The sequence below is a fragment of the Flaviaestuariibacter terrae genome (genome assembly GCF_054777635.1).
This window is the reverse complement of sequence record NZ_BAAHAL010000004.1, coordinates 1-112995: the sequence shown is the minus strand read 5'-3', so window position 1 is coordinate 112995 and position 112995 is coordinate 1. Positions and strand designations below refer to the sequence as shown.

The following is a 112995-nucleotide window of genomic DNA, read 5'->3' as shown; positions in this document are numbered from 1 at the left end:
CGGTAAAGCACTTTGCCGATTTCTTCCGGGGGCTTCGTGTGCTGGCCGGTCTGCTCTCGGCCGCCGAGCTGCCCCAGAAGCTGGCTTTTTACCTTGACCGGATCGCGGCGCTGCTCCGCGAGGAGCCGCTTGCACGGCTGGCAGAAACAAAAAGCGGCGCCCGGCTCAGCATCCAGGAGAACCTGTATTATGGCTACTACCTGCGCGGCCGCTACAAGACCAGCACGCTCGAGCTGATCGACATTTTCGGGCGGCTCGAGGCCTGGTACTCGATGGCACTCGCGATGCGGCATTTCGGATTGCAGTTCCCGGAATTCGTGGACAGCGAGCAGCCGCAATTCAGCGCCGAGGGCCTCTACCACGTACTGCTGCCGCAGCCTGTTTCGTACCACCTCGTGATGAATCCGCAGCAGAACTTCGTGTTCCTCACCGGCGCCAACATGGCGGGGAAAAGCACGCTGATCAAGGCCGTGGGCGCCTCGGTGTACCTGGCTCACCTGGGGATGGGCGTGCCGGCGCAAAAGATGACCCTGAGCCTGTTCGACGGGTTGCTGTCGAACATCAACGTAACGGACAATATCGTAAAGGGCGAGTCGTATTTCTACAACGAGGTGCAGCGAATCAAGAATACGATCGTCAAAATCAACGATGGCCGCAAGTGGCTCGTGCTGATCGACGAGCTGTTTAAGGGCACTAATGTGCAGGATGCCATGAAGTGCTCGCTGGCGGTGATCCAGGGGCTCGTGAAGATGCGCAATTCGCTGTTCATACTCTCCACGCACCTTTACGAGATCGGCGAGGAGCTCAAAGCTTACCCGAATATCGCGTTCAAATATTTCGAAACCCGCGTCGACAACGACCAGCTTTCCTTCAGCTACCAGTTGCGCGAAGGCATCTCCAACGACCGGATCGGCTACGTCATTCTGCGAAGAGAGAAAGTAGTGGATCTTTTGGAAAGCCTGGGGAGTAATTAATGAATGTGGTGATGTGGTAATCGGGTAATCTGCCAGTCTGCTAATTAGAAAGTCTGCTGGTAAAGGCTGTCGGGGGCGATCGGCCTTGCCAGTTGCCGGAACATAAGCATCTCACAGGGATGCCCGCTTGCTGCTAATACTCGTTTGGTTGTGCTGCGGCTGCACAAACGATCATGTTTAGGCAACCCCGCTAAATTTTATCAAACAATTGTTGCGCGCAGCCGGGTTTTGCCGCTAACTTTCTGTCATGTTGAGAAAGCTTCTTTCGCTGCTGCTGCTGTTGCCCTTGCTCGGCAGGGCACAGGATATCGACGTGCAGCATTACCGCTTCCAGATTGGGCTGCACGATGAAACGGACCGGGTTGACGGCATTGCCATCGTCGTCCTGCGCGTCGTTAAGCCTGTTGATGCGTTCGAGCTGGACCTCGTGCAACCCAACGCGTCGGGCAAGGGTATGATCGTGAGCAAGCTTACGGGGGCGAATGTGGCGGGCTGGTTGCAGGCAGACGACAAGATCCGCGTACGCCTGAAGCAGCAGTTGCCCGCAGACAGCGCGCAGGAAATCACGATCGTATACAGCGGTGTACCGCGCGATGGTCTCATCATTTCCAAAAACAAATGGGGTGACCGGACCTTCTTCGCCGACAACTGGCCGAACCGCGCGCATCACTGGATTCCCTGCAACGATCGCCCCGACGACAAGGCCAGCTTCGAATTCCGCGTGACGGCCCCCGCGCCGTATACCGTCATCGCCAACGGCACGGCGCTAAACGACGAGACCGCAGAAGATCCCGACAAGTACGTCGCCGGTGGCCGGCATTTCTACTACCGCGAAGACACGCCGCTTCCCACAAAAGTGATGGTGATCGGCGCGGCGCGCTTTGCCGTCAAGACTTTCGAAGACAGCCCGCAAGGCATTCCCGTGTCGGCCTGGGTGTACCCGCAGGACAGTACCAAAGGATTTTACGACTATGCCGTCACGCCGTCGATCCTGAAGTTCTTCAGCAATTACATTGCGCCCTTTCCGTATGAAAAGCTGGCGAACGTGCAGTCGAAGACCATCTTCGGCGGAATGGAAAATGCGTCCTGCATATTCTATGCGGAGGAAAGCGTCACCGGCAACCGAAAGTGGGAAGACGTGTTTGCCCACGAGATCGCGCACCAGTGGTTCGGCGATATGGCCTCGGAGAAAAGCTTCGCCCACCTCTGGCTCAGCGAAGGCTTCGCTACCTATATGACGGACCTGTACATCGAGCAGAAGTACGGCGTAGACAGCATGCGGAAGCGCCTCGAAACGGACCGGATGAAGATCATCATTTTCACCGGCCTCAACCCTACCCGCGCCGTGGTCGATTCGACCAAGGACCTGATGTCGCTGCTCAACGCCAACAGTTACGACAAGGGCGGCTGGGTGCTGCACATGCTGCGCCAGCAAGTGGGCGATTCGGCATTCAGGAAGATCATCCAGTCCTATTACCAAAGCTATAAGGGCGGAAACGCAGACACACGCGACTTTCAGCGCGTGGCAGACTCGGTGTACAATGCCATGTATCCGCTTCGAAAGGGAGAGTCGCTGGCCACGTTCTTCGATCAATGGCTGTACCGGCCCGGCATCCCGGCCTTCGAATTGAAATTGTCTGCTGGCTCGCGAAGCAATATCTCCTTTGTATTGCGCCAGGAAGGAACGCTCTATTCCTTCCCGCTTGAGATAGAGGTAAGCGATGCCTCGGGGAAAAAGGATGTCCGGTCGTTCTGGATCCGCGACCGCGAAACGACGCTGCCCTTCGGACGCATAGACGGCGACTCGTGGGCGGTTGTTGTCGATCCGAACAAAAAGCTACTGTACCGGCTTATCGGCAGCGTTGGCAAGTCCGGCAATTATTTCCGGGTGAAGCGACAGCTCCGGACCTACAACTAACAAAAAGCCCCCGCAATGCAGGGGCTTTTTTATTGACGATTCACGAGTCTGTCACACGAGCATCGTCACAGGATTTTCCAGGAACTTCTTGAATGTTTGCAGGAAGGAGGCACCCACGGCTCCGTCCACCGAGCGGTGGTCGCAGGAGAGGGTCACCTTCATCACGTTGCTCACACCGAAGCCGTCACCTTTGCGCACCACCACTTCCTTGATACGGCCCACGGCCATGATCGCCGAGTCGGGCGGGTTGATGATGGCGGTAAACTCCTCGATGTCCATCATGCCGAGGTTGGAGATGGTAAAGGTGTTGCCGGTGAATTCGTTGGGCTGCAGCTTCTTGTTGCGGGCCTTGCCGGCGAGCTCTTTCGATTCGGCGCCGATCTGGGACAGCGTCTTCTGGTCGGCGAAGCGGATAACGGGTACGATGAGGCCGTCTTCGATGGCTACGGCCACGCCGATGTGCACGTGCTGGTAGGTGCGGATAAAGTCGCCCATCCAGCTGCTGTTCACGGCCGGGTGCTTGCGAAGGGCCATGGCGGCGGCTTTCACCACCATATCGTTGAAGGAGATCTTGACGTCGCTTACCTCGTTCATCTTCGCGCGGGCTTCCATCGCCCCGTCCATGTTGATCTCCATGGTCAGGTAGAAATGCGGGGCGCTGAACTTCGATTCGCCGAGGCGCTTGGCGATCACCTTGCGCATCTGCGAAACGTTGGTATCGGCGTAGCCTTCACCGCCCGCCGGAGCGAATGCGGAGGAGGGCTGAGCCGGTTGACCAGGTTGGCCCGACTTCGACGCAGCTTGCGCCGGTTGTGCGGAGGGCTTGAAGTTGTCGATGTCGCTTTTGGTAATGCGGCCACCGTCGCCGGAACCCTGCACCTGCGCCAGGTCGATGCCTTTTTCCTTGGCCAGCGCTTTGGCAAGGGGAGAGGCTTTTACGCGGCCGTCGGAGCCAGCCGCTGCTGCGGGTGTCCCTGTTGCCTTCCCTTCCGCATTCTGTATTCCTTGTTCCTTGTTCTGCTGTTCGGAACCCTTGTTCTGTTGTTCTGCACCTGCGGGTGCGCCGCCGCCTTTGGCTGCTGCAACGATCGCATCGACATCCACCTTGCCGGGCTCGCCGATGATGCAGAGCAGGTCGTTGACGGCTACTTTCTCGCCGGGCTGTCCGCCCTGGTAGAGCAGCGTGCCGTTCTTATACGATTCGAGCTCCATGGTGGCCTTATCGGTCTCGATATCAGCCAGCACGTCGCCTTTCTTTACGGTATCGCCCACTTTCTTGTGCCAGGAGGCGATAACGCCTTCGGTCATCGTATCAGAAAGACGGGGCATCAGCACGACCTCCTCCATCTTGGAGACGTCGAGGGAAGGGCCTTGCTTAACGGAAGCTTCCGCGGACGGGGCCGTGGCTGCAGCCGGAGCGGGAGCCGCTGTTTCGGCCTTCCCTTCATTAGTCGTCGATCCTTGTTCCTTGTTCTTCGGTTCGGCGCTGCCGAGCAGCGACGAAATGTCTTCACCGGCAGCGCCGATGATGCACAGCAGGTCGTCAACCTGGATCTTGCCGCCCTTGTCGGCGCCGAGGTGCAGGATGGTGCCGTCCTTGTAGCTCTCAAGCTCCATGGTGGCTTTATCGGTCTCAATATCAGCGAGGATGTCCCCTTTCTTCACGGTGTCGCCCACCTTTTTGTGCCAGGCGGCGATCACCCCTTCGGTCATTGTATCGCTCAGTCGGGGCATCCGAATCACTTCAGCCATGATCTAAGATTGGTTTTTAGGGGCCGAAAATAAGCCAAAATCAAGGAAAACGCCGGGAATCAACGCAAACGATAGCGAGGGCTCTTTACACGTCATTTCGAGCGCAGCGAAGCAATCTCTTGAAGGGTGGCTCCGAGGCCCCCTGACAAGCTGCCGTTGGCAGCCTGGGAAAGATGGCTTCGGTTGCCCGCCCTTCGGGACGGTCCGCCTCGCGATGACGCCCGGGAATGGCTACACATATACGATGTACTTCCCCTGGAACCACTCTTCCTCGAAGAGGTCGGAGAGCTCGATCATTTTGGGGCGCGTGCCGGTGGCGTTGATCTCTTCGGCGAGGTCGCCGCCCTTGAGGCAGATGAGGCCGGAGCGGTACACCGTTTCAGCTCCATCGTCGTCCTTAACGGTAAACTGGCCCTTGCGAAGCAGCGGCTTGCTCCAGCGGAGCAGGTCGCCGAGGGGTGCTACGGCGCGGGAGACGGCGAAGTCGAACTTTCGGCCCTTGATCTCCTCGGCGCGAGTGTGCTGGGTGGTCAGGTTGTCGAGCCCGAGCGCCTCCTTAACGGCTTCGATGATTTTGAGCTTCTTGCCGATGGAGTCGACGAGGTGAAACTTTACGTTGGGAAAGAAGATCGCGAGGGGCACGCCCGGGAAGCCGCCGCCGGTGCCGATATCGATGATCTCGAGCCCGTCGGGAAAGGGGAAGGCCGCCGCGATGGCCAGCGAATGGAGCACGTGCTTCTCGTACAGGCTGTCAATGTCCTTCCGGGAAATGACATTGATCTTCGCATTCCAGTCTGTATAAAGGCCCTCGAGCGCCGCGAACTGCGACAGCTGCTTTTCGGAGAAGTCGGAGAAGTATTTCAGTAGAATTCCGGCCCCCTGTCCCCCGGTGGGGGCACTTAGGTCCTGCAGTTCTTTGTCATTGGAGTCGCTCATACAGGTGTAAAGTTATGCACGGAAATTCTGGTTCCGGCTCGGAACGGAGGCCGAGTACCGTCGATTAAAATCATGCCTTGAATAAAAGCAGTGTGCCCAACCTGAATGCCCCCTTCGGGGGGCAGGGGGCTTACCAGGCGTTCTTCGGCTTCTTCCACACCGCCGGCGCAAACAGGATGTAGTAGAAGAACTGCCAGATATCCCAGAAGATAAAGGCGGCGAAGAGGTCTTTCTCTTGAAGCTTTTTCATCGCCTTGCTCCACACGAAGCCGAGGGTGATCCAGCGCAGAACGAGCGGGATCAGCGACCAGCGCCAGTCGAAGAGCAGGAGGGAAGCCACGAAAAGCGGGTAAAAAAGGAAGAAGCTGAAGGTATACAGCCCGAGCAGCCACTTGATCGCTCGGCCATAATATTTGCCGGTGCTGTAGTGCCGGTTCTTTTGCCGCTTCCATTCCTTCCAGCTTTGCTTGGGGCGCGACAGGGTAAAGGCCTCCGGGTCGATCACCACCGAGGTGTTGTGCCTGTTGGCCACCTTGTTGATGAACAGGTCGTCGTCGCCGGAAGGGATGTGGTTGATGCTGGAAAATCCTTTGTGCCGGAAGAAGGTCCCTTTGCGGTAGGCCAGGTTGCGGCCGACGCCCATGTACGGTTTGCCGGCGAGGGCGTAGCCAAAATACTGAAGCGCCGTATGGAAGGTCTCGAAGCGGATGGCCTTGTTGAGAAAGCCCTTTTGCTTTTTGTAGGCGCCGTAGCCGAGCACCACCTCGATGTCGTCTTCGAAGGCGTCCTGCATCTTAAAGAGCCAGTGCTCGGAGGCGGGCACACAGTCGGCATCGGTGAGGAGGAGCAACTCGTGGCGGGCTTCCTTGATGCCCATGGAAAGCGGGTATTTCTTTCCGGCGATCAGCTTGGCCTCCTGTTGTAGTTCTACGATATGCAGGTCTTTGTAGGTCTTCTGGAATTCCTCGAGCACATAGCGGGTGTCGTCGACGGAATTGTCGTTGACCACGAGCACCTCGCGCGTGGAGCGGTATTGCTGGAGCAGGATGCCGGGGAGGTTGCGGGCGAGGTTTTCGTCCTCGTCGCGGGCGCAGATGATCACCGAAACCGGGTGCTGGCGCGATACATCGCGGGCCTGCGGCTTCCAGGCGCCCACGCGGCGGAAAAAGTATAGGTAATAAAACAGTTGGATCGCCGCAACCACACAAAAGGCGACGAAAAGCAGCAGTTGCCAGCTCATAAGCATACGCGAAATTAATGGGGTAATGTGGTAATGGGGTGATGTGCTGATAGAAAAGCAGCAAATTGACTGTTCGCACGGCTAATTACCACATTACCACATCCACACATTACCACATTGTTTAATTTTGCGCCCTTATGCCCGCCTTATCTTTCGAGCTTCAGACAACCGACCCCCAAAGCGCGGCCCGCGCCGGGACCATCACAACCGACCACGGTACGATCCAGACACCCATCTTCATGCCCGTGGGTACGGTGGGCTCGGTCAAGGCGCTCAGCCAGCAGCAGCTCAAAAGCGAGGTCGACCCGCACATCATCCTGGGCAATACCTACCACCTGTACCTGCGCCCCGGGATGGAAACGATGGAGGCCGCCGGCGGGCTGCACCAGTTCATCAACTGGGACCGGCCCATCCTCACCGACTCGGGTGGTTACCAGGTGTTCTCGCTCGCCGCCAACCGCAAGATCACCGACGAAGGCGTCACCTTCCGCTCGCATATCGACGGGTCGAAGCACCTCTTTACACCGGAGCGCGTCATGGACATCGAGCGGAGCATCGGCGCCGACATCATGATGGCCTTCGACGAGTGCCCGCCGGCCAACAGCGAGTACCGCTATGCCCTCGACTCCATGAACCTGACGCATCGCTGGCTCGATCGCTGCGTGGCCCGCTTCAACGATACGCCCGATAAGTACGGGCATACCCAGAACCTGTTTCCGATCGTGCAGGGCGCCGTCTTCCACGACCTCCGCAAGGCTTCCTGCGAATACATCGCCTCCAAGGGCGCCACCGGCAATGCCATCGGCGGCCTCAGTGTAGGCGAGCCCGAGCCCGTGATGTACGAGATCGCCGCGCTTTGCTGCGAGCACCTCCCCAAAGACAAGCCCCGCTACCTCATGGGCGTCGGCACACCCTGGAACATCCTCGAGAACATCGCCCTCGGCGTCGATATGTTCGACTGCGTGATGCCCACCCGCAACGGGCGCAACGCGATGCTCTTTACCACGAAGGGCGTCATCAACATCGACAACAAGAAATGGGAGCGCGATTTCAGCGTCATCGACGACGGGCTCGACTGCGAAACCTCGAATTATTATTCGAAAGCCTACCTGCGGCATCTCTTCAAGGCCAGCGAGTACCTGGCGATGAGCATCGCCTCGATCCAGAACCTCGCCTTTTACCTGTGGCTGGTGAAGGAAGCGCGCAAGCATATCCTGGCCGGCGATTTCCTTTCCTGGAAAAATGAAATGGTGCCGCGCCTGAAGACCCGCTTGTAATAACTTGGGCCATGGCTTTTCGCGCCAACCAGCGGCTCCTGCGCTTTTCGCTCGAATACTTCACCCTGCTGCTCCTGCTGGCGGGCGGGCTCGTGTATCACAACGGGAGCGCGTTCCGCGACGGATGTATCCGAGTTGATGGCGACGTGATCGGGCAGATCGGTGGCGGCGACCTCGCAAAGGCGCGGCCCGTGTTTCACTACGTCATCGACGGCGACGAATACCAGGCCGTCCCACCCAACGCCGCATACCCGATTGGTGTGAAAGCGCCGCTGCTGGTGGTTCGCGGGCATCCACAGGAAATCTACGTGTACGACGGCAGCTACTGGGTGTCGTTTGCCTTCGACACGTTCCCGATCTTTTTGTTCGGCGGCATTGGCTACGCCCTACTGATGGTCCAGAGTTATCGGTTGCGCCGGCAGATGATCGTGCTTGCTGCCGCGGAAGCGCGTCTCGCCGGATTCCAGGAATAATAAACCACTTGTGCGGTGCTCGGTCAGCAGCTCCGGTAACGCGCATTCGTTGCCGGTAAAGCGCCCCGGTACCGGTTGCCGCCGCCCAAGTCCGGCCCTTTCGGATCCGGCAAATTCGGTTTCGTTACGGTTTCCGGATGAAGGCCGAAACCGCCAGCAGGAGCTGCGGCGCCACGGGAAGGGCCGGGTCGGTATATGATTTCTGGTTCAGCAGCGAATCGTCGCTGTCGACCAGCTTGAGCACGTGGTTCATGTTTTTCACGAGCACGTATTGCGCCTTTGGCGCTGCGACATGAAGCGCTTCGGCATCGCTCACCGTAACCTGAAGGTCCTTATCGCCCTGCACGATCAGTACCGGTATGCGGAGGTCGGCGATGGCCTTGCGCGGGTCGCGGCTGATCCAGGAAATGAGGTACGGTTGCACGCTTGGGCGGAACAGGCTCGCGAGCAGCACGGGTGGCTGGCGCACGAGCTGACCCACCTTCAGGCTGTCGAGTGTTGTAAAGGCCATGGCCCGCAGCTTCTCCGGAAGGTTGGCAAGCTGGCGGCGCAGGATGCTGTCGGCAGGGAAGCCGGCACCGGCGACCGACACAAAGCGGTCGGCGCGCGGGGCTGCCAGCATCCCGATCAGCGTGCCTTCGCTGTGCCCGATGACGGTGATGCGGCCAAAGAGGCCACTATGCCGCAGCGTATCGATCCAGGCGGCCGCATCGGCGATGTATTGATCGAAACGCAGGTCTTCCTCCCTGGCCCCGGCGTCTTTGCTGGCGGCGATCCCACGCTTGTCGTAGCGCAGGCTGGCAATGCCCTGAGCGGCAAGACCGCGGGCGAGGTACAGCAGGCTGTTGTTCTTCCCGGGCAGCACGATCGTATTGCCGTCGCGGTCGGTAGGACCGGAACCCGCGATGATGAGCGCAACAGGCAGCTTTCCTTTTTTATGGAGCGGACGCATCAGCGTACCCTGCAGGTCGCCGGTCGGCGTATGCAGCACGAAGGGCGTTTCGGTGTACAGCGAATCGGCGGCAAACAGGGGCCGGGCAAACAGGATGGCTAAGAGGAGAAGCAGCAGGCGCATGCTGTAAAGCTAGCTTACAGATTCCGGTTTGGGGTTTGGAGTTTGGAGTTTGGAGTTTGAAGATTGAAGTTTGGGGTTTGGCGTTTGATGTTATGGCACGAGTCTATGCCTGTAAATCTTTCAGGTTACCTGGCGCGTAACGTCAAGAAACCTAAAACCGAAAACCTAAAACCGAAAACCGGCAACCGGCAACCGGAAACCCCAAACTCCAAACCCCAAACTTTCCCTTACCGGTACACCGCGCCATACCGCTCTTCGTCGAGTACGGGACCCCATTGCTGGATGAGTCGCTTGAAGGCTTTGCCCACCGGCAGGATATTCCGGTCGAGGTCGAAGAGGCCAACGGGGTGCACGTTGTTGCGCTCCTCGCGCAGCGCGATGTCCCAGTCGATCTGGTGCGTGAGGCTGTACCAGGTGAAGCCCAGGATCGGCACGCCATCCTGCTTCAGGCGGTGCAGGTTGGCCCACTGGCGCCACAGCCAGTCTTCGGCGTCGGTGGCCCGGTTGGTCTCGGTATGCATGATCGGCAGCTTATACCGCGCATAATACTGGTGGGTGATGACGTAGTAGCCGAAGATGTCGCCGGCGGCCTGCCAGGTGCCGTTGGGCATCACGAGGTGCTCGTTGGTGGCGTAGTAGTCGTTGCCCATCACGCAACGTGCCTTTACCTGGTTCAGCTCGAACCAGTGGATCTCGTCGCGCGTCATCCCGTTTTGCATGAGGTACTCGTACATGTTCACGCGGATGGGATAGCCGTAGGTGAAGTCGAGGGCAAGGAAGCGCTTCTGGTTGAGGAAATTCGCGAGGCCCTGCACCTCGGGGCGGATCGGGTGGAAGTATTCCGAAGACTCGCTTTGTATGAAGGTGGCGTTGGGCTGGATCTTCAGGATCTCGCGCATCGCCAGCACATTGGCCTGACACAGGTGCTTCAGCGCCGTCACGAAGGCAACGTCGGAAGTAAGGCATTCGTTCCACCAGCCGTATTGCGCCGAGAACATAGCCGTGATGAAGATCTCGTTGATCGGGGTATACAGGTCGAGGTCCGGGTAGCGCTTGGCGAAGGCGCAGGCATATTCGCAAAAGAACTTCGGGAAATCGGGGTTCTGGAAATTGCCCAGCCAGTCGGGCACGCCGAAGTGGAGGAGGTCGACGATCGGTGTGATGCCGAGCTCGCGCATCATCGTGATCGCTTCGTCGGCGTAGGTCCAGTCGTATTGGCCCGGCCCCAGGTGCGACTTGTAATAAGGTGGTCCCCAGCGAAGAAACTCCACGCAGATATCCTTCGTCAGCTGGAAGTCGAGCGCCATGTTGCGGTAGTGCCCGCATTTTTCCATTTCGTCGATGCGCTTCATGGTACCGTCCGCGAGGCGGATGGTGGGGTAGGAGTTTTCGATGCCGGTAGCGAACATGAATTTGGATCCGATCATAGGGAAAGCCTTTCGTTATAAAATATCCAGGCGGCCGCCGTCGGCCACCAATGTAGTTCCGTTGATGAAGGAGGCCTCGTCGGAGGCGATAAAGCACACGGCTGCCGCGAGCTCCTCGGGCTGCCCGATGGCGCCGTCGAGCTTCTCCGCGCCGCTCTTGATATTGGGGTTGTTCCAGAGCATCGGCGTATTGACGGCGCCGGGCGCCACGCAGTTGATCCGGAGCTTCGGCCAGGGATACTCGAGCGACACACCGCGGCTGAAGGCTTCCATCGCGCCCTTGCTGCTCGCATAGGGCACCACGTTGGCGGTGGTTTCGTGCGCGTGCACCGAGCTGATGTTGACGATGGCGCCGCGATCGAGGTGCGGGATGCAGAGCTTGCAGAACAGGAACACGGAGCGCAGGTTGACGCGCAGCACCGTGTCCCACTCATCGACGCTCAGGTCGACAAGCTTCTTGAAGGTCATCATCGCCGCGTTGTTTACCAGTATGTCGATGCGCCCCCAGGTGCTGAGGGCCGTTTGCACCGCGGCGCGCACCTGCGCTTCCTCGCCGATATCGCAACGGGCGAAGCCGGCGCGGCCACCGGCGTCGGTAATGAGGCGCACCGTCTCCTGGCCACCTTCCTCGTCGCGGTCGATCACCAGCACGCGGCCGCCCTCGCGGCCCATTTGCAGGGAGATGGCCCGCCCGATACCCGAGCCGGCCCCGGTAACGAGGCATACTTTGTCCTGGAAACGCATCCGCTATTTTTACGGGTTGGCGGCAAACGCCGGGCCAAGCCGCGCCCGCTTCGTCATTGCGAGCGAAACGGAGAGCGCGAAGCAATCTGCTCCGGGCTGAGGGGGCGCGGCCGCGGTGAAAACCCCATCGGATTGCTTCGTTGCCCTTGTTGCACTTCGGGCGCCTCGCAATGACGGACTAGCCGCTTTAAAGCCGCTTTAACTACAAACCCCAAACGCCAAACTCCAAACTCGCCTATTTTCGTCCCCGATTCATGAAGAAACTTGACTGGTACATACTGCGGCAGCTGCTGACGGCCTTTATCACCTGCATGCTGATCTTTACGGTCATCGCGGTGGCGGTCGACAGCTCGGAGAAGACCGACGACTTCGTGAAGTCGGGGCTTACGGGCCGCCAGATCATCAGCCAGTATTACATCGGGTTCGTGCCCTATATCTGGGGTATGCTCTACCCGCTGTTCGTGTTCATCGCGGTGATCTATTCGACCAGCCGCATGGCCATGCGCACCGAGATCATCGCCATACTCGCCACCGGCACCACCTACAACCGCTGGCTGCGCACGTACCTGGGCGGCGGTATCTTCTTCGCAGTCGTGCTCTGGTTTGCCGCGGCCTTCTGGATCCCGAAAGCCAACGACCTGCGCAGCAGCTTCCAGGCAAAATATATCGACAGCCCCACGGCGGAAGATGTATCCAAGCCCAATGCCTGGTATATGCGCACCGACTCGAGCACCTACATCGGGCTTAAGTATTTCGATACGTCCTCGCGCACCGGCAACAACTTTTTCCTCAACCGCATTCATGGCCGCGACCTCGTGTACAACCTGCGCGCCGACATGATCAGCTGGGACAGCGCGTCGCGGAAGTGGCGTCTCCGGAATGTGACCACCCGCGATGTGGGACCGATGGGGGAAACGGTGACCCAGCAGACCGAGCTGCTCCTCGACCTGCACCTGAAGCCCGGCGACCTGCGCCGCGATCAATACATTAAAGACAAGCTGACGACCCCGGAGCTCAACCGCTACATCTCGGCCGAGGAGCTCCGCGGCAACGAGGGGGTCAACACCCTAAAGGTGGAAAAGTACCGCCGCACGGCTACCTGCTACTCGGTGATCCTGCTGGCCCTTATCGGCGCCATCCTCGCCGGGCGTAAAACCCGCGGCGGCTCGGGGGTGCACCTGGCGCTCGGGATCATCATCTCGGTGGTCTTCATCATGTTCGACCGCTTCTCGACGGTCTTCTCGGTCAAGGGCAACCTCCCGCCGTTCATAGCCGCCTGGGTGCCCAACGTCCTGTTTACGGTCGTGGCGATCTACCTCTACCGGAAGGCACCGAAGTAAGTACGGCAATCGGCAATCGGGAATCGGTAATAGACAAAGACGCGGCATCGCCGCGTCTTTGTCTATAGTGGACGAACCCATTTTACCGGTTCCCTTTGCTTGTTTGGGATTGCCGATTGCCGATTGCCGATTCCCGCCCAACCCCTACCTTTAGGCCGCTTTAAAAAATCCTTTTCATCTTTAGAAAATAGTTACTCAATGGGTATCATCAAAGACAGTTTCAAGGCAAAGGCGGATGCCGTCGGCGCGGAGATCAAGGAGCTGATCAAGGAACACGGGAATAAGGTCATCGGCGAGGTACAGCTGGCGCAGATCTACCAGGGCATGCGGGGCATGACGGGCCTCGTTACCGAAACGTCGCTGCTCGACGCCCAGGAAGGCATCCGCTTCCGCGGCTACTCGATCCCGGAGCTGCAGGAAAAGCTCCCCAAATATGAAGGCGGCTCGGAGCCCCTGCCCGAAGGCCTTTTCTACCTGATGCTCGTAGGCGAATTGCCGACCGAAGAAAACGTGCAGCACCTGACCTCCGTATGGCAGCGTCGCAGCCACGTACCCAACCACGTCTTCGCCACTATTGAGGCACTGCCCGTGGCAACGCACCCCATGACCCAATTCGTGGTGGGTGTGATGGCCCTGCAGACCGAAAGCCAGTTCTCGAAGCGCTATGCCGCCGGGATGGCCAAAAAAGATTACTGGGAGGCCGTGTTCGACGACTCCATGGACCTCATTGCCCGCCTGCCCCGCATCGCGGCCTATATCTACCGCCGCAAATACAAGGGTGGCGACCACATCCAGCCGGACGGTCTTTTGGACTGGTCGGGCAACTTTGCCCACATGATGGGCTTCCGCGACGATTCGTTCAAGGAGCTGATGCGCCTGTACATGACGATCCACGCCGACCACGAAGGGGGTAACGTTTCCGCACATACGACGCACCTGGTGGGCTCCGCCCTCAGCGATCCCTACCTGAGCTACGCTGCCGGTATGAACGGCCTTGCCGGTCCGCTGCACGGCCTCGCCAACCAGGAAGTAATCAAGTGGATCTTCGAGATGCGCGAGGAGCTCAGCACCGAGGCGCCCACGAGCGAGCAGATCGCCGAGTACGTGAAGAAGACCCTCGCCGCCGGCAAGGTGGTGCCGGGCTACGGCCACGCCGTGCTCCGCAAGACCGACCCGCGCTTTACCGCGCAGATGGAATTCGGCAAGAAGCACATGCCCGACGACCCGCTGGTGCAGACCGTCTGGAACATCTACGAAACGGTTCCGCCGATCCTGCAGTCGCTGGGTAAGATCAAGAACCCCTGGCCCAACGTCGACGCGCACAGCGGCGCCCTGCTGGTACACTACGGCATGGTGGAGTACGAGTTCTACACAGTGCTCTTTGCCGTTAGCCGCGCCCTAGGCGTACTGGCCTCCCTCTGCTGGGACCGCGCCCTCAACTTCCCCCTCGAGCGTCCGAAGTCGGTAACGACGGAGCTCGTAAAGAAGTTCCTGAAGGGAGAAGACAATGTGTGGGGCGAGTAAGGAAGATTAAATACCGATTCCAAAAATAGCGAAGGGCTTTCCAGAAATGGGAAGCCCTCCTTTTTGAGGGGAGGGCCATCTCGATATTCGATATTCGTTATTCGTTATTCGATATTCTAAAAGAAGTTATCCAGCGCTTTCAGGCTGATCGGCTTTTCCCAGATCGTCAGCTTCGCCTCATCGAGGTCGGGTGGGATCGTGGGGCGGAAGGCGCTGATGAGATGGTAATTGATACCGGGGTGCTTCCGGTACATTTCCGGGAGCTTGTCCCAGCCGAGCCCGTCGGGGAGGTTGTAGTCGATAAACAGGTAATCGGGAATAATTTCGTCGAGGCGCTGTATGCCGTCATTGAGCGTATGCGCAATGTACACTTCATAGTTCTTGCGCAGGAAGTACGACTTCATCAGCAAGCATAAGTCCACCTCGTCGTCTATAATCAATACCTTCTTCCGCAGTACCATAAGCTAGATCCGTTCTGTGTTTCGCTAAAATTATTATACCATTCGATTGGAAAATTAACAGAAAACCAGTTCCCGGGGACGGGCTGCCGGCTTTTTTTCGGGGTATACAGCACAACTACCGCGCCAGCCGAGGTGGTATGATTATTTCAAATATCCGGCAGTGTGATTTTGTAACTTAAAAACAGGGATGATTATGACAACGAAATCGAAGATGGTATTGGGCCTTATCGGCGCTGCGGCGGCCGGTGTGGCATTGGGCCTGTTGCTGGCCCCGGAGAAAGGCACCGACCTGCGTGCACGTATCGGTAAAACAGCCGGCGACTGGGGCGACTCGCTCACCGACCTGTTCGCCAACGCGAAGGGCGAGTTGCAGAACCTGGCCAAGAAAGGCCGCCAGTCCGCCGACGACGCGGTTGACGGCTTCAACAGCGCCCGGGAGCGCTACAGCTAAACATTCGGAACAGGCTCCCGGAGCCTGTTCTTTTCTTATTAACGAACCCAGCTTATGGAAGAACTTAAATCGAAGACCGGCACCCTGACCCAGAGCGTGAGCGACTACCTCGACACGTATTACAAACTGGCACTCGTTACCCTCACGCAAAAGGCGACCAACGTTACCGCCGGCCTCGTGGCCGGTCTCTCGGCCGTTATCCTGACCATCTTTATCCTGTTCTTTCTCGGCATGGGCCTCGCCTGGTGGCTGGGCGGCCTGCTGGGAAGCACCGCGGCCGGCTTCTTCATTGTCGGCGGTGTCTTTATCGTGCTGATGGTCGTCATCGTGCTCCTGCGCAAAAAGCTTGTATTCCCCATTCTGAAAAAAGCCATCCTCAAAAAGATCTATGAGTAAGAAGATTGCCAGCTATGACGACCTGGTCGAGGAGAAGGCGCGGCTCGAAGAGCTCCTGGGCCTGCAGAAGGCAGCCATCAAGGGAAGCCTTTCCTCTATCCAGGAAGACGTTCGCCCCGTAACCAACGGCCTCCTCGTGGTAACCCGCCTGCTGACCAAGATCGGGAAGCGCAACCGACCCACCTCGCCGCTGCTCAACGTGGGTCTCGACATCGGGGTCGACATGGTGCTGCGCCGCTACCTGCTCCGCAAGGCCGGCTGGTTCTCGCGCACCTTCGTGCCCCTGGCCGCCAGCACCCTCATCGCCCGCTTCCTCAACAGCGAAAAGGAAACCGCCTTCAGCAGGAAGGTCAAAGACTTCTTCGCCAACTTCGGAAAGCACCCCGACATACCGCCGGATATGAAAACGGCTTCCGACGTGGAGCACGACGGCACGCATTAACCCTAAAACAAACGATATGAACGACGATCGTCCCCTGACCAACCACATGGGTCTGCCCAACGAGCCCGGGTACAGCAACCCGGCCGACCTGACGCCCCGCCGCGAGGGCGGCGACGACTCACTGGCCGAAGCCAACCCCAGCGACCCCCGCAACGACGAGAAAGTGCTGTCGCGCTCCGACTCCGAGCGCACCCCCGCGCCCGGCGATGCCGGCGCCAACAGCGCCCCGGACAGCTTCCGCGAGGACAGCGACAGCTCCCGGTGACCTTTCACCAGCCCGTCTACAGTACGTAGGTGGGAGTCGAAGCCCCGATGCGAACAGCATCGGGGCTTTGCATGCAGTGACCTGCATCCCCAGTCTAGCCGTGTTGCTCACCGCTCACCGCTCACCCGCTCACCCGCTCACCGAAATAAAAAAAGGAATGCAGTGCATTCCTTTTTTTATATCTGGGCGCTGTGTTGCGCTTAATCGACCCGGCGGAAACCACCAGCGATCAGGCTCAGTACAAACAGAACCAGGAAGATAAAGAACAGGATTTTTGCGATGGAGGCAGCACCAGCTGCAATACCGCCAAAACCGAAGATCGCGGCGATAATAGCCACTACCAGGAAGATTACTGTCCAACGTAACATAACAATAGGTTTTAGGAGTTAATAAATTTTCTACCGCTATTAATCAAAGAATGGTGCCAAAAACGGTTTTTCGGGCGCTCATTATTTTTCTCACCTGAGCAGGTGGATGAGGAAAAATCTACCCGCGCGCCGGGAAGCCCTTCAGGGGCGGGCGCTCAGCGCCAATTGGTGCGGTTTTGGCTGCCCTTTCCGCGAATTCCCGTGTTATGCAAACCAATAACGAACGTTCGTCGTACAGCAGCAGTAACGCAACGGCCGGCTTCAATGCCCCGACTATGCCGGAGGCAACCCGGGTGGAGAACAGCCGGGGGCAACGCTATGACCCGGCCGCCGACTGCGGTGGTGCGAGCTACCCGATCCCGGCATTCTTCGAATACCGGCTGCAGCCCGGCAACCGCGACTTACTCTGAGAAGACACGTGCAACCTGTGCTGACGTAACCCGCCCGGTTACGTTTTTTGCTTTCCGGGAAAGGGGTAAGGACGGGCTTGTGGGGTCCAAATTCCACAGTTCAGCCGTTTTTACGGCCGCGTTTGGCACCGGCGGCAAACTCAACAGGAAAAACTAATTTTTAAGAGGCTAATTATCAACGATTTGTAAAAAGTTGTGATTTTGGTTCCACACTTGCCGTAAGAAGAGCGTACGCCAAAATCACCACAATGATCAACCAGCGTTTAGCCCAGAAGCAGCGGCTGAAAATTCTGCCCCAGCAGATCCAGTTGCTGAACTTCTTCCACCTGAACACGCTCGAACTCGAGCAACGTATTCAACAGGAAATCGAAGACAACCCGCTCCTGGACGATAATAACAACGACACCGATTCGTCGGTGGACAAGTATAGTAAGGACAGCGTACAGGACTACCAGGATTGGGACGAGTACGGGTATAACGACGTACCCGATTACAAGACCGAGTACTGCAATTACCTCGCAGACGAGAAGATGCCGGAGCGCCCCATCACGAGCGGCTTCGACTTCCGTCCGCTGCTCAAGGAGCAGTTCAAGGTCGCTTCGAGCGACGAGAAAGAGATCGAGCTCGCCGAGTTCATCATCGATTCGCTCAACGAGCATGGACTCCTGGAGCAGGATGTGCAGGCGCTTGCCGAAGACATTTCCTTCAAGCAGGGAAAATGGGTGGAGGCCGACCTCATCGCCGCGGTGCTCGAGAAGATCCAGACGCTGGAGCCCGTGGGTGTTGGTGCCCGCTCCATCCGGGAGTGCCTGCTGATCCAGCTTCGCCGCTTCAACCAGAAGCGCCCCGATGTGAAGATGGCCACACGCCTCCTCGAGCAGCACTTCACCGACCTGCACAACCGCAACATGGACAAGATCAAGCACCAGCTTCATATCGACGACGAGGAGCTGAAGATCGTTCTCCAGCTGATCGCCACGCTCAAGATGAAGCCCGTTTGCGAGCAGGAAGATTCCATCGTGATCAACAAGAACATCCTGCCCGACTTCATCATCACGCAGAGCGCCGATGTGCTCGATGTGCAATTGTACCGCAACCGCTCGGAAAGCCTCAATATCAACACCACCTGGAAGCAGCTCGCCGAAGGCAGCCAGCAGGTGAACACCGACAAGAGCGCGCTTCAGTATATGAAGAACAAGCTCCAGTCGGCCCAATGGTTTATCAACGCCGTGCAGCAGCGCGAAGCCACGATGCTGAAGATCATGAAGGCGATCGTGCAGCTCCAGTACGATTACTTCCTCAGCGGCGACATCAACCTGCTGAAGCCGATGATCCTGAAGAACATCGCCGAGATGGTGGGTGTGGACATTTCTACCGTATCACGGATCACCTGCAACAAATATGTAGAAACGCCTTTCGGTCTCCTGCTGCTGAAAGATCTCTTTACCGAAGGCATTGCTAACGCCGAGGGACAAGTGATTTCCAACAAGGTGATCCAGAGCGCCATCGAAGAGGTGATCGAAAGCGAGGACAAGCACAATCCCTACACCGACCAGCAGCTCGTCAACATCCTTGCCCAGCGCGGCTTTTCGGTAGCGCGCCGCACCGTGGCCAAGTACCGCGAGCAGCTGCAGATCCCCGTTTCACACGTGCGCGGCCTGTGGGCATAGCTCAGGCATAATTATTTTAACTTCGAGATACATCTGACCTAAACGATATTACGAACCTTAACGACAACCCCTACTCATGCAAAAGATCCTGATTGTTGATGACGACCGCGACATGTGCCTCTTGCTGAAGCGCTTCCTTACCCGACACAATTTCGAGGTGCTCGAAGCGTACAGCGGCAAGAAAGCCCTGGAGCTCCTCGAGACCGTAGAGCCCGACCTTGTGATGTGTGATTTCCGCCTCGAAGACATGGAAGGCAATGTCCTGCTCGCCAAGATCAAGGAGATCTACCCGCAGGTTCCCGTGATCATCATCACCGGCTACAGCGATATCAAGATCGCCGTGGAAGTGATGAAGATGGGCGCCTACGACTATATCACGAAGCCGCTCTTCCCCGATGAGATCCTCGTGACCATCAAGAAAGCGCTCGAAGCCGCTTCCTCACAGGACACCGGCGCGGTGCACCAGCCCCAGCGTACGGCCCCCGCGGCACCGGTTTCCTCCGGCCCCACGACGGTTACACGTCCTGCACCGGCCTCCGCCGCGAACAGCGGCCAGATCGTACATTCCGGCGACTACATCTTCGGCGACACACCGGTGTTCCGCCAGCTGCTCCAGCAGATCGACCTCGTTGGTCCCACGAACTACTCGGTCATTATCTACGGCGAAAGCGGCTCCGGTAAGGAAGCCATCGCCCAGGAAATTCATAAGCGCTCGAAGCGCAAGAACAAGCCCTTCATCGCCATCGACTGCGGTGCCCTCTCCAAAGAGCTGGCAGGCTCCGAGCTGTTCGGCCACGAGAAAGGCTCCTTCACCGGCGCCCTCAACATGAAGGTGGGCTCGCTCGAGCTGGCCAACGGCGGTACGATCTTCCTCGATGAGGTGGCCAACCTTGGCTACGATATCCAGGTGTCGCTGCTCCGCGTGGTACAGGAGCGCAAGATCCGCCGCGTGGGTGGCCTCAAGGACATCGAGCTCGACGTCCGCATCCTGGTAGCTTCCAACGAGAAGCTGTGGGACGCCGCCCGCAAAGGCAAGTTCCGCGAGGACCTGTACCACCGCTTCAACGAATTCTCCATCGATGTGCCGCCGCTGCGCCAGCGCCCCGACGACATCATGCTCTTTGCCACGCACTTCCTTACGATCACCAACGCCGAGCTGGGCAAGAACATCCATGGCTTCTCGGCAGAAGTGGAGAACATCTTCCGGAATTACGTGTGGTACGGTAACCTCCGTGAGCTGAAGAATGTCATCAAGCGCGCGACGCTCCTGAGCGACGGCGATCTCATCGAGGCTTCATCGCTGCCGTTCGAGATCTCGCACTACGACAAGCTGCAGTTCGACAAGGCGCCGGCCGAGCCCGCTCCCGCGAGCTTCGCACCGGTGATGCCGGCACCGCAGCGTCCTTCCGAAGAAGCCTTCGACACGGCCCGCCCCGTAGGCGACGGCACGCTGAAGAGCGCCTCCATCGATGCGGAGTACGACATGATCCTGAAGGCCCTCAAGAAGGTGAACTTCAACAAGAGCAAAGCGGCCAAGTTGCTCAACATCGACCGCAAGACGCTCTACAACAAAATGAAACAATACCAGGAGTTAAACAACCAGTAACATGAACCTGACTTCTGTGCATCCAGCTGAAAGGCTCCGCGGTACCGCGGAGCCTTCCGGCACTTCAGACCTGAATGTGCTCCTGGCCGGTCTACTTGCCAGTATGGCCCTCCGGGTGTCGCTCCGCTGCGACACACTGCCGCCCGCGGCAGGCCCGGAGGAAGAATGGTGGCTCCTGCTGCAATGGCTGCTCCATCCGCTCCGCGACGGCGGCGCCCGCTACGTGCACGTGCAGTGCAGCGAAGACAACAGCAGCCGCGACGAGCGCTACCTCCTCAGCATGCGCTGCGACGGATTTGTCTGCGCCGCCACCGTGTCGGCCTTCGACAACCCGCAACTGAGCGCCATCGCCCAGCGCCTCCAGGTTCAACTCCTGCCTCCTTCACCCGACGATTCCCATTGCCTGTTTATCCTGCAATTTGCCGGAAAGAAAAACTGACATGCCCAGCACCAAGCCCACCATTCGCATTCTCATAATCGATGATGATGAGGACGATTACTTCATCACGTCCGAATACCTGCGCCAGATCGAGGAGTACAACCTCGTCATCAACTGGTCCTATAAATTCTCCGACGCCATCGAGCAGGTGCAGAAGCGCCAGTTCGACATTTATTTCGTCGACTATCGCCTGGGCGCCAAAACCGGTATCGACTTCCTGAAGGAAGCCATCCGCCTTGGCTGCGAGGAGCCGATCGTGCTGCTTACCGGTAAGGGCAATAAGGAGATCGATATCGAGGCGATGCAGATCGGCGCGACCGACTACCTCGTCAAGACCGACCTCAATGCCGACAAGCTGGAGCGCTGCATCCGCTATGCCCTCGAGCGGACCGCCTACCTGAAAGCCCTCCGCGCCAACGAGCGCAAATACCGAAGCATCTTCGAGCTGTCGAAAGACGTGGTGTTCATCGCCGACAAGAACCTGTACTTCAAAGACGTCAATGCCGCGACCTCGGAGCTCCTTGGCTTCGGCGCCGACGACCTGCAGCAACGCACCGTATACGACCTGCTGGCCGATGAAAGCGAGCGCCGGATGCTTGAGAAGGTGCTCAGCGAAGAAGGCGAGGTGAACGACATGGAGCTCGAGATCATCACGAGCTCGGGCGAGCGCCGCATCTTCATCTTCACGCTTACCGCGCCGATGGATACGGAAGGCAACTTCTATTACCAGGGGCTGATGCACGACATCACCAACATGCGGCGGGCCGAGAAGGCCAACCTGATGGTGGAGAAGCTCGGCGCCACGGGCCGTCTCGTGCGCACCCTGGCCCACGAGGTGCGCAACCCGCTGAACAACATCAACATGTCGGTGGAGCAACTCGTTGGCGACGGCATCACCGAAGACTCGACTCTTTTCCTCGACATCATCCAACGCAACAGCAAGCGCATCGGCGACCTGATCACCGAGCTGCTCGATACGAGCCGTCCCACGGAGCTCACCTTCGAGCGCTGCACGCTGCAATCGGTGATGGACGAAAGCATCCAGGAAGCCCTCGACCGCATCACGCTCCAGCACATACAGCTGAAGGTGCGCTACGAAGAGCAGCCCTGCCCGATCAACGCCAACAAGGAGAAGCTGAAGATCGCGTTCCTCAACATCATCATCAACGCGGTGGAAGCGATGCCCAACGACGGCAGCGGCTCGCTCGACATCTCGATCACCACCGACGACGGTCGCCACATTACCGTGATCCGCGACAACGGCTGCGGTATTTCCGAAGAAAATATTTCCCGCCTGTTCGAACCTTATTATACCTCGAAGCGCAATGGTATGGGTCTTGGACTCGCCGCCACCCTCAACATCCTGCAAGCCCACAAGGCGCAGATCGATGTGAGCTCGGTGGTAGGGCAGGGGACAACCTTCACCATTTCTTTCCCGGCAGCGTAATAATCTGCTGGTCTGCAACTAATAGTAGTTTGCTAATGACGAACGCCGCTCCGAGGAGCGGCGTTCGATTTTATTCGCAACCCGTAGCAGATTAGCAGACTACCAAGATTAGCAGACTGGCTACATCCGCACCGTCTTGCTCATCATGTAATAGAGCAGGCCGCCGACGGGCGGTATGGCAATGACAAGGATTCCCCAAAGCACGCGGCTTTGCGAAGCGAGGTTTTGCTGGCGGAAGACATCGGTGATGCTCCAGATCCAGTGCACGCCGCCGAGGGCGGCTGCCGTCACCCAGACCCAGATGCCTGATACAGTTCCTGTTCGGTAGATGCCGACACCAACAAATAACAGGATGAGACTGATGACGCCGAGGATAAAGTTGGGATGCATTGTTTGCTTGGCCCTGGCTGTTTCTTTCATAACATCAGTTTTTATTCGTTTACAAAAAGCGCTACACGCGGTCGAACGAAAAGAGCGCCGCCTCGCGGGGCTTATGCCCGCTGAACTGCTGCGTGATGATATCGGCCGCGAGTACGCTGAAAAGAATGCCGTTGCCCCCGAAGCCGAGCGCGTAGGCCGTGTGCGGCTGACCGGGCACCGACCCGATGAAGGGTAGTGTGTCGGGGGTGCCGGCGAAAATGCCCGCCCAGGAATAATCGGGCTCGAATGCGAGCTCCGGCATCAGCCGCCGCAGGGAGGCTTCGAGCGCCGCCGACCTTCGGCGCAGTTGCGGGAAGTCCGTTCGTCCATCGAAGGGGTGATCCTTGCCGCCGATGATGACGCGCTGATCGGGCGTCGTTCGTAAGTATAAATACGGGTCGCCGGTGTCCCATAGCAAGGCCCGCCGGTGCCACAACAGGCCGGGATCAACGGGCTTGCTGAGGAGCACATAGGTGACGAACAATTCCTCGACTTCTTTCGGAAGGTAGCGCTGCGACTCGTAGCCGCAGGCGATCACCAACTTGCCGGCGCGTATGACGTGCCCGTCTGTCGTTTGCACGCGAACGCCTGATTTTTCCCATTGGATATGGGCGGCTTCGGTCCGCTCGTATACGGCTCCGGCACCTGCCTGCACGTCCTGCAGCAGCCGGTGCGTGAGGCGGTAGGCATCGATCTGTGCGGCCTTTCGGCTAAGCAGCGCGCCCGGCTTTTCAAGAAAGTATTGTTGCTGCAGCTCCGTAGGCCCCACGAGATCAACATCAAGCCCGATGGCTTTCCTCCGGGCTGTTTCCTCGCGCAGTGTGGCAAGATCCTTCCGGCTGCGGGCCCACTGGAGGCTCGGTCGCGGCTCGAAAAGGTCGGCGGCGCCGCAGGCGGCACATACCGCGCGCAGCCGGTCGATCGCTTCGTAGCAAAGGAGGTAGCTTTCTTCAGCGGCCTTCCGCCCGATGCGGTCGCTGAGCATGCAGAGTGAGCTGTCCAGTTCGTATTGGAGCAGCGATGTCGACGCAGCGGTGCTGCCCGTGGCGGCGCGGCGCTTGTCGATGATGCTGCAGGAAAAGCCGGCGCGCTGCAGGGTCCAGGCAGTGAGCGCGCCCGAGATGCCGCTTCCGATCACGAGTACGTCGGTTTGCAGGTCCCGGTCGAGCACAGGGTACGATGGCTGCGGGCCGCTGCTTTCCAGCGAATAGGTATGGGGTGTATGCAACTTCATGGGTCGAAGAAGAAAAACAAGCCGGCGCGCAAAAGGTTTTCTTACGTATCGAGGTACGATGTCGGTACTTCCTTCGACTCGCGCTTGATGATGAACACGGCCGTGTCTTTCGGGTGAATCCCCTGGCCGTGGTTGAGCGCGTACATCTTCGTAAACTCGGCGCCGTAGTAAAGGATGAGCGCACTGTAATAGATCCAGGAAAGAATGATGACGATCGAAGCGGCCGTTCCGTAGGTGACGTCCAGGTTGGATCGCTCGAGGTAATAGCCGATACCGAACTTACCGAGGAGGAAAAGCAGCGCCGTGATGAGCGCGCCCACGAAGGCATCGCGCCAGGCAATAACAGCATCGGGAAGTATCTTGAAGATAACCGCGAAGAGCCCGGTGATGACGACGATGATGATACCGATGTTGATCCAGTTGAACACGTACACGGTATAGTGCGGGAAAACCCGCGTCAGCCGCTCGCTGAGCAGGTTGAGCAGCGCGTTGACCACCAGCGATACCAGCAGCAGGAATCCGAGGCCGATGACAAGTGAAAACGACAGCAACCGGTTACTGAGATATTTGAGCCAGCTCTTTTTCGGTTTTGCGCGCACCGACCAGATGAAGTTGATCGAATCTTGCATCTCGGTAAAAACGCCCGTGGCGCCGATCACAAGAATGATGGCGCCGATGACGGCGCCCGCCGTGGTGGCGTGCGTGTGGTGGACGTTGCGGATGATGTCCTGTATCTGGAGTGCCGCTTCTTTACCAACGAGTCCGCTCAGTTGCAGGTAGATCTTCCCCTGGACGGCTTCGCGGCCGAAAAAGATCCCGGCGAGCGAGATGATGATCAGCAACAGGGGGCCGAGCGCAAACACCGTATAGTAACTGAGCGACGCACTCAGCTTAAACGCGTTGTCGTTCACAAAGCCGAAGCCGGCCTTGGCAAAGAGGGAAAGAAAGCGTCGGATGGACTTGATCATATCGGTGGATGGAGCGCGCCCGGTGCAGCCGGGCTTGTAGAATTTACTACCCATAGCTGCCGGGCTTCCTGAACGAAGTTAGTCCAGGACCCCGGCAGACCGGGCAAGCGGAGCGTGGCACCGGTTTTTTATAGGTAAAAATAACAGCGAATTCAAAAGTCTCATATACACGGTCCATTCTATCAGCAAGGCTGCAGTCTCCACTGTGGCCATTTTTTTATGCCTGGCGAACGAGGTCGCGCAGACGCTTGATCTCGTCGTGGCCTATGCGCAGCTGCGTCTTCTGGCGTACGATGAGGTCGCGGAGTGAAGGCTCAAGTTCCTCGTCGCTGTTGAGCGCCATGTCGTAGGCCTTCTGCGCAGCGTCTTCTCCGAACTCGCAATTTTCCAGGATCGCCTTGCGGTCCTTCCCGGCTACAACGGCCTTGAGGTCCATCCATACGCGGTAGATCTTACCGGAGTTGGTGGTTCCGTCGGCAGGATCCCCGCCGAGCCGGCTTACTTCGGTGGCGAGCTCACGTGTATACTGGCGGCTTTCCTCGGCATAGCGCAGGAAGAGCGGGCGCAGGTCTTCGGTCTCTGCTTTTAATTCGTCGATGGCTTTCTCGTAGCCAACAATCCGGTCATTATTGATGCGGATGAGATCATTCAGCAGATCTGTAACTTTTTCGTAATTGGGCATAACACATGTTTTGCTATAAAGGGAAAAAATCATACCCCTTGCTGCCTTGGTATGAAAATTTTGCAGGCTTTCCCATCAACTAACCCTAAATCCCAGACATTATGGCCAAGTATTCCAAAGGCGCTGGTTCCAAAGTCAAACGGGCGATGGAAGAACGCAAAGAGGGCTCCCTGAAAAGCGGGCGCAGCGGTAAGAAAGTCACATCGCGCAAGCAGGCGATTGCCATAGGCCTTTCCGAAGCACGCGAGGCAGGCGAAAAAGTACCGTCGAAGGGCGCTTCGAAAAAAGCGGCTCCCAAAAAAGCCGCGAAGAAGGCTGCTCCGAAGAAGGCTGCCAAGAAAGCCGCGCCGAAAAAAGCCAGCAGTGGCGGACGCGCTTCCGCCCGCAAGTCGGCGCCGAAAAAAGCTGCTGCCAAGAAAGCCGCTCCCAGGAAGGCCGCAGCGAAAAAGGCAGCTCCGAAAAAAGCAGCCAGCAAATCCGGAGGTACCTCGGTCAGCCGGAGCGGTGGCTCTACGGCCCGCGGATCTTCGAAACGCGGCCTTGCCTCCGCCTCGGCAGCAACGAAAAAATCAGTTGCGCGTAAGGGTGGTAAAGCAAGCAGGTAATCTGCTAATGGGTTAGTCTGCTAATCAGTTAGTCTGCTCGTCTGCTAATGCAATTGCTATACAAACAGAATTTTTAAAGCCTTGCTACGCAAGGCTTTTTTTATTTGCAGACTAGCAGACTAACAAATTAGCAGACTACATCAGCTCTTTCAAAATCTTCATCAGCACGCGCTCTTCCGACGTGAGACCGGAAAGGTTATCGGGGGCTTCAATCTTGTCGAGCTCCCTGAGGTACCGATGCAGCTGTTTTTCCTCGTAGAGGCGCAGTACGCCCGGGTGCACGTAATACTTGCGGCAAACGGTACGCGTGTTGCCCAGCTTATGGCTTACCTCATCGAGGGCGGCAAGTGTGTTTTTCTTGCATTCGGCTTCCGTTTCCGCGGGTCCCATGGCGTTGAAGGCACGCAGCACGTTGAGCGTGCCTGCCCAGGTCCGAAAGTCTTTCGCTGTAAAGTCGCCGCCGGTGGCTTCCTTGATATAGCTGTTCACCATACCCGAGTCGATGGGCTTTCGGGCGCCGCTTCCATCGTAGTATTGAAAGAGTTCTTTTCCCGGAATGTCACGACAGGCCTGCACGGCTTTGGCGAGTCGGCGGTTGCGCAGCGAGATGTCGTGATCGATTCCCTTCTTCCCGGTAAATGAAAACCGGAGTTCGTCGCCGTCGATCCTGACGTGCTTGTCCTTAAGTGTAGTCAGCCCGTAAGAGCCGTTCTGCTTTTCATAATCGCTGTTGCCGATCCGGATGTAGGTGCGCTCCATAAGCGAGATCACCGTGGCCATGACCTTGCGGTCGCTGAGCTCTTTTCCTGCGAGGTCTTCCTCGAGTTGCAGGCGAAGCGATGGCAGCAGCTTTCCGAATTCGAAGAGGCGGTGAAATTTTGTTTCATTGCGGAGCTCGTGCCAGAGCGCATGGTAGCGGTATTGCTTTCGTCCGCGGCTGTCGTAGCCCGTGGCCTGTATATGACCGTTGGCCCGCGGGCAGATCCAGACGTTGGTCCAGGCTGGGGGAATGGCCAGCTTGCGGATCCGCTCAAGCTCGCTCTTGTCGCTGACAACGGAATCCTTGAACGAATAGGAGAATCCCTTTCCTTTTTTTACCCGCCGGATCCCGGGCCATTGGTCGCTTACATACACGAGGTCGGCCGCGCGGGCTGCCTCGCTGTAGTCGCGGTCGATTTTCCGGAATTCCTTATGCGTCAGGCTTACTGCTTCCATTAGGGTGTACTTGTTTTTTTCGCTCCAATCGTTCAAGGCGCCGCTTTTCGTGGTAACTGCGCTTGGCGTGGTTCACATCCGAGGCATCGTCGACCGAGTGGGAGGTATGCAGGTCGTCGCCTTCCTTGGCCAGCGTGGCCAGCTTCACATAGAATTTCTTCAGCACGTCAAGCTCTTCCTGGCTGAGGTCTTCCACGTCGATCAACCGGTTGGAGGCGCGCTCCTCGCAGGCGATGAGCTCGTTGAGCTTCAGCTGCAGGGCCAGCGAATCCTTGTTCTGCGACTGCTGGATAAGGAACACCATCAGGAACGTAACGATGGTGGTGCCGGTGTTGATGACCAGCTGCCAGGTATCGGAAAAATGAAAGATCGGTCCGGTGACCCCCCAGATAATGATGATCAGGAACGCAATGCAAAAAGCAAGGGGCGAACCCGTCGCCCGGGTTGTGCCTTCCGCAAATGATTCGAACCGGGCTTTAACTCCTTTCTTATTGGCCTGCAGGTTGGCTACTTCTTCCTGCAACTCGCTATTGACGGGCATAGGTAAACATTTCTTCCTAAGGTAGACGAAAGCCGGGCCAAAAACGGGCGCGGACAGGATCACGTAGCCGCGTTAACATGCAGGTGACAAAAAAAGCGTCCGGCACGAAGTGCGGGACGCTTTGCCTGGCTGGAGCCTGGAGATTACTCCGACTCCTGGTCGGCGGTGATGTTGATGCCGGTTACCGCGAGCTCAGTGAGCAGCTGATCGGTTTCCTTTTCTTCCTCGAGTGTCAGCGCGAGAAGGTCAGACACTTCGTTTTGACCCATCGTTTTGGCGAGCTGTACCAGCGAGCCGTAAGCGGCGATCTCGTAGTGCTCCACTTTCTGGGCGCAGATGATCAGTGCGGCGTCGCGTACCGACGAACCTTTCGGTGTGTCTTCGATACCCTGCTGGGCTTCTTTCACGAGGCCTTCCATGGCTTCGCATTTCTTGGCGCGGGCCGGCAGTCCAAGGATTTCGAACACCTGCTCCACACGGCCGATCTGCTCTTCAGTTTGGGTCAGGTGATTTTCGAAGGCGCTGCGCAGCTCGTCAGAAGTGGCGGCTTTTGCCATTTTGGGAAGAGCCTTGGTGAGGTGCTTCTCGGCCCAGAAAATGTCGCGCAGCTCTTCAACGAACAACTCGTGGAGAAGTGTGGCTTCGTCGAAGCGCTCAGCGCCGGCGCGGCTGCCGTTGCTACGCGTTGCACCGCTGCGGCCGTTGGATGCCGACTTGGAGCGGCCCGAAGCGGCGCTCTTTCCATTGGAGCGGGAAGCGGCTTTTGCCGGGGCGCTTTTGCGGGCTGCGGAGGATTTTGTTGCTTTTGCCATAATAAAAGGAAGTTTATAGTAGGACGCTACAGATGAAAAAATTAGACCAGCCGCCGCAAGGCGCTAAAGCCGTGTTGTTGCGCAATTTCCCCAAGCTACAGCCCCTGCTATGGCGGCCAAAGGCGGATTTTTTATGGTATTCTATTTGGAGCATTTATCCCTGAGTTCTTTTCGATTTCGTTAACAAAACACTGTGTATGCCACTACATCAACACGCTCCACAACAGCTGGCCTTCCTCCAGGAGAAGATTCGCCTGATCGGCAGTGCCATCTTTTTCAATCAGAGCGATGCCGTGCTGAAGCTTCCCACCTCGCTGGTGTCGATCCTGAAAACGGATGATTACGGTTATGTATGGTTCTTCGTCAAGAAGCCCAACCAAGACATCAAGCAATTCGAACAAGACTTTCCCGTGCGCCTTGACTTTTTCCGCAAAGGAGTCGACTGCTTCCTGCAGGTAACCGGCCAGGGCTGGATGGTGACCGACCCCGAGGAAATGTATGCGTTCCTCGAAATGAACGAAGACGTCAACCCGCAGGTGTTCCAGGAAATGGCACTCGTGAAGGTGAAAATGCAACGCGCCGAATTCTTCGAAACGGCCCCTGCCCATCACTCCTGGTGGCAGCACGCGCTCAACTATGTGACCGCACTGTTCCGTCCTGCCGGCAATGTTGGCAACACCTTTTTCCCTGCCTCCTAAAAAACGGTTGCACATATGGCCACAGCCCGCTCCATTTGGTCCGGTACGATCTCCTTTGGTCTGGTCAACATCCCTGTAAAATTGCAAAGTGCCGTGCAGTCGGAAGAACTGCCGCTGCATATGCTCGCGAAGAAGGACCTGGCTCCGATCAAGTACGCGCGGATCGACACGAAGACCGGGAAGGAGGTCGACTGGAAAGATATCGTTAAGGGATACGAATACGCAAAGGGGAAGTTTGTTGTGGTCGAAGATGAAGACTTCGAGAAGGCTTCGCCCCAGAAATCCCGCTCGATCGACATCGTGCAGTTTGTGAAAGCCGAAGAGATCGATCCCATCTATTTTGAGAAACCATATTACCTCCTGCCTGCAAAAGGCGGCGAGAAAACGTACCGCCTGCTCGTGAAAGCGCTCGAAGAAGCCGGTACGGTCGGCATCGCCGAGTTCATGCTGCGCAATCGCGAGCACGTCTGCGCCATCAAGCCCTATAAAGGAATGCTCCTGCTCGACCAGATGCGCTACGAGGAGGAGATCAAGGAAGTGCCGGCGCTCGAAAGCGGCCGCGTGGCCGAAAAAGAATTGCAGCTCGCGCTCAAGCTCATCGAGCAGCTTACAGAAACGTTCAATCCCGCCGCGTTTAAAGACAATTACGCGGCCTCCTTAAAGAAAGTAATTAAGGCAAAGGCCGCGGGCAAGCATATCCGCATCGCCGAGCCCGAAGAGCGGAGCGCTACCGTCAAAGACCTGATGGATGTACTCAAGCAAAGCCTCGAAGGCAAGCGCAAAAAACGCGCATAGCATATCGGATGTCTGATGTCGGATGTCTGATGTAAGAACGGATCGCAACGCGATCCGTTCTTGTTTTAAATACATTCCACATCCGAGATCCTACATCAGCCATCCGACATCCGAGATCAGACATCCGAGCTCCTACATCCCCTTCTGGCACGGGCTTTTTGTTGAATCCCGTATGGGCCTGTCCAAGTACAATGAGAAGCGGCACTTCAACGAAACGCCGGAGCCGGAAGGGAAACGCAAGTCGTCGAAAGGCGCGCTCCGCTTCGTGGTGCAGAAGCATGATGCCTCGCACCTGCACTACGATTTCCGGCTGGAGCTGGGTGGGGTGCTGGTCAGTTGGGCCGTGCCGAAGGGACCCTCACTCAACCCCGCCGACCGGCGCCTCGCAATGCACGTGGAAGATCATCCGTTCGACTACCGCAACTTCGAGGGAATAATTCCCGAAGGCAATTACGGCGCTGGTGTCGTGATCGTCTGGGACGAAGGCACCTACCACCCGATCGGTATGGAAGATGCCGGTCGCAGGGAGCAGGAGCGGGTGATGCGCGGAATGCTCGCTTCGGGCAATATCAAGATCGTGTTGAGCGGTGAGAAGCTGACCGGTGAGTTTGCCCTGCACAAGATGAAGGACGATCGCTCCTGGCTGTTGATCAAGCACCGCGACAAATCGGCCTCCGATAAGGAGGTGGTCCTGAAAGACCGCTCGGTCAAAACCGGCAAGACCATCACCGAGGTGGCGCTTGCGCATGGAACGACTCCCAATCACCCCGACCAGAAGAAGGCCTCGAAAAAAGAAGCGACGAAGATCGCGGCGAAGCCGGAAGCCGCCGGCGGCGACGGCAAGGCGGGCGAGGCAAAGCAACCCCGTAAATCGGCAGCCGCGAAAAAGACAGCAGCGGCTGGAAAAAAGACGAGGCGGAAAAATCTCAACCTGAAATCGTTATTGGGCGGGCACTTCGCGCTGGCGAAGGAAGTACCGATGCCCCAGCTGATGCCGCCGATGATGGCCACGCTCGTCGACGCGCCTTTCGACGATCCGGACTGGCTCTACGAAATCAAGTGGGATGGATACCGGGCCGTGGGCTATGTGCAGCAGGGCGATGTGGAACTTATCTCGCGCAATGAAAAGCCCTTTACTGATAAGTACACGCCCGTTGCCGAAGCGATGGCGGCACTGCCCTTCGATGCCGTGTTCGACGGGGAGATCGTGGCAGTTGACGAGAGGGGACTCGCTAACTTCCAGTTGCTCCAGAACTGGCAGAACGCCCCGGTGTCGCTGCGGTATTACATCTTCGATGTTCTCTGGGTGGGTGGTTACGATGTGACCGCGGTACCACTGCTGCAGCGGAAAGCGTTGCTTCAGTCGATCCTTCCTGCCGGCGATCCGGTATTGCACTACAGCGATCACGTGCTGGGCAAGGGTACTTCGTTCTTCAAGGCTGCTCTCCGGCAGGGCCTCGAAGGGATCATGGGCAAGCGGGCCGATAGTAGTTATACAGTCGGGGCACGCTCGCCCGACTGGCTTAAGATCAAGGTGAACCAGCGACAGGAGGTCGTTATCGCCGGATTCACGGAGCCTCGCAATACGCGCAAATTTTTCGGGGCCATCCTGCTAGGTGCCTACCAGGGCGATGAGCTCGTTTACGTGGGGCACTCCGGATCGGGCTTCAACAGGAAAAGCCTCGAAGATCTGTACCACCGAATGCAGCCGCTGGCTACCGACAAGTGTCCCTTCGAAAAATGTCCCAAGGCGAATATGCCCGTAACCTGGGTGAAGCCGAAGCTCGTGTGCGAGATCAAGTTTACCGAATGGACGCGCGAGGGCATTGCCCGCCACCCGATTTTCATGGGTTTGCGGAGCGACAAGAAAGCAAAGGATGTTCGTATTGAGATCAGCAAAAAGACAAAAACCATGGTGAAGAAATCTGCGCCCGCCAGGGCCGCCAAGTCCGCTCCGAAAAAAGCTGCTCCGAAAAAAGCTGTCGTGAAAAAAGCAACAGCGCGGGCGAAGAAATCGGCCCCGGCCGCCCGCGCTGCTGCGAAAAGCAGCGGCAGTAAAAAGAGCGGCAAGGGCTCGAGGCAATTGAGCGAAAGCGAAGGAACGCAGGTGGAGCTCACGATCAACCGCCAGCCCCTGACACTAACCAATCTCGACAAGCCATACTGGCCGAAAGAGGGACTTGTAAAGCGCGACCTCCTTAACTACTACCTGCGGATGGCGCCCTGGATCCTGCCCTACCTGGAGGGACGGCCCGAGTCGCTGCACCGCCACCCGAACGGCATTGCGGGCCCTCATTTTTTTCAGAAGGACATGAAAGGGAAGGTACCCGGTTGGATCCCGACACATACCGACTTCAGCGAGTCGACGGGGCAGAACGTTCATTACCTCGTTTGCAACGACGAGGCGACGCTCCTGTACATGGCCAATATGGGCTGCATCGAGCTGCATCCCTGGCATTCGCGCAGCGACCGCTGGGAATACCCTGACTGGTGCCTCATCGACCTCGATCCCGAAGGCGTTGGCTTCGACAAGGTGATCGAGACGGCGCAGGTTGTGCGGCAGGTTCTTGAAAATATCGGAGCGGCTAGCTGTGTGAAGACCTCCGGCTCCACCGGTATTCACATTTACATTCCGCTTGGCGCGAAATATACGTACCCGCAAAGCCGCCAGCTCGCCGAGCTGGTTGTGAGCCTCGTGCACCGCGAGCTTCCCGATCTTACGAGCCTCGAGCGCAGCCCTTCGAAACGCAAGAACCGCATCTACCTCGACTTCCTCCAGAACACCGAAACGCAGACGGCGGCCGCGCCCTATTCGCTGCGTCCCAAGCCCGGTGCGCCCGTAAGCACCCCGCTGCATTGGGACGAGGTGAAGAAAGGATTGACCCCGCAAACCTGGCACATTAACAACGTGTTCGACCGCGTGCAGGAAGTGGGCGACCTGTTCAAGCCCGTGCTCGGCAAGGGCATCGACCTGGCCAGGGTGCTGAAGCGGGTGGAAGGATTGTAGTTTGGAGTTTGTAGTTTGGGGTTTGGAGTTTGGCTCCGCCCGCTAAAGCCTCAGCGAAGGCGGGAGTTTTGGGTTTGCTAGTTCCGCTGCCTCCAACAATTCAAAATCCGTATACTTCCTGACAAGAAGCGGTTCAGGGTTTGTTTCGACAGTCTGTTTTCCAGATCCGTAGCATTGTCCGGGCGGCGCGTCAGCGCCGTGCTTTCATTGCCCCGGACTTGAGTCCGGGGGCGTGGGCAGAGCACAGTAAATGCGGCGCGTCAGCGCCGCCACTTCTTCAGCTCGGACTTTAGTCCGAGGCTCCTGATGAACTAAGCTGACTCTGGGAGAATCCAAGCAACAACAATTCGTAATTTGGATAGCCAACAGCAGCTGCCTGCGTTGCCAACCCCACAGCTTCTTATGCTTACTGTCTTTCATCCTGATGCCTACTCCGTGTTGAATCCCGACTTCGGGCCCGAGCTCTGGTCGGATGAGAACCAGTTTACCGAGGGGCCCGTGTGGAACCCGGAGGGCTATTACCTGTACAGCGACATCCCCGCCAACGTCATCTTCCGGATCGACGGGAAGGGGAGCAGGTCCGTATTTATACGGGACAGCGGCTGTACGCTCCAGGACCGATCTTTCCTCTCGGAACAGGTCGGCTCCAACGGGCTCGCCTACGACAGTGCCGGGCGTCTGTATATCTGCCAGCACGGCAACGGCGCCATTGCGGTCTATGAAAACGGATCGCTTCAATCGTTCCTGCCCTCGCCCAACGACAAGCCGTTCAACAGTCCCAACGATATCGTCGTGGATCGAAGCGGCGCCGTGTTCTTCAGCGATCCGCCGTATGGACTAAAAGACCAGGGGCTGCGTCCCGACCTGCGGCAGGCGGCCGCCGCCTTCTATTGCTGGCGCGATGGATTGCTGACGCCCTTTTGCCACGAATACCAATTCCCGAACGGGCTTTGCCTCGCGCCCGATGGTGGCACGCTGTACGTAGGGTCGAGCAAGCCCTTCGAGCGGCGCCTGCTTGCGTACGATGCCGCATCGCTCGAGCGGCAGCGCCTCGTGGCCGAAGAGAATTGCGATGGCCTCAAGTGCGACCCTGCCGGCAACCTGTGGCTGTGCACAAAAGAGGGTATCCTGCTGCTCCGTCCCGATGGAGCGCGGCTTGCGCTGATCACGCTCGACAAGATCCCGGCGAACTGCTGCTGGGGCGGACCTTCCGGCCGCGACCTGCTGGTTACCGCCCGCGAGAACGTATACTGTCTCCGCGACCTCCTGCGGTAACGCCCGGTTCATCCTGTATCAATGGAGCAGGTAAGGTGCGATGATCCGTTGCCAGATGGCATAGCCCTCGGGTTTCATGTGGAGTCGATCGCCCACGTACAGCTCCTCGCGCATATGTCCGCCGGCATCGAGCATGGCGCCGTAGACGTCGATGAAGTCGGCGTTCTTCTGGCGGCGGATGAATTTCCGGATGGCTTTATTGGCGGCCTGCACCTTGGGCTGGATGGAGGCGCGCACCGGGCTCGGCTTGATCGACACATAGCTGATCCGCGCACCGGGCAGGTAAGCACGCAGCTGCGCAAAGAGCGTTTTCACGCGCAGGAGTGCTTCGCCGGCCGTGATGCTGTCTTTCGACGCAAGGTCGTTCTCTCCGCAATAGATCAATACCTGTTTGGGATTGTAGGGCGCCACCACATCGTAAAAGTACCGGCTGACATCGGGCAGGGTGGAACCGCCAAAGGCCCTGTTCAGGATCGGGAAGCCGGGAAAAGCGGCCTGTACATCGGTCCAGCGGGTAAACGACGAGGAGCCGATCAGGAGGATGGGCTGCGCCGGGGGCGGGGTGGCGCTGTCGGCTTTTTTGAAGGCCAGGATGTCGCTCCAGAAGGCCGGGGCGGTCTGCGCCGCGCCGTTCAGGCCGGCGAGGAGGAGCAGGAAGAAAAGTAGCTGTTTCATGAGCAGTGCGTTAACCGCTGGACTAAAGATAGGCACGGTGGCCGTCGGCAGGCCGCGGCAAAAAAATACCCCCGCGTTGGCGGGGGCAGGGGTTTTCGGTGTGTCGGTTCAGCGGCGTGCAACGGGTATCCCGGTATGGGCGCCTTCTTCGGTATCGATCACAAAGGTTTGCGCGGGCAGGCGCTTGCGGCCTTCCACCTGCAGCACAAGCTGCACGTCGCGGCGGGCGATATCGACAAGGAAATAGCGGTCATAGTGCTGGTCGCGGACGGTTTCGGAAAAGAGCACTTCGCCATCGGTATCGCTGATGCTGATGTCGAGGGCCTCGGTACCGGGCTTGTCGAAGCGGATCTGGAACATCGGGCGGCCGTCGATGGGCGCTACGCGGATGATGCTGACTTCGGGGGCTGTCGGTTCGGTCGAAGTTTGCGCGGAGGCAGACAGGGTGCCGGCGGCGATTGCGGCAACAAAAAGGGCGAGAGGCTTGCGGTTCATCAATTGCTTTTTCATGTTTTTCATTGTTTACGGTGCATAAAAACACATAGCAGGCATCCGTTTCATGAGCAAGCGATCGCGGCAAGCGGTCGTAAGAAAATCAGGACAGAAGACCGGTGATCCGGTGTTCGTGCTGCAAACATAGTTCCGTCGCAGGCCGTTGCAGCCGCAAGTTTTGGCTGTTGCTCGCCTCGCCAAACGCAGGTTGATGCCCGGAGAGCCGCGCTGACAGGGCATCTTATGGAGCGAAACGTTTTTTCGCCAAACGACGAACCTTAACAGCATGCCTATTGCTCAACCGGCAAATTGGCCTACCTTCAACACCTCCGTTCAGGAGCACCCTTTGAAACGAATGTTTTTCTCTATGGCTAAGATCACTTTTGCAAATCAGAATGCAGCTTTTGGTACGGCGCTGCGCCGTGCAGTTGATGAATACTTCCGCGAGCGCGGAATCAAAAAGACCGGCAACTGGCGCCTCTATCACAAGGCGGTCATCATTCTCCCGGCAACCGCGCTTTTCTATGTCCTCCTCCTGTCGGGCGTACTTCCTACCGCGCTGGCACTGATACTTTCGGGCACGATGGGCCTTATGCTGGCCGCCATCGGCTTCAACGTTATGCACGATGCCTGCCACGGCGCTTTCTCGAGCCGTCGCTGGGTCAATAATATCCTCGGACTTTCGCTCAACGCGCTTGGCGGCAACGCCTTTTTCTGGAAGCAAAAGCACAACATCCTCCACCACACCTATACCAACGTGGAAGGCCTCGATGACGACATCGCGCAAAGCAAGCTGCTGCGGCAATGCCCGTCGCAGCCCTGGATGCGCCTGCATAGCTACCAGCATCACTACCTGCCGGTGGCCTACGGGCTCACGATGTTTGTGTGGGTGCTGATACGCGACTTCGACAAATACTTCCGCCGCAAGATCCACAACACGCCCCTGCAGCCGATGAGCGTCCAGGAGCACGTGCTGTTCTGGGCCAGCAAGGCGCTGTACGTCTTTTTCTATATGGCCTTACCGATCTATTGCGTGGGTTTCTGGCCCTGGCTTATCGGCTGGAGCCTGATGAACGTGGTGGCGGGGATCGTGCTTTCGTACGTATTCCAGCTGGCCCATGCCGTGGAAGGCCCGGTGTTCGAGAACGGACACGAAGACCGCGTGCTGCCTTCTGAGTGGGCGGCCCACCAGGTGCTGACGACGGCCAACTTTGCGCCGCGCAACAAGGCCCTGTCCTGGTTCGTGGGCGGGCTGAATTTCCAGGTGGAGCACCACCTCTTCCCGCGCGTGGCCCACGTGCATTACCCCGCACTGAGCCGGATCGTGCAGGAGCAATGCAACCGTTTCGGGTTGCCGTACCACTGCCACCAGACTCTGGGCGGGGCCATCAAATCGCACTTGTACATTATTAAGGAACTGGGTCGCCGGCCGCAGGAGGCAACAACCCAGGTAGCGCACGCCTAGCAGCGTGCGCCGCCGCTGTTAAACGGCTTTGCGCACGCCCATGGCCAGCAGGCCGCGGTCGCCCTGGCGGAGCAGGTACGTAACCTTGTCTCCTTCCGCGATCGGGAAGTTGCACTGGTCTTTGTGCACGAAGATGCGCTCGCCTGTCGTCGCATCCTGCAGGAATCCAAAGCCTTTCGACTTGCTGAAATACTGCACCACGCCGGTGTGCATGCTGTCATCGGCGATAAAGTGTTCGGCCTTCGGCACCGCATCGGGCACTTCTTCCAGCTTGTACACTTTCTTCTTTTTGATATCGACGGGCTTCTCGGTAAGGTTACCGTTCTCGTCGAGGTAGGCGATCATGTCGTCAAAAGAGCGGGAGCCCTGGTCTTTGCGGGCCTGTTTCTTTTCCGCTTTTTCCTGGCGCTGCTTGCGCTTGCGGTTTTCCATTTCCCGCTTGTTGAAGGTTTCTTTCGATTTTGCCATTCGGAATTTTTGGTGATATAAAAAGCCCCCCGTTTGGGGGGCTTTGTAAGTTAGTGAAAAAACGCTTACCAGCGGTTCTGCTGGCTGCGCTCGGGTCGTGTTTCTTTGGGGCGGGCTTCCATCACGCGGATGTTGCGGCCTTCAACAGAGCCGTTGTCCAGCTCAGCGATGGCTTTGCGGGCAGCCTCATCGTCAGACATTTCCACGAATCCAAAACCTTTGGATTTGCCGGTGAATTTGTCCATGATCACCTTGGACGAGGTTACGTCGCCGTACGGAGTGAAAAAACCACGGAGATCTTCGTCCTGGATGTTGAAGCTTAAGTTCGATACGTAAATGTTCATACTTGTTTTTTAACAGATAAATAGAAATCTGAGAAAGGCAAGGAGTAGTAGCGAACTAAAGTGCTGAGGCAGGATAAGTGCAAAGGCAGGATAATCGACAGATACTAGATGCGCGGCTCAAATGTATAACTCAATGAAGGTACGCCTTTTTCCGCGAAGGGGCAGTTTTATTTGCGGGCGCACCGGTCATCTTGTTGTTAAGAGTTGTCCCTTCCGGGGATTACTTGATCGTCTCGTCGTCATCGCTCGTCGACACCAGCTCGGGAGTGTGGCGGATCGACAATTCCCACTTGGAATTAAGCGTGAGCTCGAAGGTATCATGCTCGAAAAGCGCGCGCGACTGCTGGTCTTCAAGCAGCAGCTGGGCGAGGTCGTTGGCGAGCGGCTGGTCGATGATCACGTTCTGGAGGCGGCCTTTCTCAAGCCCGATGGAGAAGGGATAGCCCGACTTGCGCTTCAGCCCTACTCGCTCAAAGTCGCCCGCATTGAGTTGCAGGGATTGCGGGCCGGAGCGGGCGCGCTTCATGACGATGCGGATAGCGGGGAGGTACTTGTTCCAAAGCGTAGTATACATAAACTGAGATTTTGAGATAACAATGTTCAAGTTAAAGAAAATCACGCAGTCGCTCGGAGCGGCTGCGATCGCGAAGTGTCTTGAGCGCCCGGTCGCGGATCTGCCTGATCCGTTCGCGGGTCATATCCATGCGCTCGGCCAGCTCACCCATGGTGATCGCCGGCACCCCGCCCACACCGAAGAGCGCACAAAGCACCGAGCGGTCGCGGGTTTTAAGGGTCGCCAAAAACCGCTCCAACTCAATGTGCAGCGACTGCGTATGCACGAGCTGCTGGTCCGACTCATCGTCACCGAACAGGCTGTCGCCCATGGTGAACCCTTCCATGCCCGGCCGCTCGGCATCGAGGCTTTCGTGGCGGTCGCCGATGCGGGAGGCCACCGCAAGCTGCTTCGGGTCGATATCGAGCGCTTCGGCTACCTCGGCAAGGGTCGGGAGCCGCTGCTCATCCTGCTCGATCCGGTCGGAAGCGCGTTGGGCGCGGATACCAAGGCCGAGCTGGTTGGCCGGAAGACGCACGAGGCGTCCTTTTTCGTCGAGCGCCTGCACGATGCCCTGGCGGATCCACCACACGGCATAGGTGATGAACTTGAAGCCGCGGGTTTCATCGAAGCGGCTGGCCGAGCGCACCAGGCCGAGGTTGCCCTCGTTGATGAGGTCGGCGAGCGACAGGCCGCGAAACTGGTACTGCTTCGCCACCGACACCACAAAACGCAGGTTGGCGCAAACCAGCTGCTGCAGGGCTTCGTCCGATCCCGCCCGAATTTCCTGCGCAAGGCGCTGCTCCTCGTTGATATCCACCATCGGCATCCGGTTGATGTCGGCAAGGTAGCGATCGAGGCTGTCGCCTTGGCGCTGGGTAAGGGACGGGTTGATAACGAGTTGTCTCATAGTCAGGTTGGGGAGCCGTGCTTCTCAGCGGTGCGCCGCCCGGTAAGCCATTACCGCAATCAGCAGGAGGGCCACGAACAGAAGCAGGGTGCCGAAGACATACATCGGCCGGTTCAGGTTGCTTCCGTAGCGGTCACGACGCATGGTTCTGTTTTTCAGGAAACCCGCCGGACGAATTGCCGGAGGTAGTCCTGGATGATTTCGCGAAGGCCGCGGTCGATGCCGCCGCTGCCCGAGGTTTTGCTGTGCTGTGCCAGCAGGCGCCGGGCCTCCGATTGAAGCTCGGAGCGGAAGCTGTGCACATGCTGGTTGCACAGTTCCTGGTAGCGCTGCTCGTCACGCCGGCGGTCGAGTCGTCCCGATTGCGCCAGGAATTGCCTGACGCGCTCAAAATACAACTGCTGGGCAGCCGGGTGGTACGAAGCAAGGAGCTGGTCACCGCCGGTCATGGCTCCGTCCATTGCCGCGGAAGCGATAGTTGGTAATCGGGCCGGTGCCTACCTTGTAGGAGCCGCGGTTTTGCAGCGTGGGGGCTTCTTCAACCGTCAGCTTGTGGCCTTGCCAGTCGCTCCCGTTGAGGGAAGCCACGGCGCCGGCGCCGGCCTCGTCGGCCATCGTCACGTAGCCGAAGCCACGCGATACGCCGGTAAAGGCATCCATGGCGATCTCGGTCTGGCCGACACTGCCGAAGGGGGTGAAGAGTTCGTTGAGCTCGCTGGAGGTTACGCTGCCCGGGAAATTAGCGACATAGATTTTCATGCATTCCGGTTTTAAAGGTGAAATGAACAGGAAGCAGAAAGTAAGGGAAGAAAAACGGGAAGAGGCGTTCCGGTACTGATGCCCGATGCTCAGGGAATTGAATGAAGGTACGCTTATTTCAGCGCCCCGGCCGTATTATTTTCCCTGGCAAGGGCCCCTGTTCCCAGCACCAGCTCCTCGCCCGACAGGGCAAAATAGAGGTTCTGCAGCGTGTGCAGGTACCGGATTTCACGGGCGAACGGACGGTGCGAAAAATCAAGCGCCGTATAGTCGCGGTCGAGCTCCAGGTGGTACGACCGCTCGGTCTTCGGGTGCTGCCACAGCTTGAAGTGGCCGTCGAATTTGTAGGAAAGGCGCTCGAGCAGCTCGTCGCTCAGCGGCACGGGGTTCAGCTTGCGGTCGTTGCATTCGCAATAGTGCGCCCCGCTTTTCGAGTGAAAGCCGATGCCGGGTGTGCCCTCAAAGCCCGGGTCGTCGTTGAGAAAGGTAACAGGGCAGATTTCCGTTCCCGCCAGGATAAAGTTGCCCAGGCGGAATTCATTGATGTGGATCATGATTTCTTGATTAAGGATGGCTCGCAGGTACTGCCGGAACCGGTCGGTCTGCGCACTGTTCGGGGGCGCGCCGGCAGAAGCGAAGGAGATAACCCTGATGCAGCAAGATTCGAGCCCCGAATGGCGTACCGCCGTGCCGGAACGAAAGGCCCGGTCCCCAACCCGGCCGCGCAGGTAAATCTTCGGCCGGCCTACCGGTTATCCGGAAAAATTGCTATTTTGTTGTACGCCCTGCCGTTGATCGTCTACTAACGTGCAACAAACTCGAAGGCAGAGGCGGTCCGCCCTAAAATAACCATATGAGCCTGAGCCGCGTGTATTACGTTGAAGCCGATCCCGACGATGCCCTCCGGATAGCCGGCGCCTTCCCGGGCACCGGGTATGAGGTGCTGCTGTTTGCCCACCCCGTGGCGCTGTTTCACCGGCTGCGCAGCGATGAGCTCCTTCCTTCGCTCATCATACTCGACATCCACCTGCCCGCGATGGACGCGCTCGAAGCCCTTCGGCTCCTGAAGGCCGAGCCCAAATTCGCGCGGATCCCGGTCGCGCTCCTCGTGGGCAGCCCGGAGCCGGCGCGCACGCAGCCCCGCAAGCAGCTGCACCTGCTCAAGCCCGACCAGTTCCCGTTCTATGAATCCATCGTGGCCCGCCTCCTCGATAAAGCGGGCCCCCGCGCCGGGCGGCCGGCCGTGGCGCCAGCGGTTCACGAGTGTGTCATTCCCCGCGAAATGGCCGCTCACCCCAGCATCCGGCGACTCAACGAGCGAACCCGCGAAGACCTGCGGCGCATCCGGAAGATCGGGTAAGCCGGGCATTGCAGTCGGTTACAGGTAGCGCAGCCAGGCCTTTTCGGGGTGCGCGGACTTATAGCGTCCATACCAGCGGCATAGCGGGTAAAGAAGCAGCACCACGCCGATCCAGATGGCATAGACCCATCCGAGTCCAACGCCGCTCGGCCCCTGCGGCCTCCCGAAGTTGGTTCCGAAAATGAAGTCAGCCGGCCGGTATCCCTGCAACAGCACGATGGCGAGGAGGATCGGGTGGATGAGGTACCAGTGCACGAGAAAGTAGAATAGCGGCACTTTTCCATAGGTCGTGCTCACCCGGGCCAGGGGGCCTTCGAGGTTCTCCGTGGCGGCCAGCAGCAGGAACATCAGCCCGAGAAAAAGCAGGGTAAACTGCAGCGACGGCGGGTATTTCGTCACATTCAAAAACGACAGGACGGTATAGAGCGCATTGTGCTGCACCCGCCAGGGCAGCGGGTCGCCGTATACATTGAGGGCGCGTACCAGCACGAATAGCAACAGTGCCCCGAGGCCAAGCTTTGCAAAAATCGCTTTGCGGCCGGCGCTGCTGCGCTCGAATAGCTTGCCTGCGGCAAAGCCCGTGAGCATGATCCCCAGCCAGGGAATTGGCGGGTAGCCCATGATGAACAGGTGCCCGCCACCCAGCGGGTAGGCCATCGGCCCGAACAGCGGCATCAGCACCTGCTTCACAAGTGAGGTTTCGGTCAGCGGCACGAGGGGCGCGAGGTCGTGGAGGAAGATGATGGCGATTCCCGCGATCGCAATGTTGCGTGCCGATGCGTTGAGCAGCAGCGACAGCACCAGGAAGCCGGTGCCGATGGTTGCGATAACGTCGAAGAGCAGCACGTTGAAATGCAGGTCGAACCAGATGCCGAAGTTGACGAGCGTGAATTCAAGCAATAGCAGCCAGAGCCCGCGGCTAAGGAGAAAACGGCGTGCGGCCGCCACATCGTTGCGGTTGCGCAGGGAGATAAACGCGGACGTACCCGAAAGAAACACAAAGGTCGGCGCGCAGAGGTGCGTGATCCAGCGCGTGAAGAAAAGCGCGGGTGTTGTTGTGGCGAGGTCGGTGGGCGACTGCGTGATCGACGACACATGAATGAGGTCGCGCGTGTGGTCGAGGGCCATGATGATCATCGCCAGGCCACGAACGATGTCGATGCTGCGGATGCGGTTCATATCAGGGCTTTATCGGGTAGGAGGGTTGCAGCAACCGCAGTGCGTTGATCACCGCGGGATGCAGGATGGTCGCATGGTCTTCCCCGGGCAGGTAGTCGAAATACACGTGCACCGACTTGCTTTTTGTTTGCCGGATCATGTCGGCAAGCACGTTGGCGTCAACCTCCATCACATGGGGATTGTCGCCCGGCACAAGGCCTTCCTTGCCCACGCCGATGTACACGTCGACCGGCTGCGTGAAGCTTTCCTGCAGCAGTTCCGGCTTGCGCTCGAGCAGGGAGCCATTGTCCCACCAAAGGCTCGGGCTTACGATAATGTACTGCGTGAACAGGGCCGGCCGGGTAAAGAGGATCTCGGTGGCGAGCAGGCCGCCCAGCGACTGCCCGATAAGCGTGCGTGTTCCGTTGACCCGGTATCTTTTTTCAATAAAGGGCCGCAGCTCTTTTTCCAGGAAGGCGATAAAGCGGGCCGACTTCCCGGTGGTCGGGTAGTGCTGCCGGTCTTTCTCAATACGCGTCGGGTAGGTGAAATCGCGCCTCCGGTCTACGCTCGCAATGCCCACCACGATCGTCTTCGGCACACGCTTGATCCAGGGGAAGCTGTAATACTGGTACAGCCCCGCGATATGGATGAAATCCTCGTCGGCCGACCCGTCGAGCAGGTATACGACCGGGTAGGTCGTTGTGTCGTTGGCCGAATAACCTTCGGGCAGGTAGATATTAAGCGTGCGCGTTTCCCCGAGTTCGGCGGAGCGGAGTTGCTCGACGACACCGAGGACAAAGGGAACTGGTTTGGCTGCTTCTTTCGACGGCGCCTGCGCAGTGGCCGGGAGCAGGGGGGACAGTGCAAGCGCGAGAAGGAGGCTGCGGATGCACGTACGGGTTCTGACAAGACGAAGGTTCATGGGCGGGCCTTTGGTACGCGGTAAAGCTAATGGGCAGTCCCGTTAGTCGCAGCACATATCCACCAACAGCGACTTCTGCCCTACGGAAAGCAGGCTGCGCCCCCTGTCCGGGTTGTTACCGGCCCTCGAGTCCCGCGAGCACGGCTTCCTTGTAGTTGCGTCCGATGGGAAGCTGCTTGCCGCCCACCTCCACGTCGGTGGCGGAAAACGTCTCGACCTTGTCCTTCGCTACGATGAACGACCGGTGGATCCGGAGGAAGTTGTTCTGCCGCAGCAGCTCCTCCACTTCGCTCAGGGGATACTTGGTCAGGATGGAGCGGTCGCGGGTAGTGATCCGGATATATTCCTTGAGGCTTTCGACGTAAAGGATCTCGTCGAGGCAAACCTTTACCCGGCGCTTATTGACATTGAAGAAAAGATGCGGCCGCGCACCGGGCTGCAGCGGCGACAGCGCGAGTGTTGGCGCGGCTGGTACTTGCGGCGCCACCTTGTTGACGGCAGCCAGGAACCGGCCCCACTCAACGGGCTTCAGCAGGTAGTCGACCACGTTGAGCTCATAGCCCTGGAGGGCATAGTCGGGATGCGCGGTGGTCACGATCACCTTCGGTGGGTTGGGCAGCGTGCGGAGGAAGTCGAGCCCGGTCATTTTCGGCAAATGAATATCGAGAAAGAGAAGCCCGATGGGTTCGCGCTGCAGCACGTCGAGTGCGTAGAGCGCATCGGGGCAGGTGGCCCTCAGGTCGAGGAAGGGCACGCGGCCGATGTAGTCCTGCAGCACTTCGGCGGCGAGGGGCTCGTCTTCAAGCAACAGGCAGGGGATGGGCTGCATGGGTTTTCAGGTTGATGGTGAGTGTAACGGTGAACAGACCGGGCTGCCGGTCGAAGGAGAGGTCGTAGCCGGAGTACAGCAGCTCGAGCTGCCGCTGTACGTTCGACAGGCCGATACCTTCCTGCAAGGCAGTTGCCGATGCGTTTTCCGTACTGTTTTCAATGGCAAAGGTCAGCAGGCTTCCCTTCAGGAGCAGGTCGATATGAATGTAGGACTCGCGGTGGCTGTCGCCGGGGCCGTGCTTGAAGGCGTTTTCCACGAGGGGCAATAGCAGCAGGGGCGAGACGGGCTCCTGCGCATTGTCGATCTCGCGGTAGAAGTTTACGGTGAGGCGGCTGTCGTAGCGCATTTTTTCCAGCTCGATATAGTCGTCGAGCAGGCGCAGCTCGTCGTCGATGCTGATACGGGGGCGCGCGCTTTCATAGAGCATAAAGCGAAGCAGCTTCGACAGGCGCACTACGACTTCGGGTGTCTGGTCGGACTTCTTCCGCGCGAGGGCGTAGATGTTGTTGAGGGTGTTAAAGAGGAAGTGCGGGTTCGTTTGCTGGCGGAGAAAGCGGAGCTCTGTTTCGAGGCGGCCGTGGGCCAGCTCCTGCTCGCGCTCGCGGGCGGCGCGTTGCTCGCGGTATTGCCGGATGGCAAGTGCGGCGCCTGCTACAAAGCCGATATCCATAAGCGCCACCAGGAGCCCGAGCGGATGCAGCAGCGGGAGGCCGCCGCGCCACCTGTAGATATACGGATCGATCACGAAGAAGGAGAGGGCGCGGTACAGCAACAGCGTCGCAAGGAGGGCAACGGCGATGCCGGCAATGCCGCGCCGCTGGCCGGCGTTTCCCGGCGACATTGCCGGGCGGAATGCAAAGAGGAAGTAGGTGAAAAGCAGCTTCGGCAGAAGGAGCAGGAGACAGCTTTCGATGGCAAGGCGGAGGCTTGCCGATGCCGGTGGAACGAGGCGGGTCGTGTTCACCAGGAAAATCAGCAGCACGTTCTGAACATAATAAAGGCCCCAGAAGAGCAGGTGCCGCGCCACTCGTTGCATAGGGCTCAAATTCCTAAAAAAAACCGCAGGCGCGCAAAAAACTTCGGGCGTTGCTTTCCGCTGTACCAACAACGCGCTGCGCCCTACCGGTGGCCCCGGCAGCATCAGCAGCCGAGGCCGGCGCCCGGCCCATCGGTTACGATGGCGCCGAACTGGTTGATGGCGCTGGCAATGTCGATCAACTCGCAGTTGCAGATGATGTAAAGACCCGCGATGGAGGCGAACACGATGCCTTCCGAAGCCATCTTGCGAAAGCTCTGGAAGTCCTGCGGTGTCTGAAATTGAAGCTTCACGTTTTCCATGCATCCTGCCTTTAGCCAAATCTGGGCCGAAAAGCGCCACTCCGCCGCCGCGTCAGGGCGGCGGAGTGGCGGCCGGGGTTAATTAACGCCGCGTGCGCTTAGCCGTTAACAATTTCGCCGCCATTCGGGTGCAGCACCTGGCCCGTAAAGTAAGCGCCATCGCCCGACGAAAGGAAGAGGTAGGCCGGCGCCACGTCGGCCGGTTCGCCCGCGCGGCCCATGGGTACATCGGAGCCGAATTCGGCCACCTTCTTGCCTTTGAAGGAGCCCGCGATCAGCGGCGTCCAGATGGGCCCCGGCGCCACGGCGTTGACGCGTATTCCCTTTTTGGCGAGGTTCTGGGCGAGGCTGCGCGTGAAGGTGAGGATGGCGCCTTTCGTGCTCGAATAGTCGATCAGCGACCCGGAGCCGCGGTAGGCTGTTACCGAGGTGGTGTTGATGATGCAGGCGCCCTTTTTCAGGTGGGGCAGGGCCGCCTTCGTGATCCAGAACATGGAGAAGATGTTGGTCTCGAAGGTTTCGCGGAGCTGCTCGGTCGTGATGTCGAGCAGGGACTTCTGCTCCGTTTGCGTGGCGGCGTTGTTGACGAGGATGTCGAGGCGCCCGAGCTTCTTCACGGTGTCGTTGACGATCTTCTCGCAGTGGCGCTCGCGGCGGATGTCGCCGGGCAGCAGGAGGCAGCGGCGGCTGAATTCCATTTCCACGGTGCCGCGCACCACTTCGGCGTCTTCCTGCTCGCCGGGGAGGTAGGCGATGGCCACGTCGGCGCCCTGCCGGGCGAAGAGCAGGGCCACGGCGCGCCCGATTCCGGAGTCGCCACCGGTGATGAGGGCGACCTTGCCGGCGAGCTTCCGCTCGGGCTGTGCCTTCAGGTCGCGGGGATGGGGTTTCATTTTTTCCTCGAGGCCCGGCATGGGCTGCGTTTGACGCGGCCGCAGCTTTTTCGAAGCGCCAGCTTTTTGCATAGAAATAATTTTCGGGAAGGGTCAAAAAATTTGTGCCGCGAATTATCCGGGCTCCCTATATTTGCAACCCGATCAGGGATTTAGGTCCGGATCGGCAGTTCTTACACCGACCCGATTTCGCTTAAGGTACGTCGGGCAGAGAGGGGGATTAGCTCAGTTGGCTAGAGCGCTTGCATGGCATGCAAGAGGTCACCGGTTCGACTCCGGTATCCTCCACCAACGTTCTCCGGATCCTCCGGCGAAGCACGAAGCTTTAAAATGGCCCTGCCGAAAGGTGGGGCTTTTTTGTGTCTTTACGTCAAGGTGGTTGGCAAGAGCGTCCCGCACGGAGTGCGGGAAGGTCACCGGTTCGACTCCGGTATCCTCCACTCCACCGTTCTCCGGAGCCTCCGGCGAAGCACGAAGCTTTAAAATGGCCCTACCGAAAGGTGGGGCTTTTTTGTGCCGTTTCGAAAACAACCCGGATGGTTACATTTGAAGCACAAACTTCGCGGCGTGTCTTACTGGGTTTATATTCTCCATTCATCCACATTGAACCAATACTACGTTGGTCATACCGCAGACCTGGAAGACCGATTGTTACGACACAGAAATTCCGGCAGCAAATCAACAAAGAAGGCACATGACTGGCAACTCGTGTATCGCCAGTCGTTCCCTACCCGCTCGGAAGCCATGCAAAGGGAGCAAGCGATAAAGAGCCGCAAGAGTAGAAACTATATCGAATCAATTATCAAGGGTGCCGGCTAGGGCGTCCCGCACGCCGTGCGGGAAGGTCACCGGTTCGCCTCCGGTATCCTCCAGTCCAAAGCCGCGCAGCAATGGCAGTTTTTGTTTTGGCGAGATCTTCCGTCAGCGCCGAGAATCAGGCGCAGGAATTCGCTCATTCGGGGCGGTTCGACATCCATATGCCCATTTGAAGTCTTGCGAAAAAACAATCAGCAAATCCCCTATTTCGACGGGAGCTTTCGGGGATTATTTAAATGATCGTTGATAACATCTTCCATATCGATATCCAGAAGATTGGACAGGGTTAACAACCACATCAACACATCTCCCAATTCTTCCTTGGCATTTTGCCTGTCCCCGCTGGCTATTGCCGCTGAAAGCTCTCCTACCTCTTCATGAAACCATAAAGCCGTATGATAGATTCCCCGTTCGTTATCCGAGGAGAAATATCTGTCTCGTACGATTTTTTGCAGTGCGGAAATTTCCATGTTGATAGGCTATCGTCAATTTTATAATTACTGTTCTTCTTTCGGTGCCGCCCGGCTTCCGCTATACAGTTCATACTCCAGCAGCCGGCAATCGATCGTGCTGTTGTAAAATTCGATCCGGCGCCTGGCTTTCAACCCGATCTTTTTTGCAAGGTCCAAATTGCCGGTAAATACATAACCATGATACCCGCGACATTTCTTTTTCATAAAATCACCGATACGGCTGTACGTTGCTTCCAGCTTAGCAACGTCACCCAGGCGTTCCCCATATTCAGGATTGACATAAAAAATGCCTGGTACGTCTGGAGGTATGTCTGTATCGGCAAAATCACAGACGGCAAAATCGATGAGGCTGGCGACACCTGCGGCAATGGCGTTCTTCTTTGCATTCTCGATTGCACGGGCACTATAATCCGTAGCAATGATCCGAAGACCGGGTACATCGGTGATTTGTGTTTCCAGTAACGCGTCCTCCTGTAAATAAACGGATTCGTCGTATCCCCGCAAGTGCATAAAAGCATAATTGGTTCTGAATAAACCGGGTCGCCTGTTGGTGGCAATCATGGCAGCTTCAATGGCAATCGTGCCTGAGCCGCACATGGGATTCACGAACGGCGAACGTTTATCCCATTGGGTAGCCAGAATTGTGGCTGCGGCCAGAGCCTCCAGCATGGGTGCCTGGCCGGGTATTTTCCGGTACCCGTGCCGGCCTAAAGACGGACCGGACGTATCAATGAATATTTCTGCACTTTCATTGTCCCAAAACAGGTTGATGACGGCGCCTGCAAGCGCTGCGCCTGTTGATGGCCTTGTGCCTGTTTTATCACGCAACCGATCCACGATGGCATCTTTCACCCGCAGGTTTGCAAACATGCTGTTGTTGATCGTCGGGTTATTCACATTGCTGGTGATGGAAAAGTAACCCCCATCGGGTAAAACATCTTCCCACGGATACGTAACCAGGTTTTCATAAATCCCATCCGCATTGTGTGCTTCAAACTTTCTCAGGCTATAAAGTACCTGGCTGGCGCAACGAAGATTCAGGTTGAGTTTTATGCAGTCGTTAATAGTGCCGTGGATGCTGACTCCTGTCAGAAATTGTTTTTCTATGGTGAATCCAAGATCTGTTACTTCCTTCTCTAGGTAAGGGGCAAGCCGCTTTGGACAAGTAATGATAACGACCGCTTTGTCAGTAAATAAGTTCATGCACGGCTAAAGGTAAATTCTTCCCGACCGTTAGGGGGAATAAAATATCTGTTACCTATAGATGTTGTGTTTGCTTGTGATACCACGATAGTAACGGCCACAAAAGCGGCAGCCCATCAATGGTAAGAATCGGACGACTACACAATGCGGGGCTTCTTTGTGACCGACCGTACGCTGTCAGGCCGTGAGCCTTCTCTTCCGGAAATCGAGGAAGCCAAACCCGAGGAACAGCAGCGCGTTTGCTGCCGATGCCCAGCATGCCTGGGCGATCTTCGGCTGGAGCTTCGGCAGGTAGGGGAAGGTCTGGAAGCTGTAGGGAAAGAAATTCACGAGACCCGATTGAAACTCGATACTGATCATCATACCCGTGATCCAGAGCGTGAGGCCGATCGCGATCGGGACAACGAAATTGCGGAACCGCAGGCCCAGCCAGAACTGGAAGGTGCACAGGGCCAGCATCGTGATATAGGTGGTTGCGGTTGCCGTCAGGAGCCGGGTTGCGTCGAAGGGCTGGCTGAGTAGGTTGCGCGCCGGGTCGGCGAAGTGTATCAGCACAATCACCAGCGACAGGTAGAGCAGGTTCGTCAGCAGGAAGAGCCCGATGAGCCGGTTGCTGTTGAGAAACTTGGCAAGGAAAACAGTTGCTTTTGTCTGTGGCGCGGCAAAGACCTGCTTCCACGTATTATTACGGTACTCGATCTGCGGCAGAAGGGTGCTTAGCAGGATCACGTACAGCGGGAAGAAGACGAGGCCATTCCGCTCCATGCCGAGCTCGAAGACGGCGTTCAGCGAGCCCCGGTGCACGGCCTCCACATCGCCGCCGCCCGTGAGTACGTTGAGCAGGAAAATGAGCGGCACGGGCGCTGCGCCGATGATCGTAAAATAGAAAGATGCGGTCCGTTTGCTCTTCAGGATTTCGGAGCGAAGCGCGGTCAGAAGTTTCATGCGTGTGCGGATGTGAGGTCAATAAATAATTGTTCGAGATCGCTTTCGCGCGGGTGCAGCAGGAACACGTCGAGTTGCTGTTCGGTAAGCCGGCGGTTGATGGCCGCCACCTGGCCCGCGTTCTCATAGGCAACGCTCAGGCCTTCGTCGCTAAGCTCGGGGCCGTGCTCCTCTAGGATCCTGCAGGCTGCTACGTTGTCGGAGGTTCGGATGAACAGGCGCGAGCCCCGCTGCTGGAAGCGGTGCAGCTCGGCGAGCGATCCCTGGAACAGCATCCGGCCCTTATAGATGATCCCTACATGGGTCACCATTTTTTCGATCTCGGCAAGCAGGTGACTCGATATCAGGATCGTCATGCCGTGTTCCTTATTCAGCTTTTTCACCAGTGCGCGCAGCTCGATGATGCCCGCCGGGTCGAGGCCGTTGGACGGCTCGTCGAGGATCAGGAGCTCGGGAGCCGGCAGCAGGGCGAGCGCTATCGACAGGCGTTGCTTCATGCCGAGCGAGAATTTCTTCGCCACTTTGTTGCCCGTGTCGGCAAGCCCGACGATCTCCAGCACTTCCTCCACCCTTGCCTTCGTGGCGCCGTAGGTTTCGCGGTATACCTCCAGGTTTTCGCGGGCTGTCAGGTGGGCATAAAGCGAAGGCGTTTCTATGAGGGAGCCGATCCGGCCCAGGATGGTTTCGCGGGCGGCGTGCAGGTGCTGGCCGAAGATCTCGATAGCGCCTTTCTGGTTGTTGAGAAGGCCGAGGAGCAGCGACAGGGTGGTCGTCTTGCCGGAGCCGTTGGGTCCCAGAAAGCCGTAGATGCTGCCGCGCTCCACGCGGAGGTTGATGTCGATGAGGGTTTGTACCTCGCGGGAATAGTGATAGGAAAGGCCGGTGGTCCGGATAATATGGTCCATGGGAGTAGGTTTTTAGTGTGGGTATGTGCCGAAGCGAGGCCCGGAGCCGCTACAGGCCATTAACTAATACACAGCTAAGCTAATTACTATGTAAAGCATGGTACGGCGTTTCGGCATGGGCGGTGAAAAGCCGGGATTGCTGGTAGCGGTGCCGCAATGCGGCTGGTAAGCTGGAGCTGGAGCGGACGCTATCCCGTATAAATACGGATGCATGTCTCTGTTCGCCGACTGTCCAAAAGCAAAAGCCCCGCCGGGGCGGGGCTTTAATCAGTACGATGATGCCTTAACTCACAACCTTGAAGTTGAAGGCGCCGTTCTGGGTGGCAGACCAGATCCGCAGCCACACGGGCAACACCGCTTCGGTGCCGCGCGCCGCGCTGATGTCGCCGAGGTCGAGCAGGTTCTCGCTTGTCCAGCCAAACTCCTGCAGGAGCGTCTTCACCTGTTGCTTGGCATCCGCGTCGTTACCGCAGATAAAGTTCGTGTGCTCTCCGCCATTGATCATGCCCGGGTTCACCATCAGCCCGCACCACATCGTGTTGAGTGTCTTAACCACACGGGCCGCGGGGAACGCTTTCTGTATTTCCTCGCCCAATGAATTGGTATTGCTGAGCGCCGGCAGCAGCGAGGGCGGTGCGCCATTGCTGAAGTCGAGCGGGTTGGCGATGTCGATAAGGACCTTACCGGCAAGGTTGGCTTCTCCGGCCTGCGTAAGCGCCTCGAGCGATGCCGCGCCCGCGGTGCAGTTGATGACGATCTCAGCGGCCGCAGCGGCATCGGCAAACGTGCCGGCGCTGGCCTTGCCTTCATTTTTGGCCACAAAGGCCTGTGCCTTTTCATTGTCAGCCGTGCGTGATCCCATGATTACTTCGTGACCCAGCGCAACCAGTTTCGAACCGATGGTATCGCCGACCATCCCGGTTCCTAATACAGCTATTTTCATTACCCGTGTTTTTTTAGTGATTCAATGTTTGCCGTACAAAGGTGACACCGCCGGGTGCGCCCATCATGGTCGATAACTTGGTTGTGCTGGTATATTCGAATGAAAGCTGGCCCGCGAGGCGCATCAGCGGTTGCTGCGGCGGAATTCGAGCGGTGTTGTTCCGGAGTGCCGCTTGAAAAATTTCCCGAAGTTGGCCGGGTCCGAAAAATTCAGCTGCCAGGCTACCTGCGCGATGTCGTAGTCGGAATACAGGATCAGCGATTTTGCTTCCGTCATGATCCGCTCGTTGATGAAGGCCAGCGCGTTCTTGCCGGTAGCGACCTTTACCGTCTGCGACAGGTGATTCGGTGTGATATGGAGCAGCGCCGCATACTCGTCGATGCTGCGCTTCTCGAGGTAATAATTATTGACCAGTTGCACATACTGTTTCACGAGCGCCTGCTGCGGGCTCGTAAATCCCTGTTCCCATTGCCGGAAGGCGGTAGCGAAATCGCGCAGCTGGTAGAGGAGCGCCAGCAGCTTCAGCGACGCAACCCGGTGCGTTTTATCGGTGCCTCCCTCGTAGGCCGTGAACACCTCTTCGAACATGGGCGCAAACTCCTGGAACCGCGCGCCATTGAGCCGGAAGAAGTTGGTATGCATCAGGTCGAAGAACGGGAACTCGGTTTCAAAATCGGGCTTGAAGAACGAAAAGCATTCCTTCCGGAAATACAGCAGGTATCCCGAAGCTGTGTCGTCGCGGAAAAAGCTGTACAGCAGCCCCGGCGATTGAAACACGAGGAAGGCATTCAGCTCGGTAACGCTGGTATTGTCGTACGTGATCTTGGTGTTGCCGGCATTGCGCACCAGCGCAACGAAATAAAAGTCCTTCTTGAAGGGCGGCTTGTACCGGTCCATGCCGGGCATATGTTCCCTCAGTCGCAGGCAATACAGGTTAGGATCGCTGGTCTGGTAGCCCGACGAAAAGGATTGGAGAAACTCATTGATCCCCTGGTACGAGCTGATGGAAAAGGGCTTGTTGGTCACCCGGTAAAGATAGCTGTTGGGGGGCAGCCCGCGGGATGACGAGCACCCTGCGAGCCTTACCTCGCCTGGCTGCCGGCACCGGTACCGCTCCTGTCGAAGCGGATGCTTTCGATGTGGTATTTTGATCCGATAGGGTACGTGTAGCGTGTGAGCCGCTTCAGCGCAAAGCCCAGTGCATAGACCGCTCCCGCAACGGCAAGCTCGGTCTTGTGTTCCGACAAAGAATAGTTGCCCTCGCGTAACCCATTGACCAGGCCCAGCGCGGTATAGCCGATCGCGCCCACCTGGAGCAGCGTTCCGGCGAGGCTGCGTCGCTTGCTGACGCCGAAGGCGCCGCTCCGGAATTCGATGGAAACACCGGGCCGGGGGAAGGCGGCCAGCGTTTGCAGCGGGTAGCCCTGCACGGGAAGCTTGAGCGTGTCGTTGCCGATCATATAATAGCGCACGATCCGCGGCTGCACAAAAACCGAATCGTTCCGCAGCGCTACGAGGTCGCCCTGCTGCCAGGCGCCGTTGCTTAGCTGGAAGGCGATCGTGCCGCCTTCCCAGTAGCGGGCAACGGTGCGGGCTCCTTTCTTGAGCAGCAGGAGTGAGCGCTGCGCGCCGGCGCCTTGTGCGAGCAGCAGGATAATGAGGGGAAGAAGCAGCCGTTTCATGATGCGCCAAAGTAAGCAAGGCGAAGCGGCGCGGCGGCAAGGAATCGTTAAAGTAACGGGCCGCCCGGTATTTTTAGGGCATGAAAATCTTTCTCTGCGCCGTGCTGGCCTCCTTCCTCATTGCCTGCGGCAGCAATGGTCCGCATGCAACGGAATCAACGACCGCGGCGGCCGGCGCGCCTGCCGGCAAAGCACTCATCGCCAAGAGCGACTGCCTGTCCTGCCACAAGGAAACGGAGCCCATGGTGGGGCCGGCGTACAACGCCATTGCCCGGCGCTACGCGGGTCGTGAAGACGCCGTCCCGACGCTTGCCGCGAAGATCATCCGCGGTGGAAGCGGCAACTGGGGCCAGACGCCGATGACGCCGCACGCGGGACTTTCGCCGGATGATGCCGATGAGATGGCCCGCTACATCCTTTCGCTGAAATAATCCAAGGGCCGAAGCTTCGGCTGGAGCAGGAAGCTGTTGTTGGAGATGCCTTCTTTCCGAGGAACCGGGAGCGCCCGGAACTGTATTTTCTTGGTACTTCACCGGCGCGGAGTAAGGTGCGGTACAATGCGTCAGGGCCCCTTCGGCTTGTCGAATTCCCCGAGGAGGCGGTTGAGGAGGCTGATCATCGTTTGCGCCAGCAGCTCGCGCTCATCCGGCGCTTCAACGGTATAGACGCTCCGCAAAGGTTTGCTGTTGATCCCCTTGCCGCGTATGGCGAGGTAGCATTCCGCAGATGCTTTTGTGTTCTGCGGGTATTGGGTGCTGGCAGGCTGCGGCCGCGGGTTGCTATCTTCCACGACGCGGCCATCAACGCCACGCAGCACGCGTGCCGGGCGCTGGTTCATGTCGGGTGGCGGTAGCGGTGTCGTGAATGGGTTCGGCGGGATCTTCCATTTGATCCGGATCGTTACGTAGCTGTCGGCGCGGAAGCCACTGCGGGTATCGTCCTCGGTGCTGCGGACAAAGCGGATGTGCTTGTTCAGCGTCAGCACATTCAGGTGCCGGAGGAGGCTGTCTATCTTATAGTCGTCGGTGAATGTGTCGGCACTGGTTGCCTCCAGCGCGATGATCGTGCTGTCCTGCGCGTTTGCCAGTGATGCAAGCGCAAGCAGCAGCACCGTGGCGAAGTATCTCATGGCAGTGGTTTGGAACCAAAATACAGCGCATTTTGGCCCGCGCCTACATTTGTCAAAATTTTTCCTGATGTCCACTACGAAAGCATACGCCGCCTACGACGCCAGCAGCCCCCTCCGCGATTTTTCCCTTGAGCGCCGGGCACCGGGGCCGCACGACGTGCAGATCGAGATCCTGTACTGCGGCGTTTGCCATTCGGACATCCACCAGGTTCGCAACGAGTGGGGCGGCTCCATGTACCCGATGGTGCCCGGCCACGAGATCGTGGGCCGCGTGACCGCCGTGGGCAACCACGTCACGAAATTCAAGATCGGCGACCTCGCCGGCGTAGGCTGTCTTGTGGACAGCTGCCGCGAGTGCCCGAAGTGCAAGGAAGGCCTGGAGCAATATTGCGAGAACGGCTCCGTTGGCACCTATAACGCGCTTGAGCGCGATGGCAAGACCGTTACTTATGGCGGCTACAGCAAGCAGATCGTAACGACCGAGGACTTTGTGCTGAAAATTTCCGATAAGCTCGACCTGAAGGCCGTGGCCCCGCTGCTGTGCGCGGGCATCACCACCTGGTCGCCGCTGCGCCACTGGAAGGTGGGCAAGGGCCATAAGGTTGGCGTACTCGGTCTTGGCGGGCTCGGTCACATGGCGGTGAAATTTGCCGCCTCCTTTGGTGCCGAGGTAACGATGCTGAGCCACTCGCCCTCGAAGGAAGCCGATGCGAAGCGCCTGGGCGCCCATCGCTTTGCGCTTACCAGCAATGCCGACACGCTGAAGGAGCTGTCGAATTACTTTGATTTCATCATCGATACCGTATCGGCCCCGCACGATTACAACAGCTATCTCAACCTGCTTAATACCAGCGGCACCATGATCTGCGTGGGCGCCCCGCCGGCACCGGCCCAGGTCGCGGTCTTTAACCTCATCATGCAGCGCCGCAGCATCGCCGGCTCCCTGATCGGTGGCATTCCCGAAACCCAGGAGATGCTCGACTACTGCGCCGAGCACGGCATCGTGTCCGACGTGGAGATGATCCCCATGAGCGCCATCAACGAAGCCTACGAGCGGATGATGAAGGGCGACGTGAAATACCGCTTTGTGATCGACCTGGCCACGCTGTAATTTTTTTGCGGGGGAGGCAACCGCCCCGCTGAATTGGCGTATTTTAAGGGCGACCAACACGACGATCGCCCCTTTGGACCTGCAATCGACCATAAAAAATTGCCTCGCGCACAACCACCGGGAGCAGAAGGCCCTGTACCAGCAGTACTATGGGTTCTGCCTCAAAGTCGTGTTCCGGTATATTTTCCACTACGATACCGCGGTGGACGTCGTCAACGATGGCTACGTAAAGGTGTTCCGCAACCTGGACCGCTTTAACTACGAGCCCGGCAGCAACGTTGAGGCGATCTTCATGGGCTGGCTGCGTACCATCATGGTCAACACGGCGATCGACCACCTGCGCAAGTATAATTTCCTGCAGGAGATCGGAAGCCTGCCCGAAGAAGTGTGGCAGCCCGAAGACCCCAGTGCGCGTTCCGACAATGCCTTGCTGTATAAAGAGCTGGTAAAGGAGATCAAGAAGCTGCCGCCGGCGTACCGGGCCGTGTTCAATATGTATGTGATCGACGGGTTCAGTCACCAGGAGATCGCCGACCAGCTTGGGATCGCCGTGGGCACATCGAAGTCGAACCTCGCCAAGGCCCGGATGTCGCTGCAGAAAACCCTAAAAAAAAATGATTCGGATCTGACCTATGCACTCTGTCAATGACGATATGGACGATTTGTGGCGCAAGGCGGGCAACGAATATCCCCTGAACAGCGACGGCGCTGACTGGGATAAAGTGGCCGCCAAGCTCGGAATCCCGCCCGCGCCGAAACGCCGCGACCGTCGCTACCTATGGCTCCTGCTGCTCCTGCTGATACCGGTGATCTGCGTCCGGCCCTTCCCGCTCGGCATCGGCAGCGACGAAAAAGCGCCGACAGCGCAGGAATCCACCGCGCCCCTGCAACACAGGGCAGCCCCAGCGCTCCCCGGCCAAACGACGCGCACCGCGCGCCCCGCGGCAACGCCCGGCACAGATCGGGCGGCGGCCATGGATAGCGCGGGCACTGCCAACCGTAGTTCTACGGATGCCGCTCCATCAACAACACCCATCCCGGTTTCTCCTGCTGTTGCAACCAGACCACCGATAGCCGGCGGCGCCCCCAGCGGGCGCCGGTCCGGCAACAATGCGCCGTCCCGCCGTGCCCGCGCTGCTTCGTCGCGCCAGCCGGCAGCAAGCGCTCCGGTTGCTGCAACCGCGCACCGCGATCCCGCGCAGCCCCGGCAACATAATGCCGACAACGATCTGCAACAGGCCGATGCCGGCAGCGTTGCCGCCCCGGACGCATTCGCCCCTGCGCCGGTTCAACCGCCTGCCCCCGGTAAAGATGCTGCAACGCAGCAGCGCGCCATCGCCGCCGCAGATCCCGTGGATACCACTCCTGCTGCAACGCCCGCTGCGGCGAAAAAGCCGGCAGCCAAAGCATCCCGGGTATACGCAGGTGTCGTAGCCGGGGCCGGTATTACTACGGTAAAAGGCCAGAAGGTCGAAGCGCCCGGCTACGACCTCGGTGTCGCCATCGGCTTCCAGGCAGGCCGCCACCTCGCGGTCGAAGCGCAACTCCTCTGGAGCCGCAAGCATTATTACAGCAGCGGCGTATATGTCGGGAAGAGTCCCGGCTACATGCCGCAATATTCTTCTATAAAGTCGGTCGATGGCGACTGCCGCATGTTCGAGATACCGGTGGTGCTTCGCTACGATTTCCACCTCCGCCAGCGTGGCAGCTGGTTTGCGAGCGCCGGCGTGTCGAGCTACCTGATGAAGCGCGAGGAATACGGTTACGTGCTGCACTACGGCATGACCAATTACGACGGCTACCACGATACCACGTTCCGCAATGCCTCCCGCGATTGGGCCGCCGTGCTCCAGCTGTCGGCAGGTTACCGGCTGGCCCTTCCGCGCAGCTACAGCCTCCGCTTCGAGCCCTACGTGCAGGTGCCGCTGCGCAATGCCGGCGCGGGCAGCCTGCCGCTCACAAGCGCCGGTCTTAGGCTGCTTTTCAGCCGGCCGCTGGGCGGGAAAGAGCCACGCCGCTAGTTATTTTCAGCAATACAAATCAGGGAAAGATGCGCATGGCTGCGGCCCGAAGGCAGGTATTTCCATTGCCGCCGCAGGTGCGCGCAACAGCAATCGCTAATTGGCGAGGATGATCATCGTGATGATCGCGATGAGTGTGGCGACGATGAGGAACAGCGCAAACTGGTAAACGGGACGGTTGTACCGGCGGCCATATTTATCTTTTCTCATATGGAACTGAAGCAGGTTAAAGGTACGGGCACCCGGCCTCGGCCCTGCTTAATGTCAAGTTAACGGTGGCGCTAGCTGGCAACGTTTTCGGCCATCGCCCGCAGCGCGCTTTCGCGTATGAGCTCGGCGATCAGCGCCGTCCACCCGGTTTGGTGGCAGGCCCCGAGACCCGCGCCCGTATCGCCGTGGAAATATTCGTAAAACAGCAGCAGGTCGCGGTTGCCGTCGGCGCTGTAGAAGTCGTTGTAGCGGCCATAGCAGCGGCGCTCACCCGCCTCGTCGCGGGTGAAGAGGCTGGCCACGCGGCGCGTGAGCTCGTCGGCCACCTGGCAAAGGTTCATCATCTGTCCCGAGCCCACCGGGCACTCCACCTGCAGGCTGTCGCCATAGAAGCGGCCATACTTGCGCAGCGAGCGGATGATCAGGAAATTGATCGGTACCCACACCGGCCCGCGCCAGTTGGAGTTGCCACCGAAGATCTCCGACGTGGAGTCGCCGGGGTCGTAGGCGATGCTGTACTCATTGCCATCGATCGTTACCGAGTAGGGATGCTCCTGGTGATGCTTCGAAAGGGCACGGATGCCGCCCGGCGAGAGGAACGCCGATTCATCGAGCAACCGCTGGAGCAGGTACACGAGACGCTCGCGCTTTACCAGCGACAGCAGGATCTCCTCCTGGTCGCCGCGCTCCTCGTTGGGCCAGAACTTGTTGTACTTTTTCCGGTACTGCTCGAACCATTCGGTGCGGCGCTTGAAGTCGGGCAGCGTATTGAGTGTCTGCCGGCTGATGGTGCTCACGGCAAACAGCGACGTAAGCCCCACGATCGACTGGATGCGGAGCGGTATGGGCTCCTCCCCGGGTATCGACAGCACGTCGTAAAAGAATTTGTCTTCCTTGTTCCAGAGGTGGTGCTCGTTGAGCGATTCAGCGATCAGCACGAAGTGCTCGAAGAACTTGGTAGCCGTGTCTTCGAACGATTCGTCGTGCAGCGCGATCTCGAGGGCCATGTCCATCATGTTGAGCGCATAGGTGCCCATCCAGCTCGTGCCGTCGGCCTGCTCGAGGCGCATGTGCTCGCCGTAGAAGGAGCGGTTGAACACACCGATATTGTCGAGACCGAGGAAGCCGCCCTCGAAAATGTTGTTGCCGTTGCGGTCTTTGCGGTTGATCCACCACGTGAAGTTGATCAGTAGCTTCTGGAATATCTTCTTGAGAAATACAATATCGCCACTGCCCTTCTGCTTCTTCTCGATGCCATACACTTCCATCGCGGCCCAGGCATGCACCGGCGGGTTGACGTCGCTGAAGTTCCACTCGTACGCCGGTAACTGCCCGTCAGGCTTCATATACCACTCGCGCATGATAAGCAGCAGCTGCTGCTTGGCAAAGGCGGCATCGACGGGCGCAAAGGCGATGCACTGAAACGCGAGGTCCCAGGCGGCATACCAGGGGTACTCCCATTTGTCGGGCATGCAGATGATGTCCTGGTTCTTGAGGTGCTGCCAGTCGTGGTTGCGGCCGTTAAGGCGCTCGGGCGCGAAGGGCGACACACCGTCGCTGCGCTGCAGCCATTTCTCCACGTCGAAATAATAGAACTGCTTGCTCCAGAGAAGTCCGGCGATGGCCTGCCGGAAGATGTTGCGCTGGTCCTCGCTGGCCGGACCGGGAAGCAGGCTCCGGTACCAGGCGTCGGCGGCTGCCTTCCGCTCCGTGAATACTTCGGTGAAGCCCTCGTGGAAGGGATGATCGAGCTCGCGTGTGCTGAGGCGGCAATAAATGCTTCGCGTGTCGCCGCCGCGGATCCGCAGCTGCTGCAGCGCGCCGAGCTTGGTGCCTTCGCCGCGCGTGCGCAGTTCGTCGAGGTTGTTGGCGTTCACAATGGCTTCGTGGAAGGCGTCCTTGCTGAAAGCATCGCCGGGTGTTTCGCCATTCATCCGCGCGCTGTTGCTTACGTTGTCGGTAAATAGCAGCGTGTCGGCTTCCTGGCTATAGAAGTGCCAGGCGCCGGTGCGCTCGTGCCAGGCGCGCGCCGAATGCGTGCCGGTGGCCGTGATCAGCGGCGATTGATTTTTGTGGTGTGCCAGGTGCGAGAACCACAGCATCGGCAGTACCGTGATGTTGGCCGCGCGCTGGTAGCGGTTATGTATGTCGATGCGGATGTAGAGGTCGTCGTCGTCGCGCCGGGCGTAGGTGACCGTGACGTCGAAGTAGCGCTGGCCGTCGAGCACACCCGTGTCGAGCAGCTCGTACTCGGGCTCCTGGCGTGAGCGGCGGGCATTCTCGCTTTTGAGCTTTTCGTAGGGAAACTCCAGTTGCGGGTACTGGTAGCGAAACGACATGTAGGAGTGGTCGGGTACGTTGTCGAGGTAGTAATAGTGCTCCTTTACATCCTCGCCGTGGTTGCCCTCGTAGTTGTGCAGGCCGAAGAGGCGCTCCTTGAGGATCGGGTCGCGACCGTTCCAGAGTGCGATGCCGAAGCAAAGCAGCTGCAGGCGGTCGGAGATCCCGGCGAGGCCGTCTTCGCCCCAGCGGTAGGCGCGGTAGTGCGCATGCTCGAAGGGAAAGTATTGCCAGGCGTTGCCGTCGGCGCTGTAGTCTTCGCGCACCGTGCCCCACTGGCGCTCGCTCAGGTACGGACCCCAGAAGGGATGGTTGTATTCGGCCGGGTTATTCGGTTGCATAGGAGGCAGGATCTTTTTGTGAAGCAATACGCGCGAGCACGAACACCAGTGTGCCCATGAGCGCTACAAACAGGAAGGCGCCGCGCAGGGTGAAGAGACCCGCCAGCAGGCCGATGACGGGCGGGCCGGCGAGGAAGCCGAGAAAGCCGATGCTCGAAACGGCGGCGAGGGCCATCCCCGCCGATGCGCTGCTGCGGCCGGCCGCGCTGTATACGAGCGGCACGACCGACGACACGCCGAAGCCCACGAGGAGAAATCCGCTGATGGCGCCGGGCAGCGAAGGCCAGGCTACGGCTACCAGGAGACCCGCAACGAGCAGGAGGGCGCTGCCCTGGATGGTGCGGTAGCTGCCGAAGCGATGACTGATGCGGTCGGCGAGAAAGCGGCCCGTGGCCATGGTGGCCATGAAGGCCGTATAGCCCGCTCCGGCCCAGGCGCCGCGTGCCTGCACGACTGTTTTTACATAGACGTTGCTCCAGTCGAACATGGCGCCCTCGCAGATCATGCTGCAGAAGCAAACGGCACCGAGTGGCAGCAACTCTTTGCCCGGGAGCACCAGCAGGGGTGTGTTGCTGCGGGGCGCGGGCGGCTCACTGTATAAATACGGAAAGACGAATGCAAGACCGATGGCGATAAGGACGGCAATGCCGCTGAAGTGGGAGAGGGGGCCGATCCCGCTGCCCGTGGCCCAGGTGCCGATGCCGGCGGCCGTGAAGCCGGCGAGGCTCCACAGGCCGTGGAAGGAAGCGAGAATGGGGCGGCCATAGCGGCCCTCAAGACCAACGGCCTGCGTGTTCATGGCGATGTTGGTGCTGTTGCCGGCGAAGCCGAAAAGAACCAGCGCGGCGCAAAGCGTAGCAACCGACGCGCAGCTGCCGATGAGGGCGAGCACGGCGGCATAGGCCAGGAGGGCAATCCCCGAAATGCCCCGCGATCCGAAGCGCGTTACGAGCCAGCCCGCGAGCAGGAGGCCTAGGAGCGAGCCGATGGGAAGCGCCAGCAGCACAAGCCCGAGCGCGGTGTTGGAGAGTGCCAGGGCCTGCTGGATTCCGGGTATCCGCGACGCCCAGGTGGCAAAGCAAAGTCCTTGCAGGAAGAAAAGGCCGCCGACAGCAAGACGCTGCACGCGAAGGGAGGGTACTATGGTTACTGCGCTGTTGATCATAACAAAAAGCTCCCCGCGGGGAGGACATCCTATGGCAGCAACCGTTGGGTAAAGATAAGGCCTGCGCCTTAATGTGTACTTGATACACAAGAAACGGGCCACAACTGCTAGCCGGCTTGATGTGGGCATCCTGTTGAAAAACTCTGCGGCTCCAGCGCTGGCCGCCCCCTTATCTTTATGCAAACGATTGCACGTTGGCCCGCAACACGACCTTGCAAGATATCGCCCGACACCTCAACGTCAACGCCGCCACGGTGTCGCGGGCGCTCAACAACCACCCCGCAATATCGGCCGGCACCAAGGAGGCGGTGCTCCGGGCGGCGCGCCGCCTCCGCTACCAGCCCAACCGCGTAGCCTCGTCGCTCCGCCTTGGCAAGACACGCATCCTGGGCGTGATGATCCCCAGCGCCGAGATCAACTTCTTCGGCTCTGTCATCCACGGCATCGAAAAAGTGGCCAGCGAGCAGGACTACAACGTACTCATCTACCAATCGAACGAATCGGAAGAGTGGGAGCGCCGCGGCGTCGACACCTTCCTGCGCTCGCAGGTCGACGGCGTGCTGGCTTCCATCGCCAAGCAAACAACCGACAACAGCCACTGGCTCGCCCTCCGCAAGCAGGCTGTTCCGCTCGTGCTCTTCGACCGCATCAATGCGAAGCTGCCGGTGCCCTCCGTATCCATCGACGACCGGCTCGGCGCCTACGGCGCCACCAGTCACCTGGCAGAGCAGGGTTACCGGCACATTGCATTTATCGGCGGGCAGCCGCACGTGCCCATCTGGCAGGAGCGCGCCGAAGGGTACCGGGCGGCGCTGCGCGATCATGGCCTGCCCGTCAACCCGGACTGGCTGCAGCATGGCGATGTTTCGATCGAATCCGGCGCGGCCTGCATGCAGCGCCTGCTCAGCGGCCCCGCGCGGCCCGATGCCGTTTGCTGCGTGGAAGACTTCACCGCGCTCGGCGCCCTGCAGGTGCTCCGCGGGCACGGGATCTCCGTTCCTTCCGAAATGGGGTTGGTAGGCTTTGCCAACGAAGCCTTCGGCGCACATATTACCCCCTCACTAACCAGCGTCGACCAGCAAACGATCCGCATGGGCGAGGAAGCGGCCCGCCTTTTTTTCGAGCTCTCGGCATCCGACGATTTCTATGCCGGCAAACCCAGGCGGCTCGTGCTCGACCCGCTCCTCATCATCCGCGAATCAAGTAAACGCACTGCTATATGAAACAACTTTGGATCGTGCCGTTGCTGCTGCTCCTCGCATCCTGCGGCAAGAAGTCATCCGACGGTACTGTCACTCCGCAACCGGCACCGGTGGTCAGCGCGGATACCTTCCAGCTGGCCAAGGGCGCCGACGTAAGCTGGATCACCGAGCTCGAAGCGGCCAATAAGCATTTCTACGATGCGGCCGGCGTGGAGCGCGAAGGCATGGCCCTGCTCAAAAGCCTCGGCATGAATACGATCCGGTTGCGCGTATGGGTGAATCCAACCGGCGGCTGGAACAACAAGGCCGACGTGCTGGCGAAAGCCCTCCGCGCAAAAAGCCTCGGCATGCGCCTCCTCATCGACTTCCACTACAGCGATACCTGGGCCGACCCGGGCCAGCAGGCAAAGCCCGCGGCCTGGGCATCGCTCGACCTGAACGGCCTCAAAGCTGCATTGGCCGCGCATACCACCGACGTGCTGGCAACGCTGAAGAATGCCGGTGTTTCGGTGGAGTGGGTGCAGGTCGGTAACGAAACCAACGACGGTTTCCTGTGGCCCGAGGCCCGCGCGTCTACCAATTTGGCCGCCTTCGCGCAGCTGCTGAATAGCGGCTACGATGCCGTGAAGTCGGTGTACCCTGCGGCCAAAGTGATCGTGCATCTTTCCAATGGCTGGAACAACAGCCTGTATCGCTGGCTCTTCGACGGGCTCCAAAGCAACGGCGCCCGCTGGGATGTCATCGGCCTCTCACTGTATCCCGACGTGAACAGCTGGGGCAACACGAACGTGCAAGCCTCGGCCAATATGAGCGATATGATCACGCGCTACGGAAAGGAAGTGTTCGTGGTGGAAGTGGGCATGCCCTGGGACAGCCCCGACCGCTGCGCGCAGTTTTTGTCCGACCTCATTACCCGCGTACGTGCACTCCCCAACCACAAGGGGCTTGGCGTGCTGTACTGGGAGCCCGAAGCGCCTCCTGGCTGGAGCGGCTATACGCTCGGCGCCTTCGACAACAACGGTCGCCCGACGATCGCATTAAATGCATTTCAATAAACGGCTATGTCGCTCCGCAAAACGTTTTCTGTCCTCATCATTGTTCTGCTGTCACTCGCAGCCGGCGCGCAGAAGCCCACGGGCAACCTGGTGTACGTCGATAAGAGCGGCGTGCTGCGCTATACGAAAGGAGACGCCGAGGCAACTTTCTTTGGTGTGAATTATACTGTGCCCTTTGCCTATGGCTACCGCTCGCACAAAGCCCTGGGTATCGACCTGGAGAAAGCCATCGACGCCGACGTGGCCCATATGGCGCGCCTCGGCCTCGATGCGTTCCGCGTGCATGTATGGGACGTGGAGATCTCCGACTCGGCGGGCAACCTGCTGCAGAACGAGCACCTCCGTCTTTTCGACTATTTACTGATGCGGCTCCGCGAGCGCAACATCCGCGTCATCATTACACCCATCGCCTTCTGGGGCAACGGTTATCCCGAGCCCGATGAAAAAACGCCGGGCTTTTCCACGAAGTATGGCAAAGGTCCTTCGGTGGTAAAGGAAGAAGCCATCGTGGCGCAGGAGAACTACCTCCGCCAGTTCTTCGCACATGTCAATCCCTATACAAAGCAGACCTACATCGCCGACGCGAACGTGGTCGCCGCGGAGCTCAATAACGAGCCGCATCACAGCGGCCCGCGCGAGCGTACCACCGAATACATCAACCGGCTCGCGGCAGCACTCCGCGGCAGCGGCTGGACAAAGCCTGTGTTTTACAACATCAGCGAGTCGCCTTCGTATGCGGGAGCCGTTGCGGCCGCCAACGTCGACGGCCACAGCTTCCAGTGGTATCCCACCGGTCTTGTTGCCGGTCACGAGCAGAAGGGCAACTTCCTGCCCAATGTCGATCAATACCGAATCCCGTTTTTCGATTCGATCCCTTCGCTGAAGAGCCGCGCGCTGATGCTGTACGAGTTTGATGCGGGCGATGTGCTGCAGTCGAACATGTACCCGGCAATGGCGCGCTCCTTCCGCACGGCGGGCTTCCAGTGGGCCACGCAGTTTGCCTACGATCCGATGTACACGGCCTATGCGAATACCGAGTATCAAACGCATTTTCTCAACCTGCTGTATACACCCGGCAAGGCGCTTTCGCTGCTGATCGCCGGGAAAGCTTTTCACCAGTTGCCGCGTGGCAGGAGCTGGGGCACGTTCCCTTCCGATACGGCGTTCGATGTATTCCGCGTGAGTTATGCAGGCAATCTCAGCGAAATGAACAGCGACACAGCTTTCTATTATTCGAACAACACGACAACGGGGCCGCGCAATGTGGCAGCCCTGCGGCACTTGGGCGGTGTTGGTTCCTCGCCCGTGGTGCGCTACGAAGGCAGCGGCGCTTATTTCCTGGATAAGCTGGGCGAAGGTCGCTGGCGTCTCGAAGTGTACCCCGATGCCGTAATTGTAGCAGACCCGTTCGGTAAAGCTTCGCCGGCACGCGAGGTCGTGCGGCTGCTTGCTTCCGCCAACCGGATGGAGATCAGCCTGCCCGGTCTTCCTGCGAACTTCCGCGCGGTGGGTCTCGACAGCGCCAACCGCGGCGTATCGATCAGCGGTGCCGGCGGATTCCTGCTGCGCCCCGGTGTGTATGAGCTCGGTGCGGACCCGAAGGCGGGGCCCGTGGCGCGTTTCGATCTTCCGAAGCTCTCCGGAGGAGCACCGTTTATCGCCGGGGCCCCGGTAGCCGACCGGCCTGCAGGGAAGCCGCTGTGGCTTTCGTTCCAGGCCGGCAACGTGGAGGAGCGCGACGCGGTAACCGTAGAACTACGGCACTCGCTCAACCGCTGGAAAACGCTGCAGCCGCAGCGCCGGGCCAATTACGTTTATGGAGTTCAGCTGCCCGCCGAGCTACTCGAGCCGGGCCTTCTTGAATACCGGGTCATCGTGCGGAAGGCTTCGGGCGAAATCCATGTCTTTCCTTCTGGGCAGAAAGGCGACCCCTATGCCTGGAATAATACCGACGAGGCACGCTACGCCATCCGCCTCATCCCGCAGGATGCCGGGCCGGTTCTTTTCGATCCGTCGACCGAGCGGGGCCGCGTGACGCCCTGGCTGACCGACTGGCGCCGGCAGGCGATCGGCTACTCAATTGCCGAAGGCAGCAGTGCGCCGGTACTGCGCGCATCGATCCAGCAGGTCAAAAGCGGCGAAACGATCCGCTGGCGCGTGTTTGCGGGCGACAAGGTGATCGATACCGCTTATGTTGCGGGCAACTTCCAGTTATTGGTGCGGGGACGCTCACGAAGTGGGCGCTCACTCACTGTTACACTTGTAGACCGCAATGGAAAGGCGGTCGAAACCTCCATCGCCCTGCGCGACGAGATGTCGACGATCACGGTGCCGCTTTCGATGCTTCACCCGACGCCGTTTGTATTGCTGCCCCGCCCGTATCCCGGTTTCCAGCCGCTGGAATTCCGGCGCGATGAAGGCACTTTCGATATCCGGCTGCTGGAACACCTCGAGTTCAGCTTCGGCGATACGGGCCCGTCCAGCGCGGCCGGCGCCAGCATCGACCTGGACATTGAGCGGGTGCAACTCCTGCTTCCTCACCCGACCCCGCAACTCAATAAATGAAATCAAGCCTTATGCGGAAACCACGCGTACTCTTCCTGCTCCTGCTGGTCCTGGCCCTTGGGGCGAACGCGCAGCGGGCCCACCTGCTGCTCGACGACGACTGGCGCTTTCACTTCGGGAATGCCGCCGACCCGGCGAAAGATTTCGGCTTCGGCATCGAACCGATCTTTTCCAAGTCGGGGCGTACGACGGGCACCGCGCTGGATGCGAAATTCAACGACAGCGGCTGGCGCAAGCTGAACCTGCCGCACGACTGGGCGGTGGAGCTGCCCTTCGTGAACGGCAACAACTTCGATGTGCAGTCGCATGGCTACAAGCCGGTCGGGGGACTATTTCCCGAAACAAGCATTGGCTGGTACCGCAAGCGCTTCCAGGTGGCACGCAAGGATTCCGGTGCCCGCTACGAGCTGCAGTTCGATGGCATCTTCCGCGACGCCCGGGTATGGATCAATGGGTTTTACCTCGGAAGGAATGAGAGCGGCTATGTCGGCGTCAATTACGACATCACCGATTACCTGAACTACGGCAAAGACAATATTGTAGTTGTACGGGTCGACGCCACGCAATACGAAGGCTGGTTCTATGAAGGCGCGGGCATTTACCGGCACGTGTGGCTCAACCGGTATAACGACTTGCACGTGGCACCGGGCGGGCAAAGGATCGAGGCGAACCCGGACGGCATGCTGCGCACCCGAACCGAAATACGCAATGATGGCCTCGGGACGAAGGAGGTCACGATCGAGAGCTACCTCGTTACCCGCGACGGAAAGCGCGTCGGTGGATCCGGCCGTAAGAAGCTGCGTGTCGCTTCGAAAAGCGAGATGACCGCGGAGCAGGAACTAAGCTGCGCGAAGCCCCGGCTCTGGCAGCTGGACGACCCGTATCTCTACCGGCTGCAAACCGTGATCCGGTACGGTACGCAGGTAGTAGACAGCTTCGCCACGCGCGTCGGCTTCCGCACGGTGCGCTTCGATGCACAGCGTGGTTTTTTCCTGAACGGGAAACCCATAAAAATAAAAGGCACCAACAACCACGGCGATCATGCCGGGCTGGGCACCGCGCTTCCCGACTATATCCAATACTACCGCGTGCACCTGCTGAAAGACATGGGCTGCAACGCCTACCGCACGAGCCACGGCGCGCCGACACCCGAACTGCTCGACGCCTGCGACTCGCTCGGGTTGCTGGTGCTCGACGAGCAGCGCCTGCTCAACAGCTCGCCCGAATACGTGGACCAGTTCACACGACTTGTCAAACGCGACCGCAATCATCCGTCCGTATTTCTCTGGTCGATCGGCAACGAGGAAGGCTGGATCCAGACACAAGACGTCGGGCGCCGCATCGCCCAAAGCCTGATGGCGTTGCAGGTACAGCTCGATCCGACGCGCCAGAGCACCTATGCCGCCGACGTGGCCAATGTGTCTCATGGCGTGAACGAAGTGATCGACGTACGCGGCTTCAACTACCGCCACCTCGGTGTGGCCGACTACCACCGTGATCATCCGAAGCAACCCATCATTGGAACCGAAATGGGCAGCACTGTAACGACGCGTGGAATTTATGTGAAAGACACGATCCGCGCCTACGTGCCCGACCAGGACATCAGCGCACCCTGGTGGGCCTCCACCGCCGAAGCCTGGTGGACCCTTTCGGCACCTAATCCGTATTGGGCGGGCGGCTTCATCTGGACGGGCTTCGACTACCGCGGCGAGCCAACACCCTACCAGTGGCCCAACATCTCCTCGCACTTTGGTGTGATGGATGCCTGCGGCTTTCCCAAGAATATCTATTACTACTACAAAAGCTGGTGGACCGACGAAGACGTGTTGCACATCTCCCCGCACTGGAACTGGAAAGGCCGGGAAGGCCAGCCCATCGATGTATGGGTGAATACGAATGCCGATAACGTCGAACTGTTTCTCAATGGAAAGAGTCTCGGGAAGAAGGACATGCCCCGCAACCGGCACCTGCAGTGGAGCGTCACCTACGAGCCCGGCCGCCTTGAAGCGGTTGCCTACAAGGGTGGACGCAAGCTGACGGCACACGTGGAAACCACAGGCGCGCCGGCCGAAGTGGTGGTGACGCCCTACCGTACGACGATCCTCGCCGACGGACGCGACGCCACCGTCCTCAATATCAGCGTGGTGGACAAAGAAGGCCGCGAGGTGCCCGACGCGCAGAACCTTGTTCGCTTTTCCGTGCGCGGCGATGCGACCATCATCGGGGTCGGCAATGGCGACCCGAGCAGCCACGAGCAGGATCGCTACGAAGACACGGTGGCTACGCGGCACCTGTTCAACGGCAAGGCGCAGGTGATCGTGCAGGCGGGTAAGACGCCTTCCTTCGTAGCCTTCACCGCCAAGAGTGATAGCCTGTGGACGGGCAGCACCGATATTCATACGATACCCCTGCAACCGGTAACGAAGCCGGCAGCGCACTACATGCCCCGCAGTGCCGGTGAGCGTATGCTCGGTGCCGATATTTCGTTCCTGCCGCAGCTGGAAGCACGAGGCATTCGCTTCACCGACAAGGGTATGGTAAAAGACCCGCTGCAGATCCTGAAAGCGCACGGCATCAACTACATCCGCCTGCGGCTTTTCCATGCGCCCGCCAACGACAGTGGCTATGCGCCCGGCACCGGCTTCTGCGACCTGCCGCATACGCTTGCCATGGCCAAGCGCATGAAGGCGGCGGGGATGAAGTTCCTGCTCGACTTTCACTACAGCGATTACTGGGCCGACCCGGGCAAGCAATACAAGCCGCTTGCCTGGCGCAACCTGCCGTTCGCGCAGCTTGAAGACTCGGTGTATGCCTACACGAAGTCCGTAATGCAGGCGCTCCGCGCGCAGGGAACGCTGCCCGATATGGTGCAATGCGGCAACGAGATCAACCACGGCATTCTCTGGCCCGAGGGCCACGTAGCGCACCTCGACAGCCTCGCGCGCCTGCTCGTAGCCGCGCACCGCGCCGTGCGCGACGTGGCGCCGCAAAGTCTCTTGCTGCTTCACATCGCACTGGGCGGGCAGAACGACGAGTCGGTATGGTTCCTCGACAACCTGTTGCAGCGCGGCGTGCCCTTCGACATCATCGGCGAATCGTATTACCCCAAGTGGCACGGCACACTGGCCGACCTGCGCTATAACCTGCGCGACCTCGCCCGTCGCTACGACCGCGATGTGATCGTAGCCGAGTACTCGCAGCTGAAGGAGGAGATCGCCGACATCGCCTTCGACATCCCGGGCAACCACGGCAAAGGCACCTTTATCTGGGAGCCGCTCAATACCTGGGAAAGCGTGTTCGACCGGCAGGGAAAGTCGAACGCTTTCCTCGAACTTTACGACGCCATCCGCCAGAAACATCTGACCAAGTAACTTCAAACAACCCAACCGAAAACGGCTTATGAACCTTCATCTCCGCGCGATCGACTATGGCATCATCGCCCTGTATTTTCTTTTCGTGATCGGCATCGGACTACTGCTTAAGAAGCGGGTGCGCACCGGCAACGACTTTCTGATGAGCAACCGCTCGATCCCGCTCTGGATCACGTCTCTGGCGTTTATCTCGGCCAACCTCGGTGCCCAGGAAGTGCTCGGGATGGCAGCTTCGGGCGCCAAGTACGGATTGTACACAACGCATTTCTACTGGCTAGGTGCGGCCTTCGCGATGGTGTTTCTCGGGATCTTCATGATGCCCTTCTATTACGGCAGCCGCGCCCGCTCCGTACCCGAATACCTCAAGCTGCGCTTCGATGAAAAGACGCGCACGTTCAACGCACTCACCTTCGCGGTGATGACGGTGTTCTCCTCGGGTATCTCCCTGTTTGCGCTGGCCATCCTCATGCAAACGATACTGGGCTGGAACTTCAACGTGTCGGTGTGGCTCGCGGCCGGTATCGTGCTTGCGTATACCTACCTCGGCGGGCTCACCAGCGCCGTGTACAACGAAGTGCTGCAGTTCTTCCTGATCGTGCTCGGCATCGCACCGCTCGTATACATCGGCATGCAGCAGGCCGGCGGCTGGGAAGGGATCTTGCACAATGTTGACAATGCGAAACTGCACCTCTGGAAGGGAATGGGATCGCCCGATACCAACCCGATGGGCGTGGATGCCTTCTCGATGGTATTCGGCCTCGGCTTCGTGCTGGCCTTCGGCTACTGGTGCACCGACTTCCTCGTGGTGCAGCGGGCGATGATCTCGCGCAACCTCAACGAGGCGCGGCGCACGCCCATTATCGCGGCGGTACCGAAGATCCTCATGCCCGCCGTGGTGATCCTCCCGGGGATCATCCTGCTGGCGTTGCAAAAAACAGGCGTTGGCTTCGACCTGCCGAAGAATGCGTCGGGCGATACCGATTACAACATGACCCTGCCGCTGCTGCTTTCGAAGCTGTACCCAAGCGGCATCCTCGGCGTCGGCATCACGGCCCTCATCGCCTCATTCATGAGCGGGATGGCCGGCAACGTAACGGCGTTCAACACGGTTTGGACCTTCGACATCTACCAGTCGCATATCCGCAAAAATGCATCCGAGCATCACTACCTCATGGTGGGCAAGGCGACTACCGTGGTGGGGATCCTGCTGTCGGTAATGACGGCCTACGTGGCGCGCGGCTTCAACTCCATCATGGACCTGCTGCAGCTCGTGTTCTCCTTCGTAAACGCGCCGCTCTTTGCCACGTTCTTCCTCGGGATGTTCTGGAAGCGAAGCACTGGTCACGGTGCCTTCTGGGGCCTTATTGCCGGCACATCGGCCGCGGCGCTGACCCACGGGCTGACTGTTGCGGAAGGCAAGGGCGGCTGGATCGCCAGCCTGCACACGTTCCATTCGGGCACGGGACAAGCCTTCAACATTGCGTGGATCGCTTTCGTTGTTTGCCTGCTGGTGACCACGCTTGTAAGCCTCGCCACGAAGCCGAAGCCCGAAGCCTCGCTCCACGGACTCGTGTACAGCCTCACCCCGAAGCAAACCGACCGCGCCAAGGCCTGGTACAACAACCCCCTGTGGCTGGGAGTGGCCGTGCTTGTGGTTACCCTGATCCTGAATGTTATCTTCTACTAACTAAAAAGTAAAAAGTCAAACGTCAAAAGCCGGTTCTTCGAAGCAAAATCAGTGGAGCCTTTTTGACTTTTGATTCTTGACTTTTGAATTGTCCAAATATGGAACGCTTATTCGACCTCCGCTTCGTCATCGGCGCCTTCTTCACGGTTGCCGGCCTCCTGCTGCTGGTATACGGTTTTGCTGAAGGAGCGGCCATCAACCGAAACTGCGGCGCACTCTTCGTGCTCTTCGGGATCGTCATGGTGGCCCTCAGCTACCTGCGGCCCCATCAGGATCCGAATACAGAAGAAGCCCCCGGCAAGAGCGGGCATTAATTCGCATAGCTGCTGGCTCCTGTTACGCTGTTACGATTGTATTCCACCCGTAGCGGTCGGGAGCGAGCCCGCGGCGCATGTCGGAGAGATACTGTTTCCCGCGGAGGCAGAATGAGCCTTCGTGCAACGCCGGCAGCTCCAGCATTTTTTCCTTCACAGCGATCGCGGCAATCGGCGCTACAACGGCGGCCGTGCCGAAGCCAAATGCTTCCTCGAGGCGGCCGGCGGCGGCGGCATCCACCAGTTCCCAGGCCGAAATGCGGCGCTCTTCTACCGGCATTCCCCATTCGCGGGCGATGGTCAGGAAGGAGTCGCGCGTAACGCCATCCAGGATCGTATCGGAAAGCGGCGGTGTAACAAGCGTTCCGCCGATAACAAAGGCGACGTTCATCGTACCCGACTCCTCGATATTCAAGTCGGGTGTGCCGTCCGTCCACAGCACCTGGTCGAAGCCTTCCTTTTTGGCAAGCTGCGTCGGGTACAGGGCACCACCGTAGTTGCCCGAGCATTTCGCGTAACCCACACCGCCATGCGCCGCGCGGATGTAGCGGTCCTCGACCTTTACCCGCAGCGGTTTTTCATAGAGGCTGCGCACCGGTCCCGTAAACGTCAGGAATTGATACCTGTCCGAAACGCCGACGCCGAAGCGCTCCTCGGTGGCAAAGAGGAATGGGCGGAGGTACAGCGAGCCATCGGCCGACTCGGGCACCCAGGCCGCATCGGTGGCGACGAGCGCCTTGAGTCCTTCGGTAAAAAGTTCCTGCGGAATCTGCGGCATGCACATCCGCTCTGCCGAGATGCAGAAACGCTCCCAGTGCTTCCGGATGCGGAAGATGGAGACGCGCCCGTCGGCCATCCGGAAGGCTTTCATTCCCTCGAAGATGCTTTGCCCGTAATGAAACACCATCGCCGTTGGCGACAGCGTCAGGGGATGAAAAGGCTCTACCTGCCAGGAACTCCACGCGTCGTGTTCGTACGTAGCGCTGAGCATATGGTCGGCGACGGTGCTTCCGAAGGCAGTCTTCGGCATGGCTGTGGAGCTGGGAGTATGCATGATCGAATTTTTTTAGGCAATCCTACCCGGATTACACCCCAAAAGTGGCAACAAAAAATCGGCCGGTACAGATACAAAAAAGATAATTTTGGGCAGAACAGTTCGGGGATGTCAGATGTCGGATCTCGGATCTCGGATGTACGTGGATTCCGTCGTTTCGAACATCTGCGCGAATCGTATCAATCATAAAAGATCTGCGTTCTTTCCCTCCGGAAGCCGCATGTAAACTTCAAGTCATGGCAATTGTCAAAGAAGCCCGCACCGAATACGTCTACCAGCAACTGGCGCGCACCATCGAGCAGCAGATCCGCAACGGCGTGCTGAAGGCCGGCGACCGGCTGCCTTCCGTGCGTACCCTCTGCCGAGAGCAGGGCATCAGCATGAGCACGGTGCTGCAGGCCTACCTCGAGCTGGAGAAGAAGGCCCTCATCGAATCGCGGCCGCAATCGGGCTACTACGTGAGCTTCTGGCACCAGCGCATCGCCCCGGTGCCCGACACCAGCAAGCCGTCGGTGTGGACCGAAAACAACGAGCCCGACGAGATCATCCGCAAGGTGTATAACTACATCGGCTCGAGACAGGGCACGATGCTGTCGCTGGGAGTGCCGTCCAACGACCTGCTTCCGATCCCGCGGCTCAACAAGGCGTTGGTGCAGGCGCTCCGTGATCTTCCCGGCAGCGGCACGGAGTACGAGGAAGTGCAGGGCAATCGAAAGCTGCGCCGGCAGGTAGCCAGATGGGCCATTACCTGGCAGGGACGTCTCAGCGAGGACGACGTGGTGACCACCGCGGGCTGTATGAACGCCATCTCCTTCTCGCTGATGGCCGTGGCCAAGGCGGGCGATACCATCGCCGTGGAGAGCCCGGTATATTTCGGCATCCTCCAGCTCGCGCGCTCGCTCGGCCTCAAGGTGCTGGAGCTGCCGACACACCCGCAGACCGGTATCGACCTCGAGGCGCTTACAGCTGTGGTCAAAGCGGGGAAGATCCAGGTGTGCCTCCTGGTTTCGAATTTCAACAATCCCCTCGGCTCCTGCATGCCCGACGCGCACAAGAAGGAAGTGGTGCGCCTCCTCGATCATTACGGCGTTCCGCTTATCGAGGACGACCTGTATGGCGAAACCTATTTCGGTGCCTCGCGGCCCAAAAGCTGCAAGACATTCGACGAGAGCGGCAACGTGCTCTGGTGCGGATCGGTGTCGAAAACCCTGGCCCCGGGCTACCGCGTGGGCTGGGTGGCGCCGGGCCGCTTCAAGGAAAAGATCATCAAGCTCAAGATGTTTCATTCGGTGTCGGCGACGACGCTCACCCAGGAAGTGATCGCCAACTTCCTGGAAAACGGCCGCTACGAAACGCACCTTCGCCGCCTGCGCCAAACGCTCCAGGCCAACTCGTTCCAGTTTATCCGCGCCGTGAGCGAATACTTTCCCGAAGGCACGCGCGTCAGCCGGCCCCAGGGCGGCTTTGTGCTGTGGATCGAGCTCGACAAGCGTATCCACGTATCCTCGCTTTACGAGTCGGCACTGAAGCAAAAGATCTCCATCGCACCGGGCCGCATGTTCACGCTGCAGGATCAATACCATCATTGCATGCGCCTCAGCTACGGGCACCTGTGGAATGAAAAGCTCGAAGGCGTGCTGAAGACGCTGGGACGGCTGGCGAAGCAGGAATTGTAGAACCGGAGAACAAGGAACAAGGAAGGCAGAACAAGGAAGGGAGGGAGAACGAGGGAGGGAAAGCAAGGAAGGGGGGTGGCGCAAAATTTTCAGCAGTGGCACCGATGGAGGCGTCGTACAGCACAATCCGGCTAAAACAATGGAATGACCTGCGGCAGTTTCTGGATGAGCTATCCGAGAACTGGGTTTTTCGCGGGCAGGCCGATACACGCTGGGAGTTGCAGAATGCTATAGAGCGGACGGACTTTGTGCAGCTGCACCAATCGGTGGAGCGCGAGTTCGTTGCGGAGTTTCAGCGCGGCGCGCGCAACTACCTGAGCCGCGACCAGACGCCGGAGCATCTGATCGAGTGGCTGGCCCTGATGCAGCACCACGGCGCACCGACGCGTCTGCTCGACTTCACCCGATCGCCCTTTATCGCGGCCTATTTTGCCTACGAGATCTGCGACCTTTTCAGCGGCGACCATATCGCGATCTGGGCCATCAATATCAACTACCTGAAAATCCGCGCCCTCGAGGAACTCAGCCGGCACTACCCCGCCGACCTTACTGATAAGCCCGGCTTTATCCACGAGCAGCTCTTCGAGCGCGTGTTTAACGAAAACCGCGCCCGGCTTGTGTTCCCGGTGGAGCCATTCCGGATGAACCGCCGCTACTCGCTGCAGCAATCGATTTTCGTAAGCACCGGCACCGGCGCTGCGCCCTTCATGGAGCAACTTGCTTTTCTTGGTCCCGAGATGCCACGCGCGGTGCTCAAGATCGAGCTTCCCGTTGCGTTGCAAAAAACGGTGCTCCGCGAGCTGCAGCGGATGAACCTCAACCGGGTTTCGCTCTTCCCCGACCTCGATGGCTACGCCGGCGCGCTGCGGCTTCGCTACAACAGCATGCGCTCGCCGGGCGAGCTGCTCAGCGACCAGCTGCAGAAGCTCGAGAACCGCGACTACCGCTTCCTTCCCTAGTAAACTTTTTTGCGGAATGCGTGTTGAAAAAGTGAACTTTGAACTTCGCAACAACCCTCTTTTTTTATGGGCGTTCTCCGACAACTGGCCGAGTACCTCTATCTCCGCAAACCCGATCCCAACCGGCCGAAAAGCAGCTGGGTGCGGTACATGCACGGGATCAACCGTATCAGCATCCTCCTGTTCCTGCTCGCGCTGGTTATCTTGGCGATCAAGCTGTCGTTGAAGCATTGATCGGGCAGACCGATTCGTGAATCGTCAATCGTGAATCGGGAAGGCATTGGGGTAGCTGGGCGACAGGGTTCGTGAATCGTGAATCGTCAATCGTGAATACATACGGGTAAAGAAGGATGTTCCGAAATCGGTATGCCCTTCGCATCGCGAAGGGGGTATAAACACAAATGAACCGGGCCTTCCCGATTTTATTCACGATTGACGATTCACGATTGCCGCTTACCGCTTCACCACCGCCATCACCGCCTCCGCCGCCTTCTCCGAGGCATTCCCTCCCTGCTGCAGCAGCTGCTTCAATTCGTAATAATCGTTCTTGACCTGCGCTTTCCTGGCTTCATCAAAGAGCAGGGCGCGGAGCTCGCGCTTCACGTTGGCGGGGTTGCATTCGCCCTGGATCAATTCGGTCACCACCGGGCGGTCCATGATCAGGTTGACAAGCGAGATGTATTTGATCTTCACGAGGCGCTTCGCGATCTGGTAGGAGATGGCCGAACCCTTATAGCATACGACCTGCGGCACGCCAAAGAGAGCGGTTTCGAGCGTGGCGGTGCCCGACGTAACAAGTGCCGCGGCCGATTGCGCCAGCAGCGCATAGGTCTCGTTGCGCACCGAGAGCACGCCGGGGTGGTCGCGCAGCAGCTCGTTGAAAAATTCCTCGTCGAGCGAGGCGGCCTTTGCCACCACGAACTGGTAATCGGGAAAGTCTTTGGCGGCCTCGAGCATCACGGGCAGCTTCACGGCCACTTCCTGGCGGCGGCTGCCGGGCAGCAGCGCCACCACCGGCTTGAGGTATTCGACCTCGGGCTGGTAGCTGGCGAGGAAGTCGCTCACCACCTGCATCAGCGGGTGCCCCACGAACTCCACCTTATAGTCCCAGCGATCGCGGTACCAGCTTTCTTCGAAGGGAAGGATCACCAGCATCTTGTCGACAGTGGCGCGGATCTTCTTCACGCGGCTTTCTTTCCAGGCCCATACCTGCGGCGAAATGTAATACACCACGCGGATGCCCTCGGATTTCGCCCACTCGGCTACCCGCAGGTTGAAGCCGGGATAGTCGATGAGCACGATCACGTCGGGGGCGAAGGCCTTGATGTCTTCCTTGCAGAAGGCGAGGTTGCGCAGGATGGTGCGCAGGTTCATCAGCACTTCCACGAAGCCCATGAAGGCGAGGTCGCGGTAATGCTTCACCAGCGTGGCACCCGCGGCTTCCATCAGGTCGCCGCCCCAGCAGCGGATATCGGCCGCGGGATCCTTGCGGCGCAGCTCCTTTACAAGGTTGCTCCCGTGCAGGTCGCCCGAGGCTTCGCCGGCGATGAGGTAATACTTCATGAAACGAAGATAATCTGCTAATGGGCAAGTCTGCCAGTCTGCTGATACTGTTGAGATACCATAGCGAATGCCCTTGGCACAGCCAGGGGCATTCGCTATTAGCAGACTAGCAGACTATCTGATCAGCAGACTAAATAACCGCTTTCGCAAGCAGCACGCCGATCGCGTAGATGACGGTAACGACGAAGACGCCGCGGGCCGTGCGGTGACGGGCTGTGTTGGTGTAGAAGGTGAAGAGCGCAATGTTGCCGACAACGCACCAGGCGCCGAAGAAGGTGATCAGGCTTTTCTCGCGGCTCAGCAGCCCGAGGAATTCGCCGAAGGCGTAGGCTCTGAAACGCAGCAGGTAAATGATCAGCAGCACCAGCACGGGTGCCAGGATACCGAGGGCGAGGCCGAGGCGGATGTCGTCGCGTTTAAGTAAAAATGTCCCAGCTGCTTTCAAATTGATCTTTTTGTTTGTAATGCGTGAGGTCGAACTGTACCGGCACCACGCTCACATAATTGTTGGCCAGCGCCCACACGTCGGTATCGGTTCCTTCGTCGAAGTTAATAAACTCACCGGTAAGCCAATAGTATTTGCGTCCGTGCGGGTCGGTGCGCTCGATAAAATCCTCCTCGTATTTCGCATAGGCCTGGCGGCAAAGCTTTACGCCGTTGATCTCGTCGGGCGTTGCCTTCGGGAAGTTTACGTTGAGCACCGTATGCTTGTCGAGCGGGTGCGCCAGCATCTGCTCCACGATCTGCCGGATGTAGTAGCGGGCGGCCGTGAAGTCGGCCTCAAGGCTGTAATCGAGCAGCGAGAAGCCCGCCGAGGGGATGCTTTCGATGGCCGCTTCCACCGCCGCCGACATCGTGCCGGAGTAGATGACGTTGATGCTGTGGTTGGCGCCGTGGTTGATGCCGCTGAGGCAGATATCGGGCTTCGAGTGCAGCACTTTGTCGACCGCCAGCTTCACGCAATCGACCGGTGTGCCGGTGCACTGGTAGGCTTCTATATCGTCGAAGTAGGTAACGCGGTGCAGGCGAAGCGGAACGCCGATGGTAATCGCATGCCCCATGCCCGATTGCGGCTTGTCGGGCGCCACGATTACGATCTTTCCAAGGTCTTTCACTGCTTCCACGAGGTTCCTGATCCCCGGCGCCGTCACGCCGTCATCGTTGGTGATGAGGATGACCGGCTGCTTCTTCTCTTCTGCCATTCGTTATAGTTTCGTTGTGTCAAACTTCCTGCAATTTCCCTGCCCGCCAGCGACAGTTTGTAGTTTGAAGTTTGTGGTTTATAGGTTTGACCTTTAAGCGTAACGGTCAGCCTTTTCTGCTTCAATGCCAAAGATGCCGCTGATTTTCTGATTTTTAATTTTTGCCTTTTGAATTGTTTTCGGGTTCTAAATAAATTAGTAATTTGCGGCTAAATAAGTTAGTCGCATGGGCGTCTCCAACAAAAACCTCAAATACCTGCGCAAGCTGCGCGGATGGACCCAGGAAGAATTCGCCAACAAGCTTTCCATCAAGCGCTCGCTGCTCGGTGCCTACGAGGAAGAGCGTGCCGATCCGCGCATCGATGTGCTGGAGATCGTTGCCGACCTCTTCAAGCTTTCCCTCGACGACCTGCTCCGCAAGGACCTCAGCGAAAGCAAGGGCAACTACCTTTCGCGTCGCCGGGCGCAGAAGCTGGCTGCCGGCCGTGCCGATATCGCCTTTGTTCCCGTGAAGGCGGCCGCCGGTTACCTCGCCGGCTATTCAGACCCGGAGTTCATCGATGAGCTCAACACCTTTACGCTCCCGATGCTTGCCGGTGGCGACTACCGCGCCTTCGAGATCGTCGGCGACTCCATGATGCCCACCCCCAGCGGCTCGGTGATCGTGGGTGAAAAAGTCGAAAGCCTCGACGACATCAAATCGAACCAGACCTATATCGTTGTATCGAAGACCGAAGGCATCGTATACAAGCGGATGGCGAAGAACAACCGCTCCAAGAACAAGTTCACCATGATCTCCGACAACCCGGCCTACCAGCCTTACACCTTGGCGGCCGAAGACATCGTGGAGGTCTGGCAGGCGCAGATGATCATTGCCCGCGCCAACCAGCAGCAGCGCTGGGATGTGAACCAGATCGCCTCCCTCGTCACCAACCTGCAGCAGCAGGTGAGTGTGCTGAAGAAGAAAATGAATTAACGCCGCCAGGCATAGACCGTGAGCCGTGGGTGCGGGTTTGAGCCATTGTTGCTCGGGCCCGGCGCTTCACGGCTCACCCCTTTTCGTAAAAACCCCATGCGCCGGACGTAGAATCCACAAAAGAAGGGGGAAAAGCCCGGCCGTTTGAGCCGGAGCGCCTATATTTATACCTTAACCCTGTTGATACCGGCATGCTGCGGCGCTTCTTATACCTGTGGATTTCACTGCTACTGCTTCAAACGGCTACTGCGCAACGGCGGACGCTTTCGGCCGTGCGTACCGAGTCCGCGCCCCGCATCGACGGCAACCTTAATGAGCCGGCTTGGCAAACAGCCGACGCTGCTACCGGCTTCGTTCAGAACTACCCCGACTATGGCAAGCCCTCGAAGCACCGCACCGAGGTACGCGTGCTCTACGACGATGCCGCCATCTATATTGCCGCTTACCTCTACGACGATCCCGCGCTCGTTCGCCGGCAGCTGACCGCCCGCGATGGCGAAAGCCGCCAGGACGTCGACTATTTCTCGGTCTTCCTCGATACCTACAACGACCAGCAGAACGGCTTCCAGTTTTTGGTGACCTCCGCCAACGTCCAAAGCGATGCGCGTCTCAGCGGAGGCGGCAATGCCGGCTTCGGCGACTTCGGCGACAAGACCTGGGACGCGGTGTGGCATAGCGCGACTTCGGCCAAAAGCGATGGCTGGGTTGTAGAAATGCGGATCCCCTATATCTCCCTCCGCTTCACCAAGAAAGATGTGCAAACCTGGGGGCTGCAGTTTCTCCGGCTCTCCCGCCGCGACAACGAAAGCTCGTACTGGAACACGCTCGATCCCAACGTCAACGGTTTTGTCAACCAGTTCGGCCTGCTCGAAGGCCTGCGCTCGCTGCGTCCGCCGCTGCGGCTCAGCCTCTCGCCTTACCTGCTCGGCGGCGTACGTGTGAACCCCGAAGGAAGCCGCGATCGCACGGAAATACTTCGCAGCGGCGGCATGGACGTCAAGTGGGGCATCAGCAAAAGCTTTACCCTCGACGCCACGCTCATCCCCAACTTCGGACAGGTCATTTCCGACAACGTCGTCAATAACCTGACGCCTTACGAGGTCCGGTTCCAGGAAAACAGACCCTTCTTTACCGAAGGCACGGAGCTGTTCAACAAGGCAGGGATCTTTTACTCGCGCCGCATCGGCGCGCGGCCCTCGTTTTACGATTCGGCCGAATACTTTTCGGCCAGCCATCCTGAATACGAGCTCCGGAGCAACCCGGCACAGACGCAATTATACAATGCCATCAAGCTCTCGGGCCGCACCGGGGGCAAACTCGGGATCGGCGTATTCAACGCGGTGACGGCGCCAATGAAAGCGCGCTTCCGCCGCTACGACAACAAGGCTGATACCGTGCTGCAGACGGAGCCGCTGGCCAACTACAATCTCGTGGTGCTCGACCAGGCGCTGCGCGGGCGCTCCTCGCTCACGTTCACCAGCGCCACCGTCATCCGCGACGGCGCCAACCGCGACGCCAACACCTCCGCTTTCGACTGGTCGCTGTACGACCGCAGCAACACCCACGTGTTCAGCGGCACGGTGCGGGCGAGTAACGTCTTCGGCTACACGCTATACAACCCGTACACGGAATTTTATTTTACCGATACCGTTCGTCGCGACGACGGGCATCTTTACCTGCGTCCCTACAGCGGGTTTGCCACGCGGGCCCGCTATGCCAAGGTGAGCGGCCACTGGCGCTACTCGGGCTCGGTCAACGTGGAGTCGGACAAGTACGACCCCAACGACCTGGGCTACCTGCAGGCGCCCAACGAGGTGACATTCGCCGGAAACGCCTCCTACAACGTGTTTGAGCCCACGGCGCACTTCATCAACTACAGCTACACGCTGTCGGCTTACCAGACGAACCTGTACAAGCCCTACGCCTACGGCATTACGGAGTTCTCGGCCAACTTTTTTGCCATCTTCCGCAACTTCTGGGATATCTCGCTCACGCTGGGCGCGGTGCCGGCGCCGCAGTACGATTACTTCGAGCTGCGCAACCTGCAGTACCGGTTGCAGCGGCCTGCCTTTTATTATTCGTCGGTGCAGGGCAGCAGCGACAGCCGCAAGCGGCTGTACGTGGCCTTCCGCGCGGGCTACGAGCACAGCACGCTCGCGCATAGCCCATACTACGACCTGTACCTCGGCACGCGCTATCGCTTTTCGAATCGCCTCAGCCTCGAGCTGGACCTCGAGCGCAGCGAGGATGCCCTGCAGATCGGCAAGCCGCGCATCTCCGATCCGTCGATCGTGGGCTACCGCAACAGCCTCGACCACAGCGCCGTTCTTTCCGGGTCGTACAGCTTCACGCCGCGGATGAACCTGACGCTGCGGGCGCGTCATTACTGGAGCCAGGTGCGCTACCTCAGCTTCCACCGCGTCGATGAAAAAGGCGCACCGCTGCCCATTGCCTTCATCAACGGACAGGACCTCAACTACAACGTGTTCAACCTGGATGCGTTCTATACCTGGGATTTCCGTCCCGGCAGCCGCATCATCCTTGGCTGGAAGAATGCCGTTCCCGAAACCTTCAGCATCGATGGCGCGCAGTATGGCAATTACAAGCGCAACCTCACGCGCACCTTCGACCTCGCGCACACAAACGAGTTTTCGCTCCGCGTGATTTACTTCCTCGATTACAACCAGCTACGTAAGAGATAGTTTGTAGTTTGGGGTTTGTAGTTTGTAGTTTTCCCGTTGGTCAGGCTGCCCGCATTCCCGCTCACCTGCTCACCCGCTCACCGCTCACCCCTCACGCTCCCTCCTCACACGATCTTCATCACCTTTTGCTCGGCAATGATAAACACGGTTTCTCCGGCTTGTGGCCGCACCGTTGCGAGGCCGGTAAAGCGCCCGAAAGCAGGCAGGATGCAATAGTGCTGCGCGAAATAAAAGCAGGCAAGGCGGAGCGACTGCCGGGCAAGCCCGTTCAGCACGACGCCGGGGTGCACGTGGCCACAAAAGGTATACAGCCCCGGAGGCGCATCGTTTGGATCGTGGGCCAGGCAGAAGTCGCCAATGCGCAGTGATCCTTCCACAACCTCGATATCATTGGCGGCATACCATTCGTCGGAAAGGATATCGTGGTTGCCCCGTATTAATACAATAGACTGCCCGGCCATATCGGCGCGCCAGCGGCTGAACAGTTCGAGCTCCTGGTTGGCACGGCTGTGAAAGAAGTCGCCCACGACGACCAGTTTTTTCGGCTGGAAATGCTGCAGCAGGGCCATGAGTCGCTGCATGTCTTCCTTCATCACGGCGCCCGGTACGGCGATGCCTTCCTTGCGAAAGTGACCGCTCTTGCCCAGGTGCAGGTCGGAGAGGAGCAGCAGGCCCTCGTTCTCCCAGAAAAGCGCGCGCTGCCCCGACAGCCAGAGGCGCTGGCCCTTGAATTCGAATAGTAACGGCGCCTGCATCGGCGCAAAGTTCAGGGTTCTGCGTTTTATGTTTTACGTTTTATGTTGACCGAAGGGACAGCCAAGACTGGAGCATGAAACCTTCAAGCCCGAACGGAGAACCTAAAACAGAAAACGTAAAACGTTATTGTTATCGTTCCAGCTGCTGCTGCATCTTCTTGATGCGGTCTTCGAGCTTTTCGGAGGTCAGGTTTTCGCGCATGCTGTCGACCTTGATGGGGAAGCAGAGCGGTGTGAGGCGTTTCGGGAACATCAGCACGATGCGCGAGCGCTGCACCCGGTCGAGCATGGCGCGCAGGCGACGCTCCTCCATCTGCTGGTCGAACACTTCCTGGTAGGCCTGGCGCACCAGCACGTTGCCGGGCTCGTATTCGTTGAACACGTTGAAAAGCAGCCCGGCAGAAGACTGAAGGTGACGGGCCTTCTTTTTTTCGCCCGGCATGCCCTGGAAGATGAGGCCCCCGATCACGGCGATGTCGCGGAACTTGCGCCGCGCCATCTCGGTGGCGTTGACGCTGTGCTGTATGTCGGCCAGCAGGTTGTCGGGCGAGAAGAGCGCATACACATTGCTGTCGTCGACGGGGATCGGCTGGTCGCTCAGGAGCTCGAATCCGTAGTCGTTCATCGCAATCGAAAACGTGATGGGGAGCAGCTTGCTGATGCGGTAGGCGAGGAGGGCGGCAGCGGCCTCGTGCACAAGTCGTCCTTCGAACGGGTATACAAACAGGTGAAAGCCGTCGCCCGTTTCGATCTGCTCGATGAGCAGCTCGCCGGCCTGCGGCACCTGCGAGAGCTGCGCCTGCAGGCGGAGCAAGGGTTGCAGCGCTTTGATCTCCCCGGGCAGGCCGCGCAACGCCGCTGTTTGGGTAGCTCCGCTTTCGATGGCGACCTCCGCCGTTGCCGCAATACCGAACTGCTCGCGGAGCACGGCCCCGAGGCTCGCCGACAGCGGCAGGCGACCGCCGTTCCAGCTGGGCACGAGCGATTTCTTCGCGTTCGACTTGCGCACCAGCACGGTCATATCCTTGATCATCACGAGCTCGAGCTGGCGGCCGGCCAGCGTGAACGTGTCGCCGGGCTCGAGGCGCGAGATGAAATATTCCTCGATCATCCCGATATAACCACCGCCGAGAAATTTCACCTTCAGCATCGCGTCGGAAACGATGGTGCCGATGTGCATCCGGTGCCGCATCGCGATGCGGCGGCCCGTGATCTTGTAAACGCCGTCGATCACCTCCACCTTTTTGTACTCATCGTATTGCCCCAGGGCTTCGCCGCCCGATGTGATGAAGCGTAACACGGCATCGAAGTCGTCGTCGCTCAGCTCGCGGTAGCAATGCGTGCTGCGGATCTCGGGCAATACCTCGGCCGGGATAAAACCATCCGACACCGCCAGCGTGCAGAGGTATTGTATGAGCACGTCGTAGCACAGAAGGTAGGGCTCGCGGCTCTCGATGAACTGCCGGCCCACGGCTTCCTTAAGGGCTGCGGCCTCCATCAGCTCGAGCGAATGCGTGGGCAGAAAATAGATGCGGCTTACGGCATCGGGCTGGTGGCCGCTTCGGCCGGCGCGCTGGAGAAAGCGGGCAACGCCCTTCGGCGAGCCCACCTGGATCACGGTTTCCACCGGGCGGAAGTCGACGCCCAGGTCTAACGATGCGGTGCACACCACGGCCTTCAGCTTGCCTTCGTGGAGCGCTTCCTCCACCCAGGTGCGGAGCTCCATATCGATCGAGCCGTGGTGCAGGGCAATGGCGCCCGAGAGCTCGGGCGCAATCGTGAGCAGGCGATGGTACCACTGCTCGCTCATGCCGCGGGTGTTGATGAAGATGAGCGTGGTGCGGCTTTGCTCGAGGATCGGGAGCACCTTTTCGGCGAGGCGTATACCGAGGTGGCCTGCCCAGGGATATTTCTCGATCTCGTCGGGAAGTATCGAATCGATCTCGATCTTCTTGCTGATGTTGGTCCGTACAATTACGGGTTGCACACCGGTAGTCGACACCAGCGGCGCCAGCAGCACCTCCATTGCCTGTTCCAGGTTCCCGATGGTTGCCGACACGCCCCACACGGAGAGCCCGCCTCCACCGTCATTGCGCGCGGAGCGAGGCAATCCCTTCCGGGGTAAGGCAGCCTCGCTTACAGCTGGCCCCTCAGCGCGCACCATCCCCGTGCGTAGCGCTACGATCCGGCTCAATGCCAATTCTACCTGCACGCCGCGCTTCGAGCCGATGAGCTCGTGCCACTCATCGACGGCGACGAGGCGCAGCTGTTTGAAGACGTCGGGGTAATACTTCTGCGCGAGCAGCAGGTGCAGGCTTTCGGGGGTAATGATCAGCACCTCGGGCATGTTGCGCTTTTGCTTCTGCCGGTCGCTGATAGAGGTGTCGCCGTTACGGATGCCGACACGCCAGGGCAGGTTGAGCTCGGTGAATACTTCTTCCATCGCGCGCCCGATGTCTTTGGCCAGCGCGCGGAGCGGCGTGATCCAGAGGAGCTGCAGCCCATTGCCCGAGCGCGTCGGGTAGTCGTCGGGATGCTCGTTGATAAAGCGGATGACGGTGCCGAGGAACACCGAGTAGGTTTTGCCGGTACCGGTAGGTGCATTCACAAGGCCGCTGTCGCCCTGCAGGATATGCTGCCAGGCTTCTTCCTGGTAGGCGAAGGGGCGGAAGCCTTTGGAGGCCAGCCACTCCGATATGATCTTATAGCCACGGGTTCGCTTCAACTGCACGGTGCTGCTTTGTGCCGGTACGGCATTGGCCGATAAAGGTAAGCCTCGTCACGCGGCCGCCGCAGCCCATTCCTTACCGAATCATTGGGGCGAAGGCACTACAAATTCTTTCGCGCGGCGGAGCCAGATCTTGTCGCGCATTGATGCCCGGCGCATCCGCGACCTGCTGCGGCGCATTTTCACCGGGGCTGCGCGGCCGTAGCGGCAGTTGGCATGTATTGTGTGCTTACAGCAACGTTCGCCTGCGCTTCCCATGCGGATCGCCAGGCATACGCTAACCTATACCTTACCGAAAATGACACAATTGTACCCGACTCCCGGCACCGCTGCTGGTCCCGGCTATTTCGCCTCCCCACCCTTGATCTTATTGACCGCGCATAAAGGCTGACCGCTTCAACGGCCCGTTCCGACTGCCGCGTCCCCGCGTCCGTAGTTGGTTGCGGGCTACGTGTGTCGGCGCCCCGTGCCGGCGACGGGCGCGCGGTTTCTGATGCGATATACTTTCAGATTTGGCAACAGCGAGGCTGCCTGACTATTCAGGTGGCCTTTGCCAGTTGGCACTACAGCGTTTTGAGGTACTCGATGACCGCCTTTCGCCCGGCGTCGCTTAGAGCATCGCCGAAGTAGTGCCCGCGGTTGCTGTAGCCGGGAAGATCGGTATTGTAGATCTCCGGCCGGCCGGCCGAGCTTTCCTGCTGGTATACCCATCCCGGGTTCCCGTAGTTATACTGGGGACGCTTGAAGTCGCGCGACCAGTAGCGCGGGCGGATCGCGCTGTTCAGAAGCGCTTCCAGCGAGGGTACCGAGCCGTTGTGCAGGTAGGGCGCGCTGATCCAGATGCCGTCGAGCGGAGGGGCCACATAGCCGGAAAAAGGCTGCAGCTGCGCCGGGTGATCGCCCTGGCGGAACCAGCTCCGGTTAAACCAGTCCACAAACTGCGGCGTGGAGTAGTTGCTGGCATACAGCAGTGAATCGGTTTGAATAACGGCGCCGGGTATCAGCAGGTTGGGATAGCTTTCTTTTGACCCGTAGGTGCCATGACAGGAAGCGCAGGTTTTTTCGAACAGGACCTTGCCCTTCGCCGCAAGGGTCTTGTCGATGGCCTTCGGGTAGGCCGGCGGCTTCAGCGAATAGATATAGGCGAGCAGGTCGGGCATATGCGCGTCTACAGCCCGCGACTCGCTGGTATCGCCCGTGGTGAGCAGGTTCGATGCCATCAGGAAGCGCCCGAAGTCGCCGCGGCCGAAGCCGTTGTAAAACATCGCGTTCTTCTTCTTCAGCAGCCACCAGGGTGGCGTGTCGGTCGGGATCACCGCATGATCGTTGGGGAGCAGTGCCGAATCGCTCCAGCGGAATGTCTGCGGGTCGCGGTGGGCCACCAGCAGGGCCGCGAGGTGATCGGCCAGGTTCACACCGCGCACATCGGCAACAAGGTCGGGCGCAATGATTCTGGTAACGTTGAGGAACGTGCGCGCGGCCTCGTAGTCGTCGGGGAAATTCTTTTTGAGCATCCGCTCCATCATCGCCACGCTGGCTGCATTAATGCCGCGGCCCTTTGTAAAGTCGATCCCCGCATTGCCGAGGCCGATCACGAGTTTACCGTCGAAGGGCATCGCATGGCACTGCAGGCAGTTGGGCGCCGCGATCACGGCCCCGTTGGCCGTTCGTTGCGCGGTGAAATCATAGGGCATGTTCGCGTTGAGCCCGGTGCGCGGCAGCAGCGACGAGTCGTACTTCGTAAAGCCCATTCGGAACAGGTTGATCGGGATGCCGCTGCGCACGTAATCGCCGGTCACGAGGTAGTCGTAGCCGCGTGCGGCATTGCCCGTGCGTTGCTTGCTCGGCGGGATCGCGACCGGATCCTGGCCGGTGCCGAAGTAGCCGAAGGCCATCAGGGCGAGGCAGGAGAGCAGGATGAGTGTCTTTTTCATGCAGGCGGGATACAGAAAGAACGCAGATTCGTTATGATTGTTAAGATAAACGCAGATTATTTATTCTGAATCATTTTCAATCGTATAGATCCTATGAAATCTGCGTTCTTTCTCGGGGCGCCTTCCCTATTTCCCGTAAAGTTCGAGGAGTTGCTTCAGATCGTCAAGGGTATTGATCTCGTCGGCCTTTTTATCCTGGCGCCAGCGGCTGATCCGGGGGAACCGCAGGGCTACGCCCGACTTGTGCCGGTTCGAGGCGGCGATCCCTTCGAAGGCGATCTCGAACACCAGCTCGGGTTTGACGGTGCGCACTGGGCCAAACTTCTCCAGCGAGTTGCGCTTCACAAAGGCATCGACCTGGGCAAATTCCTTGTCGGTCAACCCGGAATAAGCCTTCGTAAAGGGGATGAGCTTTTCGCCATCGCGCACGGCAAAGGTGTAGTCGGTGTAGAGGTTGCTCCGGCGGCCGGCGCCCTTTTGGGCATAAATCATCACGGCATCGATCGTCAGCGGGTCGATCTTCCACTTCCACCAGTCGCCGCGCTTGCGGCCCACCTGGTAGGTAGATGCAAGCCGCTTCAGCATGAAGCCTTCCGCACCGGCCTCGCGCGAGCCGCCGCGAAGCTCGGCCAGCTCGGTCCAGCTTCCGAAGGGCACGATCTCCGAAAGCAGCAGGATGGGATGGGCGGCGGCGCGCACGACCTCCGCCAGCTTCGCGCGCCGCTCCGACAGGGGGCGTGTGCGCCAATCGTCGCCGCCATATTCGAGCAGGTCGTAGGCAAAGAAGGAGATGGGGGCTTCCTGCAGTTGCTTTTTTGTGACGTTCTTCCGGCCGATGCGGGTTTGCAGCAGCGCAAAGGGAAGCGGCTTTCCGTCGACGCTGGGGATGATCTCGCCATCGAGCACCACGCCGTCGGGCAGCAGCGGTAGCAGCGAAGCATACTCGGGAAATTTGTCGGTCATCAGCTCCTCGCCGCGGCTCCACACAAACAGCTCCCCGTTGCGTTTGATCAGCTGCCCGCGGATGCCGTCCCATTTCCACTCGGCCTGCCATTCCGATGGGTCGCCCAGCTTCACGAGCTCGGGCTCCTCGATGGCATAGGCGAGGTAAAACGGGTAGGGCTTCGAGCTATCGTTGGCCTGCGCTTCTTCGCTGAGCAGGTCGGAGAAGCCGATGGTCGACGGATCCCAGTTGCCGCTGATCCGGTGCGCGATGACGGAGGGCTCGGCCTTCACGGTCTTTGCCAGCGCGTTGACCATCAGCTTCTGCGATACGCCGATCCGGAAGCCACCCGTGATCAGCTTGTTGAATACGAAGCGCTCGGCGAAGCTCATTTCCCGCCAGCTCTCGAGGATGAAGTATTTGCGTGCTTCCTCGCTTTGCTTTTCGAGGCTTTTGAGCTGCCCGATATAATAGTGCAAGGCCTCCGCCTGCGCCGGCAGCGAGCGGCTTTCGGGAAGGAGCAGCGCGATGGTTTCGGCCAGGTCGCCCACCGTGTGGTACGATTCCTCGAAAAGCCAGAAGGGCAGGTTTCCCAGCTCCACCGCCCAGCTCGCGAGCTGCGTGCTGTTGACGACCCGCTTCGGGCGGCGCCCGCTGAAGATGGCGATCACCCACACCTTGTCTTTATCGTCGGCATTGTAGAAATACTGTACCAGTGCATCGAGTTTCTCGTTGGTCTTGGTGCTGCTCCCGATACGGAGCACCAGCTCCGAGAAGGCGCGGAATCCCTGCAGGCCGGCGCCTGTAGCGGGCAATGCTGCTTCGGTATTGGGCTCATTCGGCATCGGGTATTTTTTGTGCTTCTTCTTCTTCCGTAGGCGTAGGGCCGGCGTCCTCGTCGTTGCCATACTCGGTGACCACCTCGCGTGCCTCGATACCGAGCTCGGTAAGGTAGCGGCTGAAGGCGGCCTGGAAGCCGTGGGTTACGTATACGTTTTCGGCACCAGTGGCTTTGCAGGCCTCCAGCAAACCGTTCCAATCGGCATGGTCCGACAGGGCAAAGCCGGCGTCGGCATTCTTGCGGCGCGTGTTGCCGCGCACCATCATCCAGCCACTGCAGATGCCGATGGCATGCGGGCTGAAGCGGCGGATCCAGGATGTGCCCTCCGCGCTCGAAGGTGCAATAACGACGGCGCCCTTGAGGTGCTCTTTGGGTGTGTCGGGTGTTACGCGCTCCACCGGCGGCAGCCTGTGCCCCGCGTTGACGAGCGCCATATGCATGTTGTACACGGCGCCGTGCACGAGAATGCGGTCGCTTACTTCGCTGAGCGGCTGCAGCAGGCGCTGGGCCTTGCCGAGGCTGTAGGCAATGAAGATCGACGACTTGCCCGCTGCCTTGTTCTTCAGGATCCATTCCTGCATCCCCCGGTAGATCTCGGCCTGCGGCTTCCAGGTGTAGATCGGCAGGCCGAAGGTCGATTCGGTTACAAAGTGCTGGCAGGGAACGGGCTCGAAGGCGCCGCTGATCCCGTCGTTTTCGAGCTTGTAGTCGCCGCTTACCACCCACACTTCGCCTTCGTATTCAACACGGATCTGCGCCGACCCGATGATGTGGCCGGCGGGATGAAAGGACACGCGTACACCGTTGATGTACGTGGTTTCGCCAAAGCTGACGCCCTGGTAATGATTGGGTCCGAGACGCGCCTGCATGATGGGAATGGAGTCGTGCTGCGCGAGGTAAAACTTCGAGCCCCAGCGCGCGTGGTCGCTGTGCGCGTGCGTGATCAGCGCGCGGTCGACGGGCTTCCAGGGGTCGATGTAAAATCCACCCGCGCGGCAATACAATCCTTTATCCGAAAACTCGATAAGGGGCATGGAGTTAAGTTAGGCCAATGCCAGAAACAACTATGCCATGCAGGCAGGTAAGTCGGAAGTGCTAAGCCGGAAGTTTGCCTCAATCATAAAGCTGTCACATTCGACTTCCAACTTCCGACTTCCAAGTTGGTTCCTTACGGCAACAGGCTCCTGTTGCCATTGGTCACCTTCACAAAATAGAGGTGCTTGTTCTCGAAATAATCGAGCGTGGGTTCCTTGTGGTTGAGGAAAACGGGCTCGATGTCGAAGCTGGTAAAGACGTTGTTGCCCTTGCGCGAGAGGTTCGGCGCCATATCGCCGTTCGTATCGAGTAGCAGCAGGGCGAAGCGCAGCATCGTTTCGTAGCCGCGGTAAAAAAGGTCGGTGGGGCGGCCGTTCTGCCGCGCCGTGAAGCCTTTGGCCACCGCGGTTTGCAGGGCATTCGGCTTTGCATAATAGAAGGGCGTGGTGTAGAGGATGTCGAGACCGCGGAACTCCGTCTGCCGCAGGTTGAAGCCTTCCCAGGTGGGCATCCCCGCGAGCTGCACCTTGTAGGCGCTGCCGGCGCTGGTAATACCTCCAGCCACTTCGCTGGCAAATTCCTCGTCGAGCGAGCCGGCGATGCAGATATTGCGGCGCGTGCTGTCAAGGGCCGCTACGATACGCGCATCGTCGAAGTTGCTGCCGAGGTCTTCCACCACTATTTTCAGCGGCGTGCCATTGGCCGCTTTGGCGTATTCGGTGAAGTATTCCCGCACCTGTGCTTCCTGCGTTCCCGGCCGCGTAAAGAGCACGATGCGGTCGTTAGGCGCGGTACGCTGGTAGTATTTATACAATGCCTCGCAGTGCGTGCGCAGCGTGGAGTTCAGTACGACGTAATAGGGGTTGTCGGTAACACCCGCATCGTTGGGCAACGTAGCCGATACAAAGGGAATCTTGCGGCGCTGCGCTTCCTCGGCCAGTTGCCGGGTTTCGGCAACGTTGCTGCTGGCCAGAAACAACTCGGCGTCGCGCAGCTCCGGGGCCCTGAGCTCCTGGGCAAGGCCACGCTTCGAGCGGCTGTCGATCACGTACACGTCGAGCGGGGCGCCGGCCTTCTGCAGCGAATCGAGCGCCGCCTGCGCACCGAGGTAAAACTCGAGGCCCGCATTGAGGTATTTCGGAAAGGCGGTATTGAAGCGGTAATTGTTCGTGGCATCGAAGGCCGAATCGAGGTACAGCGGCGTGCACAGCGCGATCTTGTGCCGCTTCTGGGCCAGCAGCGTGAGGCTGCAGCAAAGGGTCAGGAACAGGATACCGAATCGTTTCATAGAAATAGGTTGTCAGGGTGTTTAGTCGTGAGCGGTGATCAGTGAGCGGGTGAGCAGTAACGGCGAAGAGGTGCTCACCGCTGACCATTCACCGCTCACCATATCTACTCCCACTCGATCGTCGCCGGCGGCTTCGAGCTGATATCATAGACCACGCGGTTGATGCCGCGCACGGAGTTGATGATCTCGTTCGACACCTGGGCCAGGAAATCGTAGGGAAGGTGCGCCCAGTCGGCCGTCATGCCGTCCACGCTCGTCACAGCGCGGAGGGCCACGGTAAACTCATAGGTCCGCTCGTCGCCCATGACGCCCACGCTTTTCACCGGCAATAAGATGGCGCCGGCCTGCCACACGGTTGCGTAGAGATTGTGCGCTTTGAGGGCTTTAACATAGATGTCGTCGGCGGCCTGGAGCAGCTTCACTTTGTCCTCGGTGATATCGCCGAGGATGCGGATCGCGAGACCGGGACCGGGGAAAGGATGACGGTTGATCAGCTCGTCGGGAATGCCCAGCTCGCGGCCCACCCGGCGCACCTCGTCCTTGAACAGGTACCGCAGCGGCTCAACGAGCTCAAGGTGCATTTTCTCGGGAAGCCCGCCCACATTATGATGGCTCTTGATCGTCACCGAGGGACCGTGTACCGACACGCTTTCGATGACGTCGGGGTAAATGGTTCCCTGGCCCAGCATCGACACATTCTCGATACGCGTGGCTTCTTCCTGGAAGATATCGATGAAGAGCGCGCCGATCGCCTTTCGCTTCTGCTCGGGGTCGCTCTTGCCCGCCAGTGCGTCGTAAAAACGCTGCTTTGCGTCGATGCCGGTTACGTTGAGGCCGATCGACGCATAGGAATCCAGCACCTGCTGGAACTCATCCTGCCGCAGCACGCCGTTATCGACGAAAATGCCGTGCAGGTTCTTGCCGATCGCGCGGTGAATAAGTGTTGCCGCAACCGTGGAGTCTACGCCACCGCTGAGCGCCATCACCACCTGCCGGTCGCCGATCGTGTTTTTCAGCGCCGCGACGGTATCGCTTACAAAATGCGCCGGCGTCCAGTCCTGCGCGCAGCCGCAGATATCGACCAGGAAATTCCTCAGGATCTTTTTGCCTTCGATCGAATGGTACACCTCGGGGTGAAACTGCAGTCCATAGAGAGGATGAGCTTCCTTCCGCGCCTTGAAGGCGGCTACCGGGATGGAGTCGGTTGTGGCCAGCACCTGGAAGCCATCGGGAAGCTTCAGTATGGAGTCGCCATGGCTCATCCACACCTGCGAAGACGGTGTGAGGCCACCGAGCAGGGGATCGTCCTCGTTGAGGTGCAGGTAGGCCCGTCCGTATTCGCGCTTGTTGCTCCGCTCCACGCGGCCGCCGTACAGCTTGGCGGTCAGCTGCGCGCCGTAGCACACGCCGAGCACCGGCGTCCGGGCCACGAGGCCTGCCACATCCACCTGGGGCGCGGCTTCGTCGTTGACCGAAAAGGGCGATCCGGAAAGAATAACACCTTTCACGGAGGGATCGACAGGAATGGGTTTGTTGAAGGGAAGAATTTCGCAGTAGACGTTGGCTTCGCGGACCGCGCGTGCGATCAGTTGGGTGTATTGCGAGCCGAAGTCGAGGATCAGGATCTTTTCGGTCATGGCCCGACGAAGGTAAGCAGGTTCGGGTTGCGGTAAAAAAGCGCTATTTTTCTGCCGCTTTCGGTAACCCCGGCCGTCATTGCGGCATCTCAACACAAAACCTGCTTCTATGCGCTTCGTCAGTACAGTACTCGCACTCCCGATCTTCCTGTCTTCCTGCATTTTTATGGGCGGCCACCGCGTTACCGGCAACGGGGTGCACAGCTCGCAAAACCGCTCCGTCGGCTCCTTCGATAAGGTAGCCGTAATGGGCTCCATGGATGTGGAGCTGGCGCAGGGCTCCGCGCAGGGCGTGCGCGTCGAAACCGACGAGAACCTCCAGGAATATATCGAGACCGAGGTCTCGGGCGGAACGCTCCACATCCGCACCCGCGAAGGCTACAACCTGAACGAGCATGCGGGCCTTAAGGTCTATGTAACAGCCGCAGAATTCCGCTCGCTCGAGGTAACGGGCAGCGGTGAGGTAACGAGCGCCGGAAAACTCACGGGCAACGGCATTGACATCAACATCACCGGCAGCGGCAACGCCACCCTCGGCCTCGACATGCCGCAGGTGAAGGCCGGCATCACGGGCAGCGGCACGGTGCGTCTGAGCGGCAGCACGCAGACCTTCGATACGCGGATCAACGGCAGCGGCGACGTGGAGGCCTTCGGACTGCTGGCCGAAAACACCAAGGTCGACATTGCCGGCTCGGGCGATGCGCAGGTATTTGCCAGCAAGCATCTCGACATCGATATTGCGGGTTCGGGCGATGTGACCTACAAGGGCACGGCCGCCGTCAACCAGGAAGTACACGGCTCGGGCCGTGCGCATCAAGCGGATTGATACAGGCGCCATTGCTGCTGCCGCAATAACCTTACATTTGACGGAAGGGCCCCGGCCCCCCGTTTTTTCCTTGTATGGATCCTAACATCGCCCTTCTTTGCAACCCTACGTTCGAGAACTCCCGGGCGCTCCGCGTCGCCGGCGAGATCAGCGACCTGTTGCAGCAGCAGGGGCGCCGCTTTGAAACCTTCAGCGGTACCTGGCCCGCGAGCCTCGCGCCGTTTACGGAGGCCTGGATCGTGGGTGGCGACGGAACCCTCAACTGGTTTATCAACCAATATCCCGATACAAAGCTGCCCATTGCGGCCATTCCGGCCGGCAGCGCCAACGACTTTCACTGGACGCTTTACGAGGAGCAGGTGGACATTCCCATCGGGGAGCTCGTGGCGCGCCTTCTCCGGGGCCGCACCCGCAGCATCGATGCCGGCACCTGCAATGGCCGCCTGTTTCTCAACGGCGTCGGCATCGGCTTCGATGGCGCGATCGTGAAGGATCTTATCGGGAAGAAAAAGCTGGCCGGCAAGGCGTCGTACCTTTTGTCGGTGCTGAAGCATATCATGACCTACCAGGAGAAATTCCTGTCGCTGCGCGGGGCGGGCGTCGACCGGTCGGGCGATTGCCTGCTGCTGTCGGTGGCCAACGGCCGGCGCTATGGCGGCGACTTCCGCGTAACCCCGCAGGCGCTGCTCGACGACGGGCTGCTCGATATCAACTTCGTGGGCCGCATCGCGGCGCTGCAGCGGATGCGCTACCTGCCCGTGATCGAGAAGGGCGAGCACGACAAGCTTCCCTTTGTGTGGTGGGGCCGCAGCAAGGAGCTGGTCGTGGAATGTGCGCAGGAACTGCCGGCGCACCTGGATGGCGAGTACCTGAGTGCCGCCCGCTTCGAGATCAGCTGCCTCCCGGGGCGGTTTACCTTCCTCGTCTGAGCCCGATCGCGCGCTGCTCCCGGTATAGTGCCAGGTCGCCCCGGTGCACGAACACACGCACCAGCAGTAATCCCGCTACAAAGCCGCCGATATGCGCGGCATAGGCTACGCCCGTACCTGCATCGCCGCCAAGCGCACCCGCCCCGTTGACCAATTGAAAGAGGAACCAAAGGCCCACGCAAAGCCAGGCCGGGAACGGCCAGAAGCCGAGGATAAACCAGATGCGGATCCGGTGCGTCGGGAACAGGAGCAGGTAGCCGCCCAGCACGCCCGAGATCGCGCCCGAGGCGCCGAGGCTGGGGATGAGCGGGTCCTGCCCGAAAAAGGCCGTGGCGGCCACGTGCGCCAGCGAGGCAAGCACGCCGCACAGCAGGTAGAAAACCAGGTAGCGCAGGTGCCCCATTACATTTTCGAGGTTGTCGCCAAACACGGCGAGGTACAGCATGTTGCCGAAGATGTGGGCAATACCGCCGTGCAGGAACAGCGCGCTGAGCAGGGTGAGGTACACCGGGTGCGGCGAGGGCTGCAGCCCCGGCATCACCTGCCTTAGGCCCGATACGGGATCGACCACAATACGCGCCTGCGATACGATGTCGTGACCCGTGAGGATCTCCGCCGGCACCGTGGCAAAACCGTAGGTTAAGGAAACGTCGGTGCCGAGGCGCTGCCAGTACACGAACGCAAAGATGTTGAGCAGGATGAGCGCGTAGTTGATAAACGGGGTGCGGATGCGGCCGCTGTTGTCGTCGCCGATGGGAAACATAGGGAGACTATTTGCAGTAAATGTACCAAGGGGGCGTGAGCGGGTGAGCGGGTGAGCAGGTGAGCGGGTGAGCGAGTGAGCGGGTGAGTGGGTGAGCGGGGCGGCGTTCGTCCGCAAACCGTAAAAACCGCGATGCGACGATTTCGATGCACGCGGCGCACAGGGCACGTGCTCACTGAGCAACAACGAAAAAAGTCCCGCCGTGAGGCAGGACTTCTGAATTATCTGGGTGCAGGGACCTTTAGTAGCTGTCACGGAAACCGCCGCCACCGCCACGGTTACCACCGCCGCCATAGCCGCCACCGCCACGGTTGCCACCGCCGCCATAGCCGCCACCGCCGCCGAAGCTCTTCTTCTTGAAGCCGCCACCGCCGCCGCCGAAGCCGCCACCGGAACCGCCTTCTTTGGGACGAGACTCGTTGACTACCAGGTTACGACCGTCTACTTCGGAGCCGTTCAGTTGCGCGATGGCAGCCTGTGCTTCGGAGTCGTTGGCCATTTCAACGAAACCAAAGCCTTTGCTGCGGTTCGTCATTTTGTCCTGGATGATTTTGGCAGAAGTGACTTCACCAAAGGGGGCGAAGAGGTCGCTCAGGTCCTGGTCTTTCAGGTTCCAGCTGAGGTTGCCTACATAAATGTTCATGATCGAAATTTTTAAAAAAGAGAAAATGTACTTCAGCAAACAAGGGATCCGAACAGATGCAGCGAAACCGCGATGTGAGACTGAAAGAACATGTGAACTCAGTAAAAATAAGCTATTCAGGTAAAAATTCCTAAAAACTTTCCGGGGCCCGGAATCCGTGATTTTGCCGCGTTTGCGGCGCTCCGGCTTTGGCGCAGCGGTGGGCTGCCGGCGGCTCTGCCAAAATAAAGAGCCCCCGCGGGGGCGGGGGCTCTTTCACGTGCGAGTGTTGTCAATAGCGCGTCACGTTCTTACTGCTTCACCACTTTCATGCTCTCGACGTTGCCATTGCCGTCATCAACACGAAGGATATAGAGACCGGAGCTGAGGCCGTTGAGGTCCATCTGGCTCTGGATGCTGCCGTTGGCAATTACCTGCTGGCGTACCGTGCGGCCGTCGGCCGTAGCGAGCGTCATCAGGCCACCGTTCATTTTATCGTGCTGCACGGTGAGCTGGGTGCGGGCCGGCAGGGGGAAGGCCTTGAGCACAACGCTGGAGCTCTTTCCGGTCAGCTTGGCTACGCTGCTGTACTTGAAGCGGCCATCGAGGTCCACGTTCTTAACGCGGTAGTATACGGTGCCGAGGCTGGCTGCGTTGGCGTCGATGAATTCGTAGGCAGGCTTGCCGTTGGCCGATACCGTGCCGACACGGGTGTAGTTGGAGCCGTCGGTGCTGCGCTCGATATCGTAGCGGGCAACATCCACTTCGTCGGCTACATCCCACTGCACGCGGGTGGAGCTGTTTTCTTTCTTCGCCGTGATACCCATGAAGGTCACCGGCAGGATGATAGCGCCCTGGTCGCCGCCGAGGGAGATGTCGTCAAATTCCCAGTCGCAGGTAATGTTGCCGCGGAAAGAGATCTCGATACGGAACTTCTGTCCCTGATACAGGTCGCCGTCGTTGATGCGGATGCACAGGCGGCCGGAATCGGAGGGGAGGTTCGTCCATACGGGACCGTTGGCGGTGGTGGCGACGATGTCGTAGCCGGCCACGCAATCGCAGGCCACATTGATGATGCGAACGCGGTACTGGCCGCCACCGCATACCTTGTAGCGGAAGCCAAGGTCGATGCCGCCACTGGGCTGCTGGTTGATGTACACGCAGGAGATGATCGAGGCGCTGCGCTGGGCAAGGCCGCTGCGCTCATACCACATACCGGCAGTGGAGTCCCAGTTGAATTCGGTGTAGTCGGATTCGGTGAAGATCGAGGGCGAGCGGTAGTCGCCGGGATTGTCGTTGAAGTCCTGGATAACGTCGCAGTTGTTGCTCGGGGCGATCGTTGTGGGGTGCTGTGCGTTGGCAAAAGAGCAGGAGAGGACGGTCAGGGCCATAAAGAGCCCTTTGAGGGTAAAAGTGTGTTTCATGGTTAGCAATAATTATGAGATAATAAAATAGGTTCAGGATGCTGCCTGGACAGGGCTGACAGGGGATATTGGGTCGGATCTACTTGGGTGTTTTCAGTCGCCGTTTGCGCGGCTTCTGGGAAGTAATTTTCCAATCCCGTGCCGATTTTAACGTTTTACCCAGCGGATAGGGGTGCTGTTGGTAGTATTTCCACAATTTGCCCGCAGAAAAGGACATAAACGAAAAAAGTCCACACCGGCGGTGTGGACTTTTTCAAAAAAGACTGTGGTGCTTATTCAGCAACCACCTCGAAAGCAACCTCGGAATGGTGACCATTACCGAAGTCGATAGCGGCGGTGTAGGAACCGAGTTCCTTCACGTCGTCCGGAATCGTGATTTTCTTGCGGTCGATGTCGTAGCCTTTCTGGTCGCGGATCGCGCGGCTGATTTGCAGTGCGGTGATCGAGCCGAAGATTTTGCCCGAGGTGCCGGTTTTGGCGCCCACCGTAACGGGGCCTTCCTGCAGCTTGGCGATTACTTCCTGGATCTTCGCGAGCATCGCGGCTTCCTTCTTGGCGGCAACCTTCTGGCGCTCGAGCAGCTGCTTGCGGGCCGAGGGCGTGGCCTCCAGCGCGTAGCCGCGGGGGATAAGGAAGTTACGGGCGTAGCCGTTCTTCACCTTCACCAGCTCGTTCTTGCCACCGAGGTTGTCTACGTCTTGAATGAGAATAATGTCCATTGTTGTTGTTTTGTCCCAGTATTGCTACTGTCTCCTTCCCGGCCGGGGCCTGCGAAGGGTTAGGGAATGATTGATCTTATTTCAGAAGGTCGGTAACGTAGGGGAGCAGCGACATCTGGCGGGCCTTCTTGATGGCTTCTGCCACGAGGCGCTGGTACTTCAGGCTGTTGCCGGTGATGCGGCGGGGCAGCATCTTACCCTGGTCGTTGAGGAACTTCTTCAGGAACTCCACATCTTTATAGTCGATGTAGCGGATGCCATACTTCTTGAAACGGCAGAATTTCTTCGGGCGCTTCTCCTGCTTGATGGCGGTCAGGTATTTAATCTCGTTTTGGCGTGCCATGATTAAGCCTCCTGTACTTTTTCGGTTCCTGTAGGTACGCCACTTCTCTTTTTGTTGTTATACTCGACGGCGTATTTGTCGAGTTTAGTCAGGAGGTGACGGAGAACGCTCTCGTCACGCAGAAGCTGGATCTTCAGCTTCTCATTGAAGTCGGATGGCGCCGTGTATTCCATCACCCAGTACAGACCCGTGGTCTTCTTCTGGATGGGGTACGCCAGTGATTTCAGGCCCCAGGGGTTCTCGCCCACGATCTGGCCACCGTTGTCGGTTACCAGCGCCGTGTACTTGCGCTGAGCTGCTTTGAACTCATCGTCGCTGAGTACGGGGGTAAAAATCACCATCAATTCGTAATTGTTCATTACTCGTGATTTGCTTGTTTAAATAAAATTTCCCTTCAAATCGGGCACAGGCCCGCCGATGGGAGCGCAAAGGTAAGGAATCGGGGCCATATTTCAGGAGCCCGCGGGCCGGGTCGCGGAAGGTTTTGCGAGGTTTTGGCAGGTTTCGAAAGGTTTTGAAAGGTTTTGAGGGGTTTTGAAAGGTTTTGAAGGAAGTGGCCCAAACGAAAAAGCCCCGCGATGCGGGGCTTTCTCTTATTATCTGTTACCGGCGCGTTCGGCGCGCGTATTACCGGGAGGCTTTCTTTTTCAGGTAGGTACGCACATCCGCCTTCGCCACCTCCGTGAGGAAGTTGTGCGGGCGGCCGGCGCGGGCCAGGCGAGCCTCGATCGAGTCGATGGGCACTTTGTAGCTCTGCCACAGCGAGTTGGCGCCGGCGCCGCCGTAGAGCGTGTTGTCGTTCGGCATGTCCACCGCCAGCACGCGGGCCGACGTGTCGATGCGGTTGCGGTCGTCGCTGCCCTTCGGCATGATCACCACGATCTTGTACACCATCTTGGGTACGGTTACGTTGCCCGAAGCGATGTTGGGGACGATGACGCCGTTGTTACCCGCGCCGCCGACACCGTAGTTGCCCATATAGATATAGGCTTCGTTGTTCGGCAACACCTGGGTGCGGATATAGTTCTCCATGTCAGCCCAGGGGCCCTGGTTGAAGCGGGGCGCCTGCGGGATCATGTTGGTCATAAGGAAGGTGCTCGAGTTGGCGGCTACCGTGTTGGTCCGGTCTTCCGAAGGGCAGTTGTGGCCCTTGTCGAAGTTGGCGGTATAGTCGCTGGGGCGAACATTATAATAGGAGGCCGGCAGGTTCGGGTTTTCGCGGAAGTCGTCCTGGCGCGAAACAGGTCCCTGGTCGTCGGTCTGCAGGTGCCAGGCCACCCAAACGGGAATGCCGCGGCTGGCGCTGTAGGCTTCGGAATAGCCGATCTCGCGCATCAGGTAGTTTTCGGAGAATTCCGCCGACCGGCGGGCTTCAGTGGGGTTGCCGAGGTACAGCGGGTCGTTTTCTTCGATAACGAGGGGAGCGACCGTGGTTGCTGTATCCTGGATGCTGTTCTTTTTGCAAGCAGTGGCGATCAGCAGCAGGGCTGCGGCAGCCAGTTTCAGTTTGTTATTCATTTTCAGGAGGTGACTTGGGGGGAATAAAGGTACCGGGAAAAGTTGGTCTGGCCCAACGGTCGCGGCAGAACGCCTTTTTTGGTCGGCGGGACTATTTTTTCCGCAGGAAGATCAGGTAGGTCGGGAAGTGGTCGCTGTAGCCGCCGCGGTAGGAGTTGCCGTCCCAGGTGCGCATCGGGTAACCACGGTAACGTCCCTGGTTCTCGGTGAGGTATTCCTTGTTGAAGATCCGCTGCTGGAAGAAAAAGTATCCGTCCTGCTGGCGCGGAAGCCAGGCCTGCGAGATCATGATCTGGTCGAAGAGGCTCCAGGCGTCCTGGTAGGCCAGCGTGCCGATACCGCGGTTATACAGGTTCACCCAGGGATTGTAGATCCCGCCCGGCTGCACGTCCTTGGCATCGCCCTTCGCACCCAGTACCTTGGTAACGCTGGGCGAGGTCGGGTCGTCGTTGAGGTCGCCCATGATCACGAACTTGCTCTGGGGATTGATCCTGAGCAGCGAGTCGCTGTGGTGCTTGCTCACCGAGGCGGCGGCGGCGCGGCCCGGTGCGGAGCGCTCTTCGCCACCCACGCGCGAGGGCCAGTGGTTGACGTATACGTTGATCGTTTCGCCATCGAGCAGGCCGCGCACCCAGAGCACGTCGCGGGTGAAGCGGCGGCCTTCCTTCGCGCCGTGGGGCAGGTCTACCTGCAGCGCGGCGCTCGTATCGGGGCGGAAATATTTGGGGTTATAGAGCAGCGCCACGTCCACGCCGCGGGCATCTCTCGAATCATAATGCACGATCTGGTAGCCGCGTGCTTTCAGCTTCGGATGGTTCACGAGATCATGCAGCACGGTGTCGTTCTCGATCTCCGCAACGCCGATAACCGCCGGCCCGTCGGGGCTGTATTCGGTGCCGATCTCGGAGAGTACGGTTGCCAGCTTGCCTACCTTGTCGAAGTAAACGCGCGTGTTGTAGTTCCGCGCGCCGGTGGGCAAAAACTCCTCGTCGTCTACGATCGGGTTGTTGACGGTGTCGTAAAAGTTCTCCAGGTTATAGAAGGCGATGACGGCCACCTTATAGGTTTGTTTTCCGCCGGGAGCCGCTTCGGATACACGTCCCTGTGCCGGAGGCTGCTGCGAGAAGGCATTAAAAAAAAGAATAATGAACAGGGGTAGGAGGCAAGCTTTTTTCATAATTTGCGCGGAATTCAAAAAACAAGGAGCAAAAGTACTGAATCCAGACGATCGCCCTATTGAAAAGGATGCTTGCCGAAATAATTCATGGTTAATAAACGTTAACCGGTCGAATTCCTCCCCCCGAAGCCAAACCGAATCAGTAGCTTTGCCTCCCTTCTAATTAACTGCCTTATGTCTAAATCCCGATTGCTGCCGGTCCTGCTATTTGCAGGCATTGCCGCGCAGGCGCAGCAAACAAAGCCCGCTGACAGCACCACCCGCGCTTCGCGCGACACCACCATCGAGGAGATGAAGCAGGGTGTGCTCGACAACATACCGGTCATTACCCTCGACGAGAACGACATGGGCGACGCCGGTACACAAAACATTTCGTCGATCCTCACCGCCGGCCGCGATCCCTACTTCAACGCGGCTTCCTACAACTTCAGCGCCACACGCTTCCGCATCCGCGGCCTCGAGAGCGACAACTTCTCGACCTACATGAACGGTGTGCCGATGGACAACCTGGACAACGGCTTTGCGCCTTACGGTCTCTGGGGTGGTCTCAACGACGTGATGCGCAACCGCGACGTCGAGTACGGACTGCGCCCCAACACCTTTGCCTACGGCGATATCGGCTCCAATACCAACATCGATGTGCGTGCCTCCAAGCAACGCGCGCAGACCAGCGTCAACTACGCGCTGGCCAACCGTAATTATACACACCGCGTGATGCTGACCCACGGCACCGGCCTGAGCAAGCGCGGCTGGGCCTTCGTCGGCTCCCTGTCTGCCCGCTGGGCCGACGAGGGCTACGTGCCCGGCACCTGGTATAAGAGCTTCTCTTATTTCGCTGCCATCGACAAGCGCATCAACGCGCGTCACCTCCTTTCGCTGGCCGCCTTCGGTGCTCCCACCGAGAACGCCCGCGGCGGATCTTCCACGCAGGAAGCCATGGACCTCGCCGGCTCGCCGTACTACAATCCCAACTGGGGTTACCAGAACGGTGTCAAGCGCAACGCGAGCGTGGCCAAGACCAACCAGCCGGTGTTTGTGCTGACGCACGACTTCCGTATCCGCAACAACATGAGCCTCCTCACCGGCGCCGGCTTCTCGTTCGGCGACCGCAGCGTGACGGCTCTCGACTGGTACAACGCGCCCGACCCGCGCCCCGACTACTACCGCAATCTCCCGAGCTACCTCGACCGCTTTGCCTCGGTGATCGATCCCGTGCAGGCTGCCGCCGTTCGCGACGCCTGGATGAACGACGTCAACGTGCGCCAGATCAACTGGCAGCGCCTCTACGACGTGAACCGCTCCTCCTACGACACGATCCGCAATGCCGATGGCAAGAGCGGCAACAACGTCGCCGGGCTTCGCTCGCGCTACGTGCTGCAGGACCGCGTCATCAACACGCAGCGTCTCAACCTCAATACCACCTTCAACGCACGCATCGGTAACCACGTCGATTTCACCGCCGGCCTCACCTTCCAGACGCAGCGTAACCACTATTCCCAAAAGGTTGCCGACCTGCTCGGTGGCGACTTTTATGTTGACCTCAACCAGTTTGCGGAGCGCGCGTATCCCAACGATCCGCTCGTCAACCAGAACAACCTCGATGCACCCAACCGCATCGTGCGTGTCGGCGACAAATACGGCTACGATTACAACATCAACCTGAACCAGGGTACCGCCTGGACACAGGGCGTGTTCAAATTCACGAAAGTTGATTTCTTCGCCGCGGCCCAGTACAGCCACACGTCGTTCCAGCGCGAAGGCTTTGTACGCAGCGGTCTGTTCCCGACCTCTTCGGCCGGCAAGGGCCAGCTGAACGAGTTCGACAACTACGCGCTCAAAGGCGGCGTTACCTACAAGATCAACGGACGTAACTATATATATGTAAACGGCTCGTACCTGACGCGTGCGCCCTACTTCGACAACGTGTACATCTCGCCCCGCACCCGCCACACGCAGCAGGACAACGTGCAGAGCGAAGAGATCCAGACGGTGGAAGGCGCTTATATCCATACCGCTCCCAAGCTGAAGGTCCGCATCGGTGGCTACTACACCAACATGGACAAGCAGATGGATGTGATGTCGTACTACGATGACCTTGTTCAGAACTTTGTGAACGTGGCCATGAACGGCGTCAGCCGCAAGCTGTTCGGCGCGGAGCTTGGCGCGGAATACAACATCGGCTACGGTGTGACGGTGAATGCCGCCGCTGCTATCGGCCGCTATTACTACGACAGCAATCCCATGGCTGTGATCACTGCCGACAACACGGCTGAAGTGCTCGGTGCCCGCCAGACCTATATCAAGAACTTCCGCCTCCCGACCCCGCAGGAAGCGTACAGCCTCGGTGCCACCTACCGCTCGCCCCGCTACTGGTTCGTGAGCCTCACGGGCGCCTACTTCAACCAGTCGTACCTCGCCATCAACCCGCTGCGCCGTACCTGGGATGCCCTGCAGAATGCCGGCACGAAAGCGGAATACGACCGCATCTTCGACCAGACGCAATTCGAGAACCAGTTTACGCTCGACTTCTTCTTCGGCTACACGAAGCGCCTGGCGCGTGCCTTTAACCTGAGAGGCAAGCCCACCACCTTCGTCTTCAACGCCGGTGTGAACAACCTGACCAACAACCGCAACATCATCTCCGGCGGCTTCGAGCAGCTCCGCTTCGACGGCACGGCCGGTGTTGACAACAGCCTCCGTGTCGACAAGTTCCCGCCGAAGCTGTTCTATGCCTACGGTGTCAACTTCTTCACCAGCGTCGGTATCCGCTTCTAAACCACTCTTAAAGACATTATATGAACATCCCGAGCCTCTTCACAAATACCAAATCAGCGCTTGCTGCGGCCACGCTGCTCGTGCTGGCTGCCAGCTGCGACAAGCAGCCTGTAGGCCCCACGGGTCCCGACCCGTACAGCCCGTATAACTACGGTACGATCGCTGGCGTACGCGCCCTGTACTCCGGTACCGACGCGGCCATCCCCGCCAACAGCAAAAAGGTCCGCGCCATCGTCGTGTCCAACCGCCTCAACGAGGCCGCCGGCAACTACCGTGTGCAGGACGAAAGCGGCCGCGGTATCAACCTGTTTCTCGGAACCTCCTTCACCGATACGGCGAAGCTTCGCCTCGGATCGCAGGTCGACATCAATATCAACGGCGGGGTGGTGAGCACCTTCAACGGCGATATGCAGATCAAGAACCTGACGGCGGCTTCCTTCTCGAAGGTGGACTCCAACCAGGCACCGGTGCCCCGCGTGACCACCGTGCGCCAGGTGCTCGACAGCCTGCAGCAGTGGGCTTCGACAGTGGTGAAGCTCGAGAACGTAACGATCTCCGCCGGCAGCACCAATACCACCGGCGCCAACTACAACATCACCGACGCCTCGGGTACCATCGTGACCTTCGTGCGCAATGGCTCGAATATTACAGTGCCCACCGGCAACGCCCAGTCGCTGACCGGCTACGTGTCGATCTTCCAGTCGGCCACCACCGGCATCATCACCCCGCAGATCATCCTGCGTACCTCGAATGACATCGTGGCGGGCGGCCCCGGCGCCAACGGCAGCGGCTTTACGCTGACCACGTCGCCCCTCAGCTTCGACTTCAACGGTATCGGTACCGGCTCGCTCCCCACGGGCGTTTCGGTCCGCACGGGCGCCCGCGCCGATACGATCGGTGCCTCGGCCAACCTCAATACGGCTCCGTCGACCTCGCTGTGGAAGACGTTTACCCTCGGCTTCAAAAACTACGCATCGGCAACGGGCCTTACCATGGGCGCTGATTCGGCGACGCAGGTGGCTGCTACCAACCGCGCGCTCGGTATCCGCCAGACAGGTACGGTCGGCACCGGCGGTGACCCCGGTGCTGCCTTTGTATTCCTCGTGAACAATACGACCGGCAAGAACAACCTGAAGATGGACTTCCAACTGCAGTCGCTCGACACGGCTTCGACCGTTACGCGCACGACGACCTGGGCCGTCGATTATGGTATCGGCGACAATCCCACCGTGTTTACGGCTGTTCCGGCCGCGAACATCAGCGGCAACCTTACTACCGGCAACCACGTATTCAGCAACAGCGCCATCAGCGTGACCTTCCCCGCGGCGGTGAACAACCAGGCGCAGAAAGTTTGGATCCGCATCGTATCGCTTACTGCCTCCACCGGCAGCGGCAGCCGCGGCGCTTCGGCCATCGACGACGTCAAGTTTACCTGGAACTAAAAACGAATGCACCCGGCGGCGACGCCGGAACCTAATAAAAAAGCTATGAACCGTATTTCCCTCAAGCATTTCCTGGCCGCCGGCACCGCTCTTTTCGTGGGCGCCGTGTTGCTGGTATCGTGCAAACGCAGCTATGATGTTCCCCCCGAGCCGTCGGCTCCGGGCGTCGTGGCCAACATCAGCATCAGAGACCTGAAGGCGATGGACACCGCTCCGTACAGCGTTACCCACATTACGCAGGACCTCGTGATCCGCGGTATCGTGAACATGGACGACAAGAGTGGTAACTACTACCAGCAGATCTCCATCCAGGACGCTACCGGCGGCCTGATCCTCCGCCTCGCCGGCTCGAGCCTCAACACTTCGTATCCCGTAGGCCGTGAGCTCTTCGTAAAAGTAAAAGACCTGTACCTCGGCGAATACGGCGGCCTGCTCCAGCTGGGCGGCGGCGCCGATTCGATCAACGGCGGCGTAACAATGCTGTCGCCGGTGCTGCAGGATCGCCATATTATCAAGGGCGCCCTCAACCAGCCCCTCGTTCCGGCCATCGTAAACGTAGCCAACCTGACAACCAACCGCCAGGACCCTTATGCCAACACGCTGATCCAGGTGGTGGGCTATGAGTTCGCGGCCTCGGACACGGCGAAGGGCTGGGCCGACGTCGGTGCTTCGGGCAACCGCGTAGCCCGTGGCTGCAGCCTGCCTTCGACCACCAACCTCACGGTGCGCACAAGCAACTATTCCAACTTCGCCACGCAGTCGATCCCCAACGGCAATGGTACCCTCACCGGTATCTACTCGTTCTTCGGTGCTACCAAGCAGCTGTCGATCCGCGACACGAACGACGCCAAGATGTGGGGTCCCCGCTGCGGCGGTTCCACGCCCCCGCCCGTTGGCGGCGGCACGAGCGCAGCAACGCTTACGCTCACGGGCAGCTCTCCGTACACGATAGACTTCAACAACATCGGCTCTGCGCTCCCCGACGGCGTTCGTCTCGGAATGAGCAACAGCAGCACTGTTTCCGACACCAACGACGTACTGGTTAATGCGGCCACACCCTGGGCCAACTCGACTGGCGCCTTCAAGAATGTAGCATCATTTACGGGTGCTTCGCAGGGAGCCGATGATGCCACCCAGGCCGGTTATACCAACCGCGCCCTCGGCATCCGCCAGACAAGCTCCATTGGCGACCCGGGTGCAGGTGTGACCTTCGTCCTGGCCAACACAACCGGCAAGAACCTGACGCAGCTTTCGTTCCTCCTGCAGTCGCTCGACTTCGGCAGCACCCGTACCACAACCTGGTCGGTTGACTACGCGGTTGGCGACGTGGTGCCTACGAGCTTCACCGCGCTGACCCCCAGCGGCACGCTCACGACGGGCGGCGGCAGCTTCAGCAGCAACCTCATTACGGTGCCCCTGCCTGCAGCCCTCAGCAACCAGTCGCAGAAGGTGTGGATCCGCATCCTGACCAAGACGGGTACCACGGGCTCGGGCAACCGACCCACCACCGGTATCGATGACGTAAAAATCACCTGGAACTAAATAAGCCTCTTCGAGATAAGCCGCTACCCGCGGCTTTTTCTCTTTCCGCCAACTGACAAGCGATCAAAAACGACTTTATGAGAAAACTCTACTTCCTTCTTTGCCTGATGCTGACCTCGGTAGCCGGCTTCAGCCAATTGATCACGGAGCCGTTTGACTACACTCCGTCTCCGGCCACGACGCCGACTCCCGGCCTCTCCATTCAAAGTAATGCGGTGTGGCGCACGGTCAACAGCGGCGACTCGATCCTTGTGGATCCGGGTAACCTTACCTATACCGGGCTTGCTGCTTCTACCGGCAACAAGGTCAAATTCGACGGGGCCGGAACGGACTATTTCCGGAACCTCCCTTCGAACCAGACCAGCGGAACGGTCTACGCATCCTTCCTGCTGAACATCACTTCGCTCGGCGGTCTCAACAGCACCGGCGGCTACTTCTTCGTGCTGTCCGATGGTTCCAGCAACTCGAACCACGCCTCCACGGTGTGGGTCCGTCTTTCGGGCACCGGCTACAACATCGGTATCAACTCGCGCACCACGGCGGCCCAGACATCCTGGCTGTCGCCGACGCTGAATGTCAACACTACTTACCTCGTGGTGGTTTCCTACACGATCGTCTCCGGAACTGCCAATGACTATGCATCGATCTGGCTTAACCCGGTTACCCTTGGCGGTACCGCGCCGCCGGCCGATGCCATCGCCTCCGTTGCCGCAACCGACCTGGCCAACGTAGGTCGCGTGCAGCTTCGCCAGGATGCCACTGCGGCCACGCCCTTCGTCTCTTTCGACGAGCTGCGCATCGCCACCGACTACGCCACGGTTACACCTGTGGACCCCGCCTTTACCACACCGACACTGAACGTAAGTTCACTGCCTTCTTTCGGCAGCATTTGCATCAACACGACGGGTGGCCCCAACTCCTTCAACATCGGTGGCTCCAACCTGGCCGCCGGCGATATCACGGTAGGACCTCTTGCCGGCTATACCTTCAGCACGACTTCCGGCGGTACGTACAGCAACACGCTGACACTCACGCAGCCCGGCGGCTCGTACTTCCAGACCGTGTACGTTAAGTTCACGCCGACGGCGGTACAGAGCTACAACGGCAACATCCCGGTTTCAGGTGCCGGTGCTGCTGCCAACAACGTGACAGCGGTCGGCGCGGGCATCAATGCCCCAGTAGTTACGACCGGTGCTTCTTCGGCCATCACCACTTCGGGCGCTACGCTGGCTGGTACGGTAGGCAACATCGGTTGCTCCGCCATCACCGCGTACGGCATCGAATACAGCACGACCAACAACTTCACACCCGGCACCGGTACACAGGTGGCCGGCTCCAACATTGCCAGCAATGCCTACACGGTTGCCGTAACGGGCCTTAACCCGGGTGTGACCTACTACTATGTTGCCTATGCGACCAACAGCCAGGGCACCGGTTACGGCACCCAGTCGTCGTTCACGACGGCTGTTCCGCCGGCTCCCACGCAGGCACCCGTCGCAACAGCAGCAACCGGCATTACATCCAGCGGCTTTACCGCCAACTGGAACGCCGTAAGCGATGCGACTAACTACCGCCTCGACGTGTTTACGGAAAGCAACGCCACGGTAGCGAATACCAACATCGCCGCCTGGACGATGTCGAACCAGTATATCCCCAAGTATGCGGATACCGGTACTGTTTACAACGTTGTCAACATCGACTCCATCGTAACGACCGCAACCAACGCGATCACCAATGCCAACGGTCCCTCGGGTGGTATCGGCACGACGCCGAACCCCTATGCCGTCCAGGCTACGGGCTGGGATGCCGGCCAGGATACGAAATACTGGGAGATCAACATGAGCACGCTGGGTGCCTCGAACCTGACCCTGTCTTCGATGCAGGGCTCGTCGAGCACCGGCCCGCGTGACTTCAAAGTGCAGTACAAGATCGGGGCTTCCGGTACCTATACCGACCTCCCGGGCGCTACCGTGCAGCTGACTACCGCCGTTCAGGCCGGCCAGCTCAATACCTGGGGCGCGATCAGCAACGTGGCCATCCCGGCCGCTGCTGAAAACCAGCCTGCTGTTTATTTCCGCTGGATCATGACCAGCAACACGTCGGTAAACGCCGGCACCGTTGCCGCAACGGGTACCAGCCGTCTTGCTGCCATCTATATCAGCGGCAACTACACGGGCACTGTCCGTACCTATGTTCCCGGCTACCAGAACCTGAGCGTCGGCAACGTAATTACGTACGGCGTTACGGGTCTCGCGCAGAACACGACCTATAATTATGTTGTTCGCGCAGAGAATGCGGGTGGCTACTCGCAGAACTCGAACAAAATCACCGTTGTTACGGCAACAGCGGCCGTGCCTGCCTTCACCGCTACGACGCTCGCCGGCTTCGGTAACGTCTGCGTGAACAGCACGTCGGGCGCACAGTCGTTTACCCTGAGCGGTACCAACCTCACGACGGCTGATGTCGTTGTGGGCCCGCTTGCCGGCTACACCTTCAGCACGACGGCCAACGGCACCTATACCAACAGCCTCACGCTGACCCAGCCCGGTGGTGCCTACAACCAGCAGGTATTCGTGAAGCTGACGCCCACAACGGCGACTTCCTACAATGGCAATATCCCGGTTACCGGCGGCGGCGCAGCGGCTATCAGCGTTGCAGCCACAGGTACCGGCATTAATACGCCCGCTTCGGTCAGCACGGGCGCGGCCTCCGGCATTACTCCTTCGGCCGCTACCCTGGCCGGAACGATCTCTGCCACTGGCTGCTCCGCGGTCACAAGCTATGGCTTCGTGTACAGCACGACAAGCGGCTTCAACTCCGCAACTACGGGCACCACGGTCACGGCTTCGAACCTCGCCGGTGGCGCCTTCAGCAGCAGCCTCAGCGGCCTGACGCCGAACACTACTTATTACTATGTAGCCTTTGTAACCAACGGCGGCGGCACGGTATACGGCACCGAGATGTCGTTTAGTACGAGCTCCAACCCCAGCTTCAGCACGACCGCCCTTGCCGGCTTCGGCAGCGTGTGCGTCAACAGCGCGAGCGCAGCCAACAGCTTTACCCTCTCTGGCTCAAACCTCGTCGCCGGCGATATCACCGTAGGCCCGCTTAGTGGCTACAGTTTCAGCACAGCCGCCAACGGCACGTACAGCAGCACGCTTACGCTGACGCAGCCCGGTGGTGCGTACAACCAGCAGGTGTTCGTTAAGCTGACACCGGCTGCCGCCATCTCGTACAACGGCAACATCCCAGTAACCGGCGCCGGCGCCAGCGCTGTGAGCGTTGCCGCCACCGGCAGCGGCATCAACACGACCGCCACGGTAACGACAGGCGCGCCGTCGGCCATCGGCACCACTTCGGCTACCGCTGCCGGCAGCATCCCGGCTACGGGTTGCTCTGCGGTGACCGCCTACGGTGTGGTTTACAGCACGACGAGCGGCTTCAACCCCGCTTCCACGGGTACGATCGTCAACGGCTCGAGCCTTGTAAGCAACGCCTTCACGGCAGCCCTCAGCGGCCTCACGCCTTCGACAACCTATTACTACGTAGCCTTCGCCACCAATGGCGGCGGCACGGTATACGGCAGCCAGCAGTCGTTTACGACACTGACGCCGACCCTCACGGCAACAACCCTTGCAACCCTGGGCAACGTTTGTGTGAACACAACGTCCGCCGCCCAGTCGTTTACCCTCAGCGGCACCAACCTGCTCGCAGGAGACATCACGGTGGGCCCGCTTGCCGGCTACAGCTTCAGCACGACGGCCAACGGTACCTATACCAACAGCCTCACGCTGACCCAGACCGGTGGATCCTACAACCAGCAGGTATTCGTGAAGCTGACGCCCACGTCGGCTACTTCGTACAACGGCAACATCAGCGCTTCGGGTGCTGGTGCCAGCACCATCAACGTAGCTGCTACGGGAAGCGGTGTCAACACGCCTCCGTCCGTTCCGACGGCCAGCAACGGTACCACCGGCAGCACAACGGCCGCCATCACGGGTAACGTAGCTACCACAGGCTGCTCGGCGCTGACGGCGTACGGTGTTATCTACAGCACTACGAACGGTTTCAACCCGGCTACAACCGGCACTACCGTTAACGGCTCCAGCATCAGCAGCGGCTCCTTCCCGGTTAGCCTCAGCGGTCTTACTCCCGGCACTACTTACTACTATGTTCCCTTTGTAACGAATGCTGCCGGCACCACCGTTTACGGTACCCAGCAAACGTTCACCACCACGTCGACCGCGACGCCTCCGGCGGCTCCCGTTGCTACGGCGGCCACTGCGATCAATACCACGAGCTTCACGGCCAACTGGAACGCGGTGACCGGCGCTACCGGTTACTTCCTCGATGTGTATACACTTGGCTCCGGCACGCAGACGATTGCGGGCTGGGATATGGCCGGCACTACGGACGCCAACCGCACGGCCAACCAGGGCAACGCCAGCAACATCAACCTGGCGACACTGACCGCTACTACCGGTGCTGCCACCGTTACCTACTCATTCCCCGCAGGTCCTTCGGCCCTCGGCGGCACCAACCCGCAGTCGGTATCGACAAGCGGCTGGGACAACGGTGTCGATACGAAGTACTGGATGGTTGCTGTCAACACCACCGGTGCTACCGGCCTGACGCTCTCTTCGCTGCAGGGCGGCTCCAACACGGGTCCCCGCGACTGGAAGATCCAGTACCGCGTGGGTAGCTCGGGCACCTGGAACGACGTGACCGGCGGTACCATCGCCGTGACCACGCCGCCTGTTGCCGCCAACCCGGCCACCTTCTTTGGTGTGACCGACCTGGCCCTCCCGGCAGCTGCCGAAAACCAGCCGCTGGTGCAGATCCGCTGGGTGGTGAACAGCACTGTCTCGGTGAACAACAGCGTCGTTGCATCGGGTGGCACGAGCCGCATTACGGCCATCTATGTGAAGGCCACGAGCGGCGCCGCAACACCGGTGTATGTAACGGGCTACCAGAACCTGCCTGTCAACAATGTCACATCCTACAACGTAACGGGTCTCACACCCAATACGACCTATTACTATGTAGTTCGCGCTACGAATGCCGCCGGCACTTCGGGCAATTCCA

103 protein-coding genes and 1 tRNA gene (1 of these 104 only partly in view) are annotated in these 112995 nt (G+C 59.2%); 45 read left to right on the top strand and 59 right to left on the bottom strand.

Annotated features, from left to right (window positions below):
* Positions 1–974, top strand: the 3' portion of a protein-coding gene (locus tag ACYU7Z_RS00535) for a P-loop NTPase family protein (protein ID WP_460566539.1). 352 nt of this gene lie to the left of the window's left edge; only the last 974 of its 1326 coding nucleotides appear in the window; the start codon falls outside the window, past its left edge; it ends in the stop codon at positions 972–974.
* Positions 975–1221: 247 nt separating this feature from the next.
* Positions 1222–2892 (top strand): M1 family metallopeptidase, encoded by a 1671-nt coding sequence (locus ACYU7Z_RS00530; RefSeq protein ID WP_460566537.1) that lies wholly within the window; start codon positions 1222–1224, stop codon positions 2890–2892.
* Positions 2893–2943: 51 nt separating this feature from the next.
* Here ACYU7Z_RS00530 and ACYU7Z_RS00525 read toward each other — a convergent pair whose 3' ends face one another.
* From ACYU7Z_RS00525 to ACYU7Z_RS00515, 3 genes are all read right to left on the bottom strand, one after another.
* Positions 2944–4644: a pyruvate dehydrogenase complex dihydrolipoamide acetyltransferase gene (locus tag ACYU7Z_RS00525; protein WP_460566535.1), complete on the bottom strand. Its 1701-nt coding sequence runs from the start codon at positions 4642–4644 to the stop codon at positions 2944–2946.
* A 231-nt stretch (positions 4645–4875) separates the two neighbouring features.
* Positions 4876–5580: a 16S rRNA (guanine(527)-N(7))-methyltransferase RsmG gene (rsmG, locus tag ACYU7Z_RS00520; protein WP_460566533.1), complete on the bottom strand. Its 705-nt coding sequence runs from the start codon at positions 5578–5580 to the stop codon at positions 4876–4878.
* A gap of 130 nt (positions 5581–5710) precedes the next feature.
* Positions 5711–6820 (bottom strand): glycosyltransferase, encoded by a 1110-nt coding sequence (locus tag ACYU7Z_RS00515; RefSeq protein WP_460566531.1) that lies wholly within the window; start codon positions 6818–6820, stop codon positions 5711–5713.
* 137 nt (positions 6821–6957) lie between these two features.
* Between ACYU7Z_RS00515 and tgt the strand changes: the two genes are divergently transcribed.
* Positions 6958–8097 carry a tRNA guanosine(34) transglycosylase Tgt gene (tgt, locus tag ACYU7Z_RS00510; RefSeq protein ID WP_460566529.1) on the top strand — a complete coding sequence of 380 codons (1140 nt, stop codon included), beginning with the start codon at positions 6958–6960 and terminating at the stop codon, positions 8095–8097.
* Between the two features lie 11 nt (positions 8098–8108).
* The gene (locus ACYU7Z_RS00505; protein ID WP_460566526.1) at positions 8109–8570 is read left to right on the top strand and encodes a hypothetical protein; all 462 of its coding nucleotides are present in this window, start codon (positions 8109–8111) and stop codon (positions 8568–8570) included.
* 124 nt (positions 8571–8694) lie between these two features.
* Here ACYU7Z_RS00505 and ACYU7Z_RS00500 read toward each other — a convergent pair whose 3' ends face one another.
* From ACYU7Z_RS00500 to ACYU7Z_RS00490, 3 genes are all read right to left on the bottom strand, one after another.
* On the bottom strand, positions 8695–9645 hold the full coding sequence (locus tag ACYU7Z_RS00500) for an alpha/beta hydrolase (RefSeq protein WP_460566524.1): 951 nt from the start codon (positions 9643–9645) through the stop codon (positions 8695–8697).
* A 227-nt stretch (positions 9646–9872) separates the two neighbouring features.
* Positions 9873–11072: a glycoside hydrolase family 1 protein gene (locus tag ACYU7Z_RS00495; protein WP_460566522.1), complete on the bottom strand. Its 1200-nt coding sequence runs from the start codon at positions 11070–11072 to the stop codon at positions 9873–9875.
* 15 nt (positions 11073–11087) lie between these two features.
* Positions 11088–11816: an SDR family NAD(P)-dependent oxidoreductase gene (locus tag ACYU7Z_RS00490; RefSeq protein WP_460566520.1), complete on the bottom strand. Its 729-nt coding sequence runs from the start codon at positions 11814–11816 to the stop codon at positions 11088–11090.
* A 254-nt stretch (positions 11817–12070) separates the two neighbouring features.
* Between ACYU7Z_RS00490 and ACYU7Z_RS00485 the strand changes: the two genes are divergently transcribed.
* Positions 12071–13156, top strand: coding sequence for an LptF/LptG family permease (locus ACYU7Z_RS00485; RefSeq protein ID WP_460566518.1), 1086 nt, complete (start codon positions 12071–12073; stop codon positions 13154–13156).
* 198 nt (positions 13157–13354) lie between these two features.
* A complete protein-coding gene (locus tag ACYU7Z_RS00480) occupies positions 13355–14680 on the top strand; it encodes a citrate synthase family protein (protein ID WP_460566516.1) in 1326 nt (441 codons plus the stop codon).
* Between the two features lie 116 nt (positions 14681–14796).
* Here the strand turns inward: ACYU7Z_RS00480 and ACYU7Z_RS00475 are convergent, their stop codons facing one another.
* Positions 14797–15141 carry a response regulator gene (locus ACYU7Z_RS00475; protein WP_460566514.1) on the bottom strand — a complete coding sequence of 115 codons (345 nt, stop codon included), beginning with the start codon at positions 15139–15141 and terminating at the stop codon, positions 14797–14799.
* Positions 15142–15334: 193 nt separating this feature from the next.
* Between ACYU7Z_RS00475 and ACYU7Z_RS00470 the strand changes: the two genes are divergently transcribed.
* From ACYU7Z_RS00470 to ACYU7Z_RS00455, 4 genes are read left to right on the top strand one after another with little or no spacing between them, the layout of a single operon-like run.
* A complete protein-coding gene (locus ACYU7Z_RS00470; RefSeq protein WP_460566512.1) occupies positions 15335–15592 on the top strand; it encodes a YtxH domain-containing protein in 258 nt (85 codons plus the stop codon).
* Between the two features lie 54 nt (positions 15593–15646).
* The gene (locus ACYU7Z_RS00465) at positions 15647–15988 is read left to right on the top strand and encodes a phage holin family protein (protein WP_460566510.1); all 342 of its coding nucleotides are present in this window, start codon (positions 15647–15649) and stop codon (positions 15986–15988) included.
* Entirely contained in the window at positions 15981–16430 is a 450-nt protein-coding gene (locus ACYU7Z_RS00460; protein ID WP_460566508.1) for a hypothetical protein, read from the top strand. The genes ACYU7Z_RS00465 and ACYU7Z_RS00460 overlap by 8 nt, the downstream gene beginning before the upstream one ends.
* Before the next feature lie 16 nt (positions 16431–16446).
* Complete coding sequence (locus ACYU7Z_RS00455; protein ID WP_460566506.1) at positions 16447–16695, top strand: hypothetical protein; 249 nt, start codon at positions 16447–16449, stop codon at positions 16693–16695.
* 200 nt (positions 16696–16895) lie between these two features.
* Here ACYU7Z_RS00455 and ACYU7Z_RS00450 read toward each other — a convergent pair whose 3' ends face one another.
* Positions 16896–17063: a DUF1328 family protein gene (locus tag ACYU7Z_RS00450; RefSeq protein WP_131448019.1), complete on the bottom strand. Its 168-nt coding sequence runs from the start codon at positions 17061–17063 to the stop codon at positions 16896–16898.
* Between the two features lie 206 nt (positions 17064–17269).
* On the opposite strand from ACYU7Z_RS00450, the gene ACYU7Z_RS00445 reads away from it, so the two are divergent.
* The 5 genes from ACYU7Z_RS00445 (at position 17270) to ACYU7Z_RS00425 (ending at position 22635) form a co-directional block, all read left to right on the top strand.
* The gene (locus ACYU7Z_RS00445; RefSeq protein ID WP_460566503.1) at positions 17270–17473 is read left to right on the top strand and encodes a hypothetical protein; all 204 of its coding nucleotides are present in this window, start codon (positions 17270–17272) and stop codon (positions 17471–17473) included.
* A 248-nt stretch (positions 17474–17721) separates the two neighbouring features.
* Positions 17722–19143, top strand: a complete 1422-nt coding sequence (rpoN, locus tag ACYU7Z_RS00440; RefSeq protein WP_460566501.1) for an RNA polymerase factor sigma-54 — start codon at positions 17722–17724, stop codon at positions 19141–19143.
* Between the two features lie 76 nt (positions 19144–19219).
* On the top strand, positions 19220–20749 hold the full coding sequence (locus ACYU7Z_RS00435) for a sigma-54-dependent transcriptional regulator (protein WP_460566499.1): 1530 nt from the start codon (positions 19220–19222) through the stop codon (positions 20747–20749).
* A gap of 1 nt (position 20750) precedes the next feature.
* Complete coding sequence (locus ACYU7Z_RS00430; protein ID WP_460566497.1) at positions 20751–21188, top strand: hypothetical protein; 438 nt, start codon at positions 20751–20753, stop codon at positions 21186–21188.
* Between the two features lies 1 nt (position 21189).
* Positions 21190–22635 carry a two-component system sensor histidine kinase NtrB gene (locus ACYU7Z_RS00425; RefSeq protein WP_460566495.1) on the top strand — a complete coding sequence of 482 codons (1446 nt, stop codon included), beginning with the start codon at positions 21190–21192 and terminating at the stop codon, positions 22633–22635.
* Positions 22636–22755: 120 nt separating this feature from the next.
* On the opposite strand, the gene ACYU7Z_RS00420 is transcribed toward ACYU7Z_RS00425, so the two are convergent.
* From ACYU7Z_RS00420 to ACYU7Z_RS00405, 4 genes are all read right to left on the bottom strand, one after another.
* On the bottom strand, positions 22756–23055 hold the full coding sequence (locus ACYU7Z_RS00420) for a PLDc N-terminal domain-containing protein (protein ID WP_460566493.1): 300 nt from the start codon (positions 23053–23055) through the stop codon (positions 22756–22758).
* 31 nt (positions 23056–23086) lie between these two features.
* Positions 23087–24289 (bottom strand): NAD(P)/FAD-dependent oxidoreductase, encoded by a 1203-nt coding sequence (locus ACYU7Z_RS00415; RefSeq protein ID WP_460566491.1) that lies wholly within the window; start codon positions 24287–24289, stop codon positions 23087–23089.
* Between the two features lie 41 nt (positions 24290–24330).
* Positions 24331–25311 (bottom strand): YihY/virulence factor BrkB family protein, encoded by a 981-nt coding sequence (locus ACYU7Z_RS00410; protein WP_460566489.1) that lies wholly within the window; start codon positions 25309–25311, stop codon positions 24331–24333.
* Between the two features lie 163 nt (positions 25312–25474).
* The gene (locus tag ACYU7Z_RS00405; protein ID WP_460566487.1) at positions 25475–25939 is read right to left on the bottom strand and encodes a ferritin-like domain-containing protein; all 465 of its coding nucleotides are present in this window, start codon (positions 25937–25939) and stop codon (positions 25475–25477) included.
* A gap of 101 nt (positions 25940–26040) precedes the next feature.
* Here ACYU7Z_RS00405 and ACYU7Z_RS00400 point away from each other — a divergent pair, with 101 nt between their 5' ends.
* Positions 26041–26544, top strand: a complete 504-nt coding sequence (locus ACYU7Z_RS00400) for a DUF6496 domain-containing protein (RefSeq protein ID WP_460566485.1) — start codon at positions 26041–26043, stop codon at positions 26542–26544.
* Between the two features lie 135 nt (positions 26545–26679).
* Here ACYU7Z_RS00400 and ACYU7Z_RS00395 read toward each other — a convergent pair whose 3' ends face one another.
* The 3 genes from ACYU7Z_RS00395 to ACYU7Z_RS00385 all read right to left on the bottom strand — a co-directional run bounded on the left by ACYU7Z_RS00395 (position 26680) and on the right by ACYU7Z_RS00385 (position 29112).
* Complete coding sequence (locus ACYU7Z_RS00395) at positions 26680–27759, bottom strand: DNA topoisomerase IB (RefSeq protein WP_460566483.1); 1080 nt, start codon at positions 27757–27759, stop codon at positions 26680–26682.
* Positions 27734–28300: a low affinity iron permease family protein gene (locus tag ACYU7Z_RS00390; protein WP_460566481.1), complete on the bottom strand. Its 567-nt coding sequence runs from the start codon at positions 28298–28300 to the stop codon at positions 27734–27736. Before ACYU7Z_RS00390 ends, ACYU7Z_RS00395 begins: the two co-directional genes overlap by 26 nt.
* Positions 28301–28443: 143 nt before the next feature.
* Entirely contained in the window at positions 28444–29112 is a 669-nt protein-coding gene (locus tag ACYU7Z_RS00385) for a YciE/YciF ferroxidase family protein (RefSeq protein WP_460566479.1), read from the bottom strand.
* 197 nt (positions 29113–29309) lie between these two features.
* Between ACYU7Z_RS00385 and ACYU7Z_RS00380 the strand changes: the two genes are divergently transcribed.
* The 4 genes from ACYU7Z_RS00380 to ACYU7Z_RS00365 all read left to right on the top strand — a co-directional run bounded on the left by ACYU7Z_RS00380 (position 29310) and on the right by ACYU7Z_RS00365 (position 34887).
* Positions 29310–29810 (top strand): hypothetical protein, encoded by a 501-nt coding sequence (locus ACYU7Z_RS00380; protein WP_460566477.1) that lies wholly within the window; start codon positions 29310–29312, stop codon positions 29808–29810.
* 15 nt (positions 29811–29825) lie between these two features.
* Entirely contained in the window at positions 29826–30605 is a 780-nt protein-coding gene (gene ku, locus ACYU7Z_RS00375) for a Ku protein (RefSeq protein ID WP_460566475.1), read from the top strand.
* A 172-nt stretch (positions 30606–30777) separates the two neighbouring features.
* Positions 30778–33612 carry a DNA ligase-like domain-containing protein gene (ligD, locus tag ACYU7Z_RS00370; RefSeq protein WP_460566473.1) on the top strand — a complete coding sequence of 945 codons (2835 nt, stop codon included), beginning with the start codon at positions 30778–30780 and terminating at the stop codon, positions 33610–33612.
* Positions 33613–34014: 402 nt separating this feature from the next.
* The gene (locus ACYU7Z_RS00365) at positions 34015–34887 is read left to right on the top strand and encodes an SMP-30/gluconolactonase/LRE family protein (RefSeq protein WP_460566471.1); all 873 of its coding nucleotides are present in this window, start codon (positions 34015–34017) and stop codon (positions 34885–34887) included.
* 18 nt (positions 34888–34905) lie between these two features.
* Here the strand turns inward: ACYU7Z_RS00365 and ACYU7Z_RS00360 are convergent, their stop codons facing one another.
* Together ACYU7Z_RS00360 and ACYU7Z_RS00355 are read right to left on the bottom strand one after the other, a co-directional pair.
* Positions 34906–35562, bottom strand: coding sequence for an SGNH/GDSL hydrolase family protein (locus ACYU7Z_RS00360; RefSeq protein WP_460566469.1), 657 nt, complete (start codon positions 35560–35562; stop codon positions 34906–34908).
* 108 nt (positions 35563–35670) lie between these two features.
* Positions 35671–36072, bottom strand: coding sequence for a hypothetical protein (locus tag ACYU7Z_RS00355; protein ID WP_460566467.1), 402 nt, complete (start codon positions 36070–36072; stop codon positions 35671–35673).
* 349 nt (positions 36073–36421) lie between these two features.
* On the opposite strand from ACYU7Z_RS00355, the gene ACYU7Z_RS00350 reads away from it, so the two are divergent.
* On the top strand, positions 36422–37519 hold the full coding sequence (locus ACYU7Z_RS00350; protein WP_460566465.1) for a fatty acid desaturase family protein: 1098 nt from the start codon (positions 36422–36424) through the stop codon (positions 37517–37519).
* A gap of 18 nt (positions 37520–37537) precedes the next feature.
* On the opposite strand, the gene ACYU7Z_RS00345 is transcribed toward ACYU7Z_RS00350, so the two are convergent.
* The 7 genes from ACYU7Z_RS00345 to ACYU7Z_RS00315 form a co-directional block, all read right to left on the bottom strand.
* The gene (locus ACYU7Z_RS00345) at positions 37538–37987 is read right to left on the bottom strand and encodes a cold shock domain-containing protein (protein WP_460566463.1); all 450 of its coding nucleotides are present in this window, start codon (positions 37985–37987) and stop codon (positions 37538–37540) included.
* Positions 37988–38052: 65 nt separating this feature from the next.
* Positions 38053–38331: an RNA recognition motif domain-containing protein gene (locus ACYU7Z_RS00340; protein WP_460566460.1), complete on the bottom strand. Its 279-nt coding sequence runs from the start codon at positions 38329–38331 to the stop codon at positions 38053–38055.
* Between the two features lie 220 nt (positions 38332–38551).
* Entirely contained in the window at positions 38552–38905 is a 354-nt protein-coding gene (locus ACYU7Z_RS00335; protein WP_460566458.1) for a hypothetical protein, read from the bottom strand.
* A 31-nt stretch (positions 38906–38936) separates the two neighbouring features.
* Complete coding sequence (locus tag ACYU7Z_RS00330) at positions 38937–39794, bottom strand: sigma-70 family RNA polymerase sigma factor (RefSeq protein ID WP_460566456.1); 858 nt, start codon at positions 39792–39794, stop codon at positions 38937–38939.
* Between the two features lie 155 nt (positions 39795–39949).
* Positions 39950–40255: a hypothetical protein gene (locus tag ACYU7Z_RS00325; RefSeq protein ID WP_460566455.1), complete on the bottom strand. Its 306-nt coding sequence runs from the start codon at positions 40253–40255 to the stop codon at positions 39950–39952.
* Positions 40230–40553, bottom strand: coding sequence for an RNA recognition motif domain-containing protein (locus tag ACYU7Z_RS00320; protein WP_460566453.1), 324 nt, complete (start codon positions 40551–40553; stop codon positions 40230–40232). Before ACYU7Z_RS00320 ends, ACYU7Z_RS00325 begins: the two co-directional genes overlap by 26 nt.
* Positions 40554–40666: 113 nt before the next feature.
* A complete protein-coding gene (locus tag ACYU7Z_RS00315; RefSeq protein WP_460566451.1) occupies positions 40667–41107 on the bottom strand; it encodes a hypothetical protein in 441 nt (146 codons plus the stop codon).
* A gap of 299 nt (positions 41108–41406) precedes the next feature.
* On the opposite strand from ACYU7Z_RS00315, the gene ACYU7Z_RS00310 reads away from it, so the two are divergent.
* Positions 41407–41913 (top strand): response regulator, encoded by a 507-nt coding sequence (locus ACYU7Z_RS00310; protein ID WP_460566449.1) that lies wholly within the window; start codon positions 41407–41409, stop codon positions 41911–41913.
* A gap of 18 nt (positions 41914–41931) precedes the next feature.
* Here ACYU7Z_RS00310 and ACYU7Z_RS00305 read toward each other — a convergent pair whose 3' ends face one another.
* The 6 genes from ACYU7Z_RS00305 to ACYU7Z_RS00280 all read right to left on the bottom strand — a co-directional run bounded on the left by ACYU7Z_RS00305 (position 41932) and on the right by ACYU7Z_RS00280 (position 47131).
* Positions 41932–43092 carry a DUF1624 domain-containing protein gene (locus ACYU7Z_RS00305; protein ID WP_460566447.1) on the bottom strand — a complete coding sequence of 387 codons (1161 nt, stop codon included), beginning with the start codon at positions 43090–43092 and terminating at the stop codon, positions 41932–41934.
* A 1-nt stretch (position 43093) separates the two neighbouring features.
* Positions 43094–43996 (bottom strand): alpha/beta hydrolase, encoded by a 903-nt coding sequence (locus ACYU7Z_RS00300; protein WP_460566445.1) that lies wholly within the window; start codon positions 43994–43996, stop codon positions 43094–43096.
* 115 nt (positions 43997–44111) lie between these two features.
* Positions 44112–44825, bottom strand: a complete 714-nt coding sequence (locus ACYU7Z_RS00295) for a LytR/AlgR family response regulator transcription factor (protein ID WP_460566443.1) — start codon at positions 44823–44825, stop codon at positions 44112–44114.
* Complete coding sequence (locus ACYU7Z_RS00290) at positions 44797–45864, bottom strand: sensor histidine kinase (RefSeq protein ID WP_460566441.1); 1068 nt, start codon at positions 45862–45864, stop codon at positions 44797–44799. Before ACYU7Z_RS00290 ends, ACYU7Z_RS00295 begins: the two co-directional genes overlap by 29 nt.
* A gap of 104 nt (positions 45865–45968) precedes the next feature.
* Complete coding sequence (locus tag ACYU7Z_RS00285; protein ID WP_460566439.1) at positions 45969–46166, bottom strand: hypothetical protein; 198 nt, start codon at positions 46164–46166, stop codon at positions 45969–45971.
* 98 nt (positions 46167–46264) lie between these two features.
* Positions 46265–47131: an SDR family oxidoreductase gene (locus ACYU7Z_RS00280; RefSeq protein ID WP_460566437.1), complete on the bottom strand. Its 867-nt coding sequence runs from the start codon at positions 47129–47131 to the stop codon at positions 46265–46267.
* Positions 47132–47273: 142 nt separating this feature from the next.
* On the opposite strand from ACYU7Z_RS00280, the gene ACYU7Z_RS00275 reads away from it, so the two are divergent.
* Together ACYU7Z_RS00275 and ACYU7Z_RS00270 are read left to right on the top strand one after the other, a co-directional pair.
* A tRNA-Ala gene (locus ACYU7Z_RS00275) sits at positions 47274–47350 on the top strand.
* Between the two features lie 222 nt (positions 47351–47572).
* Positions 47573–47878 (top strand): GIY-YIG nuclease family protein, encoded by a 306-nt coding sequence (locus ACYU7Z_RS00270; protein ID WP_460566435.1) that lies wholly within the window; start codon positions 47573–47575, stop codon positions 47876–47878.
* 200 nt (positions 47879–48078) lie between these two features.
* Here the strand turns inward: ACYU7Z_RS00270 and ACYU7Z_RS00265 are convergent, their stop codons facing one another.
* The 7 genes from ACYU7Z_RS00265 to ACYU7Z_RS00235 form a co-directional block, all read right to left on the bottom strand.
* On the bottom strand, positions 48079–48345 hold the full coding sequence (locus ACYU7Z_RS00265) for a nucleoside triphosphate pyrophosphohydrolase family protein (protein WP_460566433.1): 267 nt from the start codon (positions 48343–48345) through the stop codon (positions 48079–48081).
* Between the two features lie 27 nt (positions 48346–48372).
* Entirely contained in the window at positions 48373–49551 is a 1179-nt protein-coding gene (locus tag ACYU7Z_RS00260; protein ID WP_460566431.1) for a THUMP domain-containing class I SAM-dependent RNA methyltransferase, read from the bottom strand.
* Between the two features lie 177 nt (positions 49552–49728).
* A complete protein-coding gene (locus tag ACYU7Z_RS00255; protein ID WP_460566429.1) occupies positions 49729–50496 on the bottom strand; it encodes an ABC transporter permease in 768 nt (255 codons plus the stop codon).
* Positions 50493–51401 carry a P-loop NTPase family protein gene (locus ACYU7Z_RS00250; protein ID WP_460566427.1) on the bottom strand — a complete coding sequence of 303 codons (909 nt, stop codon included), beginning with the start codon at positions 51399–51401 and terminating at the stop codon, positions 50493–50495. Before ACYU7Z_RS00250 ends, ACYU7Z_RS00255 begins: the two co-directional genes overlap by 4 nt.
* A gap of 283 nt (positions 51402–51684) precedes the next feature.
* A complete protein-coding gene (locus ACYU7Z_RS00245) occupies positions 51685–52344 on the bottom strand; it encodes an NADPH-dependent F420 reductase (RefSeq protein ID WP_460566425.1) in 660 nt (219 codons plus the stop codon).
* A gap of 123 nt (positions 52345–52467) precedes the next feature.
* Positions 52468–53370, bottom strand: a complete 903-nt coding sequence (locus ACYU7Z_RS00240) for a helix-turn-helix domain-containing protein (RefSeq protein WP_460566423.1) — start codon at positions 53368–53370, stop codon at positions 52468–52470.
* A gap of 56 nt (positions 53371–53426) precedes the next feature.
* Positions 53427–54026 carry a hypothetical protein gene (locus tag ACYU7Z_RS00235; protein ID WP_460566421.1) on the bottom strand — a complete coding sequence of 200 codons (600 nt, stop codon included), beginning with the start codon at positions 54024–54026 and terminating at the stop codon, positions 53427–53429.
* Positions 54027–54106: 80 nt separating this feature from the next.
* Between ACYU7Z_RS00235 and ACYU7Z_RS00230 the strand changes: the two genes are divergently transcribed.
* On the top strand, positions 54107–54457 hold the full coding sequence (locus ACYU7Z_RS00230) for a c-type cytochrome (protein ID WP_460566419.1): 351 nt from the start codon (positions 54107–54109) through the stop codon (positions 54455–54457).
* 131 nt (positions 54458–54588) lie between these two features.
* On the opposite strand, the gene ACYU7Z_RS00225 is transcribed toward ACYU7Z_RS00230, so the two are convergent.
* Entirely contained in the window at positions 54589–55155 is a 567-nt protein-coding gene (locus ACYU7Z_RS00225) for a hypothetical protein (protein WP_460566417.1), read from the bottom strand.
* A gap of 67 nt (positions 55156–55222) precedes the next feature.
* On the opposite strand from ACYU7Z_RS00225, the gene ACYU7Z_RS00220 reads away from it, so the two are divergent.
* From ACYU7Z_RS00220 to ACYU7Z_RS00210, 3 genes are all read left to right on the top strand, one after another.
* Complete coding sequence (locus ACYU7Z_RS00220; RefSeq protein WP_460566414.1) at positions 55223–56266, top strand: NAD(P)-dependent alcohol dehydrogenase; 1044 nt, start codon at positions 55223–55225, stop codon at positions 56264–56266.
* 73 nt (positions 56267–56339) lie between these two features.
* The gene (locus ACYU7Z_RS00215) at positions 56340–56915 is read left to right on the top strand and encodes an RNA polymerase sigma factor (protein ID WP_460566412.1); all 576 of its coding nucleotides are present in this window, start codon (positions 56340–56342) and stop codon (positions 56913–56915) included.
* Entirely contained in the window at positions 56899–58287 is a 1389-nt protein-coding gene (locus ACYU7Z_RS00210; RefSeq protein WP_460566410.1) for a porin family protein, read from the top strand. The genes ACYU7Z_RS00215 and ACYU7Z_RS00210 overlap by 17 nt, the downstream gene beginning before the upstream one ends.
* A 281-nt stretch (positions 58288–58568) precedes the next feature.
* Here the strand turns inward: ACYU7Z_RS00210 and ACYU7Z_RS00205 are convergent, their stop codons facing one another.
* Together ACYU7Z_RS00205 and ACYU7Z_RS00200 are read right to left on the bottom strand one after the other, a co-directional pair.
* On the bottom strand, positions 58569–61178 hold the full coding sequence (locus tag ACYU7Z_RS00205) for a glucosidase family protein (RefSeq protein ID WP_460566408.1): 2610 nt from the start codon (positions 61176–61178) through the stop codon (positions 58569–58571).
* Complete coding sequence (locus ACYU7Z_RS00200; RefSeq protein ID WP_460566406.1) at positions 61165–62343, bottom strand: MFS transporter; 1179 nt, start codon at positions 62341–62343, stop codon at positions 61165–61167. The genes ACYU7Z_RS00205 and ACYU7Z_RS00200 overlap by 14 nt, the downstream gene beginning before the upstream one ends.
* A gap of 212 nt (positions 62344–62555) precedes the next feature.
* On the opposite strand from ACYU7Z_RS00200, the gene ACYU7Z_RS00195 reads away from it, so the two are divergent.
* The 6 genes from ACYU7Z_RS00195 to ACYU7Z_RS00170 all read left to right on the top strand — a co-directional run bounded on the left by ACYU7Z_RS00195 (position 62556) and on the right by ACYU7Z_RS00170 (position 72537).
* Complete coding sequence (locus tag ACYU7Z_RS00195; RefSeq protein WP_460566404.1) at positions 62556–63566, top strand: LacI family DNA-binding transcriptional regulator; 1011 nt, start codon at positions 62556–62558, stop codon at positions 63564–63566.
* Complete coding sequence (locus ACYU7Z_RS00190) at positions 63563–64600, top strand: glycoside hydrolase family 53 protein (RefSeq protein ID WP_460566402.1); 1038 nt, start codon at positions 63563–63565, stop codon at positions 64598–64600. The genes ACYU7Z_RS00195 and ACYU7Z_RS00190 overlap by 4 nt, the downstream gene beginning before the upstream one ends.
* A 6-nt stretch (positions 64601–64606) precedes the next feature.
* Entirely contained in the window at positions 64607–67165 is a 2559-nt protein-coding gene (locus ACYU7Z_RS00185; protein ID WP_460566400.1) for a membrane or secreted protein, read from the top strand.
* Positions 67166–67176: 11 nt separating this feature from the next.
* Positions 67177–70536 (top strand): beta-galactosidase GalA, encoded by a 3360-nt coding sequence (galA, locus tag ACYU7Z_RS00180; protein ID WP_460566398.1) that lies wholly within the window; start codon positions 67177–67179, stop codon positions 70534–70536.
* 28 nt (positions 70537–70564) lie between these two features.
* Entirely contained in the window at positions 70565–72223 is a 1659-nt protein-coding gene (locus ACYU7Z_RS00175; protein ID WP_460566396.1) for a sodium:solute symporter family protein, read from the top strand.
* A gap of 98 nt (positions 72224–72321) precedes the next feature.
* Complete coding sequence (locus ACYU7Z_RS00170) at positions 72322–72537, top strand: hypothetical protein (RefSeq protein ID WP_460566394.1); 216 nt, start codon at positions 72322–72324, stop codon at positions 72535–72537.
* Between the two features lie 22 nt (positions 72538–72559).
* Here the strand turns inward: ACYU7Z_RS00170 and ACYU7Z_RS00165 are convergent, their stop codons facing one another.
* Positions 72560–73591, bottom strand: coding sequence for a branched-chain amino acid aminotransferase family protein (locus ACYU7Z_RS00165; protein ID WP_460566392.1), 1032 nt, complete (start codon positions 73589–73591; stop codon positions 72560–72562).
* 236 nt (positions 73592–73827) lie between these two features.
* Between ACYU7Z_RS00165 and ACYU7Z_RS00160 the strand changes: the two genes are divergently transcribed.
* From ACYU7Z_RS00160 to ACYU7Z_RS00150, 3 genes are all read left to right on the top strand, one after another.
* Complete coding sequence (locus tag ACYU7Z_RS00160; protein ID WP_460566390.1) at positions 73828–75267, top strand: aminotransferase-like domain-containing protein; 1440 nt, start codon at positions 73828–73830, stop codon at positions 75265–75267.
* A 104-nt stretch (positions 75268–75371) separates the two neighbouring features.
* Entirely contained in the window at positions 75372–76226 is an 855-nt protein-coding gene (locus ACYU7Z_RS00155) for an FRG domain-containing protein (RefSeq protein WP_460566594.1), read from the top strand.
* A 66-nt stretch (positions 76227–76292) separates the two neighbouring features.
* On the top strand, positions 76293–76460 hold the full coding sequence (locus ACYU7Z_RS00150) for a DUF6728 family protein (protein ID WP_460566388.1): 168 nt from the start codon (positions 76293–76295) through the stop codon (positions 76458–76460).
* 219 nt (positions 76461–76679) lie between these two features.
* Here the strand turns inward: ACYU7Z_RS00150 and lpxB are convergent, their stop codons facing one another.
* The 3 genes from lpxB to surE all read right to left on the bottom strand — a co-directional run bounded on the left by lpxB (position 76680) and on the right by surE (position 78991).
* On the bottom strand, positions 76680–77789 hold the full coding sequence (gene lpxB, locus ACYU7Z_RS00145) for a lipid-A-disaccharide synthase (protein WP_460566386.1): 1110 nt from the start codon (positions 77787–77789) through the stop codon (positions 76680–76682).
* 130 nt (positions 77790–77919) lie between these two features.
* Positions 77920–78234 (bottom strand): hypothetical protein, encoded by a 315-nt coding sequence (locus tag ACYU7Z_RS00140; RefSeq protein ID WP_460566384.1) that lies wholly within the window; start codon positions 78232–78234, stop codon positions 77920–77922.
* A complete protein-coding gene (surE, locus tag ACYU7Z_RS00135) occupies positions 78206–78991 on the bottom strand; it encodes a 5'/3'-nucleotidase SurE (protein ID WP_460566382.1) in 786 nt (261 codons plus the stop codon). The genes ACYU7Z_RS00140 and surE overlap by 29 nt, the downstream gene beginning before the upstream one ends.
* A 226-nt stretch (positions 78992–79217) precedes the next feature.
* Here surE and ACYU7Z_RS00130 point away from each other — a divergent pair, with 226 nt between their 5' ends.
* Complete coding sequence (locus ACYU7Z_RS00130; RefSeq protein ID WP_460566380.1) at positions 79218–79967, top strand: XRE family transcriptional regulator; 750 nt, start codon at positions 79218–79220, stop codon at positions 79965–79967.
* 272 nt (positions 79968–80239) lie between these two features.
* Positions 80240–82669, top strand: a complete 2430-nt coding sequence (locus ACYU7Z_RS00125) for a DUF5916 domain-containing protein (protein ID WP_460566378.1) — start codon at positions 80240–80242, stop codon at positions 82667–82669.
* Between the two features lie 104 nt (positions 82670–82773).
* Here the strand turns inward: ACYU7Z_RS00125 and pdeM are convergent, their stop codons facing one another.
* From pdeM to guaA, 7 genes are all read right to left on the bottom strand, one after another.
* A complete protein-coding gene (gene pdeM / locus ACYU7Z_RS00120) occupies positions 82774–83424 on the bottom strand; it encodes a ligase-associated DNA damage response endonuclease PdeM (RefSeq protein ID WP_460566376.1) in 651 nt (216 codons plus the stop codon).
* A gap of 130 nt (positions 83425–83554) precedes the next feature.
* Complete coding sequence (locus tag ACYU7Z_RS00115) at positions 83555–86155, bottom strand: ligase-associated DNA damage response DEXH box helicase (RefSeq protein ID WP_460566374.1); 2601 nt, start codon at positions 86153–86155, stop codon at positions 83555–83557.
* A 560-nt stretch (positions 86156–86715) separates the two neighbouring features.
* On the bottom strand, positions 86716–88086 hold the full coding sequence (locus ACYU7Z_RS00110; protein ID WP_460566372.1) for a c-type cytochrome: 1371 nt from the start codon (positions 88084–88086) through the stop codon (positions 86716–86718).
* A gap of 126 nt (positions 88087–88212) precedes the next feature.
* Entirely contained in the window at positions 88213–89874 is a 1662-nt protein-coding gene (locus ACYU7Z_RS00105; protein ID WP_460566370.1) for a DNA ligase-like domain-containing protein, read from the bottom strand.
* Positions 89864–90904, bottom strand: a complete 1041-nt coding sequence (locus tag ACYU7Z_RS00100) for a ligase-associated DNA damage response exonuclease (RefSeq protein WP_460566368.1) — start codon at positions 90902–90904, stop codon at positions 89864–89866. The genes ACYU7Z_RS00105 and ACYU7Z_RS00100 overlap by 11 nt, the downstream gene beginning before the upstream one ends.
* Positions 90905–91038: 134 nt before the next feature.
* A complete protein-coding gene (locus ACYU7Z_RS00095) occupies positions 91039–92193 on the bottom strand; it encodes an ABC transporter substrate-binding protein (RefSeq protein ID WP_460566366.1) in 1155 nt (384 codons plus the stop codon).
* Between the two features lie 104 nt (positions 92194–92297).
* Positions 92298–93830 carry a glutamine-hydrolyzing GMP synthase gene (gene guaA / locus ACYU7Z_RS00090; RefSeq protein ID WP_460566364.1) on the bottom strand — a complete coding sequence of 511 codons (1533 nt, stop codon included), beginning with the start codon at positions 93828–93830 and terminating at the stop codon, positions 92298–92300.
* A gap of 109 nt (positions 93831–93939) precedes the next feature.
* On the opposite strand from guaA, the gene ACYU7Z_RS00085 reads away from it, so the two are divergent.
* Both ACYU7Z_RS00085 and ACYU7Z_RS00080 read left to right on the top strand, forming a co-directional pair.
* Positions 93940–94656, top strand: a complete 717-nt coding sequence (locus ACYU7Z_RS00085) for a head GIN domain-containing protein (protein ID WP_460566362.1) — start codon at positions 93940–93942, stop codon at positions 94654–94656.
* 74 nt (positions 94657–94730) lie between these two features.
* Positions 94731–95585: a diacylglycerol/lipid kinase family protein gene (locus ACYU7Z_RS00080; protein WP_460566360.1), complete on the top strand. Its 855-nt coding sequence runs from the start codon at positions 94731–94733 to the stop codon at positions 95583–95585.
* Here ACYU7Z_RS00080 and ACYU7Z_RS00075 read toward each other — a convergent pair.
* From ACYU7Z_RS00075 to ACYU7Z_RS00040, 8 genes are all read right to left on the bottom strand, one after another.
* A complete protein-coding gene (locus ACYU7Z_RS00075; protein ID WP_460566358.1) occupies positions 95569–96348 on the bottom strand; it encodes a rhomboid family intramembrane serine protease in 780 nt (259 codons plus the stop codon). The genes ACYU7Z_RS00080 and ACYU7Z_RS00075 overlap by 17 nt on opposite strands.
* Before the next feature lie 241 nt (positions 96349–96589).
* A complete protein-coding gene (locus tag ACYU7Z_RS00070; protein WP_460566356.1) occupies positions 96590–96991 on the bottom strand; it encodes an RNA recognition motif domain-containing protein in 402 nt (133 codons plus the stop codon).
* A gap of 290 nt (positions 96992–97281) precedes the next feature.
* Entirely contained in the window at positions 97282–98394 is a 1113-nt protein-coding gene (locus tag ACYU7Z_RS00065) for a T9SS type A sorting domain-containing protein (RefSeq protein ID WP_460566354.1), read from the bottom strand.
* A 272-nt stretch (positions 98395–98666) separates the two neighbouring features.
* Positions 98667–99113 (bottom strand): bL9 family ribosomal protein, encoded by a 447-nt coding sequence (gene rplI / locus ACYU7Z_RS00060; RefSeq protein ID WP_460566352.1) that lies wholly within the window; start codon positions 99111–99113, stop codon positions 98667–98669.
* A 76-nt stretch (positions 99114–99189) separates the two neighbouring features.
* The gene (gene rpsR / locus ACYU7Z_RS00055; protein WP_460566350.1) at positions 99190–99456 is read right to left on the bottom strand and encodes a small ribosomal subunit protein bS18; all 267 of its coding nucleotides are present in this window, start codon (positions 99454–99456) and stop codon (positions 99190–99192) included.
* A 2-nt stretch (positions 99457–99458) separates the two neighbouring features.
* On the bottom strand, positions 99459–99815 hold the full coding sequence (rpsF, locus tag ACYU7Z_RS00050; protein ID WP_460566348.1) for a 30S ribosomal protein S6: 357 nt from the start codon (positions 99813–99815) through the stop codon (positions 99459–99461).
* A gap of 268 nt (positions 99816–100083) precedes the next feature.
* Positions 100084–100974 (bottom strand): DNA/RNA non-specific endonuclease, encoded by an 891-nt coding sequence (locus ACYU7Z_RS00045; protein ID WP_460566346.1) that lies wholly within the window; start codon positions 100972–100974, stop codon positions 100084–100086.
* A 91-nt stretch (positions 100975–101065) separates the two neighbouring features.
* Positions 101066–102151, bottom strand: coding sequence for an endonuclease/exonuclease/phosphatase family protein (locus ACYU7Z_RS00040; protein WP_460566344.1), 1086 nt, complete (start codon positions 102149–102151; stop codon positions 101066–101068).
* Positions 102152–102325: 174 nt separating this feature from the next.
* Here ACYU7Z_RS00040 and ACYU7Z_RS00035 point away from each other — a divergent pair, with 174 nt between their 5' ends.
* From ACYU7Z_RS00035 to ACYU7Z_RS00020, 4 genes are all read left to right on the top strand, one after another.
* Entirely contained in the window at positions 102326–104926 is a 2601-nt protein-coding gene (locus ACYU7Z_RS00035; protein WP_460566342.1) for a TonB-dependent receptor, read from the top strand.
* Between the two features lie 20 nt (positions 104927–104946).
* Positions 104947–106368, top strand: coding sequence for a DUF5689 domain-containing protein (locus ACYU7Z_RS00030; RefSeq protein ID WP_460566340.1), 1422 nt, complete (start codon positions 104947–104949; stop codon positions 106366–106368).
* 45 nt (positions 106369–106413) lie between these two features.
* The gene (locus tag ACYU7Z_RS00025; RefSeq protein WP_460566338.1) at positions 106414–107910 is read left to right on the top strand and encodes a DUF5689 domain-containing protein; all 1497 of its coding nucleotides are present in this window, start codon (positions 106414–106416) and stop codon (positions 107908–107910) included.
* A 77-nt stretch (positions 107911–107987) separates the two neighbouring features.
* The coding region (locus ACYU7Z_RS00020; RefSeq protein ID WP_460566336.1) for a beta strand repeat-containing protein at positions 107988–112995 on the top strand (5008 nt) is incomplete at its 3' end.

What these genes read in the sequence shown, in the direction of transcription:
- ACYU7Z_RS00530 (WP_460566537.1), top strand. Translation starts at nt 1,222, where the DNA reads ATGTTGAGAAAGCTTCTTTCGCTGCTGCTGCTGTTGCCCTTGCTCGGC.
- ACYU7Z_RS00525 (WP_460566535.1), bottom strand. Translation starts at nt 4,644, where the DNA reads ATGGCTGAAGTGATTCGGATGCCCCGACTGAGCGATACAATGACCGAA.
- rsmG (WP_460566533.1), bottom strand. Translation starts at nt 5,580, where the DNA reads ATGAGCGACTCCAATGACAAAGAACTGCAGGACCTAAGTGCCCCCACC.
- ACYU7Z_RS00515 (WP_460566531.1), bottom strand. Translation starts at nt 6,820, where the DNA reads ATGAGCTGGCAACTGCTGCTTTTCGTCGCCTTTTGTGTGGTTGCGGCG.
- tgt (WP_460566529.1), top strand. Translation starts at nt 6,958, where the DNA reads ATGCCCGCCTTATCTTTCGAGCTTCAGACAACCGACCCCCAAAGCGCG.
- ACYU7Z_RS00505 (WP_460566526.1), top strand. Translation starts at nt 8,109, where the DNA reads ATGGCTTTTCGCGCCAACCAGCGGCTCCTGCGCTTTTCGCTCGAATAC.
- ACYU7Z_RS00500 (WP_460566524.1), bottom strand. Translation starts at nt 9,645, where the DNA reads ATGCGCCTGCTGCTTCTCCTCTTAGCCATCCTGTTTGCCCGGCCCCTG.
- ACYU7Z_RS00495 (WP_460566522.1), bottom strand. Translation starts at nt 11,072, where the DNA reads ATGATCGGATCCAAATTCATGTTCGCTACCGGCATCGAAAACTCCTAC.
- ACYU7Z_RS00490 (WP_460566520.1), bottom strand. Translation starts at nt 11,816, where the DNA reads ATGCGTTTCCAGGACAAAGTATGCCTCGTTACCGGGGCCGGCTCGGGT.
- ACYU7Z_RS00485 (WP_460566518.1), top strand. Translation starts at nt 12,071, where the DNA reads ATGAAGAAACTTGACTGGTACATACTGCGGCAGCTGCTGACGGCCTTT.
- ACYU7Z_RS00480 (WP_460566516.1), top strand. Translation starts at nt 13,355, where the DNA reads ATGGGTATCATCAAAGACAGTTTCAAGGCAAAGGCGGATGCCGTCGGC.
- ACYU7Z_RS00475 (WP_460566514.1), bottom strand. Translation starts at nt 15,141, where the DNA reads ATGGTACTGCGGAAGAAGGTATTGATTATAGACGACGAGGTGGACTTA.
- ACYU7Z_RS00470 (WP_460566512.1), top strand. Translation starts at nt 15,335, where the DNA reads ATGACAACGAAATCGAAGATGGTATTGGGCCTTATCGGCGCTGCGGCG.
- ACYU7Z_RS00465 (WP_460566510.1), top strand. Translation starts at nt 15,647, where the DNA reads ATGGAAGAACTTAAATCGAAGACCGGCACCCTGACCCAGAGCGTGAGC.
- ACYU7Z_RS00460 (WP_460566508.1), top strand. Translation starts at nt 15,981, where the DNA reads ATGAGTAAGAAGATTGCCAGCTATGACGACCTGGTCGAGGAGAAGGCG.
- ACYU7Z_RS00455 (WP_460566506.1), top strand. Translation starts at nt 16,447, where the DNA reads ATGAACGACGATCGTCCCCTGACCAACCACATGGGTCTGCCCAACGAG.
- ACYU7Z_RS00450 (WP_131448019.1), bottom strand. Translation starts at nt 17,063, where the DNA reads ATGTTACGTTGGACAGTAATCTTCCTGGTAGTGGCTATTATCGCCGCG.
- ACYU7Z_RS00445 (WP_460566503.1), top strand. Translation starts at nt 17,270, where the DNA reads ATGCAAACCAATAACGAACGTTCGTCGTACAGCAGCAGTAACGCAACG.
- rpoN (WP_460566501.1), top strand. Translation starts at nt 17,722, where the DNA reads ATGATCAACCAGCGTTTAGCCCAGAAGCAGCGGCTGAAAATTCTGCCC.
- ACYU7Z_RS00435 (WP_460566499.1), top strand. Translation starts at nt 19,220, where the DNA reads ATGCAAAAGATCCTGATTGTTGATGACGACCGCGACATGTGCCTCTTG.
- ACYU7Z_RS00430 (WP_460566497.1), top strand. Translation starts at nt 20,751, where the DNA reads ATGAACCTGACTTCTGTGCATCCAGCTGAAAGGCTCCGCGGTACCGCG.
- ACYU7Z_RS00425 (WP_460566495.1), top strand. Translation starts at nt 21,190, where the DNA reads ATGCCCAGCACCAAGCCCACCATTCGCATTCTCATAATCGATGATGAT.
- ACYU7Z_RS00420 (WP_460566493.1), bottom strand. Translation starts at nt 23,055, where the DNA reads ATGAAAGAAACAGCCAGGGCCAAGCAAACAATGCATCCCAACTTTATC.
- ACYU7Z_RS00415 (WP_460566491.1), bottom strand. Translation starts at nt 24,289, where the DNA reads ATGAAGTTGCATACACCCCATACCTATTCGCTGGAAAGCAGCGGCCCG.
- ACYU7Z_RS00410 (WP_460566489.1), bottom strand. Translation starts at nt 25,311, where the DNA reads ATGGGTAGTAAATTCTACAAGCCCGGCTGCACCGGGCGCGCTCCATCC.
- ACYU7Z_RS00405 (WP_460566487.1), bottom strand. Translation starts at nt 25,939, where the DNA reads ATGCCCAATTACGAAAAAGTTACAGATCTGCTGAATGATCTCATCCGC.
- ACYU7Z_RS00400 (WP_460566485.1), top strand. Translation starts at nt 26,041, where the DNA reads ATGGCCAAGTATTCCAAAGGCGCTGGTTCCAAAGTCAAACGGGCGATG.
- ACYU7Z_RS00395 (WP_460566483.1), bottom strand. Translation starts at nt 27,759, where the DNA reads ATGGAAGCAGTAAGCCTGACGCATAAGGAATTCCGGAAAATCGACCGC.
- ACYU7Z_RS00390 (WP_460566481.1), bottom strand. Translation starts at nt 28,300, where the DNA reads ATGCCCGTCAATAGCGAGTTGCAGGAAGAAGTAGCCAACCTGCAGGCC.
- ACYU7Z_RS00385 (WP_460566479.1), bottom strand. Translation starts at nt 29,112, where the DNA reads ATGGCAAAAGCAACAAAATCCTCCGCAGCCCGCAAAAGCGCCCCGGCA.
- ACYU7Z_RS00380 (WP_460566477.1), top strand. Translation starts at nt 29,310, where the DNA reads ATGCCACTACATCAACACGCTCCACAACAGCTGGCCTTCCTCCAGGAG.
- ku (WP_460566475.1), top strand. Translation starts at nt 29,826, where the DNA reads ATGGCCACAGCCCGCTCCATTTGGTCCGGTACGATCTCCTTTGGTCTG.
- ligD (WP_460566473.1), top strand. Translation starts at nt 30,778, where the DNA reads ATGGGCCTGTCCAAGTACAATGAGAAGCGGCACTTCAACGAAACGCCG.
- ACYU7Z_RS00365 (WP_460566471.1), top strand. Translation starts at nt 34,015, where the DNA reads ATGCTTACTGTCTTTCATCCTGATGCCTACTCCGTGTTGAATCCCGAC.
- ACYU7Z_RS00360 (WP_460566469.1), bottom strand. Translation starts at nt 35,562, where the DNA reads ATGAAACAGCTACTTTTCTTCCTGCTCCTCCTCGCCGGCCTGAACGGC.
- ACYU7Z_RS00355 (WP_460566467.1), bottom strand. Translation starts at nt 36,072, where the DNA reads ATGAAAAAGCAATTGATGAACCGCAAGCCTCTCGCCCTTTTTGTTGCC.
- ACYU7Z_RS00350 (WP_460566465.1), top strand. Translation starts at nt 36,422, where the DNA reads ATGGCTAAGATCACTTTTGCAAATCAGAATGCAGCTTTTGGTACGGCG.
- ACYU7Z_RS00345 (WP_460566463.1), bottom strand. Translation starts at nt 37,987, where the DNA reads ATGGCAAAATCGAAAGAAACCTTCAACAAGCGGGAAATGGAAAACCGC.
- ACYU7Z_RS00340 (WP_460566460.1), bottom strand. Translation starts at nt 38,331, where the DNA reads ATGAACATTTACGTATCGAACTTAAGCTTCAACATCCAGGACGAAGAT.
- ACYU7Z_RS00335 (WP_460566458.1), bottom strand. Translation starts at nt 38,905, where the DNA reads ATGTATACTACGCTTTGGAACAAGTACCTCCCCGCTATCCGCATCGTC.
- ACYU7Z_RS00330 (WP_460566456.1), bottom strand. Translation starts at nt 39,794, where the DNA reads ATGAGACAACTCGTTATCAACCCGTCCCTTACCCAGCGCCAAGGCGAC.
- ACYU7Z_RS00325 (WP_460566455.1), bottom strand. Translation starts at nt 40,255, where the DNA reads ATGGACGGAGCCATGACCGGCGGTGACCAGCTCCTTGCTTCGTACCAC.
- ACYU7Z_RS00320 (WP_460566453.1), bottom strand. Translation starts at nt 40,553, where the DNA reads ATGAAAATCTATGTCGCTAATTTCCCGGGCAGCGTAACCTCCAGCGAG.
- ACYU7Z_RS00315 (WP_460566451.1), bottom strand. Translation starts at nt 41,107, where the DNA reads ATGATCCACATCAATGAATTCCGCCTGGGCAACTTTATCCTGGCGGGA.
- ACYU7Z_RS00310 (WP_460566449.1), top strand. Translation starts at nt 41,407, where the DNA reads ATGAGCCTGAGCCGCGTGTATTACGTTGAAGCCGATCCCGACGATGCC.
- ACYU7Z_RS00305 (WP_460566447.1), bottom strand. Translation starts at nt 43,092, where the DNA reads ATGAACCGCATCCGCAGCATCGACATCGTTCGTGGCCTGGCGATGATC.
- ACYU7Z_RS00300 (WP_460566445.1), bottom strand. Translation starts at nt 43,996, where the DNA reads ATGAACCTTCGTCTTGTCAGAACCCGTACGTGCATCCGCAGCCTCCTT.
- ACYU7Z_RS00295 (WP_460566443.1), bottom strand. Translation starts at nt 44,825, where the DNA reads ATGCAGCCCATCCCCTGCCTGTTGCTTGAAGACGAGCCCCTCGCCGCC.
- ACYU7Z_RS00290 (WP_460566441.1), bottom strand. Translation starts at nt 45,864, where the DNA reads ATGCAACGAGTGGCGCGGCACCTGCTCTTCTGGGGCCTTTATTATGTT.
- ACYU7Z_RS00285 (WP_460566439.1), bottom strand. Translation starts at nt 46,166, where the DNA reads ATGGAAAACGTGAAGCTTCAATTTCAGACACCGCAGGACTTCCAGAGC.
- ACYU7Z_RS00280 (WP_460566437.1), bottom strand. Translation starts at nt 47,131, where the DNA reads ATGCAAAAAGCTGGCGCTTCGAAAAAGCTGCGGCCGCGTCAAACGCAG.
- ACYU7Z_RS00265 (WP_460566433.1), bottom strand. Translation starts at nt 48,345, where the DNA reads ATGGAAATTTCCGCACTGCAAAAAATCGTACGAGACAGATATTTCTCC.
- ACYU7Z_RS00260 (WP_460566431.1), bottom strand. Translation starts at nt 49,551, where the DNA reads ATGAACTTATTTACTGACAAAGCGGTCGTTATCATTACTTGTCCAAAG.
- ACYU7Z_RS00255 (WP_460566429.1), bottom strand. Translation starts at nt 50,496, where the DNA reads ATGAAACTTCTGACCGCGCTTCGCTCCGAAATCCTGAAGAGCAAACGG.
- ACYU7Z_RS00250 (WP_460566427.1), bottom strand. Translation starts at nt 51,401, where the DNA reads ATGGACCATATTATCCGGACCACCGGCCTTTCCTATCACTATTCCCGC.
- ACYU7Z_RS00245 (WP_460566425.1), bottom strand. Translation starts at nt 52,344, where the DNA reads ATGAAAATAGCTGTATTAGGAACCGGGATGGTCGGCGATACCATCGGT.
- ACYU7Z_RS00235 (WP_460566421.1), bottom strand. Translation starts at nt 54,026, where the DNA reads ATGAAACGGCTGCTTCTTCCCCTCATTATCCTGCTGCTCGCACAAGGC.
- ACYU7Z_RS00230 (WP_460566419.1), top strand. Translation starts at nt 54,107, where the DNA reads ATGAAAATCTTTCTCTGCGCCGTGCTGGCCTCCTTCCTCATTGCCTGC.
- ACYU7Z_RS00225 (WP_460566417.1), bottom strand. Translation starts at nt 55,155, where the DNA reads ATGAGATACTTCGCCACGGTGCTGCTGCTTGCGCTTGCATCACTGGCA.
- ACYU7Z_RS00220 (WP_460566414.1), top strand. Translation starts at nt 55,223, where the DNA reads ATGTCCACTACGAAAGCATACGCCGCCTACGACGCCAGCAGCCCCCTC.
- ACYU7Z_RS00210 (WP_460566410.1), top strand. Translation starts at nt 56,899, where the DNA reads ATGCACTCTGTCAATGACGATATGGACGATTTGTGGCGCAAGGCGGGC.
- ACYU7Z_RS00205 (WP_460566408.1), bottom strand. Translation starts at nt 61,178, where the DNA reads ATGCAACCGAATAACCCGGCCGAATACAACCATCCCTTCTGGGGTCCG.
- ACYU7Z_RS00200 (WP_460566406.1), bottom strand. Translation starts at nt 62,343, where the DNA reads ATGATCAACAGCGCAGTAACCATAGTACCCTCCCTTCGCGTGCAGCGT.
- ACYU7Z_RS00190 (WP_460566402.1), top strand. Translation starts at nt 63,563, where the DNA reads ATGAAACAACTTTGGATCGTGCCGTTGCTGCTGCTCCTCGCATCCTGC.
- ACYU7Z_RS00185 (WP_460566400.1), top strand. Translation starts at nt 64,607, where the DNA reads ATGTCGCTCCGCAAAACGTTTTCTGTCCTCATCATTGTTCTGCTGTCA.
- galA (WP_460566398.1), top strand. Translation starts at nt 67,177, where the DNA reads ATGCGGAAACCACGCGTACTCTTCCTGCTCCTGCTGGTCCTGGCCCTT.
- ACYU7Z_RS00175 (WP_460566396.1), top strand. Translation starts at nt 70,565, where the DNA reads ATGAACCTTCATCTCCGCGCGATCGACTATGGCATCATCGCCCTGTAT.
- ACYU7Z_RS00170 (WP_460566394.1), top strand. Translation starts at nt 72,322, where the DNA reads ATGGAACGCTTATTCGACCTCCGCTTCGTCATCGGCGCCTTCTTCACG.
- ACYU7Z_RS00165 (WP_460566392.1), bottom strand. Translation starts at nt 73,591, where the DNA reads ATGCATACTCCCAGCTCCACAGCCATGCCGAAGACTGCCTTCGGAAGC.
- ACYU7Z_RS00160 (WP_460566390.1), top strand. Translation starts at nt 73,828, where the DNA reads ATGGCAATTGTCAAAGAAGCCCGCACCGAATACGTCTACCAGCAACTG.
- ACYU7Z_RS00155 (WP_460566594.1), top strand. Translation starts at nt 75,372, where the DNA reads ATGGAGGCGTCGTACAGCACAATCCGGCTAAAACAATGGAATGACCTG.
- ACYU7Z_RS00150 (WP_460566388.1), top strand. Translation starts at nt 76,293, where the DNA reads ATGGGCGTTCTCCGACAACTGGCCGAGTACCTCTATCTCCGCAAACCC.
- lpxB (WP_460566386.1), bottom strand. Translation starts at nt 77,789, where the DNA reads ATGAAGTATTACCTCATCGCCGGCGAAGCCTCGGGCGACCTGCACGGG.
- surE (WP_460566382.1), bottom strand. Translation starts at nt 78,991, where the DNA reads ATGGCAGAAGAGAAGAAGCAGCCGGTCATCCTCATCACCAACGATGAC.
- ACYU7Z_RS00130 (WP_460566380.1), top strand. Translation starts at nt 79,218, where the DNA reads ATGGGCGTCTCCAACAAAAACCTCAAATACCTGCGCAAGCTGCGCGGA.
- pdeM (WP_460566376.1), bottom strand. Translation starts at nt 83,424, where the DNA reads ATGCAGGCGCCGTTACTATTCGAATTCAAGGGCCAGCGCCTCTGGCTG.
- ACYU7Z_RS00110 (WP_460566372.1), bottom strand. Translation starts at nt 88,086, where the DNA reads ATGAAAAAGACACTCATCCTGCTCTCCTGCCTCGCCCTGATGGCCTTC.
- ACYU7Z_RS00105 (WP_460566370.1), bottom strand. Translation starts at nt 89,874, where the DNA reads ATGCCGAATGAGCCCAATACCGAAGCAGCATTGCCCGCTACAGGCGCC.
- ACYU7Z_RS00100 (WP_460566368.1), bottom strand. Translation starts at nt 90,904, where the DNA reads ATGCCCCTTATCGAGTTTTCGGATAAAGGATTGTATTGCCGCGCGGGT.
- ACYU7Z_RS00095 (WP_460566366.1), bottom strand. Translation starts at nt 92,193, where the DNA reads ATGAAACGATTCGGTATCCTGTTCCTGACCCTTTGCTGCAGCCTCACG.
- guaA (WP_460566364.1), bottom strand. Translation starts at nt 93,830, where the DNA reads ATGACCGAAAAGATCCTGATCCTCGACTTCGGCTCGCAATACACCCAA.
- ACYU7Z_RS00085 (WP_460566362.1), top strand. Translation starts at nt 93,940, where the DNA reads ATGCGCTTCGTCAGTACAGTACTCGCACTCCCGATCTTCCTGTCTTCC.
- ACYU7Z_RS00080 (WP_460566360.1), top strand. Translation starts at nt 94,731, where the DNA reads ATGGATCCTAACATCGCCCTTCTTTGCAACCCTACGTTCGAGAACTCC.
- ACYU7Z_RS00075 (WP_460566358.1), bottom strand. Translation starts at nt 96,348, where the DNA reads ATGTTTCCCATCGGCGACGACAACAGCGGCCGCATCCGCACCCCGTTT.
- ACYU7Z_RS00070 (WP_460566356.1), bottom strand. Translation starts at nt 96,991, where the DNA reads ATGAACATTTATGTAGGCAACCTCAGCTGGAACCTGAAAGACCAGGAC.
- ACYU7Z_RS00065 (WP_460566354.1), bottom strand. Translation starts at nt 98,394, where the DNA reads ATGAAACACACTTTTACCCTCAAAGGGCTCTTTATGGCCCTGACCGTC.
- rplI (WP_460566352.1), bottom strand. Translation starts at nt 99,113, where the DNA reads ATGGACATTATTCTCATTCAAGACGTAGACAACCTCGGTGGCAAGAAC.
- rpsR (WP_460566350.1), bottom strand. Translation starts at nt 99,456, where the DNA reads ATGGCACGCCAAAACGAGATTAAATACCTGACCGCCATCAAGCAGGAG.
- rpsF (WP_460566348.1), bottom strand. Translation starts at nt 99,815, where the DNA reads ATGAACAATTACGAATTGATGGTGATTTTTACCCCCGTACTCAGCGAC.
- ACYU7Z_RS00045 (WP_460566346.1), bottom strand. Translation starts at nt 100,974, where the DNA reads ATGAATAACAAACTGAAACTGGCTGCCGCAGCCCTGCTGCTGATCGCC.
- ACYU7Z_RS00040 (WP_460566344.1), bottom strand. Translation starts at nt 102,151, where the DNA reads ATGAAAAAAGCTTGCCTCCTACCCCTGTTCATTATTCTTTTTTTTAAT.
- ACYU7Z_RS00035 (WP_460566342.1), top strand. Translation starts at nt 102,326, where the DNA reads ATGTCTAAATCCCGATTGCTGCCGGTCCTGCTATTTGCAGGCATTGCC.
- ACYU7Z_RS00030 (WP_460566340.1), top strand. Translation starts at nt 104,947, where the DNA reads ATGAACATCCCGAGCCTCTTCACAAATACCAAATCAGCGCTTGCTGCG.
- ACYU7Z_RS00025 (WP_460566338.1), top strand. Translation starts at nt 106,414, where the DNA reads ATGAACCGTATTTCCCTCAAGCATTTCCTGGCCGCCGGCACCGCTCTT.